General features: G+C 71.1%; 69 protein-coding genes. 44 read left to right on the top strand and 25 right to left on the bottom strand.

Features of this window, described 5'->3' with window-relative positions; genetic code table 11:
* Positions 1–535 precede the first annotated feature (535 nt).
* The 4 genes from ACFQV6_RS38485 (at position 536) to ACFQV6_RS38470 (ending at position 6,459) form a co-directional block, all read left to right on the top strand.
* Positions 536–1,795 (top strand): tetratricopeptide repeat protein, encoded by a 1,260-nt coding sequence (locus ACFQV6_RS38485; RefSeq protein WP_378032641.1) that lies wholly within the window; start codon positions 536–538, stop codon positions 1,793–1,795.
* Between the two features lie 563 nt (positions 1,796–2,358).
* Entirely contained in the window at positions 2,359–3,501 is a 1,143-nt protein-coding gene (locus tag ACFQV6_RS38480; RefSeq protein WP_378032640.1) for a type III polyketide synthase, read from the top strand.
* Positions 3,498–4,961, top strand: a complete 1,464-nt coding sequence (locus ACFQV6_RS38475) for a cytochrome b5 domain-containing protein (protein WP_378032639.1) — start codon at positions 3,498–3,500, stop codon at positions 4,959–4,961. The genes ACFQV6_RS38480 and ACFQV6_RS38475 overlap by 4 nt, the downstream gene beginning before the upstream one ends.
* 22 nt (positions 4,962–4,983) lie before the next feature.
* Entirely contained in the window at positions 4,984–6,459 is a 1,476-nt protein-coding gene (locus ACFQV6_RS38470; protein WP_378032638.1) for a fatty acid desaturase, read from the top strand.
* Positions 6,460–6,494: 35 nt separating this feature from the next.
* Here the strand turns inward: ACFQV6_RS38470 and ACFQV6_RS38465 are convergent, their stop codons facing one another.
* Positions 6,495–8,252, bottom strand: a complete 1,758-nt coding sequence (locus tag ACFQV6_RS38465; RefSeq protein WP_378032637.1) for a hypothetical protein — start codon at positions 8,250–8,252, stop codon at positions 6,495–6,497.
* Between the two features lie 161 nt (positions 8,253–8,413).
* On the opposite strand from ACFQV6_RS38465, the gene ACFQV6_RS38460 reads away from it, so the two are divergent.
* On the top strand, positions 8,414–9,154 hold the full coding sequence (locus ACFQV6_RS38460; RefSeq protein ID WP_378032636.1) for a peptidylprolyl isomerase: 741 nt from the start codon (positions 8,414–8,416) through the stop codon (positions 9,152–9,154).
* Between the two features lie 33 nt (positions 9,155–9,187).
* Here the strand turns inward: ACFQV6_RS38460 and ACFQV6_RS38455 are convergent, their stop codons facing one another.
* The 4 genes from ACFQV6_RS38455 to glsA form a co-directional block, all read right to left on the bottom strand.
* Positions 9,188–9,511 (bottom strand): hypothetical protein, encoded by a 324-nt coding sequence (locus ACFQV6_RS38455; protein ID WP_378032635.1) that lies wholly within the window; start codon positions 9,509–9,511, stop codon positions 9,188–9,190.
* Positions 9,512–9,719: 208 nt separating this feature from the next.
* The gene (locus tag ACFQV6_RS38450) at positions 9,720–10,139 is read right to left on the bottom strand and encodes an SHOCT domain-containing protein (protein ID WP_378032634.1); all 420 of its coding nucleotides are present in this window, start codon (positions 10,137–10,139) and stop codon (positions 9,720–9,722) included.
* A 343-nt stretch (positions 10,140–10,482) separates the two neighbouring features.
* The gene (locus ACFQV6_RS38445; protein ID WP_378032633.1) at positions 10,483–11,763 is read right to left on the bottom strand and encodes a cation:proton antiporter; all 1,281 of its coding nucleotides are present in this window, start codon (positions 11,761–11,763) and stop codon (positions 10,483–10,485) included.
* Positions 11,764–11,770: 7 nt separating this feature from the next.
* Positions 11,771–12,763, bottom strand: a complete 993-nt coding sequence (gene glsA / locus ACFQV6_RS38440; RefSeq protein ID WP_378032632.1) for a glutaminase A — start codon at positions 12,761–12,763, stop codon at positions 11,771–11,773.
* A 36-nt stretch (positions 12,764–12,799) separates the two neighbouring features.
* On the opposite strand from glsA, the gene ACFQV6_RS38435 reads away from it, so the two are divergent.
* On the top strand, positions 12,800–13,129 hold the full coding sequence (locus tag ACFQV6_RS38435; protein ID WP_378032631.1) for a hypothetical protein: 330 nt from the start codon (positions 12,800–12,802) through the stop codon (positions 13,127–13,129).
* A gap of 108 nt (positions 13,130–13,237) precedes the next feature.
* On the opposite strand, the gene ACFQV6_RS38430 is transcribed toward ACFQV6_RS38435, so the two are convergent.
* Complete coding sequence (locus tag ACFQV6_RS38430) at positions 13,238–15,025, bottom strand: BTAD domain-containing putative transcriptional regulator (protein ID WP_378032630.1); 1,788 nt, start codon at positions 15,023–15,025, stop codon at positions 13,238–13,240.
* A 188-nt stretch (positions 15,026–15,213) separates the two neighbouring features.
* On the opposite strand from ACFQV6_RS38430, the gene ACFQV6_RS38425 reads away from it, so the two are divergent.
* The 22 genes from ACFQV6_RS38425 to ACFQV6_RS38320 all read left to right on the top strand — a co-directional run bounded on the left by ACFQV6_RS38425 (position 15,214) and on the right by ACFQV6_RS38320 (position 49,006).
* The gene (locus ACFQV6_RS38425; RefSeq protein ID WP_378032629.1) at positions 15,214–17,274 is read left to right on the top strand and encodes a phage tail sheath family protein; all 2,061 of its coding nucleotides are present in this window, start codon (positions 15,214–15,216) and stop codon (positions 17,272–17,274) included.
* Between the two features lie 47 nt (positions 17,275–17,321).
* Entirely contained in the window at positions 17,322–17,846 is a 525-nt protein-coding gene (locus tag ACFQV6_RS38420) for a phage tail protein (RefSeq protein WP_378032628.1), read from the top strand.
* Entirely contained in the window at positions 17,846–18,547 is a 702-nt protein-coding gene (locus ACFQV6_RS38415) for a hypothetical protein (protein ID WP_378032627.1), read from the top strand. Before ACFQV6_RS38420 ends, ACFQV6_RS38415 begins: the two co-directional genes overlap by 1 nt.
* A complete protein-coding gene (locus tag ACFQV6_RS38410; RefSeq protein WP_378032626.1) occupies positions 18,540–19,259 on the top strand; it encodes a hypothetical protein in 720 nt (239 codons plus the stop codon). The genes ACFQV6_RS38415 and ACFQV6_RS38410 overlap by 8 nt, the downstream gene beginning before the upstream one ends.
* Complete coding sequence (locus tag ACFQV6_RS38405; RefSeq protein WP_378032625.1) at positions 19,256–19,864, top strand: DUF4255 domain-containing protein; 609 nt, start codon at positions 19,256–19,258, stop codon at positions 19,862–19,864. Before ACFQV6_RS38410 ends, ACFQV6_RS38405 begins: the two co-directional genes overlap by 4 nt.
* Positions 19,857–21,788: an ATP-binding protein gene (locus tag ACFQV6_RS38400; protein ID WP_378032624.1), complete on the top strand. Its 1,932-nt coding sequence runs from the start codon at positions 19,857–19,859 to the stop codon at positions 21,786–21,788. Before ACFQV6_RS38405 ends, ACFQV6_RS38400 begins: the two co-directional genes overlap by 8 nt.
* Positions 21,779–22,072, top strand: coding sequence for a hypothetical protein (locus ACFQV6_RS38395; RefSeq protein ID WP_378032623.1), 294 nt, complete (start codon positions 21,779–21,781; stop codon positions 22,070–22,072). The genes ACFQV6_RS38400 and ACFQV6_RS38395 overlap by 10 nt, the downstream gene beginning before the upstream one ends.
* Positions 22,069–28,440 (top strand): DUF4157 domain-containing protein, encoded by a 6,372-nt coding sequence (locus ACFQV6_RS38390; protein ID WP_378032622.1) that lies wholly within the window; start codon positions 22,069–22,071, stop codon positions 28,438–28,440. The genes ACFQV6_RS38395 and ACFQV6_RS38390 overlap by 4 nt, the downstream gene beginning before the upstream one ends.
* Positions 28,441–28,512: 72 nt before the next feature.
* Complete coding sequence (locus ACFQV6_RS38385; RefSeq protein WP_378032621.1) at positions 28,513–29,187, top strand: hypothetical protein; 675 nt, start codon at positions 28,513–28,515, stop codon at positions 29,185–29,187.
* Positions 29,184–29,813: a hypothetical protein gene (locus ACFQV6_RS38380; RefSeq protein WP_378032620.1), complete on the top strand. Its 630-nt coding sequence runs from the start codon at positions 29,184–29,186 to the stop codon at positions 29,811–29,813. Before ACFQV6_RS38385 ends, ACFQV6_RS38380 begins: the two co-directional genes overlap by 4 nt.
* 2 nt (positions 29,814–29,815) lie before the next feature.
* Positions 29,816–30,163 (top strand): LysM domain-containing protein, encoded by a 348-nt coding sequence (locus ACFQV6_RS38375; protein ID WP_378032619.1) that lies wholly within the window; start codon positions 29,816–29,818, stop codon positions 30,161–30,163.
* The gene (locus ACFQV6_RS38370) at positions 30,156–31,295 is read left to right on the top strand and encodes a hypothetical protein (protein ID WP_378032618.1); all 1,140 of its coding nucleotides are present in this window, start codon (positions 30,156–30,158) and stop codon (positions 31,293–31,295) included. Before ACFQV6_RS38375 ends, ACFQV6_RS38370 begins: the two co-directional genes overlap by 8 nt.
* Before the next feature lie 14 nt (positions 31,296–31,309).
* Entirely contained in the window at positions 31,310–31,873 is a 564-nt protein-coding gene (locus tag ACFQV6_RS38365) for a phage baseplate assembly protein V (protein ID WP_378032617.1), read from the top strand.
* A gap of 2 nt (positions 31,874–31,875) precedes the next feature.
* Positions 31,876–32,238, top strand: coding sequence for a GPW/gp25 family protein (locus ACFQV6_RS38360; RefSeq protein ID WP_378032616.1), 363 nt, complete (start codon positions 31,876–31,878; stop codon positions 32,236–32,238).
* Positions 32,235–34,886, top strand: a complete 2,652-nt coding sequence (locus ACFQV6_RS38355; RefSeq protein ID WP_378032615.1) for a putative baseplate assembly protein — start codon at positions 32,235–32,237, stop codon at positions 34,884–34,886. Before ACFQV6_RS38360 ends, ACFQV6_RS38355 begins: the two co-directional genes overlap by 4 nt.
* A 1-nt stretch (position 34,887) precedes the next feature.
* A complete protein-coding gene (locus ACFQV6_RS38350) occupies positions 34,888–38,160 on the top strand; it encodes a putative baseplate assembly protein (RefSeq protein WP_378032614.1) in 3,273 nt (1,090 codons plus the stop codon).
* Positions 38,157–40,259, top strand: a complete 2,103-nt coding sequence (locus ACFQV6_RS38345) for a hypothetical protein (protein ID WP_378032613.1) — start codon at positions 38,157–38,159, stop codon at positions 40,257–40,259. Before ACFQV6_RS38350 ends, ACFQV6_RS38345 begins: the two co-directional genes overlap by 4 nt.
* 32 nt (positions 40,260–40,291) lie before the next feature.
* Entirely contained in the window at positions 40,292–41,746 is a 1,455-nt protein-coding gene (locus tag ACFQV6_RS38340) for a DUF6519 domain-containing protein (RefSeq protein WP_378032612.1), read from the top strand.
* A 186-nt stretch (positions 41,747–41,932) separates the two neighbouring features.
* Positions 41,933–42,088, top strand: coding sequence for a hypothetical protein (locus tag ACFQV6_RS38335; protein WP_109597081.1), 156 nt, complete (start codon positions 41,933–41,935; stop codon positions 42,086–42,088).
* Between the two features lie 315 nt (positions 42,089–42,403).
* Positions 42,404–43,981 (top strand): flavin monoamine oxidase family protein, encoded by a 1,578-nt coding sequence (locus ACFQV6_RS38330; RefSeq protein ID WP_378032611.1) that lies wholly within the window; start codon positions 42,404–42,406, stop codon positions 43,979–43,981.
* 237 nt (positions 43,982–44,218) lie between these two features.
* Positions 44,219–47,551, top strand: a complete 3,333-nt coding sequence (locus ACFQV6_RS38325; protein WP_378032610.1) for a BTAD domain-containing putative transcriptional regulator — start codon at positions 44,219–44,221, stop codon at positions 47,549–47,551.
* A gap of 60 nt (positions 47,552–47,611) precedes the next feature.
* Positions 47,612–49,006: an FAD-binding oxidoreductase gene (locus tag ACFQV6_RS38320; protein WP_378032609.1), complete on the top strand. Its 1,395-nt coding sequence runs from the start codon at positions 47,612–47,614 to the stop codon at positions 49,004–49,006.
* A gap of 15 nt (positions 49,007–49,021) precedes the next feature.
* Here the strand turns inward: ACFQV6_RS38320 and ACFQV6_RS38315 are convergent, their stop codons facing one another.
* From ACFQV6_RS38315 to ACFQV6_RS38300, 4 genes are all read right to left on the bottom strand, one after another.
* Complete coding sequence (locus ACFQV6_RS38315) at positions 49,022–49,819, bottom strand: SAM-dependent methyltransferase (protein ID WP_378032608.1); 798 nt, start codon at positions 49,817–49,819, stop codon at positions 49,022–49,024.
* A 201-nt stretch (positions 49,820–50,020) separates the two neighbouring features.
* On the bottom strand, positions 50,021–51,151 hold the full coding sequence (locus tag ACFQV6_RS38310) for a hypothetical protein (protein ID WP_378032607.1): 1,131 nt from the start codon (positions 51,149–51,151) through the stop codon (positions 50,021–50,023).
* Between the two features lie 269 nt (positions 51,152–51,420).
* Positions 51,421–51,669 (bottom strand): hypothetical protein, encoded by a 249-nt coding sequence (locus ACFQV6_RS38305; RefSeq protein WP_378032606.1) that lies wholly within the window; start codon positions 51,667–51,669, stop codon positions 51,421–51,423.
* Positions 51,670–51,804: 135 nt separating this feature from the next.
* Positions 51,805–52,698 carry a helix-turn-helix domain-containing protein gene (locus ACFQV6_RS38300; RefSeq protein ID WP_378032605.1) on the bottom strand — a complete coding sequence of 298 codons (894 nt, stop codon included), beginning with the start codon at positions 52,696–52,698 and terminating at the stop codon, positions 51,805–51,807.
* A 476-nt stretch (positions 52,699–53,174) separates the two neighbouring features.
* On the opposite strand from ACFQV6_RS38300, the gene ACFQV6_RS38295 reads away from it, so the two are divergent.
* Positions 53,175–53,561, top strand: coding sequence for a hypothetical protein (locus ACFQV6_RS38295; RefSeq protein ID WP_378032604.1), 387 nt, complete (start codon positions 53,175–53,177; stop codon positions 53,559–53,561).
* A gap of 62 nt (positions 53,562–53,623) precedes the next feature.
* Here the strand turns inward: ACFQV6_RS38295 and ACFQV6_RS38290 are convergent, their stop codons facing one another.
* On the bottom strand, positions 53,624–54,220 hold the full coding sequence (locus tag ACFQV6_RS38290) for a DUF4232 domain-containing protein (protein WP_378032603.1): 597 nt from the start codon (positions 54,218–54,220) through the stop codon (positions 53,624–53,626).
* A 251-nt stretch (positions 54,221–54,471) separates the two neighbouring features.
* Here ACFQV6_RS38290 and ACFQV6_RS38285 point away from each other — a divergent pair, with 251 nt between their 5' ends.
* Together ACFQV6_RS38285 and ACFQV6_RS38280 are read left to right on the top strand one after the other, a co-directional pair.
* Positions 54,472–55,536 (top strand): family 43 glycosylhydrolase, encoded by a 1,065-nt coding sequence (locus tag ACFQV6_RS38285; protein WP_378032602.1) that lies wholly within the window; start codon positions 54,472–54,474, stop codon positions 55,534–55,536.
* Between the two features lie 29 nt (positions 55,537–55,565).
* Positions 55,566–56,621 (top strand): glycoside hydrolase family 5 protein, encoded by a 1,056-nt coding sequence (locus ACFQV6_RS38280; RefSeq protein ID WP_378032601.1) that lies wholly within the window; start codon positions 55,566–55,568, stop codon positions 56,619–56,621.
* A gap of 170 nt (positions 56,622–56,791) precedes the next feature.
* Here ACFQV6_RS38280 and ACFQV6_RS38275 read toward each other — a convergent pair whose 3' ends face one another.
* From ACFQV6_RS38275 to ACFQV6_RS38260, 4 genes are read right to left on the bottom strand one after another with little or no spacing between them, the layout of a single operon-like run.
* Complete coding sequence (locus ACFQV6_RS38275) at positions 56,792–57,976, bottom strand: ABC transporter permease (protein ID WP_378032600.1); 1,185 nt, start codon at positions 57,974–57,976, stop codon at positions 56,792–56,794.
* Positions 57,973–58,659 (bottom strand): ABC transporter ATP-binding protein, encoded by a 687-nt coding sequence (locus tag ACFQV6_RS38270; RefSeq protein WP_378032599.1) that lies wholly within the window; start codon positions 58,657–58,659, stop codon positions 57,973–57,975. The genes ACFQV6_RS38275 and ACFQV6_RS38270 overlap by 4 nt, the downstream gene beginning before the upstream one ends.
* The gene (locus ACFQV6_RS38265; protein ID WP_378032598.1) at positions 58,656–59,759 is read right to left on the bottom strand and encodes a peptidoglycan-binding protein; all 1,104 of its coding nucleotides are present in this window, start codon (positions 59,757–59,759) and stop codon (positions 58,656–58,658) included. Before ACFQV6_RS38265 ends, ACFQV6_RS38270 begins: the two co-directional genes overlap by 4 nt.
* The gene (locus tag ACFQV6_RS38260) at positions 59,756–60,310 is read right to left on the bottom strand and encodes a hypothetical protein (protein ID WP_378032597.1); all 555 of its coding nucleotides are present in this window, start codon (positions 60,308–60,310) and stop codon (positions 59,756–59,758) included. Before ACFQV6_RS38260 ends, ACFQV6_RS38265 begins: the two co-directional genes overlap by 4 nt.
* Before the next feature lie 129 nt (positions 60,311–60,439).
* Between ACFQV6_RS38260 and ACFQV6_RS38255 the strand changes: the two genes are divergently transcribed.
* Positions 60,440–61,843, top strand: coding sequence for a sensor histidine kinase (locus ACFQV6_RS38255; protein WP_378032596.1), 1,404 nt, complete (start codon positions 60,440–60,442; stop codon positions 61,841–61,843).
* Positions 61,840–62,502, top strand: coding sequence for a response regulator (locus ACFQV6_RS38250; RefSeq protein WP_378032595.1), 663 nt, complete (start codon positions 61,840–61,842; stop codon positions 62,500–62,502). The genes ACFQV6_RS38255 and ACFQV6_RS38250 overlap by 4 nt, the downstream gene beginning before the upstream one ends.
* 120 nt (positions 62,503–62,622) lie before the next feature.
* Here the strand turns inward: ACFQV6_RS38250 and ACFQV6_RS38245 are convergent, their stop codons facing one another.
* Entirely contained in the window at positions 62,623–63,186 is a 564-nt protein-coding gene (locus ACFQV6_RS38245) for a TetR/AcrR family transcriptional regulator (protein WP_378032594.1), read from the bottom strand.
* Positions 63,187–63,209: 23 nt separating this feature from the next.
* On the opposite strand from ACFQV6_RS38245, the gene ACFQV6_RS38240 reads away from it, so the two are divergent.
* From ACFQV6_RS38240 to ACFQV6_RS38220, 5 genes are all read left to right on the top strand, one after another.
* Complete coding sequence (locus tag ACFQV6_RS38240) at positions 63,210–63,632, top strand: SRPBCC family protein (RefSeq protein WP_378032593.1); 423 nt, start codon at positions 63,210–63,212, stop codon at positions 63,630–63,632.
* Positions 63,633–64,102: 470 nt separating this feature from the next.
* A complete protein-coding gene (locus tag ACFQV6_RS38235; protein ID WP_378032592.1) occupies positions 64,103–65,383 on the top strand; it encodes an extracellular solute-binding protein in 1,281 nt (426 codons plus the stop codon).
* A gap of 2 nt (positions 65,384–65,385) precedes the next feature.
* Positions 65,386–66,294: a carbohydrate ABC transporter permease gene (locus ACFQV6_RS38230; protein WP_378032591.1), complete on the top strand. Its 909-nt coding sequence runs from the start codon at positions 65,386–65,388 to the stop codon at positions 66,292–66,294.
* A 91-nt stretch (positions 66,295–66,385) separates the two neighbouring features.
* On the top strand, positions 66,386–67,282 hold the full coding sequence (locus tag ACFQV6_RS38225) for a carbohydrate ABC transporter permease (protein ID WP_378032590.1): 897 nt from the start codon (positions 66,386–66,388) through the stop codon (positions 67,280–67,282).
* Positions 67,279–67,857: a hypothetical protein gene (locus tag ACFQV6_RS38220; RefSeq protein WP_378032589.1), complete on the top strand. Its 579-nt coding sequence runs from the start codon at positions 67,279–67,281 to the stop codon at positions 67,855–67,857. The genes ACFQV6_RS38225 and ACFQV6_RS38220 overlap by 4 nt, the downstream gene beginning before the upstream one ends.
* A 96-nt stretch (positions 67,858–67,953) precedes the next feature.
* Here ACFQV6_RS38220 and ACFQV6_RS38215 read toward each other — a convergent pair whose 3' ends face one another.
* Complete coding sequence (locus ACFQV6_RS38215) at positions 67,954–70,203, bottom strand: cellulose binding domain-containing protein (protein ID WP_378032588.1); 2,250 nt, start codon at positions 70,201–70,203, stop codon at positions 67,954–67,956.
* A 178-nt stretch (positions 70,204–70,381) separates the two neighbouring features.
* Positions 70,382–71,113 (bottom strand): phosphotransferase, encoded by a 732-nt coding sequence (locus ACFQV6_RS38210; protein ID WP_378032587.1) that lies wholly within the window; start codon positions 71,111–71,113, stop codon positions 70,382–70,384.
* A 199-nt stretch (positions 71,114–71,312) separates the two neighbouring features.
* On the opposite strand from ACFQV6_RS38210, the gene ACFQV6_RS38205 reads away from it, so the two are divergent.
* Positions 71,313–72,926 (top strand): ATP-binding protein, encoded by a 1,614-nt coding sequence (locus ACFQV6_RS38205; RefSeq protein ID WP_378032586.1) that lies wholly within the window; start codon positions 71,313–71,315, stop codon positions 72,924–72,926.
* A 437-nt stretch (positions 72,927–73,363) separates the two neighbouring features.
* Here the strand turns inward: ACFQV6_RS38205 and ACFQV6_RS38200 are convergent, their stop codons facing one another.
* From ACFQV6_RS38200 to ACFQV6_RS38190, 3 genes are all read right to left on the bottom strand, one after another.
* Positions 73,364–75,751 (bottom strand): hypothetical protein, encoded by a 2,388-nt coding sequence (locus tag ACFQV6_RS38200; protein WP_378032585.1) that lies wholly within the window; start codon positions 75,749–75,751, stop codon positions 73,364–73,366.
* Between the two features lie 54 nt (positions 75,752–75,805).
* Entirely contained in the window at positions 75,806–76,396 is a 591-nt protein-coding gene (locus tag ACFQV6_RS38195; protein ID WP_378032584.1) for a GIY-YIG nuclease family protein, read from the bottom strand.
* 81 nt (positions 76,397–76,477) lie between these two features.
* On the bottom strand, positions 76,478–78,109 hold the full coding sequence (locus tag ACFQV6_RS38190) for a cellulase family glycosylhydrolase (protein ID WP_378032583.1): 1,632 nt from the start codon (positions 78,107–78,109) through the stop codon (positions 76,478–76,480).
* Positions 78,110–78,365: 256 nt separating this feature from the next.
* On the opposite strand from ACFQV6_RS38190, the gene ACFQV6_RS38185 reads away from it, so the two are divergent.
* Positions 78,366–78,665: a Uma2 family endonuclease gene (locus tag ACFQV6_RS38185; protein WP_378032582.1), complete on the top strand. Its 300-nt coding sequence runs from the start codon at positions 78,366–78,368 to the stop codon at positions 78,663–78,665.
* A 23-nt stretch (positions 78,666–78,688) separates the two neighbouring features.
* Here the strand turns inward: ACFQV6_RS38185 and ACFQV6_RS38180 are convergent, their stop codons facing one another.
* The 4 genes from ACFQV6_RS38180 to ACFQV6_RS38165 all read right to left on the bottom strand — a co-directional run bounded on the left by ACFQV6_RS38180 (position 78,689) and on the right by ACFQV6_RS38165 (position 82,655).
* Positions 78,689–79,696 carry an amidohydrolase family protein gene (locus tag ACFQV6_RS38180; RefSeq protein ID WP_378032581.1) on the bottom strand — a complete coding sequence of 336 codons (1,008 nt, stop codon included), beginning with the start codon at positions 79,694–79,696 and terminating at the stop codon, positions 78,689–78,691.
* A 216-nt stretch (positions 79,697–79,912) separates the two neighbouring features.
* Entirely contained in the window at positions 79,913–80,908 is a 996-nt protein-coding gene (locus ACFQV6_RS38175; protein ID WP_378032580.1) for a VOC family protein, read from the bottom strand.
* Positions 80,905–81,966, bottom strand: a complete 1,062-nt coding sequence (locus tag ACFQV6_RS38170; protein ID WP_378032579.1) for a 4-oxalomesaconate tautomerase — start codon at positions 81,964–81,966, stop codon at positions 80,905–80,907. Before ACFQV6_RS38170 ends, ACFQV6_RS38175 begins: the two co-directional genes overlap by 4 nt.
* Positions 81,963–82,655 carry a 4-carboxy-4-hydroxy-2-oxoadipate aldolase/oxaloacetate decarboxylase gene (locus tag ACFQV6_RS38165; protein WP_378032578.1) on the bottom strand — a complete coding sequence of 231 codons (693 nt, stop codon included), beginning with the start codon at positions 82,653–82,655 and terminating at the stop codon, positions 81,963–81,965. The genes ACFQV6_RS38170 and ACFQV6_RS38165 overlap by 4 nt, the downstream gene beginning before the upstream one ends.
* A gap of 179 nt (positions 82,656–82,834) precedes the next feature.
* On the opposite strand from ACFQV6_RS38165, the gene ACFQV6_RS38160 reads away from it, so the two are divergent.
* The 4 genes from ACFQV6_RS38160 (at position 82,835) to ACFQV6_RS38145 (ending at position 88,305) form a co-directional block, all read left to right on the top strand.
* On the top strand, positions 82,835–83,461 hold the full coding sequence (locus ACFQV6_RS38160; protein WP_378032577.1) for a GntR family transcriptional regulator: 627 nt from the start codon (positions 82,835–82,837) through the stop codon (positions 83,459–83,461).
* Between the two features lie 146 nt (positions 83,462–83,607).
* Entirely contained in the window at positions 83,608–87,165 is a 3,558-nt protein-coding gene (locus tag ACFQV6_RS38155) for an NB-ARC domain-containing protein (protein WP_378032576.1), read from the top strand.
* 113 nt (positions 87,166–87,278) lie between these two features.
* On the top strand, positions 87,279–87,623 hold the full coding sequence (locus ACFQV6_RS38150) for a winged helix-turn-helix transcriptional regulator (RefSeq protein ID WP_378032575.1): 345 nt from the start codon (positions 87,279–87,281) through the stop codon (positions 87,621–87,623).
* A 115-nt stretch (positions 87,624–87,738) separates the two neighbouring features.
* Positions 87,739–88,305: a carboxymuconolactone decarboxylase family protein gene (locus ACFQV6_RS38145; RefSeq protein ID WP_378032574.1), complete on the top strand. Its 567-nt coding sequence runs from the start codon at positions 87,739–87,741 to the stop codon at positions 88,303–88,305.
* Positions 88,306–88,541: the final 236 nt, after the last annotated feature.

Raw genomic sequence — 88,541 nt, 5'->3', positions numbered from 1 at the left:
ACCGGGAGTCTCGTCCTATGTCGACACCGGCCACCCACACCTGCCGTGACCAGCACCGTCAGGTTGGAAAAGGCTCATTGTTCCGGTCCTGATCACCGTGGTTTCATGGTTGCTCTCCACGGCCGCCGTGGTCGTTCTCGCATTGACCTATGTGTGGTCTCGACATGATGGACACCGTCGGCGAGCACATGAAATGGTGTCCCTGCTCCTTCGACGCGACCAGTCGCCGGCGGTCGACCGGCGACACCTTGCGGGCAAGCGGTCCGAACGTCCGAGGCGTGGGGGTGAAAGGCGCGTGACCTCGAACTCGGGGCTTGATCGCGGTCGCTCGCTGCGAAGGGAGCGGGCGTCGATGCAGGGCCGTCCGCGCAAGGATGGGAGGCGTGGATGACAGCCGCCGGGCGACTTTACGAAGCCATCCGAAAAAGCGCACATAGCGGCACGTGCCCCGAGTTGCCGCACGATCGCGCGCAGGATTGAGAGACTCAGTGCCTCCGCCGGTTCGGGTCCGCGTCGCCCGGCCGAGTTCAAGGCGTTGAGTCACACGACTGTCAACGACGTGATAAAGGGCAGGCGAATTCCGAAGCTGGAGACACTTCTCCTGGTTGTTGACGCACTCGAAGGTGATAAAGAAGTCTTCAAGACGCTCTGGCAGGATACACAACGCAGCGATGACGCTCTTCCTCGTGCTTCAGGTTCCCGCACAGCGGAACCGGCGGTCTCTTTCTTGAGTGCCGAGCATGTCGTCGCGCACCATCACCTGGCTGAGACCATGTTCAAGGAAGGTTCTTACGAGGACACGGAGCGTCAACTCGATCTCGTGATAGCCGCAGCACAACACAATAAAGCCCGTGTCCTGTACACGCGAGGGTACTGGGCGGAGGCCGAGCGTGTTTACCGAGAGGCACTCAAGACTCGGCGGCATCTTCTTGGTGACGAGGCCCAAGAAACCCTCGTCACCCGGAACAATCTCGCTCTCGTCCTCTTCGACCAAGGCAAGGTGGACGAAGCACAGTTCGAGCATGAGGCTGTTTACCTCGCTTTCAGAGAACTGTACGGCGAAGATCATGAGATGACACTTGCGTGCCGCTACAACCGAGCGCGCATTCTCCACCGCCGTGGACGACTCGCCGAGGCCGAGGCCGCATTTCGATCCGTCATCGAAGCCATTCGCAGGACGCCCGACCGGCTCATCCTGCTGATCGTGCAGAACAATCTCGGTAGGGTGCTCTACGACCGGGGTGATGTGCGAGCTGCTCGCGCCGAATTCGAGGCGGTACTCAGCGCGCAGAGAGAACTCTTGCGCGAGGACCACCCAGATCTATTGCGTACCCGACACAATGTCGCACTCGTCCTCCGCAGCGAAGGTAAAGAAGACGAGGCTGAACGTGAGTTCAAGGACGTCTTGAAGCTGCAGCGCCAGGTGCTGGGTGAGCGTCATGCTCACGTCTTCGACACCCGCCACCACCTGGCGCTCCTCGAATACGACCGCCGACGATTCGGTCTGGCGGAAGAGGAGTTTCAGAAGGTGATGGACGACCAGGCCGAGCTGCTCGGCGCCCACCATCCCGACACCCTTCGGACCCGGCGCAACCGTGCGTTGGCGATGCGCGACCAGGGTGACGTGGAGATGGCGTCCCACGAGTTCCGTGCCGTCATCGATCTTCAGGAGCAGACGTTGGGCTCTGACCATGACGAGACGTTGCAGACTCGCCGTAATCTTGCCGAACTCTTGCATGACCGGGCTGAGAGCGGATCGCGCGTAAGCCCGCCTGCCCGGATGGTGGGCGGCTGATCGACCCTGGTGCGGTGACCACATACGGGTCCTGGGCTGCTTCCCGCGCCGGCCGGACACGATCTTGGGCGTTTCTGCACCGCAGGGTGTGGCCGGTTACCCAAGATCCGGAAGCTTCCGGCCGCCCCAGAGATCTTGGGCGATCACATCTGATGAGAGTGCTGGATCACCTATGAGAATGCCAAGCTGCAGCGCCCGAGATCGTCACTGCTGATATCCGGGGCCGCGCGGCAGTTGATGCGACGGTGTCCAGCGCTCTGTGCGGGGCCCTCGCCGCCCCCGCGGTGTCCCAGATCCGTCATTTCGCGTCGCCCGCTTTCGCTCCTATGCGGCCTCCTCGCACCCGTCGGTAGGCGTTCACGTATGGAGATCGAGGCCGTACTCGGGCTCGCCGTCGCACGGGGAACCGCGCTGATAACGCGGCAAATCAGAATACGGGTATCTGTCGCGTGCTAAGAGTGGAAATTGCACAAAGAATTGGTGAGTCGCCATAGGGACAGCGGTGGCGGGTCTATTCCTGCTACGTTCTTCGCCATTGCTGGAAACGAGACTGAAGGACGCCTATGTCCACTCACGTATCCGAAATGCTCGCCGCCACCGCGGCCGGGCCGGCGACCCGGCCGGCGCTCGTGGCCTCGGTCGGCAGTGCGTTTCCCCGGCGCTCCTACACCCAGGACGAGGTCGGCAACCTGCTCGGCCTGACCAACCGGGTGGTCCGCAAGCTGCTGAGCGCGCCGCACATCCGTACCCGGCATCTCTATCTGCCGGCCCCGGAGCCCGGACCGGCCGGGCGGATCCCGCCGGAGACACCGGTGGACCTGCAGCGCCGGTTCCGTGACGGCGCGCTGGAGATCGGTTCTCAGGCGATCGGGCGTGCGCTCGGCGCGGCGTCGCTCGGTGCCGGTGACGTCGACTACCTGATGTGCGTCACGACGACCGGCTTCATGGTTCCGGGCCTGAGCTCGCTGCTCTCCCGGGAGCTGGGGTTCCGGTCCGACCTGCACCGCGCGGACCTCGTCGGTATGGGGTGCAACGCCGGGCTGAACGGTATGAATGCGGTGGCGCAATGGGCCGGGAACCATCCGGGCGGCGTCGCCCTGATGGTCTGCTGCGAGATCAATTCGGCGATCTACGTTGTTGACGACACGCCCGGAACCGGCATCGTCAACAGCATATTCGGGGACGGTGCGGCGGCCGCCGTGGTGACGGCGGGATCGGTCACCGGTGCGGGGCCGGGACTGCGGCCGCAGATTCTCGACTTCGAGAGCTTCTGCATTCCGGAACAGTGGCCGGCGATGCGGTTCGACTGGAATACCGAGCACAACAAATGGAGCTTCTTTCTCGACCGTGACATCCCGTACGTCATCGGTTTCAATGTCTATCGGCCGGTGGACCGGCTGCTCGCCAGGCACGGTCTGGACCGGTCCGTGATCCGGCACTGGGTGATGCACACCGGCGGTGGCGCCGTGATCGACTCGATCAAGGTGAGCCTGGGGCTCGGCGAGCACGACGTCCGGCACACCCGGTCGGTGCTGCGCGACTACGGCAACATCTCCAGCGGCAGTTTCCTGGTCAGCCTGGAACGCCTGCTGGCCGAGGGTACGGCCGCCGCCGGTGACCTCGGCGTGATGATCACCATGGGGCCGGGTGCCCAGATCGAGACCGCGCTCTTCCGCTTCGCGAACCTCGGAGGTGAGCAGCGGTGAGCAGACGCAAGCCCCCGCCGCCACGCCGGCCAGGCCCGCCGCACCGGCCCGGCCCGCCACCACCCGGGGGAACCCACCCGCTCGGGCCCGATCTGGCGCTGGCCGAACGCGATCGCACCGGCCTGCGCCGCCCGTTCTGGATCGTCGACGGCCAGGCCTACGACTTCAGCGAATGGATGGACAGGCACCCCGGCGGCGGCGCCTGGTTCGCCGAGTCGATCGGCCGGGACATCACCGCGCTGTTCCACACCTACCACCGCGATCCGCAGCGGCTGCGCGCGATCCTCGCGAAGTACCGGATCGACGACGTCGGCGCCGGGCACGTCATCCCGAACCTGGGCCTGCCGCCGTTCCTTCTGCCGCCGGGCTTCGACGCGGTCACCGACGTGCCGCGGTTCGAGTTCGGCGGGGCGGGCGACCTGCGGGCGGAGATCGTCCGCGAGGTGGAGAAGCTGGCACCCCGGGAGCGGCTGCGCCGGTACGACCGGGTCTTCGACGCGATCAGCGTGACCGTGCTCGCCGGGCACCTCGCCGTGCTGGCGGCGCTGCTGCTCGGTGTGCTGCCCGCCTGGGCCTGCGTGTTCCTTCTGGTGCTCACCCGGACGGCGCTGGCCGGCTCCGGCCACTTCTATCTGCACCGCCGCAAGCCGCGGCGCCCGTCGCGGGTCCTGAGCCCGGGGATGCTGCCGAGCACCCTGTTCGACTTCAACTACGTGGGCACGTACCTGGTCGGGGTGGACGGTCACGTCGTCCTTCATCACCCCTACCTCGGCAGCGGCGCCGACATCAAGGGCGCGTTCCTCGGCGCCCTGCGGCGCGTGCACCCGGCGCTGCGGATACCCGCCTACACGGTGCACAAGCTGGGGATGGCGCTGTTCGGCATCGCCCGGCTCGGTGTGCCGATCATCTTCGGCAGCACCCGGCACGCCGGCATCCGCGCCGAGTTCTGGCTGGTCCGCGGATTCCTGGCCGCGGAGTTCGTTGCCTGCGCGGTCACCGGGCACTGGCTCGCCTGGCTGATCCAGTTCGTATTGACCCTCTGGTTCAACACCGTGCTGATCACCGCCAGCCACGACTTCGAGCCGGACGAGCAGGACGCGCCCGTCGACGGCCTGCCCGAGCGGCTGCGCGGCGACTGGGCGGCCCGGCAGATCCACCTCAGCCACGATCTGACGATCTCCGGCAACAAGTGGGCCGACGTGTTCCTGTCGGCCGGGCTCAACACCCACCGCGTACACCACACGCTGCCGTTCCAGCGGTCCGGCTTCGCCAACCTGGTGTCCGAGCCGGCGGTCCGCGCTGCCTGCGAGGCGGCCGGAATGGTCTGGGACCGCCCGCGCAACCTGTTCACCGAAAGGTTCCCGGTCTTCGTGCGCACCTACCTGCGCGGGTCGAAGGGCGGGCGTCATCTGCCGGCCAGGCGGTACGTCGCCGACGGCTGGCGCACCGGCGAGGACTGACGGCTCACTGAGAGGAACCGACATGGTCGACACCACACCGAGTTCCCCGTTCACCGGGACGGTCCTGCCGCAGGGGCCGCCGTTCTGGATCGTCGACGGGGTCGCGTACGACTTCTCCGCGTGGGCGGACACCCACCCCGGCGGCACCATCTGGTTCGAGACCACGCAGGGCCGGGACATCAGCGCGCTGTTCCACACCTATCACCGGGATCCGGCCCGGCTGCGCCGCATTCTCGCGAAGTACCGCATCGACGGGCCCACCGAGGCGGACGTGCTGCCCAAGATGGGGGTGCCGCCGTTCCTGATGCCGCCCGAGTTCGACGCGTCGAAGGATCTGCCCCGCCTGGAGTACGCCGAACAGGGATCGCTGCTGGCGGCGATCCGGGCCAGGCTCGACATCCACCTGTCCCGCCCGGCCGTACGCCGGCACGACCGCGCCTTCGACGTCGTCACCGGGATCATCGGTGCGGCACACGTCGCGGCGTTCGCCCTGCTGGTGCTCGGCGCCATCCCGGCCTGGCTGTTCGTGGTCGCGGTGGTGCTCACCCGGACGGCACTCGCCGGTGCCGGCCACTACCACATCCACCGCAGGTCGAAGCCCGGCCGGCGCCGGTACGCGATGCCGTTCGGAAAGGCGCTGTTCGACGTCAACTACGTCGGCACCTGCCTGATCGGCACCGACGGCCACGTGCTGCTGCACCATCCGTACCTCGGTTCGGGCGCGGACGTGAAACGCACCTTCTTCGACGGGATGCTGCGGCTGCACCCGCTGCTCCGGGTGCCGGGTTACACGCTGCACAAGTTCGGCATCCTGGTGCTCGGGCTGGCCGTACGCGGCTACGAGGTCATCGCGCGCGAACACGGGCGCAGCACGTACCGGCTCGAGTTCTGGCTGGTGCGCGCCCTGCTGCTGGCCGAGCTGGCGGTGTGCCTGGCCACCGGCCACGTGGTCGCGTGGATCGTCCAGTTCGTTCTCACGCTCTGGTTCAACACGTTCCTGGTGGTCGCCAGCCACGACTTCGAGGACGCGGAGGACGACGAGCTCGCCGCGATCCCGGCGGCGCTGCGCAACGACTGGGCGGCACAGCAGGTCTGCCTGAGCTACGACCTCAGCGTGGTCGGCAACCGGTGGATGGACCTGTTCCTCACCGCCGGCCTGAGCCCGCACCGGGTGCACCACGTGCTGCCCTATCAGCGGTCCGGGTTCGCCAACCTCGCCTCCGAGCGTGCGGTCCAGGAGGCGTGCGAGGAGGCCGGTGTCGCCTGGGAGCGCCCGCGCAACCTGCTCACCGACCGCTTCCCGGCGATCATGAAGCACTATCTGCTCGCGCCGGCCCAGCGCGTCGGCGCCCCGCCCGGCCGTCCACCGGCGAGCCGGGTGCCGCCGGTGAGCGAGCCGCAGCCGGACGCCGGATCGCAGCAGCGGACCGGGCCGGTCCGCGAACTCACCGAGTTCGGCCGCTTCTGCTTCGACGGCTGGCGCGGCGTTGGCGTATGAGCGGCGGGTGGCGCGGTGTTGGCGTGTGAGCGGCGTCAGCGGCGGGTGGCCTCGCGGACGTTCACCAGCAGCACGAGCAGCGCCGCGAAGAAGAAGGTGAAGGTGACGACGTAGCGCCCGTCGTACCAGAGCACGGCCAGCATCAGGACCGCGGCGCAGGCGAGCAGCAGGCGCAGCAGCACCGCCAGGAACTTGCCGCGGACCAGGCCCTCGACCGTCAGCAGGACCAGCAGCAGGACCAGGGCGGTCTCCTGGCCGGCGATCGGCAGCGGGGACAGCACGGCACCGAGCGCCCACAGGATCAGCGGGGTGCTGATCACCGCCCACCAGGACCGGGCCCGGCCCAGGAAGCCGGTCGACGCCTCCAGCGGCACCCGCCGGTGCATCAGGTGGGCGTGCGGGTGCTGCGCCACGGGCCCGGCAGTCGCGCTGCGGTGCAGCTCGTCGGCAATGCGGGTGCGTTCCATCTGCAGGCCGATCAGCTGCTGCTCCTGACCGGCCAGGGCACGCACCTCCGGGTCGCCGGCGGGCAGGCCCGCGGCGGCCACCGTCAGCTCGTGACGCATGGCGTCTATCTCGCGGTCCAGTTCGGCGATCCGGTCACGGTCTCGTTGGGTACGGACCTCGACGAGCTGCCGTTCGGTGGCCGCGTCGGGCACCACCTTGGCCAGGCCCGCCCAGCCGACCGGATCCGCCCACGCCGGCCGCACGGTGCCGTCGCGCCGGTAACGCGGGCCGGCCGGGCCACGTTCGCCACCCAGCCGGTCGCGGGTGTCACGGCCCCACAGGCCGCGGAAGTCGCGGACCCACGCCGTCTCGTCGTCGATCATCACCGGATGCCAGGGCTCCGCCTGCGCGGGGCCGACGGCGCGGCCGTCACCGCGGGCATAGTCGACGTACGGGATGCCGACGCTGCGCTGATCCTCGGCCGACCACGGCGCCAGCAGCCGGGCAGCCCATCGCAGGGCGCCGACCAGGCCACGCAGTCGCGGCGGCCGCACCGTGATCAGGTAGTCGCCGGGCAGGTACGCGCCGGAATGTGAACCTGCGCCGACGAAGACCACCGGGTGCCGGCCGCCGACCAGGCTGAGATCCGGGTCGTCGCCGCGCCGCCGCAGGTCGTCGCCGGTCTCCTCGTGCGCCGAGAACACCACCCACGCCACCGGCGGCAGCCCGTCGGGGCCGGCCGCGCCGGCCGCGTCCAGGTAGACCGTCACCTGCTCCCAGTCGGCCTCGTGCTCGTTGACCCCGCCGAACGCCGAACGCCAGTTGTTGAAGCTGTAGAAGAACCAGTACTGGCACACGATCCACGGGTCGTCGCGCACCACCCGCCCGTAGTAGGTGGGCCGCCCCGGCTGGAGGTGATCACGCTGCAACAGGAACGAGCGGGCCGCGCTCCCACCCGGGACGCTGCCGCGGAACAGCAGCGAGAACCGGTTGAGGGTGTCGACCAGCCGGGCGGTGAGCCCGACCGACGCCAGGCGGCTCGACCGGGCCAGATGGGGCGGCCGGTCGCGCAGCGGAATGTGCACGGGGAGGTGCTTCTCGTCGGCGTCGATGCCGGAGAGCGAATGCCCGAGGCCCTGCTCGGCGCCGCCGGCCGCGGCGAGGCTGTCCAGGGTGAGGTCACCCGGCGCGGCGACCTGGACCGGGCGCTCCCCGGGCTCGGAGCGCCACAGGCCGGCCCGGCTGACGTACCGTTCGACCTGGACCGGGAAGAAGTACTCACCCTCGGTGAACCTGGCAACCGGCTCGTAGGCGCGCAGCAGGCGCAGGTCGTCCTCGATCCCCACCAACCTGTTGGTTCCTTCCCCGCCGGTGTGCCGCAGACACGATCCATGGACGCGTGCCGAGGTTATCCGCAGCGCGGCGGGCCCACCGTGCGACTCGCGGACTCCCTACCGGGGGCGCGGTGGCCTCCGATAGATTGTCGTCAATCAATTGGGGAGGCATCGTGGTTCAGCACAAAGGGGTGCGCCGTGCGTTCGCCGTCACCGCAGCAGCCGCTCTGCTCTGCGTCGCCGTGCCGGATCCGGCGCGTGCCCAGAGCGGCCCGGCGCCCACGGCGCCCACCAAGGGGCCCTGCCAGTACACGCCGACGCCGGACGAGCCCGCCGCCCGGCCGGTGCCACTGCCGCGCGACCCGCACCGGACTCCCAGCCGGGGGACGGTCACGGCGGTGCTGCGGACCAACCTCGGGCCGATTCCGCTGGTGCTCGACCGTGGCGCGGCGCCCTGCACGGTGCAGAGCTTCCTTCACCTGGCCCGGCACCGGTTCTACGATCGGACGATCTGCCATCGCCTCACCGCGTACCCGACTCTGAAGGTTCTTCAGTGCGGTGACCCGAGCGGAACCGGTGAGGGTGGTCCGGGTTACCGCTATCGCGACGAGCTGCCGACGGACCTGCCGCCGGCGCCGACCGATCCGACCGGGGTGCGGCGGCTCTACGCCCGTGGGGTGCTGGCGATGGCGAACGCGGGCCCGGACACCAACGGGAGCCAGTTCTTCCTGGTCTACGGGGACTCGGCTCTGCGCCCGAACTACACGGTCTTCGGCGGGGTGACGCCGCGCGGGCTGGCGACGCTGGACCGGGTCGCGGCCGGTGGCATCACGCCGACCGCCGAGGATCCCGCTCCGGTCGACGGGACGCCCGCCCTGCGCACCGAGATCCGCAAGGTCCGCACGTACCGCTGACCCGCGAGGCGGCGCGAGTGGCGCGGCGGGCGGTCAGCGGGAGGAGCCGGCCAGGGCGCGGCTGGTGCGGTTGATCAGGACCAGGCCGAGGGAGGCGGCTACGACCACGGCTGCGGCTACCGCGTAGGAGCCCGTTGTCAGGACCGTGCCGAAGGTGCCGATGGCCAGGACCGAGCCGAACGAGCCCACCGACAGCACCGAGCCGAACGAGCCGACCGAGCCGATCGACAGAACCGAGCCGAACGAGGCGACCGACAGGATCGACCCGAAGGAACCGACCGAGAGGATCGAGTTCTTCGAGCTGATGCTCAGGATCGAGCCGCTGGACCGGTACGAAAGGATGTTCTTGGCAGGCATCGCGCCATCATCGCCCAAACGGGCCGTGCGTACTGCCCCGCCGGCCGCTCGCCCCGGAAGCTCGTGGCGGGCGAAGACAGGCGCACCCGTTGGGGTTGTGTGCGCGTTCACCCAGGTCATGGGCGTGACCTGCGCACACGCAACCCCAACGTGTGCGCCTGCCCACGTCAGAAGCGGCTGTCAGAAGCGGTAGTGAAGAGGCAAGGATCTACGCGACCGCGGCCTTCGTGCTGTGTCCCAGAGCGTCGGCCTTCAAGCGCTCGAAGTCGGCCTCGGTGATCACGCCGGAGTCGAGCAGCGACTTGGCCGAGGCGATCTCCTCGGTGGCGCTGCGCTTGCCGCTGTCCGGTGTCGCCACCGAGCGGATGTAGGCCTCCTGCCGCTTCTGCATCTCGGCCGCCTGGGCCATCGCGCGGTCGTTCATGCCGGAGCCCCGTGCGATCAGGTAGACCAGCATGCCGATGATCGGCAGGATGATCAGGAAGATCGACCACATCGTCTTGCCGAAGCCGCCGAGGTCCTTGCTGCGGAACAGGTCTCCGAAGACCCAGAAGAGGCACATGAACCAGGCGCAGAAGATGAAGAATTCGAAGACTGCCAGAAGGAACGAGCCGTTGTCGTCGAACATATGAGCGCCCTTCCAAGGGAGCCGCCAGCTGGTCGGCGGCGTGTCTCCCTGAGTAGACCGCCCGCCGCTCCCGCCGACATCATCCGCAATGGATTAATCAACTGAGTCAGGACGCAGCCGGTGACGCGGACTGCGGCGCGGACCGCAGAATCAGGATCAGCAGGATGTGTACGCGGGACCGCATCTCACCCGCGGCCGTTCCGCCGGCGCAGCAGAACGACGATGCCCGCCACTACCAGCAGCAGGGGAAGGATCAGTCCCCACATCAGCCATCCATTCATGGGAGCACCTTCCTCGCGCGAATACGGCCCGGCCAGAGTTCCAGGTCCGGGATTCCCGCAGATCATCCCGGCCGGGTGAGACGCCCGGCGCCGTGCGGCGGCAGCCCGCGAACCGGCAGCGGCGGGGTCGGCGGCCGATCGGGGCGGGTGTGCGGAACATCGGCGACGGTTGCCGCGTACCGATCGGCCAGTGGTTTGGCACTGAGACCGTGCGCCAGCACGCTGAGCAGGACGGTCACGCCGATGATCGCCACCGCCTGGCCGGCCCCGCCGTGCATCTCCTCCAGGGCGATCACCGCGAAGATGACCGAGGCCAGGCCGCGGGGACCGAACCAGCCGATGAACGCCACGGTCGCCAGTGGCAGCCGGGTGCCGATCAGGGCGAGGGCCACCGGAAGCATCCGTACGACGGTGAGGCTGAGCACGGCATAGACGGCGACCCGCCAGTCCGAGCGGTCCACGACGATCGGTACGGCGACCGCCCCGAAGACCAGCCACGTCAGCAGCGACACCAGTCCGGCGGTCTGCTCGACATAGTGGGTCTCCACGTCGCCGTCGCGCCGGGCGAAATGGCCGAACGCCAGCCCGGCGACGAACGCCGCGACGAAGCCGTTGCCGTCCAGCCAGAGCGTGCCCGCGTACGCGACCAGCGCCAGCGCCAGCACGGCCGGCCCGGTGAAGTCCTCGGACGACCAGCCCCGGCGGCGCGCGACGCGCAGCCCGAGCCCGCCGGCCATGCCGACGCCGATCCCGGCCGCCAGCCCGATCGCCAGATCGAGGAGAGCGGCGCTCACACCGTGGCTCTGAACGCCCTCGGCGGCCGCGGCACCCGCGATCGCGACCATCACCACCGGAGTCGCGATGCCGTCGTTGAGCCCGCTCTCCACGTTCAGCACCCGGCGGACCCGTTCGGGCACCGCGGGGTTGGTCATCACGGACGCACCCAGCGCCGCGTCGGTCGGGGCCAGGGCGGCACCGACCAGCAGCGCGAGCCAGAATCCCGTACCGTCGAACACCCACGCCGCCAGCAACGCCCCGGCGGCGATCGTCAGCGGAAGCCCCACCCCGAGCAGCCGGGCGTAAAGCCCGAGGTCGGCCCGGAGCTCCCGCAGGCCCACCCGGGAAGCGTCCGCGAACAGCACCCACACGAGGGTGACCTCGGCGAGCAGCTTGATGCTCTCCAGGGTGATCTCGACATCGACGACGTGCAGCACCTCGGCGAGCACCACGCCGACGGCGACGAAGACGATCGGCGAGCTCAGGTCCGCGCGGCCGAGCCGGTTGGCGAACAGTCCCCAGGCGAACACGACGAGCGCGACCAGCGCCACGGCCGCCGCGTCCATGGCCGCCTCAGATTCCCGGCTCGGAGGCGAACAGGGTCAGCCCCAGCCGGCGGGAGAGGAACCGGGCGCTCAGCTGCCCTCTGACGCTGTTCCCGTAGCTGTCGAGCGGCGGCGCGAAGGTGGCCAGCGCACCCTTGCCCGGGGAGATGACGATGATGCCGCCCCCGATGCCGCTCTTGCCCGGTGCTCCTACCTCGTACAGCCAGTCGCCGGAGGTCTCGTAGAGGCCGGCGGTGGCCATCACCGCGAGCGTGAAGTGGCAGACACCGCTGTCCACCACCCGCTCGTTCGTGCGCGGGTTGACCCCGCCGTTGGCCAGGGTCGCGCCCATCACCGCGAGGTCGGTAGCGGTGACCCGCAGGCAGCTCTGCCGGGTGTAGAGGCCGACCGCCTCGACCGGGTCGCAGCCCAGGAGGCGATAGGTCTGCAGCAGGTCGGCGAGGGCGCGGTTGCGGTGGTTGGTCGCCGACGCGGAGGCGTGGACCTCCTCGTCGAGCGGCAGCTCCCGGCCGGCGAACCGGGACAGGCCGTCGCCGAGGAACTTCCACCTGGCCGCGGCGGTGTCACCGGGTGCCAGGCTGGCGGTCGCGATCGCGCCCGCGTTCACCATCGGATTGGTACGCCCGTCCGGTCCGCGCTCGACCGCCGTGAGCGAGTTGAACGGCAGGCCGGTGGCGTTGACACCCAGCCGCTGCCGCAGCTGGTCCGCGCCCAGGACCTGGCAGACCAGGGCGAACACGAACGGCTTGGCCACGCTCATCACGGTGAATCCGTGTTCGGCGTCACCGACCGCGTACCGGCCGCCGCGGCTTCCGGCCGCGCAGATGCCGAACAGGTCAGCCGGCACGCGGGCCAGGGCGGGGTAGACCCGGGAGCATTCGCCCTCGGTGTGCGACCGATACCGCTGGTACGCCTCGTCGACGGAGCGCTGCACCTGCTCGGGGGAGGGGAGTTGGCCGGTCGAGACGTACGGGGCGACGTCGGTGTCCAGAGGTCCCATCGATGACTCCCAAGGGCGGGCGGCAGGAGCCAGGCTATGGCGTACGCCATCGATCTTCCTCATCCGCGGAGGGTGAGGGCGCCCGGCGTCTCATCCACCACGGACGATTTCGCCGGCCCGTTCCACCGCAACGGTGGAGGGATGGGCGGGAAGACGTACGCCGAACTGCCACGCGACGACCCGAACCGGGACTCCGTGATGACGGCCTCGTTCCTCCAGGCTTCGCTGTTCACCTCGGTGGTCGCCTTCGGCGTCGCGGTCCTGGCCGCAGGCCTGGGCATCGTCCTGGTGCTGATCGGGTCCGCCCTGCGGCGTCTCGCGCGCGTGGCCGAATCGGCCGGCATCCCGAGCGCCGGCCGAACCTGACAGCTCGCCGGAAGCGAGCCGTCCACCGGAAGCGAGCCGTCCACCGGAAGCGACTCGGAAGCCGCGCGGCAGCTTGCCCGGCGGCGTGCGGGACGGCGCCCGCCGGGCTCACGGCTCGTCGCGGGCGGCGGTGTAGGCGGCGTGGGCGCGGGTCAGGTCGTGGAACTGGTAGCGGCCGGCGGCCGGCTCCCGCAGCAGGTTCATGTCGAGCAGCTGGTTGAGGATCTGGGTCGCAGACACCGGTGTGGCGTCCAGCAGCGTGGCGGTGGCGTGCTCGTCGATGTCCGGGCCCGGGTGGCGGCCCAGGACCTGATAGGCGTGCTGCTGTTCGGGGTTGAGCCGCTGGTAGGACAGGTCGAGGGAGGCGGTGACGCTGCGCTGGCCGGCCTCCAGCTCGGCCAGGCGGTATCGCTGGTCGCGCAGCCGCTCGGCCAGGTGTGCCGGGCTCCACGTCGGGTGTGAGCGCAGCCGGGACGCCGCGATCCGGATCGCCAGGGGCAGCCGGCCGCACAGCTCGGCCAGTTCGGCCAGCAGGGCGGGATCGTGACCGCGGAGGTCCACGCCGGCGCTGCGGACGAACAGCGTGACGGCGTCGGACACGGCGAGCGTGTCCAGCGACAGCTGCCTGGTGTTGTCCAGCCCGGCCAGCTGGTGGCGGCTGGTCACCAGCACCAGGCAGCCGGGCGCGCCGGGCAGCAGCGGTGCCACCTGGCTCTCGCCCGCGGCGTTGTCCAGCACGATCAGCACGCGGCGGCCGGCGAGCCGGGTGCGGTACAGCGCGGCCCGACCGTCGGTGCCGGCCGGGATCTGCGGCTCCGGGACCCCGATGCCGCGCAGCAGATGGTCGAGCGCCTCCGCCGGTTCCATCGGCTCGGCGCCCTCGGTGTAGCCGCGCAGGTCGAGGTGGAGCTGCCCGTCCGGGTACCGGCCGGCGATCCGGTGTGCCGCCTCGATGGCTAGCGCGGTCTTGCCGACACCGGCCATCCCGTCGATCACGGTGATCACCAGGTCGTCGGTGTCGCCGGGCCGGTCGAGCAGGGCCAGCTCGTCGGCCCGGCCGGTGAACGCCGGTGGGGGAGCGGGCAGCTGGCGCGGTGTCCACCCGGTGTGCGCCTCGACCGCGGGCTGCGCGAGGGTGGCGGGCTGGGCGAGGGCCGGGTCCGCCGCGAGGATCTGCCGGTACAGCTGTTGCAGCTCCGGGCCCGGGTCGGCGCCGAGCTTCTCGGCCAGGTGCTGCCGGATTCCGGCGTAGTGGTCGAGGGCGTCGGCGGGGCGGCCCGCCGCGTACAGGGTGCGGATGTAGGCCGCCGCCAGCGACTCGGCCGTCGGCCGCTCGGCGGTCAGGCCGGCCAGCAGAGCCAGCACCGGGCCGACCTCACCCACCCGGACCGAGGTGGCCGCCCACTCCTGCACGGCATCCACATACTGCTGGTCCCAGGCCTGCCGGACGGTGGCGGCCCACTGGCCGGGCAGGTCGGCCAGGGGCGGGCCGCGCCGCAGGTCCATCGCCTCGGCGAGCAGCTTCATGCTCTCCTGGTCGGTGCGCTGCCGCTCGTGTGCCCGCTCGACGAGGAGCCGGAACCGCAGGGCGTCCACCTGTTCCGGGTCCACGTCCAGCAGGTATCCACCGGAGCGGCGCAGCACCTGGACCGGCGCCTGACCCTCCGTCTGCGCGGTGTCCAGCAGCCGCCGCAGACGGCTGAGATGCACCTGCAGCGTCCGGCGGGCACCACTGGGAGCCACGTCCCACACCCGGTCTATCAAACTCTCCGTGCCGATCAGACGACCGGCGTCGGCGGCCAGTGCGGTCAGCACCAGCCGCTGTTGTGGCGCGCCGGCATCCAGCGCACGCCCGTCGTTGATGATCTCGATCGGCCCTAGCAGCCGAATCTCCATCCCCCGCACCCCGACGATGTTCATCCCTGCGAGATCCGCAGGCGGGCAACCTGCCCGTTAGCCGATCAGTAGCAATTTGTACATCGACGAGTTTGACCCTCTACCGGATACCGGCACAAGCCGATGTAGGTCGGATTCCCGACCAACTGCCGCGTATCGGTCGATGCGCAGAGGGAATTGGAGGCGGGATGCCGGCGGACACGACCTATCCCGGGGTCTATGTCGGGGAGATCTCCACCACGGTAGGCAACGTCGCACCGGTTTCCACGGCGACGGCCGCCTTTGTCGGGTACACCCGGCGGGGCCCGCTCAACCAGCCGGTCCGGATCGGCGGCTTCGCCGAGTACGAACGGTATTTCGGCGGGCTGAGCAGGCACGGTGCGGTCGGCACCGCGGCGCACCAGTTCTTCGTCAACGGCGGCGCCAGCGCGGTGATCGTCCGGGTGATCAAGGACGGCAGCGCCGACGAGGCGGCGGTCACGCTCCTCGCCCACGGTCGCCACGACCACGATCACCACGACGACCATGATCACCACAACGGGCACGACCACGACCATGACCATCACGACGACCACGGCGACCACGGCGACCACGGCGACCACGGCCGCCCGACCCGTCCCGGCCGCCCTCGTGGTGCCGCCGCGGAGGAGGAGGCCGATCAGCCCGAGACCGCCGGCGACCAGGAGGCCGCCGGGCAGGATCCCCGGGACCGCCACGATCGCCCGCGTGAGCGGCCGGTGCTCGAGGTGCACGCCAAGGAGCCGGGGCACTGGGGCAACGGCCTGCACATCGTGATCGACCACGGGTCGAGGGGCCCGGACGAGACCTTCACCCTGCACGTCGTCAACGGTCCCGGCCCCGGCCACGAGACCTACCGGGGCCTGTCGATGGACCCCGACCACGAGCGGTTCGCACCCGACACGATCAACGCGGCCTCGAAGCTGATCCGCGTCGAGGCGGTCGGCCGGGCCCGGCCCGACGCGAACGGCACCGTCTCCCGCGAGTTCGACCGCGACCTGCCGGACCTGGACGGCGACGTCACGGTGCGCATCGGCGACGAGGAGCGCGAGTTCCGGCTCTACCGCCCGCACCACGACGGCCCGCCGCCACGGCATCTGCCGGAGCTGGCCGCCCTGCTGGAACGCAAGCTGCGTGCCCAGCCGGACCGGCCGGGCAGCACCGCGTTCGCCGGTGCACGGGTCCGCGCCGTCGGCCGCCGCCTGCTGACCGTCGCCGGTTCGACCGACGAGGCCGACATCGTCCACTTCTCCGGCGACCACTGTGACCACCTCGGCCTGGAGGCGTTCGCCGCCCCGCCGGTCTTCGCCCTGTCCGGTGGTGACGACGGCGACCCGCCGGAGGCCGGCGACCTGATCGGCGACGAGACGGCCAAGACCGGCCTGCACGCGCTGCGCGACGTCGTGGACGTCAACCTGCTCAACCTGCCCGACCTGGCCGGCTGGGAGTCGATCGAGGACGCCGCCACGGTGCTGTCGGTGGCCGACCGGATCGCCCGCGAGCAGCGGATCTTCCTGCTGATCGACGCGCCCGCCGCCTGGACCGGCGTGGACGCGGCCCGCACCGGTGTCGAACTGCTGGACGCGGTCCGCAGCGACCACGCCGCCCTGTACTTCCCGCACCTGATCGTGGACGGCCGGCACGGCCCGGTCCCGCCCTCGGGCGCCGTGGCCGGGGTGATCGCCCGCACCGACGCCGAGCGCGGGGTGTGGAAGGCGCCGGCCGGCACCGGTGCCCGGCTGATCGGGGTGCGCGGGCTGAGCGTGCCGCTCACCGACCGGGAGAACGGGCTGCTCAACCCCCTCGCGGTCAACTGCCTGCGCACGTTCCCCGGCACCGGTCCGGTGGTCTGGGGCGCGCGCACCCTGGCCGGCGGGGAGGGCGAGCAGGCGGGCGAGTGGAACTACGTACCGGTACGGCGCCTGGCGCTGCACCTCGAGGAGAGCCTGTACCGGGCGCTGCGCTGGGTGGTTTTCGAGCCCAACAACGAGCAGCTCTGGCAGGCGATCCGGCTGGACGTCGGTGCCTACCTGGACACCCTGTTCCGGCGGGGAGCGTTCGCCGGCCGTACGCCCCGCGAGGCGTACTTCGTCAAGTGCGACGCCTCCACCACGACCGAGGCCGACATCGCCGACGGCATCGTCAACGTCGTCGCCGGGTTCGCGCCGGTCGACCCGGCCGAGTTCGTCATCGTCACCATCCAGCAGGTGGCGGGACAGCCCGCCTACTGAAGCCGGACAAGCCCGCCCAACTGAAGCCTGAGGAGCGAAGGAATTCGATGGCCGAGTTCGAGGTCAACGCGCAACGGTTCGACCCGTACAAGAACTTCAAGTTCCTGGTCCGGTGGGACGGGCGCACGGTTGCCGGAATCAGCAAGATCAGCCCGCTGAAGCGCACCACCGAGGTGGTCAAGCACCGCGACGGCGGCTCGCCCAGTTCGCCGCGCAAGTCACCCGGCCGCTCCGAGTTCGAGGGCATCACCCTGGAACGCGGGGTCACTCACGACCCGGAGTTCGACCGCTGGGCCAACAAGGTCTGGCAGGTCGGCGCCGGCCTGGGCGCCGAGGTGTCGCTCGCCGACTTCCGCAAGAACATCATCATCGACGTGCTGAACGAGGCCGGCCAGGTCGCCGTCTCGCACCGGCTGTACCGCTGCTGGCCCAGCGAGTACCAGGTCGTCGGTGAGCTGGACGCCAACGCCAATGCGGTCGCCATCCAGAGCCTCAAGCTCGAGGTCGAGGGCTGGGAGCGCGACTACGAGGTTCCCGAGCCGGTCGAGCCGTCGTTCACCAACCCGGCCTGATGACGCTCGACCTGCTGGGCGTCTGGGAGCGCGGGCTGACCTCTCCGGGACCGGCCCGCGCCCTCGCGCTGCACCGCACGGCACGCCCGGAGACCGGTCCGGCCGAACTGCTCGACGCCCCGGTCGGCGAGCGCGAGGCGGACCTCTACGCGCTGCGCCGCGCCCTGTTCGGCGACCGGATGGAGGTCCTCGCCGAGTGTGCGAACTGCGGCGAGGTGCTGGAGTTCGACCTCGACGCGGCGGCGCTGTCGCAGCGCCCGGAGCGTGCCGCCGAGCCGTTGCGGGTGGCCGAGGACGGCTGGGAGGTCGAGTTCCGGGCGCCCACCGCCGGTGACCTGAGCGCGTCCGCCGGCCGGGACGACCTGGTGGCGCGCTGCACCCTCGACGCCCGCCACGACGGCCGGCCGGTGCCCGCGGGCGAGCTGCCCGATCACATCCAGCGGCGGATGGCCGAGGTGGCCGAGCGGGCCGGGGGATCCGGCGACGTCACCCTGCGGGTGGCCTGCCCCGGCTGCGCCACGACCACCCCGCTGCGGCTCGACATCGCCGCCTACCTCTGGGCCGAGCTGGACTTCTGGGCCCGCGACCTGCTCCTCGACGTGCACGTGCTGGCCGGCGCGTACGGCTGGAGCGAGGCGGAGATCCTGGCGCTGAGCCCGCTGCGGCGCCGCTACTACCTGGAGCTGTGCGCCGATGCCTGAGCCGGACTACTTCGATCGGTTGCTGGCCCGTCAAGGCGGTGCCGTCGCGGGCGGTGCTGGTGGGGGCGCTGCTGGTGGGGGCGGTGCCGTCGCGGGCTGGGCGCGGCCGAGGCTGCCCGGCCCGTTCGAGCGCGCCGAGCCGAGCCGCAACGAGGCGCCGGAACCGCCGCCGGCAGCGCCGCTTCCGTCGTACCCCAAGCCTGATCTTGAATGGGCTCCGCAGCCGTCGCCCTTGCAGGTGCGCGTGGAGCGGCACACCGAGGTCCGCACCGAGACCGCGGCGCCCGAGCCCGCTGTGCCGGCGCACACGCCGATGCCGGCGGTCGACCGATGGTTCACCAGGGTGGTACCGCGGCACCAACCCGGCGCACAGCCGCAGCCGGACCGGGCCTCTCACCAGGTCACACCCGCCGCGCCGCGTGGTGAGGCACCGGCGCGACCTGCCGCGATCCGAGTGGGGCCCGACCACGCGCCCGCGGCGCAGGCGATGCCGAGGAGAGATCAAACCGCTGAGGTACGGCGTAACGCTGTCCCGCCGCAGGCATCGCGCCGCCGGGCCCGCCCGGCCGAACCGGCGGTGCACGTCCGGATCGGCAGGCTCGAAGTCCGCGCCACCGGAGCCGCCCCGGCGCCCACCCGCAGCGTGCGGCCCGGCCGCCAGGACCCGGCGGTGAGCCTGACCGACTACCTGACCGGCGGGAGGCGCCCGTGAGCAACGCCCTGGCCATCGCCACCGTCACCCAGGCGCTGGCGATGCAGATCGAGAACCACCTGCCCCCGGAGATCGACTTCGCGGTCTCCGTGCAGACCCGGCGCCCGCACACCGAACCGCCCGCCGACCCGGCCATCACCGTCTTCTGTTACCAGGTCACCCCGGACGTGTCGCTGCGTAACACCGAGCTGCCCACCCGCGCCTCGGACGGCACCCTGGTGTCCCGTGCCACCGCCGCCCTCGACCTGCACTACCTGATCAGCGCCTACGGCGAGGAGAACGAGCTGGTCGGGCAGCGGCTGATCGGCAGCGTGATCCGCACCCTGACCGAGGTCCCGATCCTGCCGCGCGCGGTCATCGAGGAGGCCGGGCAGCGCCCCTACCTCAGCGGCAGCGACCTCGGGGACTCCATCCACCGGGTGCGGTTCACGCCCAGCCAGATGGACGTGGACGAGACCTCGAAGCTGTGGGGGATGTTCCACCAGACGCCGTACGTGCTGTCGGTCGTCTACCAGGCGGCCCTCGTCCTGATCGAGGGGCGCGAGATCCCGGCGCAACACCCGCCGGTACGGGAGCGGACGGTCACGGTGACCGCCGGTGGCTGATCGGGTGCGCGGGCCGGCGGGGAGCGGCGGCGAGGTGGCACTGGCCGCCGCCGTCCGTTTCGTTCTGGCCCGGCTCGACGCCCACGCCACCGGTGCGGCATCTCCGGCCGGGCCGGAGGGCGACGCTGTGCCGCCGGCGCTGCGGACCCTGGTGGAGTGCTTCGGGCTGAGCCTGTTCGAGCGCAGCGTGCTGCTGCTCGCCGCGGCTGCCGAGCTCGACCCCACCACCGGCAGCCGGTGCGCCGCCGCCTGCGGCGATCCCGGTCGCGCCTTCCCGACCTTCGGCCTCGCGCTGGCCGCCCTGCCCGAACCGCACTGGAGCGCGCTCACCCCGGTGGCACCGCTGCGCCGCTGGCAGCTTGTCGAGCCCGCCGACGAGAACCACCTGACCGGCTCACCGCTGCGCATCAGCGAGCGGGTGCTGCACTTCCTGGCCGGCACGCCGTACCTGGACGCCCGGCTGCACGGCATGCTCCGCCCGGCGCCGCGACCCGCCGAGCTGACACCCACCTACGACCGCACCGCGGACCAGGTCGCCGCCGGGCTCGCCGACGGCGACGCGGACACCCCGCTGCGCGTCGAGCTGACCGGTGGCGGGCGGCGTATCCGTACCGACATCGCCGCCGCCGGCGCCGCCCGCCTAGGCCTGGGCCTGTACGTGATGCCCGCCGCCGACACACCCACCGATCCGGCCGAACGGGACCGGCTGGCCCGGCTGTGGCAGCGCGAGGCGATCCTGCTGCCCGCCGCCCTGCTGGTCGAGACCGGCCCGATGGAACGCGACCAGGCCGCGGCGGCCGACGCGTTTCTCGCCGCCGCCGCCGTGCCGCTGGTCGTCGCCGGCGACGACCCCCGGCACAGCGCCGAGCCGCGCGGTCAGCGGGTCGCCGTGCCGCCGCTCCCCGACGACGAGCAGCTGACGGTCTGGCGCGACGCCTTCGCCGGCATCCCGGAGATCGCCGACGACCAGGTGCGCGAGCTGGTCGCCCAGTTCCAGCTGCCGCCGCACACGGTCCGGCAGATGGCCGCCGCGGTCGAGCGCGATCTGCCCTCCTCGCAGGCCCCGGCGATGGGAGCGGCCTGGCGGGCCGGTCTCGCCGCGGCCCGGATGGGCCTGGACGAGCTCGGCCGCCGGATCGAGCCCGAGGCCGGCTGGACCGACCTGGTGCTGCCCGAACGGCAGGTGGTCGTGCTCCGGGAGATCACCGCCCACGTGCGGCGGCGCGCCACGGTTCACCAGGAGTGGGGCTTCGCGCGGACCCTGCGCCGCGGGCTCGGCGTCACCGTGCTGTTCGCCGGCGGCTCCGGCACCGGCAAGACCCTCGCCGCCGAGGTGATCGCCGGTGAGCTGGGCCTCGACCTGTTCGTCATCGACCTGTCCCAGGTGGTCAGCAAGTACATCGGGGAGACCGAGAAGAACCTGCGGGCGGTCTTCGACGCCGCCGAGCACGGCGGGGCGGTGCTGCTCTTCGACGAGGCCGACGCGCTGTTCGGCAAGCGCAGCGAGGTCAAGGACAGCCACGACCGGTACGCCAACCTGGAGGTCAGCTACCTGCTGATGCGGATGGAGGCGTACCGGGGCCTGGCGGTGCTCACCACCAACATGAAGCAGGCTCTGGACCCCGCCTTCCTGCGCCGGATCCGGTTCGTCGTCGACTTCCCGTTCCCCGGCGAGCGGGAACGCGCCGAGATCTGGCAGCGGGTCCTGCCCGCGCAGACCCCGGCACAGGGCCTCGATCCGCAGCTGCTGGCTCAGCTGACCGTGGCCGGCGGCTCGATCCGCAACATCGCCCTCTCCGGTGCCTTCCTGGCCGCCGAGGAGGGCGACAAGCTCCAGATGCGGCACCTGCTCGCGGCCGCCCGCACCGAATACCTCAAGCTCGAACGCTCGCTGACACCGGGGGAGGTGCGCGGATGGGTCTGAACCGCGACGTCCACGTGGAGATCGGCGAGCTGGTGTTCGACGGCTTCGACGCGCCGATGGACCTGGACCTGGTGTCGGCCGCGTTCACCACCGAGCTGACCCGGCTGGTGCGCGCGCGGGGCGTACCGCCGGCGTTCGGTGAGGGCCGGGAGGTGGACGCGCTCGCCGGGCTGCCTCCGCTGGGTCCCGCGGCTTCGCCGCAGAAGCTGGGCGTCGCCCTGGCCAGGTCCGTGCACGCCGGGCTGTGCGGTCAGAGCCGAGAGGTACGGGGGACGCCGCGATGACCTCGACCCGAGCCGGGCAGGACCGGCAGTCCTCGTCGCGTGACAGCAAGCGCCGCAAGCAGAACCGGACCGGTGCCCGCCACACGCCCGAGCCGAAGAACATCGTCAGCGGGGCCGGGCAGCCGCTCGACCTCAGCGTGCGGCGCGAGGCGCAGGAGCGGCTGGGATACGACTTCGGGCAGGTGCGGCTGCACACCGACCGGGACGCGGACGCGCTCACCACGCTGCTCGGTGCGGACGCGGTCGCCGTCGGGCCGGACATCTTCTTCCGGGCCGGAGCGTTCCAGCCCGGCACCGCCGACGGGCGGCGGCTGCTCGCGCACGAACTGCTGCACACCGTGCAGGACCCGCAGGGGCTCGGCGCGCTGAGGGCCGGCCGCGACGACGGTGCGGTCAGCCTGGCCGAGCAGCCCGCCGAACGGGCGGCGGAGGAGACGGCCCGCACGGCGGAGGGGCCGCAGGACGTCGACATCGAGCCGGAGGCGCCGACGCCTGGCTGGATGCGGTACGCGACGGTCACCGCGGACCGGTTGCGGGGTGAGCGGCTGGATCCGGCGACGCTTCCGGACCGGCTGGCGGCGAACATTCTGCGGACGCTGCGCGGTGACCCGGCTGACTGGTCCAAGCGGACCCGGGTTCAGCTGTCGCGGCTTCCGGAGCAGCTTGTCGAGCCGGTGCTCGGATGCCTGGAACGGCGGATGCTCAGCACGGAGTACGAGCGGGTGCTGGACTTCCTGGACGAGGTGGAGGACGGCTACGAGGCCGAGCCGGGTGCGCACGAGGCGCCGGTGGCCGAGCCGGATCTGGCCGAGCAGTTGCGGCTGGAGCGGGAGCTGGCTGAGCGTGCCGAACCCGAGCCGGGTTCTGGGGTGAAACCACCTTCTGAGGGCGCGGCACCTTCTGAGGGCTCGGCACCGGCTCAGGGCTCGGCACCCGCTCAGGCTGAGGCACCCACTCAGGCTGAGGCATCGGCGCCGGCGCCCGCTCAGCAGGAGGCCTCTGGGTCGCAGGGCGGGACACAGGGCGGGACACAGGGCGGGTCTGAGAAGGCGGCCGCGGAGGCGGCCCCGCGGCAGGAGACGCCGGTGGCGAGCCCGGAGGAGTCCGCGGCGCGGAACCGGCCGGCGGCGGCCGAGGCGGTGGCCGCGAGCAGGCAGGTGAAGCCCGAGGACAAGCGCGGGATCGACGTGCCGACCGGCTCGCCGGCCGTCTCCGGCAAGGACACCCAGCTGTCCGGTGCGGTCAGCACCCTCGATCCGGTACGCAACCAGGACACCGAAGGTCTCCAGGAGGAACCACCGGCTGAGTCGCCGCCCACCCACCAATCCGAGGTGGACGTCGGTGGCGGGCTGCCGAGCGCCTGGGACATCACCCTCCGGCCGGAGGACTTCCTGCCGGCCCAGGATCCCGACGTGTCCGGGATCCCGACAGCGGACCGGGCCGGCCCCGGTGCCACGGCGCCGATGCCGTCGTTCCCGGCTCCGCCGGTCACCCGTGCCGACCAGGTACAGGCGGAACGCGATGCGGAGGACGCCGAGGACGCGGCGGCGCAGGCCGAGGCCGAGCGGCAACCGGTGGAGCCGGAACGGCCGGTGGAGGTGGAGGCCGAGCCCGGCGCGGAACTCCCGGGCTCGCCGGACGCGGATCCGGTCCTCGATGCGCCGCCCGCGCCCGGTGCCGCGATGCGCAGCCCGACCAGCGGTGCCGATCCGAAGGCCGGTCCGGTGGACGCGCAGACCACGGTGCAGGCCGCGGCCGGTCGGTCCGAACCCGGCAGCCCGGAGCGGGAGCAGGCGGCCAAGGAGGAGAAAGGTACGCCGGCCGCGGGCGACCGGACCCCGGCCGCGCCGGAGAAGGCAACCCAGCAGCCGGCAGCCGGTCAGGCGGCACCGGCTCCCGCCGAGCACAGCCCGGCGGCCGGCGGCTCCGGAGACACCAGCACTGCCCCGGCGGCTCCGGTGGCCGAACCGGCTCCGGCCGCGCCTGCCGCACCCCCCGAGGTCGCGACGGCACCGGCGCCGATCGGTGAGCAGACGACCGTACGAGAAACGCCCTCACCTGAACCCGCACCCGCCTCGCCCGGGCCCGCAGCCCCGGCCCCCGCTCCTGCTGCCCCCGCTCCTGCCCCTGCTCCTGCTGCCCCGGCCCCTGGTCTGACCGCTGCCCCGGCCCCGGAGGGTTCGTCGTCGGAGGCCGCGCCGGCGCCGGGTGGCCGCAGTGGTGGAAGCGCGGCGGCGCCGATCAAGAAGGCGGCGCAGGAGTCCGCACCCGCGCCGAACCTGTCGACGGTGTCGCCCGAGGCCGGACTGGCCACCGCGGCGCAGCTGAAACCGCACCGTGCGCTCGAGTCGATGACAAGCGTGAGCAGCGGTGCCGACCGGTCTGTCGGCGACGAGCACAAGAACCTGGCCGCGGCCCCGCCGGCGATGCAGCGCCCGGCAGGGGCACCGCAAACCCTGTCCGGTGACCCGAAGACCGATGCGCCGGTGCAGTACTCCCAGGATCCGGCGAAGCGGTCCCAGGCGCCGGACCAGGAGAAGGCCGAGGTCACCGGCGCGAAGGAGCCCGACGGGCCGATCGAGGCCGAGAAGGAGGAGGGGCCGAGCGGCTGGGACACCTTCAAGATGGCGCTGGGCTTCGGCCTCGGGTGGGTGGCGAGCAAGCTGGGCTTCGAAGTGGATCCGACGGAGCTCGCGGCCAAGTTCGCCGGGCTGCCGACCAAGGACGAGGCGCTGAAGCAGGCCATGGCCGGCAACGCGCCGGGCGTGCAGGCGAGCGGCGCCGCCGAGCAGACCTCGGCGGAACAGGGAATCGCCGTCGACACCAAGGGGCAGGACACCGTTTCCGCGGGGCGGGACGACGCGAGCCGGGGGATGGGCGAGGACCAGGTCTACCCCGATGTCCCACCGGAGCAGATGGAGGCAGACGTGCCCGCCCGCTCCGGCGGCACCCCCGTCGCCGCGGGCAGCGCGCCGACCGGTGTGGTTCCGGCCGAGGCGGCCTCCAAGGTGGCCGAGCACGACAACGGGCCGCGCATGCAGGCCTCGTTCCAGCAGGGTCAGCAGGGCATGTCGCAGGGTCGGCAGGCCAAGGACCAGGGCTTCCGCGAATCACAGGAGCGCCACCGGTCGAAGGTCTTTACCGAGGTCACGGTCAACACCCAGAGCCAGAAGAGTGAACGGGACACCGCGTTCGCCGACGTCGACACCCAGCGGGCGGTCTGGCGCCGGGACCAGGACACCGAGCTGTCGAAGCTCGGCACCACGAAGTCCGACCGGCAGGTGAAGGTCCGCAAGGACGTCACCGACCGGGAGAAGAAGGCCGACGACGACGTCACGAAGGAGAAGACCGGCAGCACCAAGAAGATCCAGGACGAGGCGGGCCGGGCCGAGCGGGAGGCGAACCAGAAGCGCGACACCGCCGTCCAGGACTCCGGGAACTGGATCACCAAGGCCTTCGACTGGATCAAAGACAAGGTCATCGAGATCAAGAAAGCGATCGTACGGGTGATCAAGGCGGCCCGGGACGCGGTGGTCGGCTTCATCAAGACGTTCAAGGAGACCGTCGAACGCTGGATCAACGAGGCCCGCACCTTCATCGTCAACGCGATCAAGACGCTGATCGACGACCTGATCGAGTTCGCCAAGGCCATGGTCCGGGACATCATCGAGCTGGCCAGGAAGATCCGAAACCTGATCACCAGCCTCATCAAGGCCGCGATCGACCTGGTCAACAAGCTCGCCGCGAAGCTGAAACAGATCATCAAGGACCTCCTGGACATGCTGGGCCGCCTCCTCGGCGACCTGCTGAAGATCCTGTTCCAGGCCCTGATGACCGCCATCAAGGCGGTGGTGGACGCGCTCAAGCAGTACCTGGCCATGGCCTCCCAGCTGCTGGGCATGCTGGGCACCTTCCTGTTCGTGGCGATCGACTTCCTCTCCGATCCCGGCGGCTGGCTCAGCGGCGCCAAGAACTCAGCGGTGGACGGCGCGAAGAACCACCTGTTCCGCGAGGTCAAGGCCGCGGTCAAGCAGTGGTTCCAGTCCAAGATCGAAGAGGTTCTGGGTGTCGGCAAGGCGGTCATCGACACCCTGGTGAAGGGCGGCTTCACCCTCGAGAAGATCGTCAAGGAGACCTGGGACGCGATCGTCCCGATGCTCCCCTTCATCATCGGCGAGATCGTCATCACCAAGATCATCGCCAAGCTGATCCCCGGCGCGGGCTGGGTGATGGCGGTGATCGACGCGATCCAGGTGGCGATCGGCGCCCTGGCCGAGATCCTCCGCGCGATCGGCGCGGTCCTGGCCTGGCTGATCTCGGTCCGGCAGGGTGGCGCGGGGGTGTTGTTCGCGAAGGCGGTGGCTGCGGGGATCGTGGCGCTGCTGGAGCTGGCCTATGAGGCGCTGATGAGCGGGATCGGCAAGTATGTGGCCAAGGTGGGCAAGCGCCTGAAGGGTGTGGCGGCCCGCATGCTGAAGGGCAAGAATCGCGACGCTCCCGGCCGGCCACCCCGCGACGGAGGCGGACCGGCAGGCAGCGACCGGCGACCGGGCGAGCCCGGCACCGGCCGGCCGGACCTGGGAGCACCGCAGGGTGCACCGCGGTCCGTCACCGGCGGAAGACCGGACACCACACCGCGCCCCCGCCCCGCTGCCGGCCCGAGACCCGGCACCACGCCGCGGCCTCCGAGACCCGACGGGCGGCCCTCGGCGGGGCCCGGGACCAGATCGACGGGCGCACCGGACAGGCCGCCGGGTCGCCCCGGCACGCCCTCCCGGACCGGTCAGCCCGACATGCCGTCCTCGGCCGGCCGCCCCGGCACATCGTCTCCGGCCGGTCGGAGCGACACTCCGGCCCCGGCCGGCCGGGCGGACACCGCGGTGCCGTCGCGGCCGACGCCCGCCACGGCGCCGGCGAAGGTTCCCCCTGCCACGTCCAAGGACAGGGACGGCAAGCCAAAGACGGTTGCGGATGAGAAGCCGGACACTCGCCCGACGCCGCCGGTGGCGCCGAAGCCTGTGCCGCGCGCCAAGCCACCGGCGGGGCCCGACCACGTGAAGCCCACGTCGAAGGAAAAGCCCGGCAGGGCGGACGACACTGATCCGGCCACGCCGAAACGCGGTCAGCCGGCCGACCGTGCACCGGCTGACCGGGATGATGCGGGGACGCCGCGTAAGCCGAGGGACGAGGACGCCGACGGTCGGCGTCCCAAGGACGATGACCCGGACCGGCCGCGGGTTCCCTCCCGTCCACGAGACGAGACGAGGGAGAAAGAGAACTCGAAGGACGCCAAGGAGGATCGCCTTGATGACATCGTCGCGCGCCTGCGGAACATCCTGCGCCCACGCTTGCGGGACGGCATGGCGGTGCCCGCACACGACGCTCTGCTGGACACGCTCAGGGTGCATTTCCGGCTCACGGTGCTGCGCAGGCTCGGCGACGGGGCGAACTTCATCGTCCGTGCGACGCTTAATCCGAGTCGACGCGTGATCCGGGGGAAGAACAACCTGCAGGGTGACGTCAAGGACTACCTAGACGTCCAGGCCGATCCTGATCTGCCACCCACCAGAGTTCCCGATTTTGCGAACAACCGGCTGGCACAGGACTTCGAGGCTGAGTACATCACCAAGAAGTACGCGAACAGCCACGGATCCGATGCGAGCCAGGCCCTGCGTAACGAACCGATCGGATTCCGCCACCTCAACCTGTACAGCCTCAACACAGATCCCTCGAACTGGTGGGTCCGCATGCACCTGCTGTCCGAGCAGCTCGGGGGACCGGCATTGGGATCCAACCTGGTACCGGCGCGTGGCCCGTCGGTCAACACGAAGTTCAAGGACAACATCGAGAAGCAGGCATACGGATACCTGGGGGTTGCCGACGAGACGCCGAACAAGGTCGCGATCTGGTACCGCATCCGGGTCAACTACCACCCGGGTCCCTACCAGGGATTCCCGAGCTACATCCAGGCTCGATGGGGCCGGCACGAGTTGCAGCATCACCAGAATACGAGCAAGTGGATCAAGCAGGATGCCGGTACCAAGCGGAACTTTCACGAATTCCACGTTGCGCCCGAAAAACCGCCCCAGCCCGGGACGCCCGCCAAGATCCGTCTGAATACCGCCACCAAGGGGCAGTTGAAGCACCTGCTGAACGAGACGCCGGAGTTCGCGGACCTCGCGTACGAGGCGATCAGGAAGTGGCAGAGGGACAAGGGGCGTGACGTCCTCTCGGCGGCTGAGCTCGCCGGTGCGATTCTCTCGTACGAGGCGGCCAATCGCAGGAGTGGCCGGGCAACACCCTATTTCCCCAAGTTCCGCGACAGGCTCGCAGATATCCAGCGGACCGGACGTTCGCTGCCGTTCTAGGAAGGGAGGCATCCGATTACCGGCACCGGAGCAGAACCTTGGCGTCCGCTGACGTCGAATGAGCGCAGGCACGTGGATTCGCTCGAGTCCATCCTCGCCTGCGACGAGTTGGGCGTCGACTTCCACACGAATGGTCCGCAGACCGATGTGCTGACCGAGAACCCGGAGACGGTTTCATTCTTCGTGGAATTCGACGACGTGATCTTCGATCCGTCGCTGCTGGAGTGCAACATCTGGTTCATCGAGCTGTCCTGCCGATGGCGTACCCGGGAGGGCTCGCCCGAGCTCGGTGGCGAGTTCCGGATCCGGGACCTCTACGACTCCATCCTTCTCGGCCCTCCGCAGTTCACCCCGGACACCGCGAACGAGCAAGATCTGGCAGTCTTCTCCGAACTGCGGGTGATCGATTTTCCGCAGCATGCCGGAACCGGAACCTTCGCAGCGATGAGGCTCGTGAAAGACGTCACTCCGCTGCCGCTGTGGTACTACGACCCGCGACTCACCGTCGGGCCGGAATACGACTCAGACCTGATTCCTATGGAACTCACCTATTGCGGATACCTTGAAGCGCTCCTGCTCACCAAAGGAGTCTTCGGATGGCAATTCCTGTTCACGGACGTGTCTTTACGAGGCGTTGCGTTCCGGGAAACGGTTGCGCGCCTGCGCAGGATGCTCGACCTTTTCCCGGTCCTGTTTCCCGAGCATGACTATGCCGATCTGGCTACCCGACTGGAGGCTCGCCTGTGAGCACGTTCACCGACATACCCCGCGCCATCCGTGCCGGGATCGTCGTGGTGGATCCGGACAGTGGGGCGCCGCAGCGGGTCATCGTGATGCAGTTCAACCCGGACTCGCTGGAGCGGACCATCCAGCCGCAGGCCGCGGGCGGGACCGGCGGCTCCAGCGGGAGCGGCACCGACGGTGACCGCAACGAGGCGCTGCGGCTCAAGGGGCCCGCCGAGGAGCAGTGGAAGATCACCGCGGAGATCGACGCCACCGATCAGCTGGACGTCGCCGCGCCGGACGGGATCCATCCGCAGCTCGCGGCGCTCGAGATGCTGGTGCAGCCGACCGTCGCGCAGCTGCGGGAGTCCATCGCGGCGGCCCGGCGCGGTGCCATCGAGGTCGCGCCGATCGAGATGCCGCTGACGCTGTTCACCTGGGGTGACAAGCGGATCATGCCGGTCCGGCTGACCGAGTTCTCGGTCAATGAGCAGGCCTTCGACGTCAACCTCAACCCGATCCGCGCCTCGCTGAGCCTCGGTTTCAAGATCCTCACCGTCAGCGACCTGCCCGCCGGTCATCCCGGTGCTGACTTCTACCTCGCCCACCTGGCGATGAAGGAACAGCTGGCTCGCAGGGTGGTGAGCTGATCATGCCGGAGCCGTACCGGTCCGCGTTCGACGGCATTCCCGGGGCGGGACCGTACCCGCGGACCAGCCGCTACGCCGACGCGGAGATCGCCGTGCACACCCTGCCGGGCGGCGCCGAGGTGCGCTACGCCAAACATCGTCTGCTGCCGCCGCTGCCCGCGGCGGACGACACGGTCCCGCACACGGTGACCGCGGTCGAGCGGCCCGATCATCTGGGGCAGCGCTATTTCGGCGCACCGGACCAGTGGTGGCGGATCGCCGATGCCAACCCGGTGCTGGATCCGCGCGAACTGACCGCGGAACCCGGCCGGCGGATCGGAATTCCGGGGCAGGGAGGCGGTCTTGGCTGAGCAGCCGTTCGGGCGCGGTCCGCTGTATCTGAACCTCAGCATGGGCCGGGAGCTGGCCCGGCCGATCCCGGCCGAGGTCTCCGACGCCCTGCTGTCCGCGCAGATCACCGCCACGGCGGGGGAGCGCAGCGGGTTCCAGCTCGCCTTCGACCTGACCAAGAACGGGCCGATCGCCCGCCGCTACCTGCCGGAGCGGTTCTTCCACCCCAAGACCCGGGTGGTGATGACCACGGTGCTTCGTGGCACCGCCACGGTGATCTTCGACGGGCTGATCACCCGGCAGGAGGTGGGGTCGAGCAACCGGCCGGGGCAGTCCACGCTGACCGTCACCGGTGAGGATCTGACGCTGGCGATGGATCTGGAGGAGCGCGCGGAGGGCTTCCCCAACCTGGCGCCGTCGCAGCGGGCCGAGCTGATCCTGCGCCGGTACGCGGGTCTGGGGATCACACCCCGGGTCGTCACCGAGCAGGTTCCGCAGCCGGCCGACGCCACCGAGCGGATCGACTTCCAGAGCGGCACCGACCTGCAGTATCTCAACCAGCTGGCCCGGGCCAACGGCTACACGTTCTATCTCGACCCGGGGCCGGAGCCGGGACGCTCGACCGCCTATTGGGGACCGCAGATCCGGACCGGGCAGCGGCAGCACGCCCTGTCGGTCAACATGGACGCCAACTCCACGGTGGACCAGCTGACCTTCGCCTACGACGGGCTGGCGCGGGAGGAGCCGACCGCGCTGGTGCAGGATCCCGCCACCCGCGAGATCAGCCAGCTGGCCCAGCCGCCGATCGACCCGCTGCGGCCGCCGCTGGGGCGGGACCCGACGGAGGCGCTGAAACGGCCGAGCCTTCGGAACACCGCGAAGCTGAGCACCGCGCAGGCGCAGGCCGAACTGCTGGCCCGGGCGGCGACGTCGGCGGACGCGATCGCCGGGTCGGGGTCGCTCGACGTGACCAGGTACGGCTACGTGCTGCGGCCCCGGGAGCTGGTCGGTGTGCGCGGCGCGGGGGTCGCGTACGACGGCGACTACTTCGTCACCTCGGTCACGCACACCTTGCGGCCCGGGACGTACCTACAGAACTTCACCATTTCCCGCGAGGGAATGGTGGCCCGCAGCGACACCGTGCGGCCCTGAGGGGAGCAGCGCAGATGCCAGAACCGAGCAACCGTTTCCCGGGCAAGTACCGGGGCCGGGTCGCTGACAACGCCGATCCCCGGCGGATCGCCCGGATCCGTGCCGAGGTTCCCGACGTGCTGGGCCGGGAGGTGTCCACCTGGGCGCTGCCGTGCCTGCCGTTCACCGGCGAGGGGTTCGGGCACTTCACCGTGCCGGCGGTCGGCGCCGGTGTGTGGATCGAGTTCGAGCAGGGCGACCCGAGCCATCCGATCTGGTCCGGCACTTGGTACGGCGACGCGAGCGAGCTGCCGCCGGACGCACGGACCTCGCAGGAGGCCGAGCCGCCCACCCAGCCCGTGGTCATCCAGACCCGGGCCGGCAACAGGCTGGTCGTCTTCGACACCCCCGGCGGCGGGCTGCTGCTGCAGGCGAGCAGCGGCGCTTTCGTGCGGATCGACGGTGACGGGGTGCGCCTCGAGGACGGCAACGGCGGGGCGATCTCGATCACCGGCGGCGCGGTCGACATCAACGGCCAGGTCCTGGTGTCCGGCCTCGGGGTCGACATCAACGGGCAGATCTTCCCCAGGAGGGGCTAGGAATGAGAACCGACATCGCGTTCCCGTTCCGCGTCAGCGCGCGCGGGCGAACCGCGGGGGCGACGTACGGCGAACACACCCGCGACCTGATCGAACAGCTGCTGTTCACCAGCCCGGGAGAGCGGCCGATGCGACCGGACTTCGGCTGCGGCCTGCTGGACCTGGTGTTCGCGCCGACCGGCCCGGAGCTGCTCGCGGCGCTGGAGCTGTCGGTCCGGGCGAGCCTGCAGCGCTGGCTGGGTGACCTGATCGAGGTGCGGTCCCTGGATCTGAGCGCCGCGGGTGTGACCGTGCGGGTGCGCCTCGGCTACACCGTCCGGCGTACCGGCAGCGAGCGCGAGGAAATCTTCGAGGGGCGAGCATGAACAGGCGTGCGGCGATCCGGGCGGCCCACCACAACGGGGTGGACGAGGTCGAGGTGAGCGACGACGGGCTGCGGCTCACCGTCACGTTCCTCGGCCGGGCGCCGGACGAGCTGGTCCCGGGCAACGTGCGTATCGACGGCGGCCGCCGCGTCACCGGCATCACGGCCGTCGAGGCGTCGGTGGAGCACGCCGACGACCCGGAGATCGACGACCGGCTGCACGTCACCGTCGACCGGCCCGGTGACACCTCCCGGTACCGGCTGTCGCTGGTCGCCACCGACGAGTACGGGCGGCCGGGCACCCGCCCTTACCCGGGCCTGGACCAGCGCTACTTCGGCACCGAGTTCCGGTTCTGGCCGCAGCTGCCGGCACCGTTCGACCCGGCCGGTCCTGGAGAGGGCGGCACACCGGCGGCGCCCGCACCGGTGATCGACTACACCGCCCGCGACTACGACACGGTCCGGCGGCTGCTGCTGGACCGGCTGGCGCTGACGATTCCCGGGTGGGCCGAGCGCAACCCCGCCGACCTGGGCGTCACCCTCGTCGAGCTGCTCGCCTACACCGCCGACCAGATCTCCTACCAGCAGGACGCGGTGGCCACCGAGGCGTACCTGGACACCGCCCGCCGCCGGGTGTCGGTGCGCCGGCACGTCCGGCTGATCGACTACCCGATGCACGACGGCTGCAACGCCCGCGCCGTCGTCGTGGTGAACGTGGCCGAACCGGTCATCCTGGAGCCGGGCGAGTACCGGTTCGCCACCGCGGTGCCGGACACCACCGCCACCGTCATCACCGACCGCGACCTCGCCCGGCTGGACGAGTCCGGCGCGGTGGAGGTCTTCGAGCCGCTCGACCGGCACCCGGTGCGGCTGGATCCCGACCACTACGCGATCCGGTTCTGGATCTGGGACGACGAGCAGGGCGTGCTGCCGGCCGGTGCCACCGCGGCGACGCTGCGCGACGACCGGCCCGACCCGGACAGCCACCGGCGGGCCCTGTCGCTGCGCGCCGGCGATGTGCTGGTCCTGGAGTCCGCGGCGCACCGGCAGGCGGTCCGGCTGGAGACCGTCGCACCGGCCGTGGACCGGCTCACCGATCAGCCCGTCCTGGAGATCACCTGGTCCGCCGCGGACGCGCTCACCGCCCCGCTGCCGTTGCCCGAGGCCGTGGCGCACGGCAACACCATCGTCGTCGATCACGGCCGGTCGGTCAGCGAGCGGCTCGGCGCCCCGCACGTGCTGCCGCAGTGGCCGGTCACCCAGGCGGTGCCGTACCCGCTGCCTGAGCACGTCCGCAGCGGTCAGGCCGCGCACCTGGCGAGCATCCCGGTGCGGGCCCGGGCTCGGCTGACCGCGCTGTGGCGCAGCGCCGGCGACCGCGACGGCCTGTCCGACGCCGAGGTCGACGAGCTGACCGCCCTGTTCGGCCTGGGTTCGCGGGAGCAGGCCGAACTGCGTGCGGAGCCGGTTCGCGCACTGCGTGACCTGCTGCATCGTTCGGCACGGCTGCTCGCCGGCAAACGGCGCCGGCTCGACGTGCTGGCCGCCCGGGCGCGCGCGGGCACCGTGCTGAGGGCGCACATCGCCGACGAGATCGAACAGAGCTGGGGGCAGCGGTACGCCGGTGGCCTGCACCCCGGCGACCCGGTGCTGCACGGCCCGATGTCAGCGCTGGCGGGCGACCCCCGGCAGGCCCTGCCGGACGTCACGGCACACCTTCGGGGGCGCACCTGGACACCCCGGCGTGACCTGCTGGGCAGCGGCCCCCGCGACCGGCACTTCACCGGTGAGCTGGGCGACGACGGCCGGCTGGCACTGCGGTTCGGCGATGGCCGGTACGGCGCCACCGCACCGGAGGAGAAACTGGAGGTCCGCTACCGGGTGGGTGGCGGCACGGCCGGCAACGTCGGCGCCGACACGATCACCCACCTGGTGATCTCCCACGATCCCGGCCGGCCGGACACCGCGGGCCCGCCGGTGGTGGCCGTCCGCAATCCGCTCCCGGCCGCCGGCGGCACCGAACCGGAGCCGGTGGACCAGGTCCGCCACCTCGCCCCGCTGGACCTGACCCGCCGCCGCCTGCGCGCCGTCACCGCCGCCGACTACGCCGAGCTCGCCTCCGCCCTGCCCGGCGTGCAGCGCGCCGCCGCCGAACTGCGGTGGACCGGCAGCGTCACCGAGGCGCACGTCGCGGTGGACGCCTACGGCACCGGCACCCCGTCGCCGCAGTTGCTGGACGAGGTCGCTCACCGCCTGGAGTCCTACCGGCGCATCGGCCACGACCTGATCGTGGAACCCGCGCGGGCGATCCCGCTGGACATCGTCCTCGAGGTCCGTACCGTCCCCGGCCACCAGCGGGGCCGGATCGCCGCCGAGCTGCACCGCAGGCTACTCGCCGCCTTCCGCCCCGACGCGGTCAGCTTCGGCGACCCGGTACGGGTCAGCCGGCTCACCGCCCTCGCCGCCGCGGTCAGGGGCGTCCGCAGCGCCCGGATCACCCGGTTGCGCCGGCAGTTCGAGGCCGACGCCGGGGAACTGGCGGCCGGCCTGCTGCGCCTGGGCCCGCTGGAGATCGCGCAGTGCGACAACGACCCGGACCGGCCCGGCAACGGCCGCCTGGTGATCACCCTGATCGACGGAGGCGAGTGACGTGGACACCCCGACCGGCCACGGCGCGTTCCTGGCCGCCATGCTGGACCGGCTCCCGGATCATCCGGCGCTGCGCGGGCTGACGGTACGCACCACCGACGACCCGGCCATCGCCCTGCTCGACGCCGCGGCAGTGGCCGCCGACCTGCTCACCTTCCACTCCGCGCGGATCGCCGCCGAGGGCTATCTGCGTACCGCCGGCGATCAGCGGTCCCTGGGCCTGCTCGGCCGCCTGGTCGACCACCGCCCCCGCCCCGGCCTGGCCTCGGACACCCACCTGGCGTACCGGCTGGACCCGCGTTCGCAGCCCGGCGGCGCGGACGCGGACGTGCTGATCCCGCGCGGATCGCGCAGCCGCAGCGTGCCGGTCACCACCGGCGAGCAGCCGCAGACCTTCGAGACCGACGCCGACCTGACCGCCCGTGCCGCCTGGAACGAGCTGGCGGTCCGCCGTCACCGGCCCGGCCTGCTGTATCCCGACGACCTGGGCCGCCGGGCCGAGATCTCCGTCGTGGGCACGAACACGCTGCTGGCCGCCGGCGACCGGCTGCTGTTCCTGTTCGGCGCCGGTGACACAGCGACCCGGCGGCTGGTGCCGGTGGCCCGGATCCGGGTGGACCGGGACCGGGACGTCACCGCGATCGGCCTGCCCTCCTCGCCGCCGCCCAGCCTGACCGAACTGATCGCCGAGCTGCGCCGGTGGATCACCGCCTCGGGCGCCGCCGCCCCCAACCCGCGCCCGGTCAGCACGCTGATCGCCGACGTCGACGCCCTGGTGCTGGCACCGCTGCGCGCCGGCCTGGACGGGATCGCGACCGGTGAGGCGTTCGCCGCGCGCCTGGCCGAGCCGCGTGAGCGGCTCACCGAGGCCGCGGCCGTGGCCGGCTCGCAACAGGCGGTCGCCGACTGGTTCGACGAGCTGGAGGCCGTCCTCGCGGACCTGGCCGACCGTGCCCTCGACCTGGGCGGCATCCGCGCTGAGGCGTCCGCCGAACCCGTCCGTACCGGGCGTCGCGCAGCTTCGCCGGACGACGCGCTGACCAGCCTGATCGCGTTGCGGGTGACCGCGGCCCCGTTCGGTGCGCGGGCCGCGTTGCAGCCGGTCCGCGACGAGCAGGGCCGGGTGATCAACCTGACCGACTGGCCGCTGCCCGGTGCCACCCTGACCACCACCCGCGTGGTGTTCGACACCGCGGGCCGTATGGCGTTGCGCGCCGAGTTCATCCACGCCCAGCCGGACGGCACCGTCCAGCACACCGAGGACCTGCCCACCGCGGCGAAGACGTTCAGCCTCGGCACCGGCCGGATCACCGTGACCGGCACGGCCGAGGCGGTCACCGTCGACCTTCAGGCCGGGCTTCCGGCGCACCAGCTGGTCATCAACACCCCGGGCGAGGACCGGCACATCACAGTCAAAGTCGATGATCGTACGATCGAACTGGCCCCCGGCAAACGCGAGCCGATCGTGATCGACGGCCAGGAGATCACGGTCAGTTACGCCGCCGCGACCCAGCCCGCCTCGCTGGAGATCGGCATCGCGACCGTCCCGGACCTGAGCCGCCGCACCGTCCTGCCGCTGGACGCCGTCCTGCCCGGCATCACCGCCGGCAGTGCCGTCGCCGTCGAACGCCCCGGCAAGACCGGTCTCCCGCTGGTCATCACCCGGGTCACCGAGGTCCGCACGGTCACCTACAGCGCGTTCGGCACGACCGGCCGCGGCACCCAGCTCACCCTCGAAGACCCGTGGCTCGACGAGCACGACGTGCTGCTCTCACAGATCCGCGACACCACCGTGTACGCCGGAGGTGAACCGCTGCGCCCGGCCGGCCGGCCGCTCGACGACGACGTGCACGGCAACCGCGTCGAACTCGCCGAACTCCACCGCGACCTCAAACCCGGCCGCACCCTGGCCGTCACCGGGCCCGCCGGCACCGAGATCGCCTTCATCGCCGCCGTCGAGCACGGCACCGACCCGCAGACCCCCGGCGACCACCCGCACACCACGCTCGTCCTCACCGGGGACCTCGACGGCCGGTACCGGCGCGACACCATCCGGATCCTCGGCAACGTCGTCGCGGCCAGCAACGGCGAGAGCCGCGACGAACCGATCGGCAGCGGCGACGCCACCGCCGCCGGCCAGACCTTCACCCTCTGGCAGGAACCGCTGACCTGGCTGCCCGACCCGGGCCCGTCCGGCGCCCGGCCGGTGCTGGAGATCCGCATCGACGGCCTGCTCTGGCATCGGGTGGACAGCCTGGCCGGGCGCGGCCCCGGCGAGCGGGTCTACGTGCTGGGCACCACGCCGGACGGGCGGACCACCGTCACCTTCGGCGACGGCGTGCACGGCGCCCGGCTGCCCACCGGGCAGGAGAACGTCCGCGCCCGCTACCGCTTCGGCACCGGCGCGGCCGGAAACCTGCCGGCCGGCCGGATCACCCAGGCGGTCACCCGGCCACTGGGTGTCACCGGCGTGCTCAACCCGGTACCGGCGACCGGCGGCACCGACCCGGACGGCCCCGGGCTGGCCCGGCGGCGCATCCCGCTCGCCGTCGCCACCCTGGACCGGCTGCTGTCCACCCACGACTACGCCGAGTTCGCCCGCTCCCGGGTGGGCATCGGCCGGGCCGCCGCCCGCGAACTGTTCGACGGCCGGCGCCGGATCGTGCACGTCACCGTGGCCGGCGTCGACGACGTGGAGATCACCGCGGACTCCGACCTGCTTCCCGCGCTGCGTGCGGCCCTGGCCGGCCACGGCGACCCCCGGCTTCCGGTACGGGTGGACGTGCGCGAGCTGCTCGCCCTGCGGCTGGTCGCCGAGGTGCGGGTGGCGCCCGACCACACCTGGGAGATCGTCGGGCCACGGCTGCGGCAGGCGCTGCTGCACCGGCTCGGCTACCCCGGACGTGATCTGGGCCGCGACGCCTACCTCAGCGAGGTGATGGCCGTCGCCGACGCGGTGACCGGCGTCGACTACATCGACGTGGCTGTCTTCTCCACCACCGGCGGGCCGGCCGAGGCGCTGTCCGAGATCCGGGCTCAGCACGCCCGTACGGTCAAAAAGATCCACCGCGTGACCGCAACCGGCGGACAGACCCTGACCCAGGTCGCCGCCGCGGCCGGCATTTCGCTGGCCGAACTCGTGCGACTGAACCCCGGCATCACCGGCGTGCGGTCGCTGCCCGCCGGCCGGGCGGTCACCACCTTCCGCGGCATCCGACCCGCCCAGCTCGCCACCCTGGCGCCCGCCGGCCTGACCCTCACGGAGCTCCGATGACCGGCACACCGAGGACGATCGACGAACTCGCGAGCCTGCTGCCGCGCTGGCACCAGCAGGCCGGCCAGGACGAGGGCGAAGCACTGCGCGCCCTGCTCGCGGTGATCGCCGAGCAGATCGACCACGTTCGTGGCACGGCTGACCAGCAGTATCAGGACTGGTTCGTGGAGACCGCCGCCGCGCGGGTGCTGCCCCTGATCGGTGAGCTCGCCGGCTACCGCACGCTGGCCGGTTACCAGCGGATACGCAGCGAAGGGCTGTGCGACGGCGGCCCGTCCGAGACCTCGGCGCGACGACTGGCCGAAGCGCTCGCCCCGCGCCGCGACGTCGCCGCCACCGTCGGGTACCGGCGCCGCAAAGGCACCCTGTCGCTGCTGGAGGAACTCGCCGAGTCGGCGGCCGGCTGGCCGGCCCGCGCGGTGGAGACCTCGCGGCTGCTGGCCCACTCCCAGCCGGTCCGGTTGTACGGCTCGGGCACCGGCCGGGCCGACACGGTACGCGCCGCCCGCGGCCGCCTCGCCGACCTGCGCGACGGCGGCGCCCTCGACCTGGCCGGCACCGCGTTCGAGACGATCGCGCGGACCGTGGACGTACGCCGGGGCCACCTCCCGACCGGCGTGAAGCTCTACGTGTGGCGCCTCAAGCCCTACTCCGTCACGCGCGCACCGGCACACTGCGTCGACAGCGGCCGCAACCTGTACACCTTCTCGCTGCTGGGCAACGACACCCAGCTGGTGACCAGGCCCGAACCCGAGCCGTCCACCACGCACCTGGCCACTGTCGACAACGTGCCCGCCCGTCTGCGGCGGCGCCATTTCGCCGACCGGCTGGCCGACTACTACGGGCCGGGCAAGTCGGTGGCCGTCTGGCTGGAGGACCGGCTCGTACCGGCGTCCAGCGTCGTCGTGGCCGACCTGACCGGCTGGCGGTACCACCCGCGGCGCGGCCAGGTCGTCATCGACCCCGAGCTGGGCCGGATCGCGTTCCACTCCCGGTCGGCGCCGGACGCCGGGGTGTGGGTGACCTACCACCACGCGTTCAGCGACGACCTCGGCGGCGGCGAATACCCTCGTGACCTCGCCACACCGGACGGTGTGACGGTCTACCAGGTCGGTGCCGGCCGGCCGTACCGGAGAATCGCCGACGCCCACCGCCAGTGGCGCGCCGACCGCCCCGCGCGGGCCGTCATCGAGATCACCGGCAACGGCGCCTACCCGGAGCCGCTCGACGTCGACCTGGCCGCGGGCCAGCACCTCACGCTGCGCGCCGCCGACGGCGCCCGGCCGGTCCTGCGGCTGCTCGACTGGGCCGGCAACCAGCCCGACGCCCTGCGCGTCAGCGCCGACGGCGACTGCGCGCCGCACGAACGCCCGTCCATGACCATCGACGGGCTGCTCGTCACCGGACGCGGCATCCACGCCACCGGCCCGCTCGGCGCGCTGACCCTGCGGCACACCACCCTGGTGCCCGGCTGGTCGCTGGAACCGGAGTGCACCCCGTCGTCACCGCGGGAGGCCAGCCTCGTACTGGAGCGCACCACCGCCGCCGTGCACATCGACAGGTGCGTGCTCGGCTCGATCCAGGTGCTCGGTGACGAGGTCCGCACCGACCCGCTGCCGATCCGTCTGCACGACAGCATCCTGGACGCGACCGGCCGGGATCTGGCCGCCCTGTCCGGTGCCGACGGCGGCCACGCGCACGCCGACCTGCACGCCCACCGCACGACAGTGCTCGGCGAAGTGCACGTGCACGCCGTGTCGACTGCCTCGGACAGCATCTTCACCGGCCTGCTGCACGTGGCCCGGCGCCAGACCGGCGGCGTGCGGTTCAGCTACCTGCCGCCGGGATCGCGCACGCCGCGCCGCTACCGCTGCCCGTCCGGCCCCGCCCCGGTCCTGGTCAGCGAGCGGTACGGCACCGCCGGATACGCCCAGCTCGCCGGGGCCTGCCCGGACGAGATCACCCGTGGCGCCGAGGACGGCTCCGAGATGGGCGCCTTCCACGACCTGTACCAGCCGCAGCGCGCGGACAACCTGCGCGCCCGGCTCGCCGAATACACACCCGCCGGCGTCGACGCCGCGATCGTCTACGTCTCCTGAACCGCCTGACCCGCCCAGGGAGGACCCCGAACATGCACGCAGATCTGTCCCGCGACACCTTCCGGGCCGGCCGGCACTACTCGATGGTGCTCGCCCAGCAGGGCCGGGTGACCCTCGACGCCGACCTCAACGAGCAGGCCGCGATCCACAACCACCTGCTGCGCACCCTCGTCGCCGACCTGATCGGCCCGGACGGCGGGCCCCGCGACGACGCCGGATTCGAGATCACCCACGTGCCCGGCAAGGGCGGCGCCCCCGACGACCTGTCCATCGGCGCCGGGCGCTACTACGTCGACGGTGTCCTGGCCGACGCGACCCCGCCGGTGGCCGGCATCGCCGTGCCCGACGAGGGCACCCCGACCGAGCCGGAGGAACCCGAGCCGTGGACCTATTTCACCCAGCCGGACGGCATCCGCGACCCGGACCGGGAGGGCGACCGGCTGCCGGGCGCCTTCCCGTACCTCGCCTACCTGAAGGTGTGGGAGCGCTCGGTGACCGCCGCCGAGGACCCGGCGCTGCGTGAGGTGGCACTCGGCCCGGCCATGCCGGACGCCGCGGCCCGCCTCAAGGTGAGCTGGCAGGTCCTCCCGCTGACCGGGGAGGAACTCGGGCTGACCGGCACCCCGGACCCCGACGCCGTCCGGGCCGCCCTCGCCGACTGGGCCGTTCGCGACGACGAGCCCCGGATGGCCGCCCGGGCACTGCGCCCCGACGACGCCGACGACCACCCCGGCCTGGCCGAACCGGGCGCCCGGTATCGCGGGCCGGAGAACCAGCTGTACCGGGTGGAGATCCACAAGGGCGGGCCGGTCGCCGGGTCCACCCTGAAGTGGTCACGGGAGAACGGCTCGGTGGTGTTCGGCGTGGAGGACATCGACGGTACGTGGGCCGAGCTGACCACCCTCGGCGGCGACGACAAGCTCGACCTGCGGGTGGGTGACTGGGTGGAGGTCGTGGACACCGCGTACGCCGCCCGCCTCGAGCCGCTGCCGCTGCTGCGGATCGAGGAGGTGGACCCGGCCGGGCGGCGGGTACGCCTGTCCGCCGAACCCGATCCGGGCGTCGGCCGCCGCCCGGAGCTGCACCCCTACCTGCGGCGCTGGGACCACGCCGGCGACGACGCGTCGGGCGTGCCGCTGCGGGAGGGCCGCTGGCTGCCGCTGGAGGACGGCGTGGAGATCTACTTCGCGGCCGGGGACTTCGCGTACGCCACCGGCGACTACTGGCTGATCCCGGCCCGCACCGTCACGGGCGACGTGGAATGGCCGAGAGACACCGAGCAGCGCCCGCTGCTCGCCGCGCCGGCCGGGATCAACGTGTCCTATGCGCCGCTGGCCTGGATCACCGGCGCGGGCGAGCAGAACGACCTCCGGCTCACCTTCGAGCCGCTGGTGACAGCTGTCGCCCAGGCAGCGGCCGGCAACGGCACCGCGAAACCGGCCCGCACCACCAAACGCCGCCCCCGCCGAACCGGGGCCGCCGAATGAGGCTCACCAGTTGAGCGGTCCGGGCAACTCGCGCGCCGCCGGTCCGCGCAGGCGGCCGGCTCCTGGGGCGGATCGCATTCGAGTTCACTTCGTTACCTGACCTGCCATCCACACGGATTGGTATTTCGATGCGTTGGGTACAGGAGGGCCAGCGGGAGATGCCCGCGAACGAAACGGAGCAAAGTCATGCTGGTTCTGGGACTCATCCTTCTGCTGCTGGGCATCTTCCTGAAGGTGTCGATCCTCTACACGATCGGCATCATTCTCCTGGTCATCGGCGCGGTGCTCTGGATCCTCGGCGCTGTCGGCCGCCCGGTCGGTGGCCGAAAAGTCTGGTTCTGACCCGGCCGCAAGGCGATGCTGAAAAGGGCGGCCCCGTTCGGGGCCGCCCTTTCGCACACCCGAACCGCCGCCCTCCGCACCTCCAGCCCTCACCGGCGCCCAGCTTCCCTGACGCCCAGCCGCCGGGCCCAGCTGGCGCTGAGCGGTGGTTTTCGCGCCGAGAGGCACCCCTGGCGTCCAGCCGGCGGGCTCAGCTGGCGCTGAGCGGTGGTTTTCGCGCCGAAAGGCACCGCTGGCGTCCAGCCGGCGGGGTCGGCAACCAATCTGCAATGTTCGATAGATGCCGGTGTTATCCGCGGCGGCGAGACTCGGGCGATGCGTGATGGAGAGGTCACTCGGCGTAGATTCCTCCAGTCGGTGGGTGTCAGCGGCGGGGCAGGGGCACTCTTCGCGACGATGGGCGCCCTCGGGCTCGCACCGGCGCGCGCCGCCACACCGAAGTTCTGCCCGCCGCACCCGTCCGACTTCCGCCTGACCGGGCGCGCGGCCCGCAAGATCGTGATCCTCGGCGGCGGCATCGCCGGGCTCACCGCCGCCTACGAGCTCGGTAAAGCCGGATACGACTGCACCGTCCTGGAAGCGCGCGACATCGCCGGCGGCCGCAACCTCACGGTCCGCGGTGGCACGGCGGAGACCGATCTCGACGGGCACACCCAGCGCGCGTCGTTCTCGCCCGGCACCTATTTCAACGCCGGACCGGCCCGCATCGCACAGTGGATGGTCACCCTCGACTACTGCCGTGAGCTGGGCGTCCCGATCCAGCCGTTCGTCAACGCCAACGCCGACGCGTTGATCTACAACGAGGGCGACGGTGCGCCGGTCCGCATGCGGACGGCGAAGGCCGACCTGTACGGGTACGTCTCCGAACTGCTCGCCAAGGCTACCGACCAGGGCGCACTGGACGGCCGGCTGACCGCCGAGGACAGGGAGCGCCTGCTGTCCTTCCTGGAGGACTTCGGCGACATCGGCCCCGCGCACGAGTACACCGGTTCCAGCCGGCGCGGCTTCACGGCGTACCCGGGAGCGGGCGAGAACACCGGCACGCCACTGCCCGGCCCGCCGTCGCTGTCCGACGTGTTCGCGAGCGATGTCGGCCGCTATCTGAGCTTCGAGTTCGGCTACGACCAGGCGATGATGATGTTCCAGCCGGTCGGCGGCATGGACCGGATCGTGACCGCCCTGACCGCGGCGGCCGGCCGGCAGCGGGTGCGCCTCGGCGCCCGGGTGCTGAACGTGACCGGCCGCGCCTCGGACGTCACCGTCACCTACCGGCAGGACGGCCGGGACCACGCGATCACCGCGGACTTCTGCATCGCCACGCTGCCTCCGCACCTGATGGCCAAGGTCCCGCACAACCTCGGCGCCACCGTGACCGCCGCGCTCGCCGGGTTCTTCCCGTTCGCCGCCGGCAAGATCGGCCTGGAGTACCGCAACCGCTGGTGGGAGAACGACCTGCGGATCTACGGCGGCGCCACGCAGACCGACCTGGACATCGCGCAGGTCTGGTATCCGTCGCACGACTTCCACGCCCGGCGCGGCCTGCTCGTCGGCTACTACCACTTCGGCCCGGCGGCCGAGACCTACGGCGCGCTGATCCCCGCCGAGCGGACCGCCCGGGCCGTCGCGCAGGGCGTGAAGATCCACGGTGAGAAGTACCGTTCCGAACTCGATTCCGCGTTCTCGGTGGCCTGGCAGCGCACCCCACACCTGGAAGCGGCCTGGGCCTATCCGCCGTGGGACGACAGCACCGGATTCCGCCTGCTGCTGCAACCGGCCGGCCGCGTCTACTTCGCCGGCGACTGGCTCAGCCAGGCAGTCGCCTGGCAGCACGGCGCCTTCCTCTCGGCCCGCGCCGCCGTCACCGCCCTGCACCAGCGAGTCCTCACCTCCTGACCGACGCCCGCCGCCCGGCGTAAAGCACCGCCCGGCGTAAAGCACCGCCCGGCGCAAAGCACCGCCCGGCGTAAGTAAGCGCCGCCCGGTGTGAAGCCCTGCCCGGCGTAAAGCGCCGCCCGGTGTGAAGCCCTGCCCGGCGTAAGCCACCTCCATCGAGGTGGCGGACCCGGCATGTGTGACAGCAGTGCGAGGCGCTCGTTGACTGCGTGATGTCGCCGGTGGTAGGCACTCACTGTGCTGCGGGGGGAGACCCGCCCGGCGGTGCCGGCATCGCCGCACGTGCGGATCCAGCTGCTCGGAGAGTTCACCGTGGACCGGGACGGGACGCCCGTCCAGGCCCGCGAGTGGCGGCTGCGCAAAGCCCGTACCCTGGTCAAGCTCTTGGCATTGGCGCCGGACCAGCGCATGCACCGCGAGGTCGTCCTGGAGGTGCTGTGGCCCGGCCGGCCGGTCGCGTCGGCGGTGAACAACCTGCACCAGGCCGCGCACATCGCCCGGCGGGTCCTCGCGGGCGACGGTCCGCACGGTGGCCTGCTGGAGGTGCACGACGAGATGGTGGTGCTGTGCGCGACCGGCCTTCTCGACGTCGATGTGCGGCGGTTCGAGCGGTCGGCCGCGGCAGCCCGGGCGTCCGGTGAGCTGGTGGCGCTGCGTGCCGCGGTCGAGGCGTACGCCGGTGATCTGCTCCCGGAGGACCGGTTCGAGGACTGGGCCGTGCGGCGGCGCGCGGAACTGCGCGAAACCCTGGGGGAGCTGCTCATCGATCTGGCCGCGCGGGCCGGTCCGGCGGAGGCGATCGCGGCGCTGCAGCGGACGCTCGCGATCGACGCGCTGCACGAGGTGGCCGTCCGGGGCCTGATGCGCCGCCTCGCCGCGGCGGGACGGCGCCCGGAGGCGCTGGCCCGTTACGAGCGGCTGCGCGACGACCTGTCGGCGGGCTACGGCAGCGATCCCGATCCGGAGACGCGGCGGCTCTACCGGGATCTGCTCACCGGTGACCGCGACGACGGGCCGCCGCCACCGCCGGCGGACGCCCGGCGGCACAACCTGGCGCCGCCGCTGACCAGCTTCGTCGGCCGGGACCGGGAGATCGCCGATGTGCACCGGCTGCTCACCCGCGGTGGCCTGCTCACGCTGACCGGGGTCGGTGGTGCCGGCAAGACCCGGCTCGCCGAGGAGGCGGCCCGCCGGCTGCTCGGCAGCTACCGCGACGGGGTCTGGTTCGCCGATCTGGCCCAGGTCACCGACGCGCGGCTGGTGGCGAACACGGTGGCCGCCGCCCTCGGCCTGGACCCGGCGGCCGGCGCCCATCCGCTGCGGACGCTGGCCGGCCGGCTGGCGCCGCGGACGCTGCTGCTGATCCTCGACAACTGCGAGCACCTGCTCACCGCGTGCGCCGAGTTCGCGGGTGCGGTGCGCCGCGCCTGCCCGGGGGTGACCCTGCTGGCCACCAGCCGGGAGCCGCTGCACGCGCCCGGTGAGGTCACGTTCCGGGTGCCGTCGCTCGAGGTGCCCGACCCCGGTACGCGAAACGACCTCGACCGCCTCGCCGCACTGCCCTCGGTACGCCTGTTCCTGGACCGCGCTCGCGACGTGCGCCCCGGTTTCACCGTCGACGCCGGGAACGCGGCAGCCGTGGTGGAGATCTGCCGCCGCCTCGACGGCATCCCGCTCGCGCTGGAGCTCGCCGCGGCCCGGATGTCGCACCTCGAGGCGGTGGAGATCGCCGAACGGCTGCACGAGGCCCTGTCCCTGCTCGGCCGGCGCGGCACGCTGACCCGCCACGCGACGCTGCGGGCCACCCTCGAATGGAGCCACGCCCTGCTCGCCGCCGACGAGCAGATCCTGCTGCGGAGGCTGGCCGTGTTCGCCGGCAGCTTCGCCCTGTCAGCAGCCGAACAGGTCTGCGCCGACGAGAGGCCCGACGAGAGGCCCGGCGCGAGGCCCGACGCGAGGCCCGACGCGAGGCCCGACGAGACGCCCGAGACGCCCGGCGAAGGGCTGGCCGGTCCGGACATCCTCGACTGTCTCGGCCGGCTCGTGGACAAGTCGCTCGTCCAGATCGAGCGCGCCGGCGACCGCTCCCGCTACCGCCTGCTGGAGACGATCCGGCTGCTCGCCCGGGAACGGCTCACCGGCGCGGGCGAGGCCGGCACGTTCGACGCCGCGCACTGCCGGCACTTCCTGCGGCTCGCCGTCGACAGCGACCCGGACCGCGCAGCCGGGATCGTGGTGGAACGCCCGCAGGCCCTCGACATCGACCACGACAACCTGCGCGCGGCCCTGGGCTGGGCGCTGCGGCACGACCCGGCGCGTGCCCTGCTGCTCGGCGTGAGCCTGTGGCGCTACTGGCTCGCGCGCGGCCACTTCGTCGAGGGCTCCGGCTGGCTGGAGCGGGTTCTCGCCGCGGCACCAGAACCGTCGCCGGAGCGGGCACGGGCCTGGTTCGCGCTGGCGATCCTGGACGCCCGCCGTGGTCTGAGCGAGCGGCTGCCGAGCCTGGGTGACGCCGCCGTCGCGGCCGCCGAGCGTTGCGGCACACCGATCGAGGTCACGTCGGCCCGGCTGATGCGCGGCATCCTGCTGGCCGGGGTCGCCGAGCTGGACGAGGTGGAGCACGTCGCCGAGGCGGCGCTCGCGGGCGGTGAGCCGCCGCCCGCACCGGTCGCGGCCGTGGCGCACTGGCTGGTGGCCCTCGCGGCGCTGTTCCGGGAGGACGTGGACGTCGCCGGGCAGCGCCTCGCCCGGTGCCTGGAGCAGCTGAGCCTCGTTGATCCCGCGGCGCCGCCGTTCCTGCCGGCTGTGACCGTCTCGATGCCCCTGATCCCGGCCGGCGGGTCACTGGTCCCGGTCTTCGAGGAGACCTGGCTGCTGGGCCGGCGCGTCGGAGCCGTTCAGGGTCATGCGTACGCCCGATCGGTTCTCGGCTACGCCCATCGGCTCGCCGGTGACCTGGGCAGTGCCCTCGACACCACCCGGCGCTCGGCCGACGCGTTCGCCCGCGTCGACGACGCGGCCGGCCTCGCGCACGCCCTGAACCACCTCGGCTGTGTCGAGCGCGACGCCCGCCTGTTCGAGCCGGCCGGCGAGCACCTGCGTGAGGCGTTGCGGCTGCGGGAGCGCCTTGGCGACCGGCGCGGCGAGAACCTCAGCCGTGCCAACCTCGGACTGCTGGCGGCCGCGGTCGGTGACATCGACGAGGGTCGCCGGGTCTCCCGCGTCGCGCTCGACCGGTTCGAGGCCGTCGACGACGGGCCGGGCGTCGGCGGGGCACTGCTCAACCTGGCGGTGGTCGAGATGTTCGCCGGCGAACGTCACCGCGCCCGGATCCTCGCCGAGCATGCGGTGGAGGCGTTCGCACCGCAGGGCTATCTGCGGCTGGACGCGTGGACCCGGCTGCTCGCCGCCGAACTCGCCCGCGACGACGGCGACCCGCAGGCCCTGATCCGCCACGGCCGCGCCGCGCGTGATCTGTTCCGCCGCCTCGGCTGCCGGATCGGCGCGGCCCGGGCCAGGGCACTGCCCTTGGAAGCGCTGCCCCTGAAAGCCGCCGCTAAGCGACGCTAAGCCGCTGCGAAGGTCACGTTCCTAGCGTCGGAGCCGACAACCGATGCGACGGGAGCCATCATGACCAACACCCTTGGCGAAGCCACCCTCGGCGAGCTGGCCCAGGCCTTACGCGGCGAGCTGATCCGCCCGGAGGATCCGGGGTACGACGACGCGCGCTCGATCTGGAACGGCGCTCACGACCGGCGACCGGCCCTGATCGTCCGCTGCTACGGAGTGGCTGACGTGCTCAAGACGGTGGAGTTCGCCCGCAGCGAGGGACTTCCGCTGGCGATCCGCGGCGGCGGCCACAGCATCCCCGGCTTCTCGACGGTGGACCAGGGCATCGTGCTCGACCTGGCACCGATGCGGGGCGTCCGCGTGGATCCGGCCCGGCGTACGGTCACCGCACAGGGCGGAAGCCTGTGGAGTGACGTCGACGCGGAGACCCAGGCGTTCGGCCTGGCGGTGACCGGCGGGCTGGTCTCGACCACCGGCATCGCCGGGTTCACCCTGGGCGGCGGTATCGGCTGGCTGGTCCGGCGGTGCGGCCTGACCTCGGACAACCTCGTCGGCGCGGACATCGTGACCGCCGACGGCCGGTACCTGCACGCCAGCGAGGACGAGCATGCCGAGCTGCTGTGGGCGCTGCGGGGCGGCGGCGGCAACTTCGGCGTGGTCACCTCGTTCGAGTTCCGCCTGCACGAGGTCGGCCCGACGGTCTTCGCCGGACCGGTCTTCTACCGCGGCGAGGACGCCGAGCGGGTGCTGCGCGGCTTCCGGACGGCCACCTCCGGGGCGCCGGACGAGCTGTCCATGGTGCTCAACATGACCACCGCGCCGCCGGCACCGTTCCTGCCCGAGGAGATCCACGGCAAGCCGGTCGTGGCGGTTCTGGGCATGTGGTCGGGCCGTCCCGAGGACGGTGACGCCGTGACCCGGCCGTTCCGCGAGCTGGCACCCGCGGTGGTCGACCTGTTCGGCCCGGTGCCGTACACCGGAATGCAGACCATGCTCGACGCCCTGTACCCGCGCGGGATGCACAACTACTTCCGGTCCGCCTTCTTCTCCGACGTCGGCAACACCACCATCAAGGCACTGACCAACGCGTACGCCCACATGCCCAACCCGTTCTCCGAGCTGCACGTACACCACCTCGGCGGCGCGATGGGCCGGGTGCCGGCCGGCGCGACCGCGTTCGGCACCCGCGACCAGGAGTTCATCCTCAACGTCGTGGCCCGTTCGGCGACCGCCGACGGTTATCCCGCGGCGGTCGAGTGGGCCCGCGCGGCGACCGGCGCCCTGGGCCCGGACGCCGCGGCCTACGTCAACTTCACCGGCGAGGCCTCCGAGGACCGGGTGCAGGCCGCCTACCCCAAGGACACCTACGAGCGGCTGGTGGCGGTCAAGGACCGGTACGACCCGACGAACCTGTTCCGCCTCAACCAGAACATCAGGCCGTCGGCCTCTCACTGAGAGTCTCCGCTGCTCCTACGGTTTCCGGCCGACCCCGCAGTAGACGTTGAGCTGCTGCGGGGTCGTGCCGGGTTCGGGCCGCCACAGCGGTGTGGGAACGACGCCCGGCTCGACGAGGTCCAGGCCGGTGAAGAAGCCGCGCACCTGCTCGGGAGTGCGCAGGTGGTAATCGGCGCCGGCGCTGCGCGCGGTCTGCACCGCTTCGGCGGTCTCAGCCGTGACGACGCTGTCGTTGACGACGAGGTAGCTGCCGGCCGGTACGGCGTCGAGGAACTGCTCCACGATCCGCGCCGGGCCGGGCTGATCGTCGTCGGCGACGTTGCCGAGGATCCCGAGCATCATCACGGCGATCGGCTGGGCGAAGTCGAGGGTCTCGGCGGCCGCCCGAAGGATGCCGGCGGGATCGTGGACGTCCGCCCCGACATAGGCGGTGGCGCCGCTGGCGCTGCCCTGGAGCAGCGCTCGGGCGTGGGCCAGCACCAGCGGATCGTTGTCCACGTAGACGATCTTGGATGCGGGTGCGAGCCGCTGGGCCACCTCGTGGGTGTTGTCGGCGGTGGGCAGGCCGGTGCCCAGATCCAGGAACTGGCGGACCCCGGCCTCACCGGCGAGGAACCGCACGACCCGGCCGAGGAACGCGCGTGAGGCTAGAGCCACCTCGACGACGTCCGGATAGACCTGCTTGACCTGGTCACCCACGGCCCGGTCGGCGGCGAAGTTGTCCTTGCCGCCCAGCCAGTAGTTCCAGATCCGCGCACTGTGCGGGACGTCTGCCCGCAGGTCCGCCGCCGAGAGCCCGCCGGTCATCGTCATCCCGCCTGTCCGTGGAGATCGATGAGCAATTTTCAACCTGGCATCGGGCCTGAAGCTGCCGGGCCGTTGTCCGGCGCCGGCGCCCGAGGCCCTCGCCACGTTGAAAAAGGCTCAATGTCCACAATGGTGGCGGCCAGCATAGTGCCCGGCGCGGCGGCACGGGGTCCCGTGGCCGCGCCGGCGACCACGGGAACACCTCCGTCAGGGTTTGGTGACGGTGACCGGAGTGCTCACGGTGAACGGTTTCGCCAGGATCGGGCTCCGGACCAGCGTGGTCACCTGTCCCGGCCCGCGGACCAGGCCCTTCATCGTCACGGTGTAGGAGACCTCGCCGCCCGGGACGGTGCTCGTGCTGGTGACGCGCAGGTCCTGTGACGGGAGGACTCCGGCCGGCAGGCGCGCGCCGGTGGTGCCGGTGGCGTTCTCGGCGCCGACGACGAACGGCACGCCCGGATCGGTGATGGTGTCGAACTTGTAGGCGTACTGGATGTCCTGGGTGCCGTTGACGCCGAGCCACGCCTGGAACACCTTCAGGTCCCCGGTGCCGTGCACGTTGACCTGCCATTCGACGACGATCCAGCTCGAGACACCGTCGGTGAGGACGGCGGCCTGCGCGCCGGTCGTCCCGGTGCCGTCCAGGTCTGCCCAGAACGGGGCGATCACACTGTTCGGCCGGACCGGATCGGGCACCGCGCCGGGCTCGGCCTGGTCGCCGGCCTCACCGCCGCCGGGAACGAGGTAGCCGTTGGAGGAGATGCCCAGCCGGGTGTAGGTGGTGTCGTTGAAGACGAAGCCAGGCACGTCGAGGTTCGACAGCTGTTCGTCGCCCAGCGGGATGACGGTGGCGCCGAAAGCCGCCAGCGGCAGGTAGCCGAAGAGGGTGCCCGGGTCGGGAGCCACCGAGACCGGTCCGCCGGCGCGGGTGCCGTCGAGTGTGGCGCGCGGTGCCTTGGCGGTGAATGGGGTGGTCACCGTCGCTCCCGTCGCGCCGGTCAGAAACAAATTGACCGAGGACGCTGTCCCGAGGTCGACGGTGGTGTTCGCCGTACCGATGTTCTTTGCCGTGATGGTGCAGGTCGTCGATTGTTTCACCGCAATGGTGGCGGGGTCGCAGGCCTGGGTGACCCGCAGCGGGCTGTCCGCGGCCGGCGCCCGGTTGTTGCTCCTGGCGGCGCCCGCCGGCGCCGAGACGGTGAGCGCGACGCCCGCCGGCCGCAACGTGCCGCCGTCCGGCGCGGCCTGCGCGGCAGCCGGCACAGCGCCACCGGCGATGACCATCAGCGGCACCACTCCGGCGACGGCCGGAAAAACAATCCATCGGGTACGCGACATCGAGTATTCCCTTTCTTGGAAGGTGCGGTCAGAAAGAGAATGCGGATGGTAACGGGAACCCGGCGTCCTTTGTCCGCAAGGCGTCAGCGACCCTGCCCGATCATTCCTCCACATCGGAACGACAGGTTTTCCGGTACTGCCGATCAGCTATTTCGCATTGATGCGTGCGGTTTTGCTATCCACGCCGGGTCGCATCTCGCACTTTGTTCCTCACCGGCGGCGGCTGCGTGCACGGGAGGAGTCACCGCCGCCCGCCCGGCACGCGGCGGTCAGGGCCGCCGGTTGGAGGGCAGCATCGCCAGGCGCTGGGCGCGGATCAGCACGCGACGGCGCCCGACGTGCTGCCCGACGGAGCTGACCTCCACGCCGTCCACCTCGTACCAGAGCTCGCCGTGGTATTCCACCGGGCTGTCCCAGAGGACGCGTTCGACCCGTAACAGGAGCGGTCCGCTGCCGAAGCAGTAGTCCTCCTCGTCGAACTGCAGGGCCGGCCGCTCAGGACCGCGGTTCCTGTCCATGGTCCGTATCCCATCGCCAGCAGAATTTCCCATGTGTCCAAGGATGTGCTGCTGCACTCGCAGAATCAAGTGCGTGTGCACGTGCATATGCACGGTGGCGGACAAAATGGAAGATCGGCTGGCGGCAGTCGCCGATCAACCGAGTTGTTGCTGCTGAGCGGGTGTGTGGGAGCGCAGAATGGCCTCGACGGCCGAGGCCGCACGGCTCGGCGGTGCGGCCGCGGCGCAGGCGCGGTCGATGGCGAGGGCGTACTGCTCGACGTCGAGCGGCCGGTCGACATAGGTCGCGCCGGTCGGCTGCTCCACGTAAACCATGTCCGGCAGTTCCGGCTCCGCGAAGCGCAGAATGGTGAAGGGCAGCCCGGCCATGGCCAGCGCGTCCGCCCGGAACGAACCGATGTGCAGCCGGATGTTGGGGACCCGGCTGGCCTCGGCGAGCACCTCCAGCTGCCGCCGCATGACCTCCGGGCCACCGAGCTGGCGGTGCAGTGCCGCCTCGTCCACCGCCGCCCACAGCACCGCCGGGCTCGTGCCGCGCAGCACATGCTGTCGTTCCTGCCGCAGCGAGACCCGCCTGTCGATCTCCTCCTGCGACGAGGAGCAGGAGAGTTCCAGCAGCGCCCGGGTGTAGTCGGGGGTCTGCAGCAGGGCCGGGACGAAGTGCAGGTCGTAGGTGCGAATCATCGAGGCGGCCTGCTCCAGCCCCAGGTACGAGGTGAACCAGGGCGGCACGACGTCGGACAGCGACTGCCACCAGGCGGGTGTGTTCGCCTCCCGGACCAGCGTCAGCAGGTCCTGCCGCTCGTCGTCCTCCACGCCGTAGAAGGTGAGCAGGTCGGTGATGTCGCGTTCCTTGAAGGGAACCCGGCCCAGCTCCATCCTGCTGATCTTGGATTCCGAGGCCCTGATGTGCCAGCCGGCGTCCTCCCGGGAGACCTGCTGGGCGAGCCGGTAGCGGCGCAGGCGGGCTCCCACCCGCATGCGTAAAGCCGTGGGGGCGCCACGATCGTCGGAGAAGGCCTGCGTCATGAATCCTCCTCGGGCCATGGCAGTCGACTCTGCATCGGCGATACCCGCTGCACGTGCATCGAATCGTGCATCGTCACAACCGTCACGAGTCTCGCACGATCGAGGGACCAAGCCTCACCGTGACGCGTCGTTCGATTCGCCCGTTCGAGATTCCAGCCGAGTTCGGCGAGCGTGCCGGCCGGCTGGAGTTGACGGGCGGACCATCGAGGGGTTCCTCACCCCGGCCACCTGTGGCTACGGCGCCTCGCCGCGGAGGCGGGCGAGGCCCTGGAAGCGACCTGACCGGTGATCATGACCGATTGCCGCCGCCCGCTACCGTGCTCACCGTCGAGCCGCGCCCGCTCCACAATGGATGCCGGGCCGGCCAGCCCCCGAGCAGGAGGAGCAGCAACCGCATCATGGCGGAATCCCGAACATCAACCCAGGAACTGATCAAGCCGCAAAGGAAAGGCATCCCCAGGCTGGCACGCGCGCTCATGGTGATCCCCGCGACGGTGGCACTCACCCTGGCCGGAACGATGACAGCGGCGTCGGCCGCGACCGGCGTGCCGGGCGGATCACCGCCGGCCGCGAACGGTTACAGCGTCTGGTGCGTGTCGACGAGCGGCGCGAAAGCGTGCTTCGAGGCGTACGGGGACATCATCTGGGTGAAGGACACCAAGGCGAACGGGGCACCCGCCGCCGGCACGATCAGCGGCGGTGACTGGCACCGCGAGTGCCACAACCCGCACGGCGCGGACGCCGGATGGGTGAGCTGCAACTTCAACGTGCCGGAGTACGAGGCGGGCACGCTGTGGGCCGTCAACAATCCGTTCATCGGCAACGAGGCGAGCACGGAGATCAACACCAGCAGCTACATCTGACCGGTGCCCGGCGGCCATCGCGGAGGCAGGCGGTGGCCGCCGGTCAGAACCCCGCCGATCGATCAGCCGAGTGCTTCGGTGCGGGTCTGCCGCAGCGGGCCGATCCGCATCGCCGTCATGGCGATCCCGGCCTGATCAGCTTCGGGCACAGCGATCGTGTCGGCGACCGAGCCCGCCGAGTCCGGGTCGACGATGAACTGGAGAGCGACCCCGGCCCCGCAACCCTTACCGCCCACGTCGCAGCCGTCCCACTCGACCTTGGACCAGGCGTCCGCCCGCGGCTTCAGCACCACCGCAGCGCCCCCGGCCTGGCCGGCCTTGCGCGTCGGCACCCGGACGAGCTCTCCCGGCGGAGTCACCAGAGCGATGTCGGCCCACCCCGGAACCTGACAAGCCCGCCCCGAGGTGTTGGTGAGGCGCAGGACCGCCGCGCGCTCGCTGGACTCTGCCCGCCGGGGGAGTCCCATGACAATTCCGGTCAGATCATCGGTAAGACAGGCCGGGCTGACCTCGGCCGCAACGCCGGACTTCTCACCCGCGGACGCCTCCACGGTAGGGCTCCCGCCGACGAACCCGACGGCGGCCGCCGCAACGAACACAGCCGGGGCGAGGGTCATCAGCATCCGGCCGGCGGTGATACGCGGCCTGTTCCGTGTCATGCCGATCACTCTGCCGGTTCAGCGCGCTGCGTGATCCACCGTGCGCGGTGGGTGGCACGAAGCCGGTAGCAGATATTCGCGATCATCGCTTGACAGGCAACGTGTTAGCGATAACATCTTCCGGTAATACGGTCGTAACATTCGAGGTCATCGGTTCCCCTGCCGGTGTCAGGACCGTGGTGCGGTGTCCCCCATCTCCATTTAGCGATAACAGGAGTACGTGGCGTCCCCATCCCCAGAAAGGATCCCCCATGTTCCTGGAACACCGGCGCAAAGTCCTGCGGCGACTGCTCACCCTCGCCGGCGCGGCCCTGCTCGCCTCCACCATCGGAGCGGCCGTCCCCGCCGGGCCCGCGCTCGCGGCGCCCGGCCCGTCGTTCACCAACCCCCTGGTGGGTACGCCGAACAGCGCTGACCCGTCGATCGTGTACTCCAACGGCAACTGGTACTACCTGGCCACGACGTGGTCGTCGCGGATCGTCATGCGTACCGCGTCCACGATGGCCGGCCTGAAGAACGCGGCGGAGCGGACGGTGTTCACGCTGACCGCCGGGCCGGGCTGCTGCACGATGTGGGCGCCGGACATCCAGTGGATCAACAATCGCTGGTACATCTACTTCTCGGCGGAGCCGTCGCCGGGCCAGGGCGCCCGCCGTACCGGCGTGCTGGAGAGCAACGGCACCGACCCGCTCGGGGCCTACACCTACCGGGGCATCCTCAACCTGGAGCCGAACGGCGGGTGGGCGATCGACGGCAGCGTGGTCCGGTTCAACGGCTGGCCGAACCACTTCGTCTACTCCGCGTTCCGCGGCGGGGACCAGGGGCTGTTCATCGCCCCGATGTCGTCGCCGACGCAGGTCTCCCGCAACGGCGTACGGATCTCGTCGCCGACGCTGTCGTGGGAGCGGCAGGGCGGAGCGGTCAACGAGGGCCCGTACGCCGTCTACAACGGCGGCAAGACGTTCCTGACCTACTCGGCGAGCCACTGCCAGACGGCTGACTACAAGCTCGGCACGCTGACCTGGACGGGTGGCGACCCGATGCTGGCCAGTTCGTGGACGAAGAGGTCCACGCCGATCTTCCAGCGCAGTGACGCGAACGGCGTCTACGGCCCGGGCCACGCCTCGTTCACCAAGTCGCCCGACGGCGCGGAGACCTGGATCGTCTACCACGCGAACTCGTCAGCCAGCCAGGGCTGCGGCACCACCCGCACCACGCGGGCACAGAAGATCGGCTGGAACTCCGACGGCACGCCCAACCCCGGTACGCCGGTACGGACGGGCGTCTCGATCGCGGGCCCCTCCGGTGACTCCTGATGAAGACCAATCGAGCGATGGGACAATTCATGACACGGTTCACGTCATCTGACGATCGCGTATCAGGACGCCGGCTGCTGCTCGCCGTGGTGACCGCGCTGGTGACCGCCCTGTCGACACTGGGCGTCGTCGTCGCCGGCTCGTCGCCGGCCGCCGCCGCCACCAACCAGTTCCGCGGGATGAACTGGGCCGTACTGGGTGACAACTTCAGCACCGGCCCGCTCGTCATCCAGGGTCTGAGCCAGTCCGACAGCAACGCCACCGTGCGGGCGAAGGCGAATGCCCTCTACGACGACATGGCCACCATGGGCGTCAACACCGTCCGGCTGCCGATCAACACCCACACCGTGGGTACGACGTGGTGGAACGCCTACCGTGGCGCGATCGACGCCGCCACCGCCCGCGGGTTCAAGGTCATCCTCGCCTACTGGGAGGACGGTGCCGCGTCCGGCGGCAAGATCACCAACATCGCCGCCTGGAACACCATGTGGTCCAAGGTGACCAGCACCTACGGCGCGAACACCAACGTCTACTTCGAGCCGATGAACGAGCCGCACGGCTACAGCTCGGCGGACTGGCGCAACGTCGCGGCGAACTGGATGAGCTACCACTACTCGGCGGTGCCCGCCCGGACGCTGATCGGCGGGACCGGTTACAGCCAGGACCTGCGGGACGTGTGCAACGACAGCCGCTTCAGCGGAACACTGCTGTCCTTCCACCACTACGCCTTCTTCTACAGCGCGATGACCTACGACGCCTTCCGGAGCCACATCCAGACCCGCCTGGGCAACTGCGCCTCCCGCGCGGTCGTGACCGAGTTCGGCGCGCCGATGTCGACCGGCCTCAACTACGCCAACGCGAGCAGCACCGACAACTTCGTGCGGCACATCCGCGCCGTCACCCAGGTCATGCGTGACAACCAGATGGGCGGCACCTACTGGCCCGCCGTCGGCGGCAAGCCCACCGGCACCTCCGGTTTCGACTCCTACTCGATGTTCGCCATGAGCGGCAGCGGCACCGGCCTCAACCTGGCCGTCCGCAACACCTCCGGCCGCGACCGCGTCCGGTACGGCTGGGGCCTCTGACGGGCCCCGGCGTGAACCAGCCACCGGCGTGAACTCGCCGGCGGTGAGGGATCGCTCCCTGAGCTGAATGCCTGCCCGCCACGTACCGCTGCCGTCACCTCCCAGTGCGGCACCGGTACGTGGCGGTTCCCTTGGTGCCCACGCGGCGGTCAGGTGGGGGAGCGGGACGGTCAGGCCGTGCGCAGGGCCTCGGTGGGGGACAGGCGGGCGGCACGCAGCGCCGGGTAGAGGCCCGCGCATCCGCCGATCAGCACGGCCGCCGCCAGGCCCGCACCGAGCGCGGTGACCGGGATCAGCGTCTGCCAGCCCCGCGTGGTGGCCATCGCGTAGGTGATCAGGCTGCCCAGCAGGACTCCGGCAGCCCCGCCGCCCGCACCCAGCAGCAGTGACTCGACCAGGAACTGGGCGGCAACGTGCCCACGGGTCGCGCCGAGTGCCCGCCGCAGGCCGATCTCGCCGCGCCGTTCCAGCACGGAGATCACCAGGACGTTGGCGATGCCGATGCCGCCGACGAGCAACGCCACCGCGCCGAGGCCGAGCAGCAGAACGGTGGTGCCGCCGGTGACGGCGAGCCGGGCGGTGAGCGCTTCGGACGGGCGGCTGACCGCGACCTCCTCGGGGTGGGCCGGGTTGGTGGCGCGGCCGAGCAGCCCGGCCACCTGGTCGGTGCGCTCGGTCTCCGCGCGTACGAAGATCCTGGTCGGATGGCCCCGATAGCCGAAGTCGGCGGCCGCTGCGGGCGCGCCGATCAGGGCGGCGCTGTCCAGCTCGGGTGCCAGTTCGACGGGGGCCAGCACCCCGACCACGGTGTACCAGCGCTCACCCAGGTAGACCCGCGGCCGATCGGTGACGTCCCGGATGCCCAGCACCGTGGCGGCGTAGTGGCCGAGCACCACCGCCGGATAGCGGGCCAGGGCCGGGTCCAGGAAACGTCCGTGCAGCAGCGTGGCGTCGAGGGTGGCCGGCAGCGCCGGATCGGTGGCCCGCACGGACAGGCCGCCGGTACGGCCGACGGGAATCCGGTCGTTGCGATAGATCCGGACGGGCAGCGTCGCGGTCGCCGCGGAGGAGAGCACCCCTTCCGTACGCGCCACCGCGGCTCCCGCGGTGGCCGGGAGCTCGGCCTCCGTACCCCGAATGGTCTTGCCGTTGGCCACGGTCAGCAGGTTGGTGCCGACCCGGTCGATCCGGGCGATGACGTCGGACTGGCTGGAACGGGTGACGCCGAGGACGGCGACCAGGGCAGCGATGCCGATCGCCACCCCGAGCACGGACAGCGCTGCTCGGCCGGGCCGGGAGCGCAGCCCCACGGTGCTCACCGGAAGCAGGTCGGACGGGCGAAGGCGGGACCTCATGAGGCGCTCCCGCTGTCGGCGACGACCAGGCCGTCGTGGAGTTCGACGCGCCGGTGCATCGCCGCGGCGACCTGCTGATCGTGAGTGATCACCACGATGGTGACGCCGTCGGCGTTGAGCTCGTGCAGCAGCGTGACGACGCCCTCGCCGGTGGCCGAGTCGAGGTTGCCGGTGGGTTCGTCGGCCAGCACGACGGCGGGCCGGCCGACCAGGGCGCGGGCGATGGCCACGCGCTGGCGTTCCCCGCCCGAGAGATGCCCGGCGGGAAAACCGGCGCGGTGCGCGAGACCGACCCGTTCCAGGGCGGTGCGGGCGGCGCGGCGGCGTTCGGCGGCCGGTACGCCCCGGTAGAGCAGGCCGGTGGCCACGTTGTCGGTGGCGCTGAGCCGGTCGAGGAGGAAGAACTGCTGGAAGACCACGCCGAGGCGGTGCGCGCGTACGCCGGACAGTTCTCGATCGCTCAGCTTCTCGACCGGGTGGCCGGCGATGCGTACCGAGCCGCCCGACGGCCGGTCGAGGCCCGCGGCGAGGTTGAGCAGTGTCGTCTTGCCGGAGCCCGACGGGCCGGCGACGGCGACCAGTTCGCCGCTGTGCACCACGAGGTCGATCCCGCGTAGCGAGGCGACCGGCGGGGTGCCGGGATAGATCTTGCGGACGCCGAGCAACTCCAGGACGGCGGTCATCTGGCCGGCACCTCCACCGACTGGCCGGCGGTGAGACCACTGACGATCTCCACCCGGCCGGTGCTCTCGTCGAACAGGCCGGGTTCGACCGGAGTCTCGGTGCCGCCCGCCAGGCGGACCTGGTAGCCGCCGCCGGGGCGGGCGAGCAGGGCGGCGATCGGCACGAGCAGCACGCCGGGGCGGGAGCCGGTGGTGATGTCGACGGTGACCGGCGCCTGGTCGAGGCTGAAACCGCGGGGCACCTGGATCGCGATCGTGACCGCGACCGTGGCCTCGTCCGGGTTCACCGTCGCGGGCGGGCCGTCGCCCTCGCCGGTGGTGGGTGAGGTGGCGACCTCACCGACCGCGGTGACCCGCCCCGGAATCGGATCGGTGTCCGGCAGCGAGACCTCGACCCGGTCGCCGACGTGCACCCGGCCGCGTTCCGAGGCTTCCAGCTGGGCGATCACGGCACGTCCGGTCGAGGTCGCGGTGAACACCGTCGCGCCGGGGGCCGCCTGCGCGCCGACCCGGGTTTCCAGGGCGGTGGCCCGCAGCGGGGCGGGCAGGAACATGATCTGACCGAGGGTGAGCCGGCCGGTGCGCCGGTACGCCGGCCACCCCCAGGAAGCCTGCCATCGGCGGATCGCGGCGGCGGTGGCTGCCGTGAAGTGCCGGTCCACGGTCATCCGGTGGTGCGGGTCGAAGCCGAGGGCGACGAGGTTCCGTTCGAGTTGGCGAACGTCGGGTCCGTCGCTCACGCCGTACCGAAGATCACGATAGGCCGGGACAGCACCCAGCAGGAGGCGGACCGGCGCGTCGGCCACCCGGTAGAGAATGTCTCCGCGGTTGACGACCGCGCCCGGCGCGGGCGCCCCGGTGAGCACGCCCGGCGTGCCCTGATGACCGATCGTGTAGGAGCCGGTGTAGGCGAGGGCGCCGCTGATCCGCACACGCTGGGTGAGCGTGCCCCGGGTCACCTCGGCGGCGCCGGTGGTCACCTCGGCGGCCGGTGTCCCGGCGGGGCCGGGGCCGGTGCGGGCCGCGTAGGTCACACCGGCGGCGAGTGGCGCGGTCACCGCGACGGCGAGCACGGCGCCGGCCGTACGCCGGCGGCTCACTTCTTCCCGCCGGTGGCGCCGATGATTTTGAGGTCGCCGTCCCAGATCTCGTGGCAGGCCTCGGCGGCCTGCTCCTGCAATGCGCCCGGGATGCCGTCGGCCAGCGACGTTCCGCTGAAGTCGAATTCGCCGGCGGCGTTCGGGTCCGGGAACTCGGGGAGTCCGTGCTGCCGGACGCACTCCGCGTATTGGGCGAGTTTGCGCAGGTCCTCGGCGCTGTACTGCTCTTTGGGGCGGAACGCGTTGGGCGGATACCGGTCCTCGATCGGCCGGCAGGTATCGATGATCGACTGGTGGTTGCGCAGGTCGTCCTTCCAGTTGTAGTCGTCCGCGATCGGGAACTGGAGGTAACCGTCCTGGTTGAGTTCCGCGTCGGGCATCCGGGTCAGGCCGTTGTCGCGCAGGCACCGGACCCATTCCTGGCCCAGGGCGAGCAACTGCTGGCCGCCTGCCGAGGCGGACGCGGTGGGAGCCGGTGAACCGGAGTCACATCCGGCGATCCCGGCCCCGAGCAACACGGCGAGTAGCACTGTGGAGGCTGATCTGGTCATGGCTTCACCGTGGCTGTCGCGACGACCGGAATCATCCGACCGGGGTTCCGGCTTCGGCTGGGCGTTGGTACCGCGGACGTAGCACCTGAGTCTGACGCCGGCCGGGGATCGGCTTCCTACGATGGGGGCGTGCCCCGGTTCGTACCGCGCAGCCTGCTGACCGACGCCGCCCTGGCGCTGGGACTGCTCGCGCTGACCATCGGGCCGCGATATATGACCGAGACGCTGGCCGGCCTGAAGCCGGGCGCATATGTCCCACCGGACAGCACCTGGTGGTGGCTGGCCGCTCTGATCGTCGCCGGACTGCTGATCCGGCGGCAGCGGCCGGTGGTGGCGCTGGTGCTCACCGCGGCCGGCACGTTCGGTCATCTGCTGCTCCAGACCAAGTTCCAGCTGCTCGACCTCGCTCTGCCGCTGGTGATGTACACGGTCGCCGCCCGGGCCCGGCACCGCCGCTCGGCGCTCGCCGTGCTCGGCGTCGTCATGGTTCTGACCTACCTGGCGATGCTGGGTGGCCGGGTCCGGGTCGAGCAGGAGTCCATCCGGTCCGCGAAGCTGGACAAGCTGTACGTCGAGCAGGCCGGCGGCACCGCGCAGGCAGGCGAGCCGCGGAAGCCGACCGGGGCGACGAACGCGCAGGTCTGGGCCGAGAGTCTCGCCGACACCGGCCAGGCGGCTCTGGAGATGTGGCTGCTGCTGGTCGCGGCGTCAGCGGTCGGCGACGGGGCCCGCAGCCGCCGGGCGCATCTCGCAGCCGTCGAGCAGCGCACCGCCGATCTGGCCCGGGAGCAGCGGCAGCGGGCCGCGCTCGCGGTCGCCGCCGAGCGGGCCCGGATCACCCGCGAACTGCACGACGTGGTGGCGCACGGCATGTCGGTGATGGTGGTTCAGGCGCAGGGCGCGGCCGCGGCGCTGGACCGGCACCCGGACCGGACCGCGACGGCCCTGCAGCACGTGATCGCGACCGGCCGGTCGTCGCTCGCCGAGATGCGCCGGCTGCTCGCCGCCGGGCGTACCGGCCCGGCAGACGATCCACAGCTCTCCCCGCTGCCGGGGATCGGCGCGGTGCCGGCGCTGGTCGACGAGTTGCGGTCCGCCGGGATGCGGATCGACCTGCACATCGACGGGACGCCCGCGGCGGTGCCGGCGGCGGTGGACCTGTCCGCGTACCGGATCGTGCAGGAGGCGCTGACGAACACGCTCAAGCACGCGGGCGACGGGGCGGCCGCACGGGTGGGGCTCGCCTTCGATCCGGAGTGCCTGCGGGTCGAGGTCGCCGACGACGGAGCGGGGCTCGCCGGGGGCGCGGACGGACACGGCAACGGGCTGCGCGGCATCGCGGAACGGGTCGCCACGCTGGGCGGCGAACTGGAGACCGGCGACGGCGACGGCGCCGGGTTCCGGCTGCGGGCGACGCTTCCGCTGGCCCCCACGACGCTTCCGCCGGCCCCGACGACGCTTCCGCCGGCCCCGACGACGCTTCCGCCGGCCCCGACCACGCTTCCGCCGGCTCCGACGACGGTGGGCCGATGAGCGTGCGTGTGGTGCTGGTCGACGATCAGACCCTGGTGCGCACCGGCTTCCGGCTCGTGCTGGACGAGACCGGCGACATCGACGTGGTGGGCGAGGCCGCCGACGGGGCACAGGCCCTCGACGTGGTGGCGCGCACCCGGCCGGACGTCGTGCTGATGGACGTACGCATGCCTGGGCTGGACGGGATCGAGGCCACCAGGCGGATCCGCGCCGCGCCCCACCCCGCCCGGGTCATCATCCTGACCACCTTCGACCTGGACGAATACGTGTTCACCGGCCTCCGGGCCGGCGCCAGCGGTTTCCTGCTGAAGGACGCCCTCGCCGCCGACCTGATCTCCGCGGTCCGGGTGGTCGCCGCCGGTGAGTCGGTGGCGGCGCCCAGCGTCACCCGCCGCCTGATCGCCCACTACCTGGGCAGCACGCCGTCCCGCCCGGTCACCGACCAGCGGCTTGCCGCTCTGACCGGCCGCGAGCGGGAGGTGCTGACGCTCGTCACCCACGGCCTGTCCAACGCGGAGATCGCCGCGGCACTGTTCCTCTCGGAGAGCACCGTGAAGACACACCTCGGCCGCATCCTCGCCAAACTCGGCCTGCGCGACCGGGTGCAGGTGGTGATCCTGGGCTACGAGTGCGGCCTGGGCGGCCCGGGAAACGTTTAGCGGCCGCGGCGCTCGGCGCCCTGATGCGCCGGGCCCGTCATCTTCCATGTCCGGCGGCAGGTGAAGGCGCCCCGGCCCGTCACCGTCCATGCCCGGAGGCAGGTGAAGGCGCCCCGGCCGTCACCGTCCTTGCTCGGCGGCGGGTGGGGGCGCCTGGCCGGCGAGCCGGACGAACAGGTCGTGGGCCGCGTCCACCTCGCCCGGGTCCTCGCCGGCGAGCAGGTCGATCAGCAGGCCGCGGCTGACCGCCACGCCCAACCGCAGCATCGCCGGGTCGGTCTCGACGCCGAGTCGTTCCCCTGCCTTCTCGGCGTCGGCCAGCCAGCTCGTGGTGAGCCCGGGCGGCCCCGGCGCCGCCCCGCGCGCGGCCAGCGCGAACACCTCGAAGAACAGCCGCACGAACGGCCGGGCCTCAGGACTCGAAACGGCCCGCCAGACACCGGTCATCAGCTCACCCGGGGTCCCCGCGGTCTCGGCCAGCGCGGTCATGGCGGCCCGCTGCCGCTCCTCCATCGCGCCGACCACCGCCGCGAGCAGGCCCTCCCGGGAGCTGAAGTGGTAGAGCAGCATCCGATGGCTGGTGCCGGCTCCGGCCGCGATCTCCCGCAGGCTGCGGTCGGCCAGCCCGTCGCGGGCCGCGAAGCCGAGGATCCGACTGAGCAGGTCGTCGCGGGATTCAGACATGTACCAAATGGTACAGTGCCCGTATGCGCTACGAGCAGATCACCCTCATCGACGCGCCGCTCGAACTGATCTGGCGCCTGACCACCGACATCGAGAACTGGCCGGCTTTCCTGCCGACCGTGCAGCGGGTGGAGCGGCTGGACACCGGCGAGCTGCGGGCCGGCAGCGCCGCCCGGGTCAAACAGCCGGCGCAGAGCAGCGCTGTCTGGACCGTGACCCACCTCGAACCGGCGCGCGAGTTCACCTGGGAGACCAGCCGCCCGGGCCTGCGCCTGACCGGCCGCCACCTGCTGGAGACGGCCGGCGCGGGCACCCGGATGACGCTCGTCCTGGAAACCACCGGCCGCGCGGCCGGCGTGGTGTCGGCGCTCCTCGGCGGCATGATGCGGTCGTCGCTCCGCCGCGAGGCCGAGGGCTTCGCCCGCCACGCAACCGCGGTCCGCTAGACACCTTCCGGGGTGAAGGTCTGACCTGCGTCCCCGTTCAACGTCGGCCCGCCCGGCAACCAGCACCCGCCCCCCGAACGGCAGCCGGCTCGCACACAACCCGACCGTGCGCTTCCACCCACGCCGGGGCAACAACCAGCTCTCACACAACCTCACCGTGCGCGCCTGCTGGTCCAGGCACCCCGCCGTGGTGGAGGTCCGTCGCGGTTCGCATGCCCGGCCGGCCCAGGTCCAGCTGGGCGTGGGTGCTGTGCTGGGAGCCGCGAGGCAGCGGACTGTTGCACCAGAGATGCCGATCGATATTGTGTCGCGCGCCACTCACGTGTAACGATACAAGCCGCCGAGGCACCGATGCCGTTGGCTGCAGGAAAGCGCTTACTCGTCACGACGGTGCGAGGGTGCGGGGGTCGTGGCTTGAATCGATCCAATGCCCGAACACGTCGAGTTTGATCGACCCATGGGAGTACCTGATGGTGAACAGGCGTCAGCTGATCTTGCTGGGCGCGCTGGGTGCGGCAGCCCCGGCCCTGGCAGCCTGCGGCGGGGGAGACGCGGACGACGACGGCACCGGCGAGGCGACGCTGAACTTCGCCTTCTGGGGGAACGACGACCGCGCGAACAAGTACAAGCAGGCCATCGACCTGTTCCAGCAGCAGAACACCGGCATCAAGGTGCAGACCTCGTTCGCCGCGTGGGACGTCTACTGGCAGCAGCGCTCCACCGAGGCGGCCAGCTCCAGCCTGCCCGACGTGCTCCAGATGGACCTCGCCTACCTCGCCAAGTACGCCCGGACCCGCCAGCTGCTCAAGCTCGACGACCACCTCGGCGACGGCCTGACCGTCACCGGCATCGACCAGAACATCCTGCCCGCCGGCAAGTACGAGGACGGCACCTTCGCCATCCCCACCGGCACCAACGTGTTCACGCTTAACTACAACGCGAGCCTGTTCGCCGAGCTCGGCGTGCCGGAACCGAAGGCGCCGATGACCTGGGCGCAGTACCAGAAGCTGATCAACGACGTCTCCGCCAAGGGCACCGCCCGCCCGGAGAAGGTCTACGGCTCCGGCGACTACACCGGCGTCTTCTGGATCTTCCTGCACTACATCCGGCAGTCCGGCAAGGACCCGTTCACCGGCAACAAGCTCAACTTCACCGAGGCGGACCTGGCCACCTGGTGGTCGTCGACCGCCGCACAGCGGCCGACCCAGCTGCTGCCGGCCAAGGTTGTCACCGAGCTCAAGCCGGTCTCCCCGTTCGCCAAGAGCCGGACGGCGACCGAGTTCTCCTGGGACAACCAGGTCGCCGGATACATCGGCGACTCCGGCGGCAAGGGCGAGTTCAAACAGCTCACCCTGCCCACCGACAGCGGCACCAGCGGACTCTTCTACAAGGCCGCGATGCTGCTGTCGGTCGCCCAGAACTCCAAGCACCCCAAGCAATCGGTCAAGCTGGTCGACTTCCTGATCAACAACGCCGAGGTCGGCAAGATCTTCGGCACCTCCAAGGGTGTGCCGGTCGTCCAGGCGCAGCGCGACGCCATCCAGGCCACCGGCACCGACGCCAACGTGCTCGCCTACGAGGAGAGCGTGAAGAGTTCCGTCGGCACCTCCCAGGGCGCCCTGCCGGAAGGCTTCGGCACCATCGAGACCGACTTCCTGACCATCTCCGAAGAGATCAACTACGGCAAGGTCAGCCCCGCGGACGCCGCCAAACGGTGGTTCGCCAACGCCGCCGACGCCCTGGAACAGTAACGGTGGCAACACCCACCCTGGTCGAACAGCGCCGGCGGCGGGAGACCGCCGCCGGCTACACCTTCCTGTCACCCTGGCTGCTGGGCTTCTTCCTGCTCACCGCCGGGCCGATGATCGCCTCGCTCTACCTCTCCTTCACCGAGTACGACCTGTTCAGCGCCCCCGAGTGGGTCGGCGCCGAGAACTACACCAAGCTGTTCGCAGACGAACGGTTCCGGCACGCGGTCACGGTCACCCTCGGCTACGTCCTGCTGGCCACCCCACTGAAGCTGGCCGCCGCCCTCGCCGTCGCCATGCTGCTCAACGGCAAGCGCAAGGGCCAGGGCTTCTACCGCTCCGCCTTCTACGCCCCATCGCTGATCGGCGCCAGCGTGTCCATCGCCATCGTCTGGAAAGCCCTCTTCGGTACGGAGGGAGCCGTCGACCAGATCGGACAGTTCTTCGGCTGGAACTCCGGCGGCTGGGTCGGCAACCCGTCGCTGTCGATGCCGATGCTCGTCCTGCTGTCGGTCTGGCAGTTCGGCGCCCCGATGGTCATCTTCCTGGCCGGTCTCAAGCAGGTCCCCGCCGAGATCCACGAGGCCGCCCTGGTCGACGGGGCCGGCCGGGCCCGGCACTTCTGGAGCATCACGCTGCCGCTGATCTCCCCGGTGCTGTTCTTCAACCTGATCCTGGAGACGATCCACGCCTTCCAGATCTTCAACTCGGCCTATGTCATCTCCGGCGGCAACGGCTCCCCGGCCGGTTCGACCCTCTTCTACACGCTCTACCTCTACATGCGCGGCTTCGCCGACCTGCGGATGGGATACGCGTCAGCGATGGCCTGGCTGCTCGCCCTGGCCGTGGCGATCCTGACCCTGATCATGTTCCGGACGTCGAGGTCCTGGGTCCACTACGGAGGTGACCAGTGAGCAATTTTCACCTGGCATCGGGCCCGGCGCTGCCGGGCCGTTGTCCGGCGCCGGCGGCCGAGGCCCTCGCCACGTTGAAAAAGGCTCAGTCATGAGCACCGCGGTACTCACCGAGCCGAAGACGGAGCCCGCCGAAGCCACCGCGGCGCCGCCCCGCCGCTGGACCGGCAGCATCGGCTACCACCTCGGTGCGCTGGCCGTACTGGTCGTGGTGCTCTACCCCGGCGTGTGGACGATCGCCTCCTCGTTCAAGGACACGAGCCAGATCGTCGGCAGCGCCAACCCGTTCACCGCCTCGCCGAACCTGGACAACTTCCGCACCGCGCTGTCCGGGATCGCCGGGATCAGCTTCTGGCGGTTCTTCGGCAACTCCCTGCTGCTCGCCGTGCTGTCGGTCGCCACCGTCGTCGTCTCCAGCGCCCTCAGCGCGTACGCCCTGGCCCGCATCCGCTTCCCCGGCCGGGACCTGTGGTTCGCCCTGATGATCGGCACCATGCTGGTACCCGCGCACGTGATGCTGATACCGCAGTACATCGTGTTTCAGAAGGCCCAGCTGGTGAACACCCTGGTCCCGCTGCTGATCGGCAAGGTCCTGGCCACCGACGCGTTCTTCGTCTTCCTCATGGTTCAGTTCATCCGCAGCATGCCCCGGGAGCTGGACGAGGCGGCCCAGGTGGACGGCGCCGGGCACGGCCGGATCTTCTGGTCGATCATCCTGCCGCTGCTGCGACCGGCGATCGTCACGTCCTCGATCTTCGCGTTCATCTGGAGCTGGAACGACTTCCTCGGCCCACTGCTCTACCTGAAGAAACCCGAGATGTACACGCTGCCGCTGGCCCTGCGCCTGTACATCGACCAGACGACCACCTCCGACTACGGTGCACAGATCGCGATGGCGGTGCTCGCCCTCGTACCGGTGATGTTGATGTTCTTCGTCTTTCAGCGGTATCTCATCGAAGGCGTCGCCACCCAGGGCCTCAAGGGATGAACACGAGGTTCGCCCTGTTCGGCGAGGTCCTGCTCACCGGCGTGCTGGTCAGCCTCGCGTCGCTCGGCCTGGTCACCGCCCTGCCCGCCGCGATCGCCGGCGCCGGTCACCTGCGCCGCCACGTCGACGGCGACGGTGGCGGGCGGGCCGCGGTGGCCGCCGACTTCCGCGTGGCCTTCCGCCGGTTGCCCGCGGCGAACGTGGGACTGCCCGTGCTCGCCGCCCTGCTCGCCTGGAACCTCACCGCCGGCCGGCAGGCCGGAACCGCCGCGTATGTCGCCTGCCTGGCCGTTGCCGCGCTCGGCACGATCACCGTCGTGCGGCTGGCCGGCTCGTGGACCCCGGCGGACCCGCCCGGCTCGGCGACGGCCATCCGGACCGCACTGCGGCACACCGCCTCCGATCCGGCCGGAAGCCTGCTGCTGGCCGGTGCTGTGCTCGGCGCGGTCGCGATCGGCTGGATGCTGCCTCCCCTGGTCGCCGTCACGCCCGGCCTTCTCCTGCTCGCCTCCCTCGCGATACACCGGCGCCGCAGCCGCCATCCGAGCCGGCAGGACCACCTCACCGGCAACTGACCTCGGGGGCGGCCCGGCCGCTCGGCGAGTGCCGAGCGGCCGGGACTGGGCGGTCAGGACTGGGCGGTCAGGACCGGGCGGCCGGGGACTGGGCGGTCAGGGCTGGCGGATGACGGGGCGCGGCGGGGTGCGCATGTCCGCGCCGATGAAGAAGCTGGGGTGCGGGGGCTGGTTGTAGGCGGTGTTCTGCCAGGCCAGGGCGAGGCGGTACTGCGCGTCCTGGAGCAGGGTGGTGATCCGCCGGTCGGTGGGGGTCGAGGTCGAGTAGATGCGCAGGGCCGTGTTGTTCGACGTCGGCCAGATCACCTCCTCACGCCAGTCGCCGAGGATGTCGCCGGACAGCGACGGTGTGGACTTGGTGCCGTTGTTCGAGTGCACGTCGGACGCGGTGAGCAGCCGGGTGTCGCCCGAGGTGCCGTACTTGTCGATGTGGTTGCCGTCCAGCAGTTCCCGCACCGGGTCGGCGTCCCACCACGCGAGGAAGTTCATCGAGCCGGGCTTGCGGCTGTTGACCACGGCGCCGCTGGGGGAGCGCAGACCGGCGGGTGCCGCGGACCACGACTCGGCACCGGCGCTGCCGGCCCAGACGTCGGCCGAGACACCCCGGCCGTTGTCGCCGCTGGCCGGTGTCGACCACAGCACCTGCCCGGTTCGTGCGTCGGCGAACCAGGACGAGGGCTTGCTGCCGTCCTCGTCGACCTTGAAGACCTCCAGGCCGGTACGGTTCGGGTCGAGGTCGCCGACGTGCATGGCGTCGCCGTGCCCGTTGCCGTTGTTCCACAGGCGGCCGCCGTTGTCGTCGACGGCCATCGACCCGTAGACGATCTCGTCGCGGCCGTCGGCGTCGACGTCGGCGACCGACAGGTTGTGGTTGCCCTGGCCGGCGTAGGAGCTGTTGCCCGAGGCGTTGCTGTCGAAGGTCCAGCGCCGGGTCAGCGCGCCGTTGCGGAAGTCCCAGGCGGCGATCACGCTGCGGGTGTAGTAGCCGCGGGCCATGACGATGCTCGGCCGTGAGCCGTCCAGGTACGCGGTGGCGGCCAGGAACCGGTCGACCCGGTTGCCGTAGTTGTCGCCCCAGGACGACACGGTGCCGCGCGGCGGGTCGTAGTTCGCGGTCGCCGACACCGCGCCGGTGCGGCCGTTGAACACGGTGAGGAACTCGGGTCCGGCGAGGACGTATCCGTCGGCGTTGCGGTGGTCCGCCGAGGCGCTGCCGATCACCTGGCCGGTGCCGGAGACGGAGCCGTCCGCGGTCTTCATGGCGACCTCCGCGGACCCGTCGCCGTCGTAGTCGTACGCCTGAAATTGGGTGTAATGCGCACCAGCCCGGATGTTGCGGCCCAGGTTGATCCGCCACAGACGGGTGCCGTTCATCCGGTACGCGTCGACGTACACCGGATCGGTCACGCCGGCCTGCGAGTTGTCCTTGGCGTTGAGCGGGTCCCACTTGAGCACGATGTCGAGCTGGCCGTCACCGTCGAGGTCCGCGACGCTCGCGTCGTTCGCCACGTAGCGTGCCGAGTCCGGGTTCTGGATGGGTACGTCGAGATAGCCGGTGGCGAATCGCAGCGCGGCCGGGGAAGCCGGCTGCTCGGCGCCACCCACCACGGCGCGCACGGTGTACGCGGCACCCGATGCGGCGCCGGAGTCCAGATAGTTCGTCGATCCGGTGATCGGCGCCGAGTTGACCTTCGTGCCGTCGCGGTAGACGTTGAACGCGACGTCGGCGGGGTCGGCGGCCAGCCATCGCCAGCTCACCAGGTTGCCGCTGCCGGAGCGCACGCTGATCAAGCCGCGGTCGAGCCGCTCCATCTGCCGGCCGGACCCGGTCGGCGGCGGGGTTGTCGTCGACGGTGTCGGGCTGGCTGACGGCGAGCTTGTCGGCGAGCTTGACGGTGAGGTGGTCGGCGAGCTGGTCGGCGAGCTGGTCGGGCCGACGCCTCCGGTGCACGCTGTGCCGTTCAGGGTGAAGGCGCTGGGCACGGGATTGGTGCTGGTGAAGGCGCCGTTGAAGCCGAACGACGCGCTGCCGTTGGTGGGGATGGCCGCGTTGTAGCCGGCGTCGCGCACCGAGACCGCGGTCCCGGACTGGGTGAAGGAACCGTTCCACAGTTGCGTGACGCTCTGGCCGTCCGCGAACGAGAAGGCCAGGGTCCACCCGTTGACCGGGTCACCCAGGTTGGTGACGGAGACGGCGGCGCCGAAGCCGCCCTGCCACTGGTTGGTCACCGAGTAGTCGACCCGGCAGCCGGCGGCCGCGCTCGCCTCGAGTGCGACGGCGACCGATCCGCCGATGGCGACTGCCGCCACGGCGGTTGCGGACAGCACTTTTCGTGATGGGGACATGGGTGCCTGTGCCCTTCGGGGATTGGGAGCGCTCCCAGAAAGGGGTGGGAAGCGGCTCCGGTGATGGGGGAGTGGGGTGCGCGCAAGTTGGGGATGAGTCTGCTTCGCGCGCGACATTTACCATGCCTGCCGGGCGAAAAAGTGTCAATCGATTGAAGTGGATGACAGGGTGCCGTTCTCAGACCGCCCGGACTTCGGCGAGCCGCTTGACGGAATAGTCGTCGTCCCAGCAGACGGCGGCCTCCCACGCGGCCGACGCTTGTGCGGCGACGTCGTGCGCGACGTCGTCGAGGCCGGCGGCGTTGCCGGGGAGCACCAGGTCGAGGTCGGGGACGTCGACGTGCGACTCGTCCCAATCGATCAGCGCGACCCGGTCCGCGGTCATCCGGACGTTGCCGGGATTGAGGTCGCCGTGCACGACGCATGTCTGATGTCCGGCGAGCCGCGCCCACGCCGCCCGGCAGCGGGCAACACCGTCCGGGGGCATCGCGCCGAGGTCGATCCTCGTACCGGTCTCGGCGTGCAGCAGGTCGGACGACGATCGCCAGCCCGGGCGCTGGGGCCAGCCCCGCGTCAACTGATGCAGCCGGCGGAGGGTGCCGGCCACGCGGCGCCAGTCGGCCCCGGTTTCGGGCGCCCCACCCTCCAGGTAGGTCATCACCATCAGGCCGTCGGCGAACAGCCGGCCATCCGCCGCCGGGATCGGCACCGGTACGGTCAGGCCTTCACCGTCGAGGTACCGGAGGAGCTCGGTCTCCCACGCGAGATCAGCGTCGCTCCTGGTACCGAGACGGCCGACCGCGAGGCGCCCGTCGACGCGCACACGCCATACATCGTTGGCGACTCCGCCGGCGAGCGGTTCGACGCGAACGGCGTCCTCACCCCACCGCCCGAGTGCCTCCCACCCCACAGCCACATCTTACGGAGGCTCCGGACGTCGCTTCCGGCATGGCTCACTTCGCGCGGCGCCGCTGAGGGCTCGCTTCGCGCTGCGACTCGACTGACCAACACTGGGCGAGGACCTGCGTTAGCCTGAGCAGGACTGCGCCGCCCGCTTCCCCCGGGCCGGGCGCTGCCGGCCGTTCGCGGCGTCTTCACCGGGGGAAACGATGTCAGCAGGATCCGAGCGGATCGGTGACGCCGGCTCGGTGCTGCCCCATCAGGCGGCAGTCCTCGCCGCTGCGATGGAGGCCTACCTCGCCTTCGAGGCCACCGGACGGGTCATCGCCTGGAACCCCGCCGCGGAGAAGACGTTCGGATACACCCGGGCGCAGGCGTACGGTCAATCGGTTGAGCAGTTGATCGTGCGCCCTCAGGCCCGGCAGGCGGGACGCGCCGAACTGGCGACGCTGGCTTGCGGCCTGCCCGGGCACACCCTCGGCCGGCGGCTGCAGTGGTCCGCCTGGCACGGCGACGGCCACGAGATCCCGATCGAGATGACGCTGACCGCGACCGACGAACCCGGCGGCCGGGTGTTCCACATCTTCGCCCACGACATCACCACCGCCCAGCGCGCCGGCCGGTTCGCCGCGGCCGAGGCCGCCGTCGCGCGCGGCCTGGCCGAAGCCGACTCCAGCGCCGCAGCCTCGGCCCGGGTCGTCGAGGCCCTCGGCGTGAAGATGGGCTGGCCGGTCACCGAGCTGTGGGTTGTCGATGACGACCGGCAGCTGCTGACCTGCGCCGCCCGCCACGTCGAGCCCGGCCGGCGGCTGCGTGACTTCGCCGTCGGCACCCTCGAACCTGGCGTCGCACTTCCCGGCCGGGTGTGCGCCGACGGCGCGCCGCACTGGATCCCCGACCTGGCGACGGACACCGGATCGATGCGCAGCCGGGCCGCGGCCCGCATCGGTCTGCGCGTGGCCGTCGGTGTCCCGCTGTCCACCGGCCCGCACGTCCTGGGCGCGCTGTGCGTCTACGGCGATCGTGTCGAAGATCCCGAGGACACCCTGCTCGGCCTGCTCAGCGGGCTGGCCGCCCAGATCGGGCAGTACGTGCAGCGCCGCCGCGCCGAAGAACTCGCCATCGAGCTGGCCCGCACCAAGGACGAATTCCTCGCCATGGTCACCCATGAGCTGCGCAACCCGCTCGCGGCGATCACCGGCACCGCCACCCTGTTCAACGACGAGCTCGACGAGCTGACCCGCGACGATCAGCGGCACTACCTGCAGGTCATGATCCGCAACGCCGAACGCCTCTCGGTGATGGCCGAGGACCTGCTCGACCTGGCCCGGCTGGAATCCGGTCACCTGGCCATCAACCCCACCAGCACCGACCTGTGCGAGATCATCAACCAAGCGCTGCTCGCCGCCGCCCAGCCGCCCGGCAAAGACCTCACGATCACGGCCCAGCTACCGCAGAACCTGCCGCTGCACGCCGACCCGGGCCGGCTCCGCCAGGTCGCCGACAACCTGCTGTCGAACGCCATAAAATACACACCCACCGGCGGAACCATCACCATCACCGCCACCGCCGACGACAGCGGGCGAACCATCACCTGGACCGTCACCGACACCGGCATCGGCATCCCCGCAGCCGAACGGCCCCGGCTGTTCCGCCGCTTCTACCGCGCCTCCACCGCCCTCGACCGGCGCATCCCGGGCACGGGGCTCGGGCTGGTCATCGCCCGCACCATCATCGAACGCCACCACGGCACCATCACCCTCGCCGACCACACCGGCCCCGGCACCACCTTCACCATCGAACTCCCCACCAAACCCCAGTAGCCCCGCCCTCCGGCTCCCCCTGGCTCACTCAGCTGGGCGTGAGCGGTGGGTTTCGGGGCCGGAGGCACCGCTGAGCGCCAGCCGGCTGGCTCGGCTGGGCGTGAGCGGTGGGTTTCGCGGCTGCGAGCACCGCTGAGCGCCAGCTGGCTGGCTCGGCTGGGCGTCAGCGGTGGGTTTCGCGGCTGCGAGCACCGCTGAGCGCCAGCTGGCTGGCTCGGCTGGGCGTCAGGGGTGGGTTTCGGGGCCGCGAGCACCGCTGAGCGCCAGCTGGTCGAGGGCGGCTGGGCGTGAGTGCTGTCTCCACGCGGCCGAGACAGCACTCGGAGCCAGCTGGGGGCACCGCGAGTGTGCACCAAGGCGGAGCGGGGCAGTTGAGCCGCGAACCTGACGGTCGGCCAAACGCACCATGACGGCTGTCGACGGGGGTCGGTCGCTGCTCATTTCCAGGCGCAGGAGATTCCGCGGTAGGGCGGCCGCTCCCACTCCCTCTTCGGCGAATCCGTGAAGGTGATGTCGGACGAGTCCGCCCTGGTCAAAGTCTTGCCCTGCCACGTCCATCGGGTCTGCGAGCCGGTAGCCGGCAGTGTCTCGACAAAGGCGGATCCCTCGACGAGTTCAGGCACCCCGTTGTGGTCGTGATCAGAGCAGCCGATACCGACCGAGTAGGTGATGCTGGCGTCCTCGGTGAACAGTTCCGATGGGCCTTCGACGTCGTTATGGCGTACCAGAAGAAGTTTGTCCTTGGTGTATGTCAGCATCACCAGGAATTGGCTGTGCGCGCCGAATCCGACCACGATCATGGCCTCTTCCCCGGCCACGCCGTCGAAATCGGTGTGGGTGTGCACCACCGGCTGGGAGGGCTGGCCCTGTTCCGGGTCGGCGGGCAGGGCGAGGTCGGCGATCGGGCCCCGGGCCATCACGGCGCGTGCGGTCCACTGCTCCGATCGGCGGAAGGTGAGCAGGGTGTCGGCCCGGCCGTCGCCGTCGAGGTCCATCCTGGTGGCGCCCTGGCAGGCGGCGTCGGCGGGCGTGAAGGGGTTCGGCGTGATCACCGGGCAGTCCTGATAGTCGGTTTTCTTCTCCGGCAGCTTCGCTGCCAGGGCCTCCGGGAAGGCTTCCGGCGGGGTCGCGCGGGAGAAGGACGTCCAGGTGCCGTCAAGATCGATGCAGATCCGGTACGGCCGAGCCGCGCGTGCCGCGTCGAGAATCGCCCCCGCCTCCTCGGGGGCGAAACCGAGCGCGGCCACCCGGCCCGGGTAGGTGTTCAGGTCGGGATCGGCGAACCCGTAGACGTACGCGTCCCGTCCGGTCTCCGGGCATCGCCAGTGCAGCGGGGGTGTGCTCGTCAGGTCGGCGAGAGCGTTCGCGGCGTCGGGCCCGGCGACCGGATCGGGTTCGGAGCCGAGCGTGAGCGACGGCTTCTGGCCGGGGTCGGCGGCGTTGCCGAACTGGAGTCCCGGCTTGGGCAGGGCGTCGACGATGCCGGACCGGTTGGTGCGGTAGCCGGCGGCCGCGTCGTACAGGCGTTTCTGGGTGGCGACCACGGCGGCCGGTAGGGTTCCGGCCTCCTCGTTGAGCGCCCTGGTGGGGGCGATCGCGGTGCGCTCGGCGATGACGTGCTGCGATTTCACCTGCTGGATCGGGCTGCGCAGGATGGTCTGCACGATCGCCGGCGCGTCCTTGATCGCCGTGGTGATCGCGTCGACCTCCTTCGCGCGCGCCTTCTTGGCCTCGTCCTTCTGCGCGCCGTCGGCGCTCTCCCCGAGGGCGCTCCACCCGCTGGTCGCGGCCGACACGCAGTTGAGCAGGGCGCCGCCGAGTTCGGGGACGCGCTTGAGGTCGAAGGTGCGTGCCACCTCCTCGGTCACCGGCGCGGCGAGGACGCACTGCACGGCCGAGACGAGCAGGCCGACCGGCAGCATCGCGACGCTGAGCACGTCCACGACGAACTGGGCGATGACCGCCTCGAGACCCGGGCGGGCGAGGAAGTCGATCAGCCGGTAGCCGGCCGGCAGCTCCAGCTCGATCGTCCCCTTGCCGGGAAGGTAGGTGTAGTCGCGGTTGGCGTCGCCGAGCATCCGCCACACGTTGTCGACCAGCTTGACCCTGTCGGGCTGGGTGACCTGCATCGGCGGATAGCCTCGGAGCTGCAGGAACTGCCCGTACAGCCGGTTGTTGACGATCTTCAGGCGGGGCCGGTGGCCGTCGGTGCCGGCGGTGACACAGACCTTGATGTTGTCGCCCTTGACGCTGCCGCGCCAGATCTGTGAGGGTGGCGGGCACGCCGGATCGGGGGCGCGATAGGTGGCGTCGCGGTAGGCGGAGACGACGGCCGCGCCCAACGCCGCCGGCACCTTGAGGATCTTGTACGCCAGCTGCGCTCTCGCCTTGATCCGCCCCCGGACGGAGAAGTGCGTGACGACGGTGGTGATGGTCCCGCCGTCGGCGACACCGCCCTCGCTGACCCACGGTCCGTCCCCGTGACGCGACACGATCATCGTGTCGCCGTCGCCGGTCAGCGGAAACGCGACGGTCGCCGCCGAGCGCAGGCTGCCGCCGGTCAGCGTGATGTCGACGGGCCGGCCGTCCCACTCGGTGCCTTCCGGTGGAGCGACATCAACATGCTTGATGCGTACGTCGGTGTCGGCGCTCAGGGCGTTCGGCGTGAACCGGACCGTCACCCCGTCGACGCCACGTACCGTTCCGCCGGTTGCGGCTTTCACCCGTACGGTGTCGCCGGAGCGCACCACCTGCCAGACGGCGAAGGCCCCCGCCAGCAGGACGACCACCACCGCTGCCGAGATCAGTCCCGTCTTTGTGCGCACGACTACCGACGGTAGCCATGATGCGGGCCCGCGGTTACCCCTCGATCAGGTGGCTCACGCTTCCGGGCGGTTGCTCACCGGCGCCGATGGGGGAGCGGCGGAGGCGTTGTACGCCTCCTTGGCGGCGACCACGGCCGCCTGGACGTGGGCGGGATCAACGCCACTGACGTTCAGCGGCGGGTGCAGGCGCCGGACGAGTTCAGCCTCGACCAGGTCCGGGTCCGGGTCCTCCGCCCAGGTCAGGCTCAGGTGCGCGGACATCCACCTGGTCAGTCGCGCCTCGTCCTCCGGGGTCAGGACGACTCGATCGGTCCAGGTCGTCCGGTAGCCCTCGGACACGAGAAGCCCGGCCAGCGTACGGCGCAGCGTCGAGCTGCCCGAACGCCTCAGATGGTTGCGCAGGATCCGGCCCCGCAGGCTGGTCGCCCGGCCGAGGTACAGCAGCCGCAGCGAGGGGGAGTGCTCGTTCGGCGTTCCGGGCAGGTCGGGAAAGACCGTAGGCGGAGCCCACCACGCGTAGACACCGCTGCCACGGCTGAGCCTCTTGCCGGCGGTGTCGAGGCTGACCGGCACGTCGGACAGCACGCGCCAGGCGTCATCCGCCCAGGCCCGGACGTCTGCGGTTTGTTCTCCAGGAGTAGTCATCGAGGCCATGCTAGGCGCCCGGCCCGGTAGCGGCCGGACGCGGTGCCGGGCCGCCGAAGCGGCCCGGCCCGTCGTGGTGGGTCAGTTGCAGGCGGTGCCGTTGAGCTTGAACCCGGTCGGGGCGGCGGAGTTGCCGGTGTGGTTGGCCTGGTAGCCGATGGTGGTCGAGCCTCCCGGCGCCAGGGTGCCGTTGTAGCTGGCGTTGGTCGCGCTCACCGTGCCGCTGCTCGGCGAGTAGCTGGCGCTCCAGCCGCCGACGATGCTCTGCCCGGCGGCGAGGGTGAAGGCCAGGGTCCAGCCGTTGACGGCGGTGGTGCCGGTGTTGGTGATGGTGATGCTGTTGGTCAGGCCGGTGTTCCACGCGCTGACCGTGCTGCTGACCCGGCAGGTGCCGCCGCCGGGGTTGGTGCTGGGCGAGGCGCTCGGTGACGTGCTGGGCGAGGCGCTCGGCGAGGCGCTCGGCGAGGAACTGGGCGACGTGCTCGGCGACGTGCTGGGCGAGGAGCTCGGCTGGCTGCCGACGCCGCTCATGATCGCGTCGATGATGCCCTGCTGGGTCACCGTGGCCGAGCTGCGGTTGAACAGGCCGAGACCGTGCTGCCCGTTCCAGCCGTTGTCCCAGTAGGCGGTGGCCCCTCCGTACTTCTTGGCGGTGGAGACCACGGCGCGCGCGAAGTCCGCCCGGTACCGGTTGTTCGTGGAGTCGTACGTCGTCTTGTCGACCGAGCCGTACTCACCGACGAAGAACGGGTATCCGCGCGTGACGAAGGTGTCGCGCATCTTCTTCATCTGCCCGTCCAGGAAGTCCTCCTGGCCCCAGACCGACTTCTTCGCCGGGTTGGTCGCGCCGGCGCCCCACTGCGTGATGGTGCCGTCCTCCTGACCGGCGAAGTCCCACGGGTCGTAGTAGTGCACCGAGATCATCAGCCGCTGCTCGGCGGCGGGGATGGTGGACGATCGGTACTGGTCCGTCGGGATCACGAACCCGCTGCCCACGGTGTGGTCGATGTTGGTGTTCCAGCCGGGCACCAGCAGCCAGCGGGCGGCGTTGGTGCCGCCGGTGCGGCGTACGGTGTCAACGAAGATCTGGTTGTAGGCGTTGATGTTCGAGTAACACGGCTGGGTCGGGTTGCCGTACTGGCCGTCGAAGTTCTCGTTCATCGACTCGAAGATCAGGTGGTCGTTGTAGCCCTGGAACTTCGTGGCCACCTGCTGCCAGACCTTCTGGTACTTCGCCCGGATCGTGGTCTGGTCGGCGGCGTCACAGATCAGCCAGGAACCGGTGACGGATTTGTAGCCGTCGCCGTGCATGTTGATCAGCACGTATAGGCCGCGGCTGTGTGCGTAGTCGACGACCTCCTTGATCCTGGTCAGCCACGCCGTGTTGACGGTGTAGTCGGGGCCGGCCCCGATGTGGTTCAGGTAGGCGACCGGGATCCGGATCGTCTTGAAGCCCGAGGCCCGTACCCGGTCGATGAAGGCCTGCGTCACTGTGGGGTTTCCCCAGGCCGTCTCGCTGGGGGTGCCGTCGTTGCTGGCCTCGAGCGTGTTGCCCAGATTCCAGCCGGCACCCATGTCGGCGACCAGTTGAGGACCGTTCAGCTGGGCGACGACGTCGGCCGATGCCGATCTCGTCACGCCGTACACGGCTCCGGTGAAGGCCAGGGTGGCGGCAAGGAACGCGAGCCCGGCCCTCCTAACTCTCGAACTCATAGATCTTCCCTCTCAGGGGCTGTTACCGGCCGAGCTCGGGCTCAGATCAGGGGTTGATCGAGCGTGAGAGAGCCGGCCGCGTGTGGATGGGCACTCGCGGGAGCGCTCCCATCATTGTAGATCATCAATGTTTTGTCACCCTCGACCGCGCGATCCTGCCCTCGGCAGCGTTACGTCAAGCGACTGGCGGACGTCTCACACGGGGCCCTGAGCACTTGCTCCATCCGAGTCAGAATCGACGAGCGAAATGCTGGGATTGCGTACGGTCAACCGCACAGCGATTGCCCGCTGGACACGACCCGAGCATGTGCTTCTTGTGGTCGAGGTGGTCTCGCCCGGGTCGGAGACGACCGACCGGATCGTCAAGGCCGATCAGTATGCGAAAGCCGGTATTCAGTTCTATTGGCGGGTTGAGCAGGCCGCCACCGGTGCACCTCTCGTTTACACGTACATTCTTGACCCGGCGACCGGCCGCTACCGCGACAGCGAGATCTTCACCGGCGTCGTGAAGCTCGCCGCGCCCTTCTTCGTCGAGGTCGATCTCGGCCGGATCTGATTCCGGCGCAGTCATGCTGCTGATCAGCCGGGATGGGTGATCAGCCGGGGATAGACCCGGCGCGCGTTGTCCTCGTACACCTTCTGCCGGTCGGCGGGGGAGAGCCGCAGGTTGTCGACGTAGCGGCGGGTGTGGTCGAAGTACTCGCCGGTCAGCGGATCGATCCCGCGTACCGCGCCGACCATCTCCGAGCCGAACAGAAGGTTGTCCACGCCGATCACCTCGAACAGCAGGTTGATGCCGGGCTGGTGGTAGACGCAGGTGTCGAAGAAGACGTTGCGCAGCACCGACTCGTGCAGCGGCGGCCTGCCGAGCATGTCGGCCAGCCCGCGGAACCGGCCCCAGTGGAACGGCACCGCCCCGCCGCCGTGCGGGATCACGAAGCGCAGCCCGGGGAACTCCTGGAACAGGCCGGACTGCAGGAACTGCATGAAGGCCGTGGTGTCGGCGTTGAGGTAGTGCGAGCCGGTGGCGTGGAAGTTCGGGTTGGTCACCGCGGAGACGTGCACCATCGCGGGTACGTCCAGTTCGACCATGGCCTGGTAGAGCGGGTACCAGCTCGGGTCGGTCAGCGGCGGGGAGGTCCAGTTCCCGCCGCTGGGGTCCGGGTTCAGGTTGCAGCCGACGAAACCCAGCTCCTCGACGCAGCGGCGCAGTTCGGCGATCGAGTTCCCGATCGGCACTCCGGCCGACTGCGGAAGCTGGCAGACCCCGGCGAAGCTGTCCGGGAAGAGGCGCACGACCCGGGCGACGAGGTCGTTGCAGGCCCGCGTCCAAGCGGCGCTGACCTGCTCGTCACCGAAGTGGTGGCCCATGGCGGAGGCGCGCGGCGAGAAGATGGTCAGGTCGATGCCCCGTTCGCGCATCAGGCGCAGCTGGCTGCCCTCGATCGACTCCCGGATCTCGTCGTCGGAGATCCGCGGGTACGCCGGCGCCGCCCGCCCGTCGCGAAAAGCCGCCTGCTGCGCCTCCCGCCACGCGGTGTGCGCGCCCGGCGCGGTCGTGTAGTGACCGTGACAGTCGATGATCATGCAGGGTTCTCCGGTCTCGGATCTCGATGAGCAGGTCACGGGCGGCGGCCGAGACGCGCGGCGCGACGCCCAGCGACGCCACCTGCTCGGCGGCGGCCGTCATCTCGTCGGCGCGGCGCCCGGCGGCCACCAAATCACGAGAGATCAAACCACCGGCTTCGCCGAATCCGAGCACGGCGATGCGTACGCGAGAAGCGCTCAATGCGGCAACCTCGCTCATTCGGTCACCGGCAGCACCGGGGTGCCGTGGGTGTGGAAGGTGTCGATCGTCTTCAAGCCCCACGCCTGGCCCTTGGCCCGCTCCTCCTTGACCCAGCTGACGGTCTTCCAGTCGGGAGCCAGGATCAGGCGGGCACCGGCGTTGCAGATCTCTATCCGATTGCCGCCGGGCTCCCACACGTACAGGAAAAAGGTTTGTTGAATGGCATGTTTGTGCGGCCCGGTCTCGATGTGCACGCCGGCCTCGAGGCAGACGTCGGCAGCCCGCAAGATCTCCTCGCGGGTGTCGGTCGCGAAGGCGACATGGTGCAAGCGGCCGCGGCTGCCGGTCCAGTCCTCGGTGTGGACCAGGTCGTAGGACTTGTTGCCCACCGAGTACCAGATCGCCGCCGGCGTGACGTGGTCGTCCTTGACGATCTGCTCGGTGCACCGGGCGCCCAGGATGTCCCGCAGGAAATCGGCGGTCGCCGGCACGTCGGCGGTGAGGTAGTTGACGTGGTCGAGGCGGCGCAGGTTCGCACCCCGGCCCGGGTAGGCGGCGGCCTGGTTCTTCAGCGCCGGCCGGTCCTGCTCGTCCGGCTGATACCACTCGGCGTCCCAGTAGAGGCCCATCTCGTGGCCGTCCGGGTCGGTGAAGAGGTAGACCTCACCGAGGCCGCGCACGTCACCGGCCCGCCCGAGGCCCAGGCCGGTGGCCTCGATCGTCGCGATCAGCCGGTCGCGTGCCTGCGGACTGGCGGCCCGCAGATAGGTACGCCCGATGCCGGCCTGCTCACGCCGCACCAGCCGGACCGTCCACGACTGGTAGTCGTCCCAGGTGTGCAGGTAGCTCGACTGCTCGTCGCGGTGCACCTCCCGCAGGCCCATCACCCGCACGAAGAAGTCCCGGGACTGCTCCAGCACCGGGGTGTACAGCTCGATCGGGCCGATGTGGGCGATCTCCCGCCGGCGATCGGGATCGTGGGTCAGGCGGGGCTCGGGTGCGGTCGTCATGCGGATGCCTTTCCCGTGCGCGGCCACACGAGGCCGTCGGACAGTTTGCGGGCGGTGCGGACCACCGAGCTGGTGTGCAGCCGGGTGTCCGGGCCGGTGCCGTCGAGCGTGACGTCCACGTCGAAGGTGCCGGTGGGGTGTTCGATGCGCACCAGGGACCCGGCCGGGATGTGCGCGACGGTGCCGGCGGTGCGGACGGCGGCGGCGACGGAGACCGCGCCCAGGACGCCGATCGCGGCGTGCACCCGGTGCGGGATGAACGTCCGGGTGGTCACCGTGCCGTCGTGGCGGGGCGGCGACACGATGGTGATCTTCGGGACGGTGGTGTCGCGGACGTCGCCGAGGCCCATCACCGGCCCGGCCTCGAGCCGGAGCGCCTCGATCGTGGCGCGCAGCCCGGCGTTGTTCTCCAGGTCCTCCGGCGGCTCGGCGCCGTCCAGGCCGAGATCGGCCGCCCTCACCAGCACGACCGGCATGCCGGCGTGGGCGCAGGTGACGTCGAGGCCGGCGAGCCTGTCGGCCAGTCGCCCGGTGGGGAAGATGCTCGTTGCGGCGCCGGGGAATCGCAGGGTGACCGGTGCGGCCGGGAACGGGGTGCCGGCCATCACGGTGTCGCCGTCGTAGCTGACCCGGCCGCCGGGTGTCCGGACCCGGGCCTCGGCGTAGTTCACCGCCGGGTTCAGGATGCGGACGCGTACCGCGGTGATGTCGCCGCCCGCGGGCACCAGCCCGCGCTCGACGGCGAACGGGCCCACCCCGGCGAGCAGGTTGCCGCAGGTCTGCGCGTCGGTGATCACCGCCCGGTCCGGGATCACCTGCAGGAAGAGGTAGTCGACGTCGGCCTGAGCGTCGGCCGACCGGCTGACGACGGCGACCTTGCTGGTCAAGGGATGGCCGCCGCCGATGCCGTCGATCTGCCGCTCGTCCGGTGAGCCCATGATGCGCAGCAGCAGGTCGTCGCGTTCGTGCGGGTCCGCGGGCAGGTCGGTGGCGAGGAAGTAGGCGCCCTTCGAGCTGCCGCCGCGCATCAGCATGCAGGGGATGCCGCCGGTGGTCATGAGGGGAGCCGGTCGACGTACCGCACGCCCAGCTCGGCCAGCAGCGGGCGAAGGTCGTAGAGGTCGACGCCGAGCGTGCCCGAGGCCAGCTGTTCGCGCTTGTGCGCCTCGGCGGCCAGGCGCCTGTCCGCGGCGGCGGCGACCTCGGCCCCGCGCGTGGCGGGCAGTGCCAGCACCCCGTCGTCGTCGGCGACGACGATGTCGCCGGGCCGCACGATCTGGCCGTCGGCGACCACCGGGACGTTCACCGAGCCGGGGCTGGCCTTCACCGTGCCCTGGGCGTGGATCGCCCGGGACCAGACCGGGAAGCCCATCTCGCGCAGCGTGGCGATGTCGCGTACGCCCGCGTCGATGACCAGCCCGAGCACCCCGCGGGCCCGCAGCGAGGTGGCCAGCAGGTCACCGAACATGCCGTCGGTCGACGGCGAGGTGGTGGTGACGACCAGGATGTCGCCGGGCCGGCACACCTCCACGGCCGCGTGGATCATCAGGTTGTCGCCCGGGTGGCAGGAGACGGTGATCGCGGAGCCGGCGATCGTGACACCGCTCTGCCGGGCCCGGACCGCGGGGCCGAGCAGTCCGATGCGACCGGCCGCCTCGTGGGCGGTGGCGACGCCGGCGGCCCGCAGAGCGGCGACGGTTTCCGGCGCGGCGCGGTCGACATGGCGGACGACGTAGTGAGAGGCCATCTGGTCAGCTCCGATGCGGGGTGGTCAGCGAGCCGGGTGCCGACAACTTTGTCAGCTACGTGTCGTCGCGATCAAGATCGTGGGCAAAACTGTCTCCACAATTGTTGACAATATCGGTAGCATGAGTGTCCTTCCTCCGGCCGGGGCGGGGGACGATCATGACGGGGAGTGCCGGCACGATGAGCGATCTGCTGACCGAGCTGCGTGCCGCCATCCTGCGCGGCGAGTACGCCCCACGGCAGCGGCTGATCGAGGCGGACCTGACCGAGCGCTACGCGACGAGCCGGTTCCTGCTGCGCAACGCGCTCACCCGGCTCTCCAACGAGGGCCTGGTGGAGCTGCAACCGAACCGGGGCGCCCGGGTGCGCGAGGTCACCGTCGAGGAGGCCATCGAGATCACCGAGATCCGGCGGGCGGTCGAGGGCATCGTCGCCGGCCGGGCCGCCGAACGGGCCACCGGCGAGGAGATCGAACGCCTCCGGGAGATCGGCGCGCAGATGACCCGGGCGGTGGCGAACGCCGACATGATGCGCTACTCGGAACTCAACACCGAGCTGCACGGCACGGTGCGCGCGGCCGCCCGGCACGACACCGCCACGAAGATCATCGACCAGCTGCACGCCCAGATGGTTCGCCACCAGTTCCGGCTCGCCCTCGTCCCCGGCCGCCCGAACGTCTCCCTGCCCGAGCACCTCGCCGTCATCGACGCCATCTGCGCCCGCGACCCGGAGAAGGCGGAGGCGGCGATGCGCGCCCACCTGGGCAGCGTCCTCGAAACGCTGGCCACCTTCCCGGCACACCGCTGACCAGGGATACCAGCGAAGGGTCAAGGCCCTCCCCGGCAAGTGGCCGACCGGCACGACGTGCCGGAGAGGACGGCACCGTGTCCGAATGTCCGATGTCTCGGCTGGTTCAACCAGGCATCTTGGACACGAGGACCATGGGAGGTTGAATGCGTCGCCGGGCACGCGTACATCTTGTCTCGCTTGTCCTGCTGACCTTTCTGACCGCCGTCACGGCGGCGCTGGCAGCGATCGCTACCAACGCCGCAACCGACATGACGACGCCGTGGCCATGGGGCCTGGAACGGGTTCGGAACGACCCGTTCGCCTGGACGGGCGGCGCGGTCCTCGCCGGTTTCGTGGCCTCCCTCGCGGTGTGGTGGGTGCAGCACCGCGCGGAGCGCCAAGGCGCCGAAGTCGTGCTCCCGATCGAGCATCCCGAGTCATGGGTCCTCGACCGCCCGCAGGAGGTCGACAAGGTCGTCGCTGCCCTCTGGCGCAGGGACGATTCGACGGTAGGAATCACCACCGCGCTGCAGGGCGCCGGCGGTTTCGGCAAGACCACCATCGCCAAGATCATTCGATCCGATCCGCGGATCCGGCGCCGCTTCGGCCACCGGGTCTACTGGGTAACCCTGGGCCGGGATCTCGTCAGCGACGCGGCGATCGCCGCCCGCATCAACGACCTGATGAAGCTGATGGCGCCGGACCGGGCACAGGTCTTCACCGACGCCCGTCAGGCAGGCGCCTACCTCGGCTCGTTGCTCGACGAAAAACCTCGCCGCCTGCTGATCCTCGACGACGTCTGGTTCACCTCGCAGCTGACCCCGTTCGTCACCGGCGGTCGCCGGTGTGCACGGCTGGTCACCACCCGCATCCCGTCGCTCCTCGGCGCGGACAGCATTCCGGTGGAGGTCGACCGTGTCTCGGCGGAACAGGCAAAGACCCTGTTGGAGTGGGGCCTGCCCACGCTGCCGGACTCGGTCGCCGAGGGTTTGATCCGTGATACCGGCCGGTGGCCTCTGCTCCTGCGGCTGGTGAACATGTTGCTGGCCAAGCAGGTGATGACGGGCGCGCGCATCGAGGAGGTGAGCGCCGAGGTCGCCGCCCGCCTGCACCGTGGGGGCGGACAGGTGGTGGACGACATGCACGACGTCGCCCGGGAGATCGACCTCGACAATCCCGAGCAACGCCAGAAGGCGGTTCGCGCCACCATCCGCGCCAGCAGTGATCTACTCACCGAGGATGAGCGACACCGGCTCGACGAGCTCGGCATCTTCGTCGAGGACGAGCTGATCCCTGTCGATCTGGTGTACCGGCTCTGGCACGTCACTGCCGGCCTGGACCAGTTCGCCACCCGCCGGCTGGTGGCCACGCTTCGCGACCTTGCCCTGCTGGTCCTGCATCGCCAAGGCGAAGACACGCTGATCAGCCTGCACGACGTCATCCGCGACTACCTCCGGGAGCGTCTCGGCTCCGGCCGAGAAGCCACGCTGCACGGTGACCTGCTCGACGACATCGCTGCGCGTCTTCCGGCGCATGACACTGGCACGCCCTGGTGGCTGCTGCCGGACGGAGACCGTTATGTGGCCGAGCATCTGGTGGAGCACCTGGTCAGGGCAGGACGGCTGGATCATGCTGAAGAACTCGCCGGCGACCTGCGCTGGGTGGAATTCAGGCTCGCCAGCTTCGGCATCGCGGCGCCCGACGTCGACCTGGCACAGGTCGGCTCCGCCCGCGCGAACCGTCTGCGGGCGGTCTTCGCGCAGGTCGCCCACCTGGTCGGTGTGACCACTCCGAAGGAGGCCCAGCGGGACATCCTGCACAGCCGGGTGCAGCACACCCTGGACTGGGGCCCACAGGTTGCCCGGCTCGATGCCGAGCGAACCGGCGCCCGGCTGGCCAACGCGTGGCCGCTGCCCGATCTGCCTGAGGCGGAGCTGCGCCGAAGCCTGATGGGGCACAGCGGGCCGGTGACGGCGCTGGCCCTGACCTCGGACGGGAAATTGCTGATCTCGGGCGGGACCGACCGGGCGGTGCGCGTCTGGGACACCACTACGGGCGACCTGCGCCTCGAGCTGACCGGCCACGCCGGCACCGTACGCGCATTGAGGGCTCTTCCCGGCAATGGTCTTCTCGCCTCCGGGGGTGACGACCGGACCGTAATCGTCTGGGATCTGCACACCGGGCAGCGGCGGGCGGCACTGCGCCGGCATCGCGGCAGCGTGCAAGCGCTCGACGTAGCCCGGGACGGCACGTTCCTGATAGCCGGCGCCGGGGACGAGCTCAGTATCTGGTCAATGGACACACGACGCCGGACCGCCCGCCTGCGGGGCCGCCTCGAATGGGCTGTCAGCTATTTCGAGGGGGTACGCGATGTCCGGGCCGTCGCCGTCGCGCCCACCGGTCGCCGGATCGCCGCCGGCCGGGTGGACGGTAGCGTCGAGATCTGGGACGTGGCCACCCGACGCAAGCAGGCCGAGCTTCGCACGTCAGCCCTCATCGACTGGACGGCCGAAGGCAAGTGGGAACCGGGCCTGCAGCGTCGGCCGCAGCCCGTCATACCCCCGGGAACTGACGTGACCGGGCTGTTCTTCAGATCCGACGGACGGATCCTGGTCGAGCACCTCGATCGACGCCGGCGCGTCTGGGATCCGGCCCACGAGAACGCCGCCGAGGATCAGTCCCCTCCAGCGAAGGTCCGGGGCAGACGGCAGGTCGTCACGACTGTCATGGCCCCCGACGGTTCCTGGATCGCAACCGGCGAGGAGGACGGTGCCGTACACCTCTGGGATTCCGCCCGCTTGGCACATCAGGAGGCCGCGGAGAATGAGGAGGGAGTCAACGCGCTGGCCGTACATCCGGCCGGCCAATGGCTACTGTCCGCCGGCGCTCGCACGACGTGGCTCTGGAACCTCTCGGCCGGTACAGCGGCGCCGGCGCATGTGACGGGCGGCGCCGATACCGTGGCGTTCGGCCCGGACGGCACGTGGGTCGTCGTAGCCGAAAGACGCCTGCTCGCCCGGTACGACATTCCGTCTGGCAACCGCCGATGGCAGTTTGACGAATCCAGGTGGTCGGCCCAGCTGGGATCCGGCATCACGGCCGTCACGACCACGGGCGATGGGTGGATCGTGTGCGGCTGGGCCGACGGGGAGCAGACCGTCCACGCTCCGGAGGACGGCGGGCCCGTTTGGACAACTCTGGCACATGCGCCGCGCCAAACGGTCACTGCGATGGCTTCTGTTCCAGGCCACACCACCTTCCTCGTCGGCCGAGGCACCGGAGCCGTCGGTGTGCAGGCGTCTCCGTCGGCTTTACCGGACTTCGTCCGGACGTCGCCGCCTCTGTCCGGCGAGGCGGCCCCGACGTGGCCCGGGCACGCTGGCGCCGTCCGCTGCGTTGCCGCATCGGGCCACGGCTGGTTCGTCACCGGCGGTGACGACGCGACGGTGCGGATCTGGAAACTCAGCGGCGCTGGCCGCCACAACGTGCTCACCGGTCACCGGGGTGCCGTGCGCTCGTTGGCGGTCGCGCCCGACGACCGTCACTTCGTCTCCGGCGGCGACGACCAGAGCCTACGGATCTGGGACAGCGGTGAACGCCGGGTCGTAGCGATGATGCGTGTCAACGGCAGCATCACCAGCTGCGCCTGGGCTCCGGACGGCAGATCGATCATCGCGGGCGGATCGTCGGGCCTGTACCGTTTCGCATTTCAGCCCACGTGACGCTGTGGTGATCAAGCCTGGCGGACGATCCGCGCAGCCGCTTTGAAAATAGAATCATCAAACCGGACGGTACGGTGTCAGCGATCGCGGCATCGGGAGGGGTGGGGCGGGCGATGACGGTGCCCCGGCCGGGACAGCCGGTCCGCGGATCGGCGACGGGACGGCCCGTCATGGCCGCCCTCGACCTGTTCGGCCGCCGCTGGAACCTGCGCATCGTCTGGGAGCTGCGGCACGGGCCGGTCGGCTTCCGTGCGCTGCAGCAGCGCTGCGACAACATGTCCTCCAGCGTCCTGCGGCAACGGCTGACCGAACTGCTCGACGCCCGCCTCGTCGCGCAACAGCCGGACACCGCCTACACCCTCACCGACCTCGGTCACGGTGCCTACCAGGCCTTGCGCCCGCTCATGCGCTGGTCCGACCGGTGGTCCGCAGCCCTGACCGGCGACGACAACGCCTGACATCCCCATCCCTGGCGCGGCCCAGCGTCCCCTGACACTGCACATCGCCGCCCCTGGCGCGGCGCGGACCGAGTCGCTACCGTGCTTCTAAATCAGAAGCAGCGAAGAGGTGACCATGGCTCGCATCCCAGCGCTCGAACCGCCGTTCACACCGGACGTGGAAGCACAACTCACCACGATGATGCCGCCCGGCGTGCCGCCCATCGGCCTGTTCCGGACGTTCGCCAAGAACCTGCCGATGACCGTCGCGATGAGCCACTGGGGCAGGTACGAACTCGGCCGCCAACTGTCCCTGACACTGCGCGAGCGGGAGATCGTCATCCTGCGCACCTGCGCGCGCTGCCGCTGCGAATACGAGTGGGGCGTACACGTCATGACCTTCGCCGGCCGCGCCGGCCTCAGTCACGACGAGATCACCTCACTGACCCACGGCTTCCCCGACGACCCCTGCTGGACGGCCGGCCGGGAGGCCGCACTGATCCGGATGGTGGACGCCCTGCACGACTCGTCGGACCTCGACGACGAACTGTGGCGATCAGCGCGGGAGCTGTTCGACGAGCGACAGCTGCTCGACGCGACGCTGCTGTGCGGGTGGTACCACGCGATCAGCTTCGCCGCCCGCGCCACTCGCGTCGACCTCGAGCCCGGCGCTCCCCGCTTCACCGACATCTCCTCCACCTGAAGCCGGACCCGCCTTTCGGGCCGCGAGGCACCCCCGAGCGCCAGCCGGCCCGCTCGGCTGGGCGTGAGCGGTGCTTTTCGGGCCGCGAGGCACCCCAGGGCGCCAGCCGGCCCGCTCGGCTGGGCGTGGGTGGTGTTTTTCGGGCCGCGAGGCACCCCTGGGCGCCAGCCGGCCCGCTCGGCTGGGCGTGGGTGGTGTTTTTCGGGCCGCGAGGCACCCCTGGGCGCCAGCCGGCC

It is taken from the genome of Actinoplanes sp. GCM10030250, from assembly GCF_042666575.1.
Lineage (GTDB): Bacteria > Actinomycetota > Actinomycetes > Mycobacteriales > Micromonosporaceae > Actinoplanes.
The sequence above is the reverse complement of the archived record's forward strand: the minus strand, read 5'-3'. Positions and strand labels throughout refer to the sequence as shown.

Bases quoted from the DNA above. Each gene is read 5' to 3' on its own strand.
- ACFQV6_RS38470 (WP_378032638.1), top strand. From the start codon at position 4,984: ATGGTCGACACCACACCGAGTTCCCCGTTCACCGGGACGGTCCTGCCG.
- ACFQV6_RS38315 (WP_378032608.1), bottom strand. From the start codon at position 49,819: ATGACGATGACCGGCGGGCTCTCGGCGGCGGACCTGCGGGCAGACGTC.
- ACFQV6_RS38175 (WP_378032580.1), bottom strand. From the start codon at position 80,908: ATGACGACCGCACCCGAGCCCCGCCTGACCCACGATCCCGATCGCCGG.
- ACFQV6_RS38340 (WP_378032612.1), top strand. From the start codon at position 40,292: ATGCACGCAGATCTGTCCCGCGACACCTTCCGGGCCGGCCGGCACTAC.
- ACFQV6_RS38455 (WP_378032635.1), bottom strand. From the start codon at position 9,511: ATGCCTGCCAAGAACATCCTTTCGTACCGGTCCAGCGGCTCGATCCTG.
- ACFQV6_RS38415 (WP_378032627.1), top strand. From the start codon at position 17,846: ATGACGCTCGACCTGCTGGGCGTCTGGGAGCGCGGGCTGACCTCTCCG.
- ACFQV6_RS38215 (WP_378032588.1), bottom strand. From the start codon at position 70,203: ATGTCCCCATCACGAAAAGTGCTGTCCGCAACCGCCGTGGCGGCAGTC.
- ACFQV6_RS38225 (WP_378032590.1), top strand. From the start codon at position 66,386: ATGAGCACCGCGGTACTCACCGAGCCGAAGACGGAGCCCGCCGAAGCC.
- ACFQV6_RS38150 (WP_378032575.1), top strand. From the start codon at position 87,279: ATGACGGTGCCCCGGCCGGGACAGCCGGTCCGCGGATCGGCGACGGGA.
- ACFQV6_RS38480 (WP_378032640.1), top strand. From the start codon at position 2,359: ATGTCCACTCACGTATCCGAAATGCTCGCCGCCACCGCGGCCGGGCCG.
- ACFQV6_RS38270 (WP_378032599.1), bottom strand. From the start codon at position 58,659: ATGACCGCCGTCCTGGAGTTGCTCGGCGTCCGCAAGATCTATCCCGGC.
- ACFQV6_RS38285 (WP_378032602.1), top strand. From the start codon at position 54,472: ATGTTCCTGGAACACCGGCGCAAAGTCCTGCGGCGACTGCTCACCCTC.
- ACFQV6_RS38145 (WP_378032574.1), top strand. From the start codon at position 87,739: ATGGCTCGCATCCCAGCGCTCGAACCGCCGTTCACACCGGACGTGGAA.
- ACFQV6_RS38420 (WP_378032628.1), top strand. From the start codon at position 17,322: ATGGCCGAGTTCGAGGTCAACGCGCAACGGTTCGACCCGTACAAGAAC.
- ACFQV6_RS38395 (WP_378032623.1), top strand. From the start codon at position 21,779: ATGGGTCTGAACCGCGACGTCCACGTGGAGATCGGCGAGCTGGTGTTC.
- ACFQV6_RS38205 (WP_378032586.1), top strand. From the start codon at position 71,313: ATGTCAGCAGGATCCGAGCGGATCGGTGACGCCGGCTCGGTGCTGCCC.
- ACFQV6_RS38435 (WP_378032631.1), top strand. From the start codon at position 12,800: ATGGCGTACGCCATCGATCTTCCTCATCCGCGGAGGGTGAGGGCGCCC.
- ACFQV6_RS38320 (WP_378032609.1), top strand. From the start codon at position 47,612: ATGACCAACACCCTTGGCGAAGCCACCCTCGGCGAGCTGGCCCAGGCC.
- ACFQV6_RS38170 (WP_378032579.1), bottom strand. From the start codon at position 81,966: ATGACCACCGGCGGCATCCCCTGCATGCTGATGCGCGGCGGCAGCTCG.
- ACFQV6_RS38165 (WP_378032578.1), bottom strand. From the start codon at position 82,655: ATGGCCTCTCACTACGTCGTCCGCCATGTCGACCGCGCCGCGCCGGAA.
- ACFQV6_RS38290 (WP_378032603.1), bottom strand. From the start codon at position 54,220: ATGACACGGAACAGGCCGCGTATCACCGCCGGCCGGATGCTGATGACC.
- ACFQV6_RS38355 (WP_378032615.1), top strand. From the start codon at position 32,235: ATGAACAGGCGTGCGGCGATCCGGGCGGCCCACCACAACGGGGTGGAC.
- ACFQV6_RS38450 (WP_378032634.1), bottom strand. From the start codon at position 10,139: ATGTTCGACGACAACGGCTCGTTCCTTCTGGCAGTCTTCGAATTCTTC.
- ACFQV6_RS38335 (WP_109597081.1), top strand. From the start codon at position 41,933: ATGCTGGTTCTGGGACTCATCCTTCTGCTGCTGGGCATCTTCCTGAAG.
- ACFQV6_RS38410 (WP_378032626.1), top strand. From the start codon at position 18,540: ATGCCTGAGCCGGACTACTTCGATCGGTTGCTGGCCCGTCAAGGCGGT.
- ACFQV6_RS38275 (WP_378032600.1), bottom strand. From the start codon at position 57,976: ATGAGGTCCCGCCTTCGCCCGTCCGACCTGCTTCCGGTGAGCACCGTG.
- ACFQV6_RS38375 (WP_378032619.1), top strand. From the start codon at position 29,816: ATGCCGGAGCCGTACCGGTCCGCGTTCGACGGCATTCCCGGGGCGGGA.
- ACFQV6_RS38220 (WP_378032589.1), top strand. From the start codon at position 67,279: ATGAACACGAGGTTCGCCCTGTTCGGCGAGGTCCTGCTCACCGGCGTG.
- ACFQV6_RS38305 (WP_378032606.1), bottom strand. From the start codon at position 51,669: ATGGACAGGAACCGCGGTCCTGAGCGGCCGGCCCTGCAGTTCGACGAG.
- ACFQV6_RS38445 (WP_378032633.1), bottom strand. From the start codon at position 11,763: ATGGACGCGGCGGCCGTGGCGCTGGTCGCGCTCGTCGTGTTCGCCTGG.
- ACFQV6_RS38345 (WP_378032613.1), top strand. From the start codon at position 38,157: ATGACCGGCACACCGAGGACGATCGACGAACTCGCGAGCCTGCTGCCG.
- ACFQV6_RS38280 (WP_378032601.1), top strand. From the start codon at position 55,566: ATGACACGGTTCACGTCATCTGACGATCGCGTATCAGGACGCCGGCTG.
- ACFQV6_RS38425 (WP_378032629.1), top strand. From the start codon at position 15,214: ATGCCGGCGGACACGACCTATCCCGGGGTCTATGTCGGGGAGATCTCC.
- ACFQV6_RS38330 (WP_378032611.1), top strand. From the start codon at position 42,404: ATGCGTGATGGAGAGGTCACTCGGCGTAGATTCCTCCAGTCGGTGGGT.
- ACFQV6_RS38240 (WP_378032593.1), top strand. From the start codon at position 63,210: ATGCGCTACGAGCAGATCACCCTCATCGACGCGCCGCTCGAACTGATC.
- glsA (WP_378032632.1), bottom strand. From the start codon at position 12,763: ATGGGACCTCTGGACACCGACGTCGCCCCGTACGTCTCGACCGGCCAA.
- ACFQV6_RS38235 (WP_378032592.1), top strand. From the start codon at position 64,103: ATGGTGAACAGGCGTCAGCTGATCTTGCTGGGCGCGCTGGGTGCGGCA.
- ACFQV6_RS38180 (WP_378032581.1), bottom strand. From the start codon at position 79,696: ATGATCATCGACTGTCACGGTCACTACACGACCGCGCCGGGCGCGCAC.
- ACFQV6_RS38260 (WP_378032597.1), bottom strand. From the start codon at position 60,310: ATGACCAGATCAGCCTCCACAGTGCTACTCGCCGTGTTGCTCGGGGCC.
- ACFQV6_RS38390 (WP_378032622.1), top strand. From the start codon at position 22,069: ATGACCTCGACCCGAGCCGGGCAGGACCGGCAGTCCTCGTCGCGTGAC.
- ACFQV6_RS38295 (WP_378032604.1), top strand. From the start codon at position 53,175: ATGGTGATCCCCGCGACGGTGGCACTCACCCTGGCCGGAACGATGACA.
- ACFQV6_RS38310 (WP_378032607.1), bottom strand. From the start codon at position 51,151: ATGTCGCGTACCCGATGGATTGTTTTTCCGGCCGTCGCCGGAGTGGTG.
- ACFQV6_RS38245 (WP_378032594.1), bottom strand. From the start codon at position 63,186: ATGTCTGAATCCCGCGACGACCTGCTCAGTCGGATCCTCGGCTTCGCG.
- ACFQV6_RS38300 (WP_378032605.1), bottom strand. From the start codon at position 52,698: ATGACGCAGGCCTTCTCCGACGATCGTGGCGCCCCCACGGCTTTACGC.
- ACFQV6_RS38155 (WP_378032576.1), top strand. From the start codon at position 83,608: ATGCGTCGCCGGGCACGCGTACATCTTGTCTCGCTTGTCCTGCTGACC.
- ACFQV6_RS38160 (WP_378032577.1), top strand. From the start codon at position 82,835: ATGAGCGATCTGCTGACCGAGCTGCGTGCCGCCATCCTGCGCGGCGAG.
- ACFQV6_RS38365 (WP_378032617.1), top strand. From the start codon at position 31,310: ATGCCAGAACCGAGCAACCGTTTCCCGGGCAAGTACCGGGGCCGGGTC.
- ACFQV6_RS38190 (WP_378032583.1), bottom strand. From the start codon at position 78,109: ATGAGTTCGAGAGTTAGGAGGGCCGGGCTCGCGTTCCTTGCCGCCACC.
- ACFQV6_RS38430 (WP_378032630.1), bottom strand. From the start codon at position 15,025: ATGGAGATTCGGCTGCTAGGGCCGATCGAGATCATCAACGACGGGCGT.
- ACFQV6_RS38195 (WP_378032584.1), bottom strand. From the start codon at position 76,396: ATGACTACTCCTGGAGAACAAACCGCAGACGTCCGGGCCTGGGCGGAT.
- ACFQV6_RS38250 (WP_378032595.1), top strand. From the start codon at position 61,840: ATGAGCGTGCGTGTGGTGCTGGTCGACGATCAGACCCTGGTGCGCACC.
- ACFQV6_RS38360 (WP_378032616.1), top strand. From the start codon at position 31,876: ATGAGAACCGACATCGCGTTCCCGTTCCGCGTCAGCGCGCGCGGGCGA.